General features: G+C 69.8%; 107 protein-coding genes, 1 tRNA gene and 3 pseudogenes (2 of these 111 cut by a window edge). 67 read left to right on the plus strand and 44 right to left on the minus strand.

From position 1 onward, the window contains the following. On the plus strand, positions 1-179 hold the end of the coding sequence (locus ACRYJK_RS10265) for a YbhB/YbcL family Raf kinase inhibitor-like protein (protein ID WP_482667494.1). 397 nt of this gene lie to the left of the window's left edge; the window shows 179 of its 576 coding nt (coding positions 398-576); its start codon lies beyond the left edge, outside the window; the stop codon is at positions 177-179. Here ACRYJK_RS10265 and ACRYJK_RS10270 read toward each other — a convergent pair. After that, entirely contained in the window at positions 164-709 is a 546-nt protein-coding gene (locus ACRYJK_RS10270) for a thiamine phosphate synthase (protein WP_482667495.1), read from the minus strand. The two genes, ACRYJK_RS10265 and ACRYJK_RS10270, sit on opposite strands and share 16 nt — an antisense overlap. Positions 710-806: 97 nt before the next feature. Between ACRYJK_RS10270 and ACRYJK_RS10275 the strand changes: the two genes are divergently transcribed. Next, positions 807-1,550, plus strand: a complete 744-nt coding sequence (locus tag ACRYJK_RS10275) for a YggS family pyridoxal phosphate-dependent enzyme (protein WP_482667496.1) — start codon at positions 807-809, stop codon at positions 1,548-1,550. Between the two features lie 3 nt (positions 1,551-1,553). Here ACRYJK_RS10275 and ACRYJK_RS10280 read toward each other — a convergent pair whose 3' ends face one another. Then, positions 1,554-1,790, minus strand: coding sequence for an acyl carrier protein (locus ACRYJK_RS10280; protein WP_482667497.1), 237 nt, complete (start codon positions 1,788-1,790; stop codon positions 1,554-1,556). A 23-nt stretch (positions 1,791-1,813) separates the two neighbouring features. Next, positions 1,814-2,713, minus strand: a complete 900-nt coding sequence (locus ACRYJK_RS10285; RefSeq protein WP_482667498.1) for an NAD-dependent epimerase/dehydratase family protein — start codon at positions 2,711-2,713, stop codon at positions 1,814-1,816. Positions 2,714-2,893: 180 nt separating this feature from the next. Between ACRYJK_RS10285 and ACRYJK_RS10290 the strand changes: the two genes are divergently transcribed. Continuing rightward, complete coding sequence (locus tag ACRYJK_RS10290; protein WP_482667499.1) at positions 2,894-3,409, plus strand: rhodanese family protein; 516 nt, start codon at positions 2,894-2,896, stop codon at positions 3,407-3,409. Here ACRYJK_RS10290 and obgE read toward each other — a convergent pair. After that, on the minus strand, positions 3,406-4,446 hold the full coding sequence (gene obgE, locus ACRYJK_RS10295) for a GTPase ObgE (protein ID WP_482667500.1): 1,041 nt from the start codon (positions 4,444-4,446) through the stop codon (positions 3,406-3,408). The genes ACRYJK_RS10290 and obgE overlap by 4 nt on opposite strands. Before the next feature lie 121 nt (positions 4,447-4,567). On the opposite strand from obgE, the gene ACRYJK_RS10300 reads away from it, so the two are divergent. Then, complete coding sequence (locus tag ACRYJK_RS10300; RefSeq protein ID WP_482667501.1) at positions 4,568-5,011, plus strand: PA2169 family four-helix-bundle protein; 444 nt, start codon at positions 4,568-4,570, stop codon at positions 5,009-5,011. Positions 5,012-5,069: 58 nt separating this feature from the next. Here the strand turns inward: ACRYJK_RS10300 and ACRYJK_RS10305 are convergent, their stop codons facing one another. Then, a complete protein-coding gene (locus ACRYJK_RS10305; RefSeq protein ID WP_482667502.1) occupies positions 5,070-5,639 on the minus strand; it encodes a TetR/AcrR family transcriptional regulator in 570 nt (189 codons plus the stop codon). A 94-nt stretch (positions 5,640-5,733) separates the two neighbouring features. Here ACRYJK_RS10305 and ACRYJK_RS10310 point away from each other — a divergent pair, with 94 nt between their 5' ends. From ACRYJK_RS10310 to ACRYJK_RS10330, 5 genes are all read left to right on the plus strand, one after another. Continuing rightward, on the plus strand, positions 5,734-6,231 hold the full coding sequence (locus ACRYJK_RS10310; RefSeq protein WP_482667503.1) for an asparaginase domain-containing protein: 498 nt from the start codon (positions 5,734-5,736) through the stop codon (positions 6,229-6,231). A gap of 49 nt (positions 6,232-6,280) precedes the next feature. Next, on the plus strand, positions 6,281-6,946 hold the full coding sequence (locus tag ACRYJK_RS10315; protein WP_482667504.1) for a COQ9 family protein: 666 nt from the start codon (positions 6,281-6,283) through the stop codon (positions 6,944-6,946). Next, positions 6,946-7,431 (plus strand): ubiquinol-cytochrome C chaperone family protein, encoded by a 486-nt coding sequence (locus ACRYJK_RS10320; protein WP_482667505.1) that lies wholly within the window; start codon positions 6,946-6,948, stop codon positions 7,429-7,431. Before ACRYJK_RS10315 ends, ACRYJK_RS10320 begins: the two co-directional genes overlap by 1 nt. Next, positions 7,428-7,979: a DUF177 domain-containing protein gene (locus ACRYJK_RS10325; protein ID WP_482667506.1), complete on the plus strand. Its 552-nt coding sequence runs from the start codon at positions 7,428-7,430 to the stop codon at positions 7,977-7,979. The genes ACRYJK_RS10320 and ACRYJK_RS10325 overlap by 4 nt, the downstream gene beginning before the upstream one ends. Before the next feature lie 212 nt (positions 7,980-8,191). Beyond that, the gene (locus tag ACRYJK_RS10330; RefSeq protein WP_482667507.1) at positions 8,192-10,045 is read left to right on the plus strand and encodes a bifunctional helix-turn-helix transcriptional regulator/alpha/beta hydrolase; all 1,854 of its coding nucleotides are present in this window, start codon (positions 8,192-8,194) and stop codon (positions 10,043-10,045) included. 3 nt (positions 10,046-10,048) lie between these two features. Here the strand turns inward: ACRYJK_RS10330 and ACRYJK_RS10335 are convergent, their stop codons facing one another. The 5 genes and pseudogenes from ACRYJK_RS10335 to ACRYJK_RS10355 form a co-directional block, all read right to left on the minus strand. Next, positions 10,049-11,173 (minus strand): M14 family metallopeptidase, encoded by a 1,125-nt coding sequence (locus ACRYJK_RS10335; protein ID WP_482667508.1) that lies wholly within the window; start codon positions 11,171-11,173, stop codon positions 10,049-10,051. 16 nt (positions 11,174-11,189) lie between these two features. Beyond that, complete coding sequence (locus ACRYJK_RS10340; RefSeq protein ID WP_482667509.1) at positions 11,190-11,792, minus strand: DUF4136 domain-containing protein; 603 nt, start codon at positions 11,790-11,792, stop codon at positions 11,190-11,192. Positions 11,793-11,918: 126 nt separating this feature from the next. Beyond that, the gene (locus tag ACRYJK_RS10345; RefSeq protein WP_482667510.1) at positions 11,919-12,623 is read right to left on the minus strand and encodes a VIT1/CCC1 transporter family protein; all 705 of its coding nucleotides are present in this window, start codon (positions 12,621-12,623) and stop codon (positions 11,919-11,921) included. Next, positions 12,620-13,541 (minus strand): annotated as a pseudogene (locus ACRYJK_RS10350) (SMP-30/gluconolactonase/LRE family protein). The gene ACRYJK_RS10345 and the pseudogene ACRYJK_RS10350 overlap by 4 nt, the downstream one beginning before the upstream one ends. 409 nt (positions 13,542-13,950) lie before the next feature. Further along, positions 13,951-14,958 carry a mechanosensitive ion channel family protein gene (locus ACRYJK_RS10355; protein ID WP_482667511.1) on the minus strand — a complete coding sequence of 336 codons (1,008 nt, stop codon included), beginning with the start codon at positions 14,956-14,958 and terminating at the stop codon, positions 13,951-13,953. A 94-nt stretch (positions 14,959-15,052) separates the two neighbouring features. On the opposite strand from ACRYJK_RS10355, the gene ACRYJK_RS10360 reads away from it, so the two are divergent. Further along, positions 15,053-16,483, plus strand: a complete 1,431-nt coding sequence (locus ACRYJK_RS10360) for an NAD-dependent succinate-semialdehyde dehydrogenase (protein WP_482667512.1) — start codon at positions 15,053-15,055, stop codon at positions 16,481-16,483. Between the two features lie 367 nt (positions 16,484-16,850). Further along, positions 16,851-17,039 (plus strand): YgaP family membrane protein, encoded by a 189-nt coding sequence (locus tag ACRYJK_RS10365; protein WP_482667513.1) that lies wholly within the window; start codon positions 16,851-16,853, stop codon positions 17,037-17,039. A gap of 3 nt (positions 17,040-17,042) precedes the next feature. On the opposite strand, the gene ACRYJK_RS10370 is transcribed toward ACRYJK_RS10365, so the two are convergent. Next, entirely contained in the window at positions 17,043-17,822 is a 780-nt protein-coding gene (locus ACRYJK_RS10370) for a transporter (protein WP_482667514.1), read from the minus strand. Between the two features lie 216 nt (positions 17,823-18,038). Between ACRYJK_RS10370 and ACRYJK_RS10375 the strand changes: the two genes are divergently transcribed. Continuing rightward, positions 18,039-19,709: a thiamine pyrophosphate-binding protein gene (locus ACRYJK_RS10375; protein WP_482667515.1), complete on the plus strand. Its 1,671-nt coding sequence runs from the start codon at positions 18,039-18,041 to the stop codon at positions 19,707-19,709. 67 nt (positions 19,710-19,776) lie between these two features. Here the strand turns inward: ACRYJK_RS10375 and ACRYJK_RS10380 are convergent, their stop codons facing one another. The 5 genes from ACRYJK_RS10380 to ACRYJK_RS10400 all read right to left on the minus strand — a co-directional run bounded on the left by ACRYJK_RS10380 (position 19,777) and on the right by ACRYJK_RS10400 (position 25,360). After that, positions 19,777-20,118: a hypothetical protein gene (locus ACRYJK_RS10380; RefSeq protein WP_482667516.1), complete on the minus strand. Its 342-nt coding sequence runs from the start codon at positions 20,116-20,118 to the stop codon at positions 19,777-19,779. A gap of 312 nt (positions 20,119-20,430) precedes the next feature. Then, positions 20,431-22,317: a DUF885 domain-containing protein gene (locus ACRYJK_RS10385; protein WP_482667517.1), complete on the minus strand. Its 1,887-nt coding sequence runs from the start codon at positions 22,315-22,317 to the stop codon at positions 20,431-20,433. 78 nt (positions 22,318-22,395) lie between these two features. After that, a complete protein-coding gene (locus tag ACRYJK_RS10390) occupies positions 22,396-23,802 on the minus strand; it encodes a class II fumarate hydratase (protein WP_482667518.1) in 1,407 nt (468 codons plus the stop codon). After that, a complete protein-coding gene (locus tag ACRYJK_RS10395; protein WP_482667519.1) occupies positions 23,799-24,875 on the minus strand; it encodes an alpha/beta fold hydrolase in 1,077 nt (358 codons plus the stop codon). The genes ACRYJK_RS10390 and ACRYJK_RS10395 overlap by 4 nt, the downstream gene beginning before the upstream one ends. Then, complete coding sequence (locus tag ACRYJK_RS10400; RefSeq protein WP_482667520.1) at positions 24,872-25,360, minus strand: SspB family protein; 489 nt, start codon at positions 25,358-25,360, stop codon at positions 24,872-24,874. Before ACRYJK_RS10400 ends, ACRYJK_RS10395 begins: the two co-directional genes overlap by 4 nt. An 87-nt stretch (positions 25,361-25,447) precedes the next feature. On the opposite strand from ACRYJK_RS10400, the gene mutS reads away from it, so the two are divergent. From mutS to ACRYJK_RS10415, 3 genes are read left to right on the plus strand one after another with little or no spacing between them, the layout of a single operon-like run. Continuing rightward, on the plus strand, positions 25,448-28,075 hold the full coding sequence (mutS, locus tag ACRYJK_RS10405) for a DNA mismatch repair protein MutS (RefSeq protein ID WP_482667521.1): 2,628 nt from the start codon (positions 25,448-25,450) through the stop codon (positions 28,073-28,075). Continuing rightward, the gene (locus tag ACRYJK_RS10410; RefSeq protein WP_482667522.1) at positions 28,072-29,280 is read left to right on the plus strand and encodes a YfiM family lipoprotein; all 1,209 of its coding nucleotides are present in this window, start codon (positions 28,072-28,074) and stop codon (positions 29,278-29,280) included. The genes mutS and ACRYJK_RS10410 overlap by 4 nt, the downstream gene beginning before the upstream one ends. Further along, positions 29,280-32,015: a [protein-PII] uridylyltransferase gene (locus ACRYJK_RS10415; protein WP_482667523.1), complete on the plus strand. Its 2,736-nt coding sequence runs from the start codon at positions 29,280-29,282 to the stop codon at positions 32,013-32,015. The genes ACRYJK_RS10410 and ACRYJK_RS10415 overlap by 1 nt, the downstream gene beginning before the upstream one ends. An 8-nt stretch (positions 32,016-32,023) precedes the next feature. Here ACRYJK_RS10415 and ACRYJK_RS10420 read toward each other — a convergent pair whose 3' ends face one another. The 3 genes from ACRYJK_RS10420 to hemC are packed head-to-tail and all read right to left on the minus strand — an operon-like array spanning position 32,024 to position 34,481. Then, a complete protein-coding gene (locus ACRYJK_RS10420) occupies positions 32,024-32,905 on the minus strand; it encodes a mitofilin family membrane protein (protein WP_482667524.1) in 882 nt (293 codons plus the stop codon). Then, positions 32,902-33,561, minus strand: a complete 660-nt coding sequence (locus ACRYJK_RS10425) for a uroporphyrinogen-III synthase (RefSeq protein ID WP_482667525.1) — start codon at positions 33,559-33,561, stop codon at positions 32,902-32,904. Before ACRYJK_RS10425 ends, ACRYJK_RS10420 begins: the two co-directional genes overlap by 4 nt. Further along, complete coding sequence (gene hemC / locus ACRYJK_RS10430) at positions 33,558-34,481, minus strand: hydroxymethylbilane synthase (RefSeq protein ID WP_482667526.1); 924 nt, start codon at positions 34,479-34,481, stop codon at positions 33,558-33,560. Before hemC ends, ACRYJK_RS10425 begins: the two co-directional genes overlap by 4 nt. Positions 34,482-34,542: 61 nt before the next feature. On the opposite strand from hemC, the gene tsaD reads away from it, so the two are divergent. Genes tsaD through ACRYJK_RS10445 form a run of 3 tightly spaced genes read left to right on the plus strand, consistent with a single transcriptional unit; the run spans position 34,543 to position 38,068 of the window. Then, positions 34,543-35,589: a tRNA (adenosine(37)-N6)-threonylcarbamoyltransferase complex transferase subunit TsaD gene (gene tsaD, locus ACRYJK_RS10435; RefSeq protein WP_482667527.1), complete on the plus strand. Its 1,047-nt coding sequence runs from the start codon at positions 34,543-34,545 to the stop codon at positions 35,587-35,589. After that, on the plus strand, positions 35,586-36,572 hold the full coding sequence (locus ACRYJK_RS10440) for an NAD(P)H-dependent glycerol-3-phosphate dehydrogenase (protein WP_482667528.1): 987 nt from the start codon (positions 35,586-35,588) through the stop codon (positions 36,570-36,572). Before tsaD ends, ACRYJK_RS10440 begins: the two co-directional genes overlap by 4 nt. Then, a complete protein-coding gene (locus ACRYJK_RS10445; RefSeq protein WP_482667529.1) occupies positions 36,569-38,068 on the plus strand; it encodes a lipopolysaccharide biosynthesis protein in 1,500 nt (499 codons plus the stop codon). Before ACRYJK_RS10440 ends, ACRYJK_RS10445 begins: the two co-directional genes overlap by 4 nt. A gap of 1 nt (position 38,069) precedes the next feature. Here the strand turns inward: ACRYJK_RS10445 and ACRYJK_RS10450 are convergent, their stop codons facing one another. The 5 genes from ACRYJK_RS10450 to ACRYJK_RS10470 form a co-directional block, all read right to left on the minus strand. Beyond that, positions 38,070-39,065, minus strand: a complete 996-nt coding sequence (locus tag ACRYJK_RS10450) for an adenosine kinase (RefSeq protein ID WP_482667748.1) — start codon at positions 39,063-39,065, stop codon at positions 38,070-38,072. Positions 39,066-39,304: 239 nt separating this feature from the next. Beyond that, positions 39,305-41,521 (minus strand): M3 family metallopeptidase, encoded by a 2,217-nt coding sequence (locus tag ACRYJK_RS10455; protein WP_482667530.1) that lies wholly within the window; start codon positions 41,519-41,521, stop codon positions 39,305-39,307. Between the two features lie 118 nt (positions 41,522-41,639). Then, the gene (locus tag ACRYJK_RS10460) at positions 41,640-42,566 is read right to left on the minus strand and encodes a glycosyltransferase family 2 protein (protein WP_482667531.1); all 927 of its coding nucleotides are present in this window, start codon (positions 42,564-42,566) and stop codon (positions 41,640-41,642) included. Further along, positions 42,563-44,377 carry an ABCB family ABC transporter ATP-binding protein/permease gene (locus ACRYJK_RS10465; protein WP_482667532.1) on the minus strand — a complete coding sequence of 605 codons (1,815 nt, stop codon included), beginning with the start codon at positions 44,375-44,377 and terminating at the stop codon, positions 42,563-42,565. The genes ACRYJK_RS10460 and ACRYJK_RS10465 overlap by 4 nt, the downstream gene beginning before the upstream one ends. Positions 44,378-44,483: 106 nt before the next feature. Beyond that, positions 44,484-44,867, minus strand: a complete 384-nt coding sequence (locus ACRYJK_RS10470) for a hypothetical protein (RefSeq protein ID WP_482667533.1) — start codon at positions 44,865-44,867, stop codon at positions 44,484-44,486. A gap of 195 nt (positions 44,868-45,062) precedes the next feature. On the opposite strand from ACRYJK_RS10470, the gene ACRYJK_RS10475 reads away from it, so the two are divergent. The 20 genes from ACRYJK_RS10475 (at position 45,063) to ACRYJK_RS10570 (ending at position 66,511) form a co-directional block, all read left to right on the plus strand. Next, positions 45,063-45,548 carry a PH domain-containing protein gene (locus ACRYJK_RS10475; RefSeq protein ID WP_482667534.1) on the plus strand — a complete coding sequence of 162 codons (486 nt, stop codon included), beginning with the start codon at positions 45,063-45,065 and terminating at the stop codon, positions 45,546-45,548. Beyond that, the gene (locus tag ACRYJK_RS10480) at positions 45,545-47,119 is read left to right on the plus strand and encodes a PH domain-containing protein (RefSeq protein WP_482667535.1); all 1,575 of its coding nucleotides are present in this window, start codon (positions 45,545-45,547) and stop codon (positions 47,117-47,119) included. Before ACRYJK_RS10475 ends, ACRYJK_RS10480 begins: the two co-directional genes overlap by 4 nt. Then, positions 47,116-48,933, plus strand: coding sequence for a single-stranded-DNA-specific exonuclease RecJ (recJ, locus tag ACRYJK_RS10485; RefSeq protein WP_482667536.1), 1,818 nt, complete (start codon positions 47,116-47,118; stop codon positions 48,931-48,933). Before ACRYJK_RS10480 ends, recJ begins: the two co-directional genes overlap by 4 nt. Before the next feature lie 52 nt (positions 48,934-48,985). After that, positions 48,986-49,927, plus strand: coding sequence for a D-2-hydroxyacid dehydrogenase (locus tag ACRYJK_RS10490; RefSeq protein ID WP_482667537.1), 942 nt, complete (start codon positions 48,986-48,988; stop codon positions 49,925-49,927). Then, positions 49,927-50,841 (plus strand): MBL fold metallo-hydrolase, encoded by a 915-nt coding sequence (locus ACRYJK_RS10495; protein WP_482667538.1) that lies wholly within the window; start codon positions 49,927-49,929, stop codon positions 50,839-50,841. Before ACRYJK_RS10490 ends, ACRYJK_RS10495 begins: the two co-directional genes overlap by 1 nt. A gap of 185 nt (positions 50,842-51,026) precedes the next feature. Beyond that, positions 51,027-51,713 (plus strand): DUF4230 domain-containing protein, encoded by a 687-nt coding sequence (locus tag ACRYJK_RS10500; protein ID WP_482667539.1) that lies wholly within the window; start codon positions 51,027-51,029, stop codon positions 51,711-51,713. Next, positions 51,710-51,859, plus strand: a complete 150-nt coding sequence (locus tag ACRYJK_RS10505; RefSeq protein WP_482667540.1) for a hypothetical protein — start codon at positions 51,710-51,712, stop codon at positions 51,857-51,859. Before ACRYJK_RS10500 ends, ACRYJK_RS10505 begins: the two co-directional genes overlap by 4 nt. A 29-nt stretch (positions 51,860-51,888) precedes the next feature. Continuing rightward, on the plus strand, positions 51,889-52,920 hold the full coding sequence (nadA, locus tag ACRYJK_RS10510; protein ID WP_482667749.1) for a quinolinate synthase NadA: 1,032 nt from the start codon (positions 51,889-51,891) through the stop codon (positions 52,918-52,920). Positions 52,921-52,954: 34 nt separating this feature from the next. Beyond that, positions 52,955-54,301, plus strand: coding sequence for a TldD/PmbA family protein (locus tag ACRYJK_RS10515; protein WP_482667541.1), 1,347 nt, complete (start codon positions 52,955-52,957; stop codon positions 54,299-54,301). Positions 54,302-54,312: 11 nt separating this feature from the next. Further along, entirely contained in the window at positions 54,313-55,092 is a 780-nt protein-coding gene (locus tag ACRYJK_RS10520) for a 3'(2'),5'-bisphosphate nucleotidase CysQ (RefSeq protein WP_482667750.1), read from the plus strand. A 226-nt stretch (positions 55,093-55,318) separates the two neighbouring features. Continuing rightward, positions 55,319-55,687, plus strand: a complete 369-nt coding sequence (gene rpsM, locus ACRYJK_RS10525; protein ID WP_482667542.1) for a 30S ribosomal protein S13 — start codon at positions 55,319-55,321, stop codon at positions 55,685-55,687. Between the two features lie 128 nt (positions 55,688-55,815). Further along, positions 55,816-56,205, plus strand: a complete 390-nt coding sequence (gene rpsK / locus ACRYJK_RS10530) for a 30S ribosomal protein S11 (RefSeq protein WP_482667543.1) — start codon at positions 55,816-55,818, stop codon at positions 56,203-56,205. A 112-nt stretch (positions 56,206-56,317) separates the two neighbouring features. Beyond that, complete coding sequence (locus ACRYJK_RS10535; RefSeq protein ID WP_482667544.1) at positions 56,318-57,400, plus strand: DNA-directed RNA polymerase subunit alpha; 1,083 nt, start codon at positions 56,318-56,320, stop codon at positions 57,398-57,400. Between the two features lie 261 nt (positions 57,401-57,661). After that, on the plus strand, positions 57,662-58,087 hold the full coding sequence (rplQ, locus tag ACRYJK_RS10540) for a 50S ribosomal protein L17 (RefSeq protein ID WP_482667545.1): 426 nt from the start codon (positions 57,662-57,664) through the stop codon (positions 58,085-58,087). A 131-nt stretch (positions 58,088-58,218) separates the two neighbouring features. Next, entirely contained in the window at positions 58,219-60,474 is a 2,256-nt protein-coding gene (locus ACRYJK_RS10545; protein WP_482667546.1) for a prolyl oligopeptidase family serine peptidase, read from the plus strand. A gap of 78 nt (positions 60,475-60,552) precedes the next feature. Then, a complete protein-coding gene (locus ACRYJK_RS10550) occupies positions 60,553-61,029 on the plus strand; it encodes a cupin domain-containing protein (RefSeq protein WP_482667547.1) in 477 nt (158 codons plus the stop codon). A gap of 86 nt (positions 61,030-61,115) precedes the next feature. Next, positions 61,116-62,624, plus strand: a complete 1,509-nt coding sequence (locus ACRYJK_RS10555) for a M23 family metallopeptidase (protein WP_482667548.1) — start codon at positions 61,116-61,118, stop codon at positions 62,622-62,624. Between the two features lie 44 nt (positions 62,625-62,668). Then, positions 62,669-63,670 carry a porphobilinogen synthase gene (gene hemB, locus ACRYJK_RS10560; RefSeq protein WP_482667549.1) on the plus strand — a complete coding sequence of 334 codons (1,002 nt, stop codon included), beginning with the start codon at positions 62,669-62,671 and terminating at the stop codon, positions 63,668-63,670. Then, a complete protein-coding gene (locus ACRYJK_RS10565) occupies positions 63,663-64,211 on the plus strand; it encodes a GNAT family N-acetyltransferase (RefSeq protein ID WP_482667550.1) in 549 nt (182 codons plus the stop codon). Before hemB ends, ACRYJK_RS10565 begins: the two co-directional genes overlap by 8 nt. Next, positions 64,208-66,511: a fused MFS/spermidine synthase gene (locus ACRYJK_RS10570; RefSeq protein WP_482667551.1), complete on the plus strand. Its 2,304-nt coding sequence runs from the start codon at positions 64,208-64,210 to the stop codon at positions 66,509-66,511. The genes ACRYJK_RS10565 and ACRYJK_RS10570 overlap by 4 nt, the downstream gene beginning before the upstream one ends. A gap of 9 nt (positions 66,512-66,520) precedes the next feature. On the opposite strand, the gene ACRYJK_RS10575 is transcribed toward ACRYJK_RS10570, so the two are convergent. The 3 genes and pseudogenes from ACRYJK_RS10575 to recF all read right to left on the minus strand — a co-directional run bounded on the left by ACRYJK_RS10575 (position 66,521) and on the right by recF (position 68,451). After that, complete coding sequence (locus ACRYJK_RS10575; RefSeq protein WP_482667761.1) at positions 66,521-66,793, minus strand: hypothetical protein; 273 nt, start codon at positions 66,791-66,793, stop codon at positions 66,521-66,523. Between the two features lie 50 nt (positions 66,794-66,843). Further along, positions 66,844-67,113: pseudogene (locus tag ACRYJK_RS10580) on the minus strand (hypothetical protein); the annotation flags it as partial. A gap of 228 nt (positions 67,114-67,341) precedes the next feature. Continuing rightward, a complete protein-coding gene (gene recF / locus ACRYJK_RS10585) occupies positions 67,342-68,451 on the minus strand; it encodes a DNA replication/repair protein RecF (RefSeq protein ID WP_482667552.1) in 1,110 nt (369 codons plus the stop codon). A gap of 114 nt (positions 68,452-68,565) precedes the next feature. Here recF and ACRYJK_RS10590 point away from each other — a divergent pair, with 114 nt between their 5' ends. The 4 genes from ACRYJK_RS10590 (at position 68,566) to ACRYJK_RS10605 (ending at position 73,343) form a co-directional block, all read left to right on the plus strand. Continuing rightward, positions 68,566-71,442 (plus strand): helicase-related protein, encoded by a 2,877-nt coding sequence (locus tag ACRYJK_RS10590; protein ID WP_482667553.1) that lies wholly within the window; start codon positions 68,566-68,568, stop codon positions 71,440-71,442. Then, positions 71,439-71,738 (plus strand): RNA-binding S4 domain-containing protein, encoded by a 300-nt coding sequence (locus ACRYJK_RS10595; protein ID WP_482667554.1) that lies wholly within the window; start codon positions 71,439-71,441, stop codon positions 71,736-71,738. Before ACRYJK_RS10590 ends, ACRYJK_RS10595 begins: the two co-directional genes overlap by 4 nt. Positions 71,739-71,787: 49 nt before the next feature. Beyond that, the gene (gene fdxA, locus ACRYJK_RS10600; RefSeq protein WP_482667555.1) at positions 71,788-72,126 is read left to right on the plus strand and encodes a ferredoxin FdxA; all 339 of its coding nucleotides are present in this window, start codon (positions 71,788-71,790) and stop codon (positions 72,124-72,126) included. 149 nt (positions 72,127-72,275) lie between these two features. Further along, positions 72,276-73,343 (plus strand): DNA topoisomerase IB, encoded by a 1,068-nt coding sequence (locus ACRYJK_RS10605; protein ID WP_482667556.1) that lies wholly within the window; start codon positions 72,276-72,278, stop codon positions 73,341-73,343. Between the two features lie 12 nt (positions 73,344-73,355). On the opposite strand, the gene ACRYJK_RS10610 is transcribed toward ACRYJK_RS10605, so the two are convergent. The 3 genes from ACRYJK_RS10610 to ACRYJK_RS10620 are packed head-to-tail and all read right to left on the minus strand — an operon-like array spanning position 73,356 to position 75,653. Continuing rightward, positions 73,356-74,021: a TetR/AcrR family transcriptional regulator gene (locus ACRYJK_RS10610; protein ID WP_482667557.1), complete on the minus strand. Its 666-nt coding sequence runs from the start codon at positions 74,019-74,021 to the stop codon at positions 73,356-73,358. Then, positions 74,021-75,499, minus strand: a complete 1,479-nt coding sequence (locus ACRYJK_RS10615) for an efflux transporter outer membrane subunit (protein ID WP_482667558.1) — start codon at positions 75,497-75,499, stop codon at positions 74,021-74,023. The genes ACRYJK_RS10610 and ACRYJK_RS10615 overlap by 1 nt, the downstream gene beginning before the upstream one ends. Before the next feature lies 1 nt (position 75,500). Continuing rightward, entirely contained in the window at positions 75,501-75,653 is a 153-nt protein-coding gene (locus ACRYJK_RS10620; RefSeq protein ID WP_482667559.1) for a hypothetical protein, read from the minus strand. Between the two features lie 305 nt (positions 75,654-75,958). Here ACRYJK_RS10620 and ACRYJK_RS10625 point away from each other — a divergent pair, with 305 nt between their 5' ends. Beyond that, a complete protein-coding gene (locus ACRYJK_RS10625; RefSeq protein ID WP_482667560.1) occupies positions 75,959-77,458 on the plus strand; it encodes a UbiA family prenyltransferase in 1,500 nt (499 codons plus the stop codon). On the opposite strand, the gene ACRYJK_RS10630 is transcribed toward ACRYJK_RS10625, so the two are convergent. The 3 genes from ACRYJK_RS10630 to ACRYJK_RS10640 form a co-directional block, all read right to left on the minus strand. Further along, the gene (locus tag ACRYJK_RS10630; RefSeq protein ID WP_482667561.1) at positions 77,439-78,722 is read right to left on the minus strand and encodes a glycosyltransferase family 87 protein; all 1,284 of its coding nucleotides are present in this window, start codon (positions 78,720-78,722) and stop codon (positions 77,439-77,441) included. The genes ACRYJK_RS10625 and ACRYJK_RS10630 overlap by 20 nt on opposite strands. 64 nt (positions 78,723-78,786) lie before the next feature. After that, positions 78,787-79,845, minus strand: a complete 1,059-nt coding sequence (locus ACRYJK_RS10635) for a hypothetical protein (RefSeq protein WP_482667562.1) — start codon at positions 79,843-79,845, stop codon at positions 78,787-78,789. Between the two features lie 161 nt (positions 79,846-80,006). Next, the gene (locus ACRYJK_RS10640) at positions 80,007-80,357 is read right to left on the minus strand and encodes a DMT family transporter (protein ID WP_482667563.1); all 351 of its coding nucleotides are present in this window, start codon (positions 80,355-80,357) and stop codon (positions 80,007-80,009) included. A gap of 426 nt (positions 80,358-80,783) precedes the next feature. On the opposite strand from ACRYJK_RS10640, the gene ACRYJK_RS10645 reads away from it, so the two are divergent. Beyond that, positions 80,784-81,002: a hypothetical protein gene (locus tag ACRYJK_RS10645; protein WP_482667564.1), complete on the plus strand. Its 219-nt coding sequence runs from the start codon at positions 80,784-80,786 to the stop codon at positions 81,000-81,002. Between the two features lie 74 nt (positions 81,003-81,076). On the opposite strand, the gene ACRYJK_RS10650 is transcribed toward ACRYJK_RS10645, so the two are convergent. Continuing rightward, positions 81,077-81,150: transfer RNA gene (locus ACRYJK_RS10650), tRNA-Cys, on the minus strand. Positions 81,151-81,294: 144 nt separating this feature from the next. Here ACRYJK_RS10650 and ACRYJK_RS10655 point away from each other — a divergent pair. From ACRYJK_RS10655 to ACRYJK_RS10690, 8 genes are all read left to right on the plus strand, one after another. Further along, the gene (locus ACRYJK_RS10655; RefSeq protein ID WP_482667565.1) at positions 81,295-82,029 is read left to right on the plus strand and encodes a protein-L-isoaspartate O-methyltransferase family protein; all 735 of its coding nucleotides are present in this window, start codon (positions 81,295-81,297) and stop codon (positions 82,027-82,029) included. Beyond that, positions 82,029-83,534 (plus strand): TolC family outer membrane protein, encoded by a 1,506-nt coding sequence (locus ACRYJK_RS10660; RefSeq protein WP_482667566.1) that lies wholly within the window; start codon positions 82,029-82,031, stop codon positions 83,532-83,534. The genes ACRYJK_RS10655 and ACRYJK_RS10660 overlap by 1 nt, the downstream gene beginning before the upstream one ends. Positions 83,535-83,628: 94 nt before the next feature. Then, the gene (locus tag ACRYJK_RS10665) at positions 83,629-84,327 is read left to right on the plus strand and encodes a DUF2497 domain-containing protein (RefSeq protein WP_482667567.1); all 699 of its coding nucleotides are present in this window, start codon (positions 83,629-83,631) and stop codon (positions 84,325-84,327) included. A gap of 85 nt (positions 84,328-84,412) precedes the next feature. Beyond that, positions 84,413-84,796, plus strand: a complete 384-nt coding sequence (locus tag ACRYJK_RS10670; RefSeq protein ID WP_482667568.1) for a DUF1489 family protein — start codon at positions 84,413-84,415, stop codon at positions 84,794-84,796. Between the two features lie 52 nt (positions 84,797-84,848). Next, a complete protein-coding gene (locus ACRYJK_RS10675) occupies positions 84,849-85,661 on the plus strand; it encodes an ImuA family protein (protein WP_482667569.1) in 813 nt (270 codons plus the stop codon). Further along, entirely contained in the window at positions 85,570-87,984 is a 2,415-nt protein-coding gene (locus ACRYJK_RS10680) for a Y-family DNA polymerase (protein ID WP_482667570.1), read from the plus strand. Before ACRYJK_RS10675 ends, ACRYJK_RS10680 begins: the two co-directional genes overlap by 92 nt. Next, on the plus strand, positions 87,981-91,475 hold the full coding sequence (locus ACRYJK_RS10685) for an error-prone DNA polymerase (protein WP_482667571.1): 3,495 nt from the start codon (positions 87,981-87,983) through the stop codon (positions 91,473-91,475). Before ACRYJK_RS10680 ends, ACRYJK_RS10685 begins: the two co-directional genes overlap by 4 nt. Positions 91,476-91,530: 55 nt before the next feature. After that, entirely contained in the window at positions 91,531-92,037 is a 507-nt protein-coding gene (locus tag ACRYJK_RS10690; protein ID WP_482667572.1) for a hypothetical protein, read from the plus strand. A 125-nt stretch (positions 92,038-92,162) separates the two neighbouring features. Here ACRYJK_RS10690 and accC read toward each other — a convergent pair whose 3' ends face one another. The 3 genes from accC to aroQ all read right to left on the minus strand — a co-directional run bounded on the left by accC (position 92,163) and on the right by aroQ (position 94,597). Further along, a complete protein-coding gene (gene accC, locus ACRYJK_RS10695; RefSeq protein WP_482667573.1) occupies positions 92,163-93,527 on the minus strand; it encodes an acetyl-CoA carboxylase biotin carboxylase subunit in 1,365 nt (454 codons plus the stop codon). 16 nt (positions 93,528-93,543) lie between these two features. Then, positions 93,544-94,011, minus strand: a complete 468-nt coding sequence (gene accB / locus ACRYJK_RS10700; RefSeq protein ID WP_482667751.1) for an acetyl-CoA carboxylase biotin carboxyl carrier protein — start codon at positions 94,009-94,011, stop codon at positions 93,544-93,546. 139 nt (positions 94,012-94,150) lie between these two features. Further along, positions 94,151-94,597 carry a type II 3-dehydroquinate dehydratase gene (gene aroQ / locus ACRYJK_RS10705; RefSeq protein WP_482667574.1) on the minus strand — a complete coding sequence of 149 codons (447 nt, stop codon included), beginning with the start codon at positions 94,595-94,597 and terminating at the stop codon, positions 94,151-94,153. A gap of 140 nt (positions 94,598-94,737) precedes the next feature. Between aroQ and thiS the strand changes: the two are divergent. Beyond that, a pseudogene (gene thiS, locus ACRYJK_RS10710) lies at positions 94,738-95,683 on the plus strand (sulfur carrier protein ThiS). Between the two features lie 4 nt (positions 95,684-95,687). Further along, positions 95,688-96,476, plus strand: a complete 789-nt coding sequence (hisN, locus tag ACRYJK_RS10715) for a histidinol-phosphatase (protein ID WP_482667575.1) — start codon at positions 95,688-95,690, stop codon at positions 96,474-96,476. Positions 96,477-96,497: 21 nt separating this feature from the next. Here the strand turns inward: hisN and ACRYJK_RS10720 are convergent, their stop codons facing one another. Further along, complete coding sequence (locus ACRYJK_RS10720) at positions 96,498-96,707, minus strand: hypervirulence associated TUDOR domain-containing protein (RefSeq protein WP_482667576.1); 210 nt, start codon at positions 96,705-96,707, stop codon at positions 96,498-96,500. A 156-nt stretch (positions 96,708-96,863) separates the two neighbouring features. On the opposite strand from ACRYJK_RS10720, the gene ACRYJK_RS10725 reads away from it, so the two are divergent. After that, entirely contained in the window at positions 96,864-97,301 is a 438-nt protein-coding gene (locus tag ACRYJK_RS10725; RefSeq protein ID WP_482667577.1) for a hypothetical protein, read from the plus strand. An 88-nt stretch (positions 97,302-97,389) separates the two neighbouring features. On the opposite strand, the gene ACRYJK_RS10730 is transcribed toward ACRYJK_RS10725, so the two are convergent. Then, a complete protein-coding gene (locus ACRYJK_RS10730; RefSeq protein ID WP_482667578.1) occupies positions 97,390-98,046 on the minus strand; it encodes an OmpW/AlkL family protein in 657 nt (218 codons plus the stop codon). 237 nt (positions 98,047-98,283) lie between these two features. On the opposite strand from ACRYJK_RS10730, the gene rpmI reads away from it, so the two are divergent. The 5 genes from rpmI (at position 98,284) to ACRYJK_RS10755 (ending at position 102,786) form a co-directional block, all read left to right on the plus strand. Then, positions 98,284-98,487 (plus strand): 50S ribosomal protein L35, encoded by a 204-nt coding sequence (rpmI, locus tag ACRYJK_RS10735; RefSeq protein ID WP_482667579.1) that lies wholly within the window; start codon positions 98,284-98,286, stop codon positions 98,485-98,487. Positions 98,488-98,501: 14 nt separating this feature from the next. Continuing rightward, on the plus strand, positions 98,502-98,879 hold the full coding sequence (gene rplT, locus ACRYJK_RS10740; RefSeq protein WP_482667580.1) for a 50S ribosomal protein L20: 378 nt from the start codon (positions 98,502-98,504) through the stop codon (positions 98,877-98,879). A gap of 180 nt (positions 98,880-99,059) precedes the next feature. Continuing rightward, positions 99,060-100,193 carry a phenylalanine--tRNA ligase subunit alpha gene (pheS, locus tag ACRYJK_RS10745; RefSeq protein WP_482667581.1) on the plus strand — a complete coding sequence of 378 codons (1,134 nt, stop codon included), beginning with the start codon at positions 99,060-99,062 and terminating at the stop codon, positions 100,191-100,193. Beyond that, positions 100,190-102,580 carry a phenylalanine--tRNA ligase subunit beta gene (pheT, locus tag ACRYJK_RS10750; protein ID WP_482667582.1) on the plus strand — a complete coding sequence of 797 codons (2,391 nt, stop codon included), beginning with the start codon at positions 100,190-100,192 and terminating at the stop codon, positions 102,578-102,580. Before pheS ends, pheT begins: the two co-directional genes overlap by 4 nt. Positions 102,581-102,642: 62 nt before the next feature. Next, positions 102,643-102,786, plus strand: a complete 144-nt coding sequence (locus ACRYJK_RS10755) for a hypothetical protein (protein WP_482667583.1) — start codon at positions 102,643-102,645, stop codon at positions 102,784-102,786. Here the strand turns inward: ACRYJK_RS10755 and ACRYJK_RS10760 are convergent. Together ACRYJK_RS10760 and ACRYJK_RS10765 are read right to left on the minus strand one after the other, a co-directional pair. Continuing rightward, the gene (locus ACRYJK_RS10760) at positions 102,783-103,700 is read right to left on the minus strand and encodes an LOG family protein (RefSeq protein ID WP_482667584.1); all 918 of its coding nucleotides are present in this window, start codon (positions 103,698-103,700) and stop codon (positions 102,783-102,785) included. The two genes, ACRYJK_RS10755 and ACRYJK_RS10760, sit on opposite strands and share 4 nt — an antisense overlap. 11 nt (positions 103,701-103,711) lie before the next feature. Beyond that, positions 103,712-104,428, minus strand: coding sequence for an extensin family protein (locus tag ACRYJK_RS10765; protein ID WP_482667585.1), 717 nt, complete (start codon positions 104,426-104,428; stop codon positions 103,712-103,714). A gap of 165 nt (positions 104,429-104,593) precedes the next feature. On the opposite strand from ACRYJK_RS10765, the gene ACRYJK_RS10770 reads away from it, so the two are divergent. The 6 genes from ACRYJK_RS10770 to ACRYJK_RS10795 all read left to right on the plus strand — a co-directional run bounded on the left by ACRYJK_RS10770 (position 104,594) and on the right by ACRYJK_RS10795 (position 109,017). Continuing rightward, positions 104,594-105,805 carry an LL-diaminopimelate aminotransferase gene (locus ACRYJK_RS10770; RefSeq protein WP_482667586.1) on the plus strand — a complete coding sequence of 404 codons (1,212 nt, stop codon included), beginning with the start codon at positions 104,594-104,596 and terminating at the stop codon, positions 105,803-105,805. Next, positions 105,802-106,623, plus strand: coding sequence for a tryptophan 2,3-dioxygenase (locus ACRYJK_RS10775; RefSeq protein WP_482667587.1), 822 nt, complete (start codon positions 105,802-105,804; stop codon positions 106,621-106,623). The genes ACRYJK_RS10770 and ACRYJK_RS10775 overlap by 4 nt, the downstream gene beginning before the upstream one ends. Then, positions 106,620-107,774, plus strand: coding sequence for an aminotransferase class V-fold PLP-dependent enzyme (locus tag ACRYJK_RS10780; protein ID WP_482667588.1), 1,155 nt, complete (start codon positions 106,620-106,622; stop codon positions 107,772-107,774). The genes ACRYJK_RS10775 and ACRYJK_RS10780 overlap by 4 nt, the downstream gene beginning before the upstream one ends. An 84-nt stretch (positions 107,775-107,858) precedes the next feature. Further along, positions 107,859-108,320 carry a lysozyme gene (locus ACRYJK_RS10785; protein WP_482667589.1) on the plus strand — a complete coding sequence of 154 codons (462 nt, stop codon included), beginning with the start codon at positions 107,859-107,861 and terminating at the stop codon, positions 108,318-108,320. Beyond that, positions 108,317-108,640 (plus strand): hypothetical protein, encoded by a 324-nt coding sequence (locus tag ACRYJK_RS10790; protein WP_482667590.1) that lies wholly within the window; start codon positions 108,317-108,319, stop codon positions 108,638-108,640. The genes ACRYJK_RS10785 and ACRYJK_RS10790 overlap by 4 nt, the downstream gene beginning before the upstream one ends. Continuing rightward, positions 108,637-109,017 carry a hypothetical protein gene (locus ACRYJK_RS10795; protein WP_482667591.1) on the plus strand — a complete coding sequence of 127 codons (381 nt, stop codon included), beginning with the start codon at positions 108,637-108,639 and terminating at the stop codon, positions 109,015-109,017. Before ACRYJK_RS10790 ends, ACRYJK_RS10795 begins: the two co-directional genes overlap by 4 nt. Before the next feature lie 187 nt (positions 109,018-109,204). On the opposite strand, the gene ACRYJK_RS10800 is transcribed toward ACRYJK_RS10795, so the two are convergent. Then, on the minus strand, positions 109,205-110,011 hold the full coding sequence (locus tag ACRYJK_RS10800) for a universal stress protein (protein ID WP_482667592.1): 807 nt from the start codon (positions 110,009-110,011) through the stop codon (positions 109,205-109,207). Positions 110,012-110,113: 102 nt separating this feature from the next. Between ACRYJK_RS10800 and ACRYJK_RS10805 the strand changes: the two genes are divergently transcribed. Continuing rightward, positions 110,114-110,941 carry a hypothetical protein gene (locus ACRYJK_RS10805; protein WP_482667593.1) on the plus strand — a complete coding sequence of 276 codons (828 nt, stop codon included), beginning with the start codon at positions 110,114-110,116 and terminating at the stop codon, positions 110,939-110,941. A 4-nt stretch (positions 110,942-110,945) separates the two neighbouring features. Here ACRYJK_RS10805 and ACRYJK_RS10810 read toward each other — a convergent pair whose 3' ends face one another. Both ACRYJK_RS10810 and holA read right to left on the minus strand, forming a co-directional pair. Next, positions 110,946-111,467, minus strand: a complete 522-nt coding sequence (locus tag ACRYJK_RS10810) for a sterol desaturase family protein (protein WP_482667594.1) — start codon at positions 111,465-111,467, stop codon at positions 110,946-110,948. A gap of 89 nt (positions 111,468-111,556) precedes the next feature. After that, on the minus strand, positions 111,557-111,620 hold the 3' end of the coding sequence (gene holA / locus ACRYJK_RS10815) for a DNA polymerase III subunit delta (RefSeq protein WP_482667595.1). 956 nt of this gene lie beyond the right edge of the window; only the last 64 of its 1,020 coding nucleotides appear in the window; its start codon lies beyond the right edge, outside the window — the gene reads right to left on this strand; the stop codon is at positions 111,557-111,559.

Raw genomic sequence — 111,620 nt, forward strand, 5'->3', positions numbered from 1 at the left:
GCTGGCTGCCGCCTGACCCGCCGACCGGCCACGGGCTCCACCACTATATCTTCCAGCTTTACGCGCTGGCAGCGCCGTTCGAGTTCGACCGCCCGCCGGGACGGGGTGAACTGCTCGCGGCGATGGACGGGCGCATCGTCGCCAGCGCGGTGCTGACCGGCCTTTACGCGCGCGAATGACGCTTGGGCTGCCGGGGTAGCCAGGCATCGATCGCCGCCCAGCCGACGATTGTCGCACTGCGCAGCCGACGAAACCGCTCGGCATCGACTCCGCCGAGCGCGATCACCTTCGCCGGTCGCGATTGTGCCGCCAGTCGCTGAAGGCCGCGGCGGCCGAGCGTCCCCGCCCCCGCGTGCGAGCGAGTCGCGAACACCGGTGAAATGATCAGCGCCTGCGCGCCATGCCTTCCCGCGCGGGCAAGCTCCTGCGCATCGTGCACCGCTGCGCTGACAAAGCCGTTGCGCGGTTTCGGTGCGCGGCGGAGCTCGGCCCGCGACAGGTGCCGATCGCGCCCTTTCGCGCCTGCGCCGGCGACGATGCGGTGCCCGCGCGCGCGGGCCGCGAAATGGAGCCGGCGCCACGCCGCACGCTGCGCCGCGGTCATCGCCGCCGGGCGGACCACCACCGCCGATCTCGGCGGCAGCCCGCGCAGCGCGGCCCGCAACCCCGCCTCCCCCGCGCCCGCTTCCTCCAGTCGCGCGTCAAGCATCAGCCAGTGCTGCGGGATACGCGCGGCGCAGGGCTTGGTCCCGTGCGGGGGCAGGGGGGGCTGGCGTGGCCGCATCGCCTGCCTATAGCGCGGCGCCATGCATCATGCGCAGCCCCATTCCCCGCAGCCCCCGGCGGACGCATCGCCCGCCGAGCGATTGCGCTTCCTCACCAATGCCATCGCGCACGCCGCGCAGGAGGCGCGCCGCGATCCGGTCGATGTGACGCTCGTGGCGGTTTCGAAAACGCGTGTGGCGGAGGAGATCGCGCGGCTGATCGCTGCCGGCCATCGCGTGTTCGGTGAAAACCGCGTGCAGGAAGCGGCGGGCAAATGGCCGGCGCTGCGGTCGAGGCATCCCGACATCGCGCTCCACCTCGTCGGCCAGTTGCAGAGCAACAAGGCCGATGACGCCGTGGCGCTGTTCGACGCCATACACAGCGTCGATCGGCCGCGGCTGGTCGATGCCCTTGCGCGCGCGGTGCAGCGGCAGGCGCGCGTGCCCGAGATGTTCGTGCAGGTGGACCTGGCCGGGGAAGCGCATGGCGGCGGCGGCGATCGTGGCGGTTGTGCGATCGGCGACCTGCCCGCGCTGCTGACTCGGGCGCGCGATGCGGGCCTTGCGCTGGCCGGGCTGATGACGGTGCCGCCGCTCGAACGCAGCCCGGCGCCGTGGTTCGCGCTGCTGGCGGAGCTGGCGGCGCGCCATGGCCTCCCGGCGCTCAGCATGGGCATGACCGGCGACTATGCCACCGCCGTACGGCTGGGTGCGACGCATGTGCGGATCGGCACCGCGCTGTTCGGTGAGCGCATAAAGGCGCCTGCCGCGCCGGCCGACGCCTGACGGTCAGCCCGCGCGCATCGTCTCCACCGCGGCGACGAGCTGGCCGACGGTTTCGATCTCGGCCTGTTGGTTCATCGTGATGATGATGTCGAATTCGTCCTCCACCGCGGCGACGAAATCCATCACCGTCAGGCTGTCCCATTCGAGGTCGTCGGCGAAGCGCGTGGCGTCGGTGACGTCCACGCCCTTCTGATTGAACGCGTCGATGTGGGCGCGGATTTTTTCGGCGGTATCGCTCATCGATGGGTCTCCTGTCGGCGCCCTCATAGCCAGCCTGCGTCGCGATACCAGCGCGCGGTGGCGGCAAGGCCATCGTCGAGCGCGATCGCCGGCGACCACAGTGCCGGCGGCGGCGCCAGCTCAGGCCGCGCGCTCCAGTCCGGGTGGACGAGGTAGCGCGCCCGGTCGGGGGTAAGCTTTGCGCCCTCGCCGCGCAGCCGCCGGTCGAGCCGCGCGACCGCCGCCAGCAGCGGCGCCGGCACGCTCAGCACTAGCGGCCGCGGCCGCCCGACCGCGCGTCCGATGGCGTATGCGAGGCGGTGGTGGTCGATGCTCGGCCCGCCTGCCGGCTCTGTCAGGGCGGGAGGCGCGGGCGATGTGGCCAGCGCAACCAGCAATTGCGCGAGGTCGTCGACATGGATCAGCGACACCCGCCCGGGCGGCGGCACGACCGCCAGTCCCCATGCGGCCAGGCGGAACACGTCGCGCATTTCGGCATCGCCGGGGCCATAAACGCCCGGCGGTCGGACGATGGCAAGTTCGCCCGTAAAGGCGCGGGCGGCAGCCTCCGCACCCGCCTTGGACCCGCCATAGTCGGAGAGGTCCGGTTCGCGTGCGGCGAGGCTCGACACGTGCACGAAACGGCGCACGCCCGCGTCCACCGCCGCGCGCACCACGGCCGCGGTCCCGTCGACATTGGCGGCGTCGAAGCTCGCGCGGTCCGGGGCGCTCACCCGTCCCGCGATGTGCAGCACCGCGTCGGCGCCCTGGCACAAGCGGTCCAGCGCGGCGCGGTCGGCAAGGTCACCGGCGATCCACTCGACGCACGTCTGCGGCTCCTGCGGCCGCCGCGCGAGCGCGCGCACATGATGTCCGGCCGCGACCGCGGCGGCAATCGTCGCCCGCCCGACGAAGCCGGTTCCGCCGGTCAGGGCCAGAATCATGGCGTCGCCCCCCGCAGTCCGCGCGCGTTGTGCCTCAGCCTGTCCATTGCGCGTGCCTAATCCGGTCTTCGCCGGTCAGCCAGAGCGACCATGAAAGGCGCATCGCTTGCCTAGCCTTGACACTCCGACAAATAGAATCATATTAGAGTGACCTAATATATGTGAGCGATGGAGTGACGTATGACCCCGCTGACCCCCGAACAGGCTCGACAGATGCTCGCGCAGGGCGCGGTGCTGGTGGACGTGCGGTCCGCCGATGAGCGGGCGCGGGAGCGGATCGACGGGGCGGTGCATCATCCGCTCGGCACCGTCGATGCGCTGCCGGTCGGCGATGCGCCGGTGATCTTTCACTGCCGGTCGGGCATGCGCACCTCCGCCCATTCGGGAGCGCTGGCGGAGCAGGCCCAGGGCCGCGACTGCTACATGCTCGCCGGCGGCATCGATGCGTGGCGCAAGGCGGGTCTTGCCACCGAACGCACCGCGGGCGCGCCACTCGAAATCATGCGCCAGGTCCAGATCGCGGCTGGGGCGCTGATCCTGATCGGCGCGCTGCTGGGCTGGCTCGTCGCGCCGGCGTGGTTCGCGCTGTCCGCCTTTGTCGGCGCCGGGCTGCTGCAGGCGGGCATCACCGGCTGGTGCGGCATGGCGAGGCTGCTCGCGGCGATGCCGTGGAACCGTACGACGCGTCCAGCCTAGAGCGGTGACCAGTCGCGCGCGGGTTCCGTCTCGGCGACCGCCTCCGCATCGCCGCGGATCGCTTCGAGCAGGCGATCAAGCACCGCGTCCACGCCCGCGCCGCTGGCGCCCGACAGTGGCATGACCTCCGCCCCGCTCGCCTCGGCAAGTTCGGCGGAGAGTGCGGCGATCAGTTCCTCGTCGAGCGTGTCGACCTTGTTGAGGCCGATCACCACGCGCTTGTCCTCCAGCCCCGCGCCATAGGCCTCGAGCTCGTCGCGAACGATGCGGTAGCTGGTGGCAACGTCGGTGTCGTTGGCGTCGACCAGGTGCAGTAGCACCCGGCAGCGTTCGATATGGCCGAGGAAACGGTCGCCGATCCCTGCGCCCTCCGCCGCGCCTTCGATCAGCCCCGGAATGTCGGCGATGACGAACTCCTGCCCGCGGTGCCGCACTACGCCGAGCTGCGGGCGGGTGGTGGTGAAGGCATAGGCGCCGACCTTGGCCTCGGCGTTGGTGACCGCGTTGAGAAAGGTCGATTTGCCCGCGTTCGGCAGGCCGACGAGGCCCGCGTCGGCAAGCAGCTTCAGCCGCAGCCAGACCCACATCTCCTCGCCCGGCCAGCCGGTGCCATGCTGGCGCGGGGCGCGGTTGGTGCTGGTCTTGTAGCTTGCATTGCCACGACCGCCGTCGCCGCCGCGTAGCAGCATGATGCGCTGGCCGACTTCGGTGAGGTCGGCGATCAGGCTGCGCTCCTCATCGTCGGCGAGGATCTGCGTCCCCACCGGCACCGCGATGACGCGGTCGTCGCCGCCCGCGCCGGTGCGGTCGCGCCCCATGCCGCCATGACCGCGCTGCGCCTTGAAATGCTGCGTGTAGCGAAAGTCGATCAGCGTGTTGAGGCCGGGCACGGCTTCAAAAATGATGTCTCCGCCCTTGCCGCCGTTGCCGCCGTCGGGCCCGCCATATTCGACATATTTCTCCCGCCGGAAGCTGACCGCGCCGCCGCCGCCGTCGCCGGATTTGATGAATATCTTAGCCTGATCGAGGAAATGCATTGCCGCGCTCTACGCCAGGATCGCGCGAAAGGCGACCGCGCAACCGGAGCGGCGATCACGGGTTAGTACGTCGAACGCGGCCCGAAGCGGGCAGCGCGAAGATCACGGAGACTGACGACCCATGTTCGGACACGACCACAGCGCGACCTTCAACACGCTGATCGCCACCACCCTCGACAGCGTCGACGGCTATCGCAAGGCGGCGGAAAAGGCGACCAACCCGCGCTACACCGAACTGTTCACCACGCTCGCGAACGAGCGTGAGCAGGTCGTGCGCGGCCTCCAGAACTACGTCAGCTCGACCGGCGGCAATCCGGAGGACGACGGCACCATCCTCGCGGCGGCGCACCGCGCCTTCCTGTCGCTCCGCGATGCGGTGACCGGCAGCGACGACGCGGCGATCCTCGCCGAGGTCGAGCGGGGCGAAGACTATCTCAAGGGCAAGTACGACACCGCGCTCGCCGCGACCGACCTCAAGCCCGAAGCCAAGGCGGCGATCGACCAAGCCTATGCTTCGGTGAAGAAGGGCCACGACCGTATCGCGGCGATGCGCGGCAACGCCTGACGCTTCGGTATCAAGCTGAACCAGGCGGCCGCTCCCCAGCCGGGGGGCGGCCGTTCGCTCATTCGCGGGTGAACATCCGCTTGGCGATCCGGCGCGCGGCATCGCGTTTGAGCGCCAGCGCGCCGCCCAGCGCCTCGCCGATCATCGCGTCGCCGAACGCCATCAGCACCAGCGTCAGCGTCTCCTCCGACAGGGCCGTGGTGTCGCCGCGCTCGTCCGGGCCGACGTCGTCGATCAGGCGGCGGATCGCGGTGACGATGGGGTCGAGTACATCCTCATTCCCGGTCATCAGCATCCACATCGCGAGGCCCGCTGCACCCTGATGGTCGAACGCGTCGAAGGCGAGGTCGACGACAATGCCCCGGTCCCCTTCGCCCGCGCGATCGCGCCGTACCTCCTCGGCGATGCGGTCGCAGATGTCGTTGCTCAGCTGTTCGACCAGCGCCAGCTGAAGCTCATGCGCGCTGCCGAAATGATGGAGCAGATTGGCATGCGTGCGCCCCACCCGCGCCGCCACCGACTTCAGCGTCACCGCCTGCGGCCCGCTTTCGATCAGCAGCGCCTTTGCGGCGTCGAGTGCGTTCTGGCGCGAAGCGGCGGGCGACAGGCGACGGCGGGCGGGTGTCATCGCCACCCTGTGCGTCGCGTCGCGCAAATTTGTCCAGAGGCAGAAGACTTAGGCAAACTTGAGCGCTGCCGACCGCCGCGCTAACGCCCGGCGCATGGTCGATCCCGCTCCCGCCGTGCACGTCATCACCACCGGCGGCACGATCGACAAAGTCTATTTCGACGCGCTCTCGGCGTTCGAGGTGGGGGAAACATCGGTCGGCGCCCTGCTTCGCGAAGCGAACGTGACGCTGCCGGTCACGATCGAGCCGCTGCTGCGCAAGGACAGCCTCGACCTCGACGACGACGACCGCGCGGCCATCCGGGGCGCCGTCGAACGGAGCGCGGCACGGACAGTGCTGATAACGCATGGCACCGATACGATGCCGGTGACCGCCCGCGCGCTGCGGGGCGTGGCCGGCAAGACCATCGTGCTCACCGGCGCGATGCTGCCAGCCTCGCAACGGCAGAGCGATGCGCTGTTCAATGTGGGCTTCGCGCTGGCGGCGGTGCAGACGCTGCCGCCGGGGGTATGGATCGCGATCAACGGTCGGCTGTTCGACGGCGCCACTGCGGTCAAGGACCGCGCCCACAACCGATTTGTCGCCGGTTGATGGCACAGCGCCCTTTCGCATCGCGGGGTGCGCGCCTATCCTCGCTCAGATGACCGAGCCGCTCGCCGCCGACCCGACTCTCGATGAACTGCGCGCCGCGCTGATTCCGGACGTCGCGGCGAACGCGGCGTTCGACGGCTGGGGCCTTGCCGCGGTCAATGCGGCGGCGGCGGTGCGGGCAATCGACCCCGATCTCGCCCGCATCGCCGTGGGGGCCGACGCCCCGACGCAGATCGATGCGTGGTTCGCGCATATCGATGCGGAGATGGCGCGCCGGCTCCCGCCCGAGACGCTGGCGGCGATGAAGATCCGCCAGCGCATCACCACGCTCGTCGAAACGCGGCTCGACGTCCTGCTGCCGGAGCGGGAGGCGCTGCGGCGGGCGCTGGCGGTGCTGGCGCTGCCGACCAACTTGCCACTCGCCGCGCGGCTCGGCTGGCGCGCAGCGGACGCGATGTGGCGCCTGGCGGGCGACACCGCGACCGATTTCAACCATTATACCAAGCGACTGACGCTCTCCGGCGTTTATTCGACGACGATCGCCGTGTTCCTCGACGACGACAGCGAAGGGCAGACGGATACGCGCGCATTTCTCGGTCGGCGAATCGATCAGGTCATGCAGTTCGAAAAGTTCAAGGCGGGCTGGCGCGCGCGGAGCGAACGGCGCCCGTCGCTGTCGCGCTTTGTCGGCCGCCTGCGCTATCCGCCCGCCTGATGGGCCTCCTCGACCGCCTGTTCGGCACGCGCGGGCCTGACCCAAGGGACGCCTTCCGCCCGGCCTATGCACGCATCGTCGAGCGTGCGCGCCGGCCGCAATGGTATCTCGCCGGGGTGCCGGATACGCTCGACGGGCGCTTTGACGTGCTGTCGACGATCGTCTCGCTGACGCTGCTCGCGTGGGAGCGCGACCCCGCGCGAACGACCGACGGGTCGCGGCTCACCGAATTGTTCGTCGACGATATGGACGGCCAGCTGCGCCAGATCGGCGTCGGCGACATGATCGTAGGTAAACATGTCGGGCGGATGATGAGCGCGCTCGGCGGCCGCCTGCAGGCGCTGCGCGATGCGGGCGACGATGTCGAAGCGCTGAAGGGCGTCGCCACGCGCAACCTGCTCGGCGGCGATGCCACCCATGCCGACGAGGTCGCGCGCCTGCTCGTCAGCGAGCGCCAGCGGATCTTTGCCGGAGAGCTCGGATGAGCGACCTCAACCCCAGCCTTTCGGAACTGCGCCAGCGCGCGGGACCGCGCTCGATCAGCTTCGATGCCGATGCGCTGGCGGCGGCTGCCGCACGCTTCGGATGGGAATCGCTCGACACGCTCGACGCCGATGTGGAGGTGCGCATCGCCGCGGGCGATATCGTCGAACTGACCGGGGAAGTGCGCGCCGCGCTCGTCCAGCGCTGCGCCGCGACGGGGGTGCCGTTGCCCGCCAATGTGCGGGAGCCGGTGGCCGTCCGGTTCGTCCCCGCCGCAGCGCTCGAGGTCGAGGAACAGGATAGCGAGGTCGAGCTGGACGCCGACGCGCTCGATGCCGTGCCCTACGATGGGGCGCGGGTGCCGCTCGGCGATGCGCTGATCGAGACGGTGGCGCTGGCGCTCGACCCCTATCCCCGCGCGCCGGATGCCGACGCGGTGCTGCGCGCCAGCGGTGTTCTCAGCGAGGAAGAGGCGGCCGCGGCGGGTGGGGCATTTGCAGGGTTGTCGGGCCTGCTCGGTCCGGGCGGCAAGGGCAGCACGGACCGCTGAGGCGCGTGCCGCGAAGAGGGATCGAGTCCGCGACACGCGCCTTGCTGTCGGCACCTGAACGGTCGGGGCTTCCCCAAACCATCGACCGCGAGTGCCGGTCGAGTTCACCAAGGCAGCGGCGAACCCGTTATTCTGATAGGCCGGCGTGGCGCGCGCTCTGACCCCCCGTTTGGGGGGTGGCGCGAAAATATTTCCCCGCGATAGTCAAGCACATGTTGGGGAGAGGCTTCGTCGATCGATTCCGGAGTGCGCAGCGCAGCGGCGGTCCGCTCGCGCTGTTCGCGGAGGATGAGGCGGGCTTCCTCGCCGCCGTCACCGAGGAACCCGACGCGCTCGAACAGGCGCTCGACGAAGCGATCGCGGCGCCCGCCGCGCCGATCGCCGAATTGCTGCCCGGCAGCTTCGCATCGGCAGCCTGCACACGCGACGGTGGCGTCGTGGTCTGCGACGAACGGTTCGCGAGCTGGCTTGCGGCCTGGTCCATCGAAGACGGCGGCGTAGTCCCGCCCGACGAGACCGCACCCCGCCTCGCCCTGCTCGTCAAGGACGACACGGGGCGCCCGGTCGCGGTCGCGTCGGGCTGCGCTGCGGCCTGCCGCGGCTGGCCGCTGTCGCCCGACGTGCGCCGCGCCATCGACAATGGCACGGCCTACTACGCGCTGCTTGCATTCCGGCCGGTCGAAGACGGCATCCAGCGCGCCGCCAGCGCGCTGCGCTTCACTGGCGCCGAAACGCGGCTCGTCGCCGCTCTGGCGGAGACGGGCAACCTCAAGGACGCGGCGATGCGGGTGGGGATCGCCTATGAAAGCGCGCGCAAGCTGGTCGCGGGGGCGATGGCGAAGGCCGGTGCGCCGCGCCAGACCGAGCTGGTACGCGCCGTGCTGCACGTGGCGGCGGGGGAGTTGCTGCCTCCGTCGGGGATCGACCGCCTGTTCGCCGATCTGTTCGCGCTGACGCTGCGGCAGGCGCGGATCGCACGCGGGATCGCGCACGGCCTGACCCGCGCCGATGTCGCCGTGACGCTCGGTGTGTCGGAACATGCGGTGAAGACCGACCTCAAGCTCGTCTACCTTGCCTGCGCGATCGAACATGCCGTCGACCTCGCTCGCGTGGTCGCGGAGGTGGAGGCGCTCGCCGGGCTCGCCACCGCCTGCGACGTCATGATCAGCACCGGTGCGGCGGAAGCCGAACCGCTGCGGCTGATCCCGCGCCGCTGGGCGGACGGGCGCATCGCCTTTGCCGACCATGGCCCCGCGGACGGCGTGCCGCTGGTGATTGTCCATGCGTCGGCCACCGGTCGGTCGATCTCGCCGCGCCTGATCGCCGCGCTCCAGGCCGAGGGGCTCCGTCCGATCGCCTTCGACCGGGCGGGCTTCGGGCTCACCGACTGGGTCGAGGTCTGTCCCTACAAGGCGCTGACCCACGATCTCGACGACTTGCTCGAGGCGATCGGCGCCGGGCCGGCCGTGCTGCTGGTGCGCGGCGTTCCCGGGGCGGCGGTCACCGCCGCGAGCGTGCTGCCCGATCGGATCGCCGGTGCGGTGGTTCTCAACCCCGACCCCCCGGTGGAGTTCGACCGTCGCCGTCGCGGGATGATGGGCGCAGGGCGCGCGCTGTTCTTCGACCGGCCCTGGCTCGGCGAGAAAATGGCGACGTTGCTGTCGCAGCGCACCAGCGCCGTCGCCATCGAACGGCTGCTGCGGCAGAGCGTGGCGGGGAGCGCAATCGACCTTGCGGTGCTGGACGATCCGGCGGAACTGGGCGCGATGATCCGATCGTTGCGCCAGTGCGCGCTTGGCATGCGCGGGTTCCTCGGCGACATGCGCACGCAAAGCAGCCGGATGCGCGCCACGCCGATCGCGGACGGATCGCACTGGACGCTGGTCGTGGGCGAGCGCGACCCGCTCTACTATTTCCCGCTCAGCGAAGATTACTGGCGCAGCACGCTGCCCGGCGTTCGCATCGACCGCATTCCCGACGGCGGCCGCTGGCTCCACGCGACGCACAGCGCGGTGGTGGCGCGCGCGTGTCGCGCCGTCGCGGAACGGTCATGCCTGTTGAGCTGAGGTTTAAAGTTCGTCGATCATCTCGGCGAGCGTCGCGAGCATCACTTCGGCGAGGCGCATCGATCGCTCCGAACTCCAGCCGCGCTCCGCGTCGGGGAGGTCGTCGTTATCCTTGAACGGCATTTCGAGCGTGACCGCCATCGCGCCGAACCGCTCCGCCACCTGGTTGGTGGACATCGAGAGATTGGCCGCGCCGGGACCGGAAACGTCATAGCCTTTCACGAGTTGAAAGTCGGGCGTCCGCTGCGCCAGCGTGTCGCGATAACGATAGTAACGCTCGCCCTGCGCATCGGACCATGAGGGGATGCCTTCGAACCCGGCAAAGAACACTGCGGGAATGGATTCGTCGCCATGTACGTCGATCGCGATGTCGACCCCGGTCGCGTCCATCGCATCGCGCACGCACAGCACTTCCGGGCTGCGCTCCAGGCTCGGCGTGTCCCATTCGCGGTTGAGGTTCACGCCGATCGCATTGGTGCGCAGATGGCCGCGCACGCTGCCGTCGGGGTTCATGTTCGGAACGAGGTGAAGCGTCGCGCGCTGGCGCAGCTGGCGGGCCTGCGGGTTGGCGGGGTCGGTGAGCCAGGCGAGCGCACCTTCCATCCACCATTCCACCATGCTTTCGCCGGGATGCTGGCGGGCATAGATCCACACCTGTTTGGGCCCGGTGCCCATCGTCAGCGCGTCGATCGGGCGCGCTTCGATGCTGTGGCCGAGCGTGCGGTGGGTGACGCCCGGCGCCGCCGCGGCATCTGCGACCAGCGCCTGGTGACGCTCCCAGCTATAGGGCTCGAAATAGGCGACCCAAAGGACGCCCGTCTCGACCCGCGTGCGGATGGTAAGCGTCCCGCCATCGGCGTTACGGTCGTAGCTGGTGTCCGCGCACAGCCAATTCTCGCGGTCGCTGCTGACCCGTGCGGAATACCCCTCCCACCCCTCCGGGTAGGCGGAGGCCGCCAGATTCACGATGGCCAGCTCGACCTCGGTCCCCGCGGGGGCGGTGACGCGGAAGTGGAACCACTGGTAGAAATCCGATTGGTGGTCCTTGCGGATGGAGAGTCGGGCGCGGGTGCCGTCGATGGCCTCGACGACGATGTTGCCGGAATCGAAATTGCTGTCGATCTGCATGGCGTGCCGCTTAGGCTCAAGGAACGGTGACTGTCACCCCCGACCGCCCCGGAAAGTTCGCGAACAGCGCCTGGGCGAGCCGCCCGGCGTCGCCATCGATGCGTGCAGCGTCCGCACGCGAAGAGACCGCCGTGACCGCGCGTCCCTCCCACAAGGGCAGGTTATCGCCGGCGCGCCGGATCGCGACCGACAGGGTGAGCGCCGTGTCCGCATCGGGCCGACGCTGGAACAGCCGGGTGAGGTCGAGCCCGACACCGACGCCAACCCCCGAGCCGTAATAGCGACCAGTCGAGCCGCCGACACCGACCGAAACGCCCGGTCCGCCGCCATAGCCGACTTCGCTGCGGGGGGTCGTCTGGGTAGTGACGCTCACGTCATACCGCTCGCCGTGACCGTCGCGGGCGAGGCCGAGGCGTTCCAGTTCGCGGCTGACGGCATAGACGAACGGCGTCGACACTCCGCTGCCCGGCGTATCGACGATGCGATAGCTCCCGGCGAGGGTCGGGGCGTTGTCGAGGCGATGAAAGCGGGTGACGTCCACTCCGGGCGTGGGCGTGGCACAGGCGGCCAGCGCCAGCGGAGCGGCGATTAGCGCAACCAGGCGAACAGAGCGGATCATGCGGTGGTTCTCGACGAGAGCAGGGGTTCGACTGAAATGCGCGACGGACCCCGAACGTTCCGACGCCCCCATCCCGCGACGTTTTGTCGCGCGCGGGCTCGGCACGTGCGGGAATGAATCGCCGCCTCAGGCGATCTGCGTTCCGAACAGATGGCCGATCAGCGCGGTGACGGCCATCGCCAGTGCGCCCCAGAATGTCACACGCACGACGCCGCGCAGCATCGGTGCGCCGCCGAGCCGCGCGCCTGCACCGCCCAGCAGCATCAGGAACAGCATGGTGGCAAGCGTGACGCCGACGACCTTGCTCTCCTGCGGCAGGGCGAGCGCGGTGCCGAGCGGCAACACCGCGCCCACCGCAAACGCCGCGGCGGAGGCAAGCGCCGCCTGCACCGGTCGCGCCTCGCCGTGCGGGGTCTGGCCAAGCTCGTCGCGCAGGTGCGTGCCCAATGCGTCGTGCGCGGTCATCTGCGTCGCCACCTGCCGCGCGAGGTCGGGGGTCAGCCCGCGCTCGACATAGATCGCGACCAGCTCCTCGAACTCGCCGTCGGGGTCTTCTGCGAGCTCGCGGGTCTCCTTCGCGCGGTCGGCCGCTTCGCTGTCCGCCTGCGAGCTGACCGAGACATATTCGCCCGCGGCCATCGACATCGCCCCGCCGACCAGCCCGGCGAGCCCGGCGGTGAGGATCGCCGCCCTCGTGCCGCCTGCCGTGGCGACGCCGACGATCAGCGCCGCGGTCGACAGGAGCCCGTCGTTGGCGCCGAGCACCGCCGCGCGCAGCCAGCCGATGCGCTCGAGCGCATGCGCTTCGCCATGGCCTAGCGCACTGCTCACGCGCCGTGCGCCAGCTTGAGGCCGGGTCGCGGCCGGCGCATCTTGATCAGCCGCCCGCTCCCCGACAGCGTGATGTACGCGTCCATCATGTCTTCCCCGCCCCAGCAGATGTTGGTGGTGTAGATGTCGTCGGTGGGCACGAACTCGACGAGTTCGCCCTCCGGCGAGATGACGCTGATGCCGCATTCGCCGATGGTTGCAACGCAGATGTTGCCGCACGCCTCGACGCCGAGCGAATCGAAGAACGTGTAACCCGCCGGTCGGTAGAGCGGGACGCCCGGCCCGCCGGGCCCCGCCGCGTCGTCGACCTTGCCGGGCGCGATCACGTTAAACTTCGTCAGGCGGCAGGTGTAGGTTTCGGCGGCGTAGAGGCTCTTCCCGTCGGGGGAGGCCGATGCCGTTGGGGTTGTACGAGGGGAAGATCACCTCCTCGAGATGGCTGCCATCGGCCTTCGCATAAAAGATGCCGACGACATCGTGGCAGCGTTTCGCATAATCGACCTTGCCGTGGTCGCTGAACCAGAAGCCGCCGTGATCGTCGAACACGATATCGTTGGGCCCGCGTAAGCGGCAGCCGAAATCGCCGTCCTTGTAGAGTATTTCGACCGCGCCGGTAGCGAGGTCAATGCGCTCGATCCGCCCGCCGCTGTAGTCCGAGGCGATACCGTGCGGGGCGAGAAAGCCGCCCTGCTCGACCCAGGCGAAGCCGCCGTTGTTGCAGCAATAAAGTTTACCGTCGGGCCCGATCGCGAGCCCGTTGGGCCCGCCCCCCGGCGTCGCCACGACCTCCGTTCGCCCATCGGGCCAAACCCGCGTGATGCGCCCCGCCTCGATCTCCGTCAGCACCACGCTGCCGTCGGCGAGCGCCACCGGTCCCTCCGGAAAGCGCAACCCGCTGGCGATGGTCTCGTAGGTCATGATCAAACCTCCGTGCGCTCGATGAATTCGAGTCGGTTGCCAAAAGGATCGTCGCAGAAGAAGCGCTCGATGAAGGGCAAGTGCACATCATCGCGGGTCGGGATGCCAGCGTCGCCGAGTCGCTGTCGCAGGCGGGCGAGATCGTCGCAGGCAAATGCCGGATGAGCCTTGCGCGCGGGATGAAGTCAGCGTCAACACCCAAGTGAAGCGCGCAATCGGCAAACGTGAACCAGCAACCACCGCGACCTTCGAGAGCGGCAGGTTTTGCGACTTCGACCATGCCCGAGCATGTCGCCATAAAAGCTGCGCGCCCGAGCCTCCTAGCCGATCGGCATGGCAAGCTGGATGTGATCGAAGCGCAACAGCATCGCATCGATCCTACGCTTCGCGGTCGGCTTCGCAACGGGCGTTACGCAGACGAGGTCCCGGCTGGTTCGCTCTCCACCTGTCGCGCGGCGATGCGTCGGGGGCGGGGCGGGTTTTCGCCGGCGGGCCATCCTTCGCGCTGACGGGTGCGATCGCCGTCGGTCTCTTCGGTCTGGTCGTGGAAGAGCATGACTTGTGTCGGGAACGGCAGGTCGATGCCGTTGGCGATCGCGGCTTCGAACACCGCCAGCACAACCCGCGCACGCACATGCACCTGATCGCTTCGCGTCGACGAGGCCCACCATCGTGCTTTCAAATCGACGGTTGATTCGTTCAGAGCCCAAGGCAGCACTTCTGGCGCGGGATCGGCGAGTACACCCTCCACCCCCGCGATGGCTCGAGTGAAAATGCGCGTCGCGTCGCTCGGGCTGTCAGCATAGCCGATGCCAATGACATATTCGTCGCGTCGCTTGTCGAAAGCGGTGTTGACGATCACCGGCGAGGTATAGACGTCGCTGTTGGGGATGATGACCAGCCGCCCGTCGTAAGTTCGGATCAGGGTGGCGCGGCTCTCGACCGACTCCACCGTGCCCTCGAATTCCCGCACCACGATCTGGTCGCCGCGCCGATATGGACGACGGATCAGCAGCAGCAGGCCGGCGAGCAGATTCTGTAGAATATCCTTGAAGGCGAACCCGATCGCCACCGAGCCGATGCCGAGCATCGACAGGATGTCACCGGGCCGGACGCTCGGGAAGACGATCGCCGCCGCGAACAGCCAGGCGGTGACGACCAGCGCCCCTTTGGCCAGCGTCCCGAGGACGCCGCCGAGGTCGGGCCGTCCGCGCGCTGCCAACAATCGCGCCACGCCTCGGTCGAGCAACCGCCCCGCCCCCCAGGCGATCAACAGCAGCACAGATGCGGCGATCATGTTGGGGAGGAGGCGGAAAAAGCCTTCGACAAATGAGTCCAGCTGTCGCTGGATGATCGCCATCGGCGCGATCACTCCGTCCTCGAACGCATCGTTCGCAGTCACTGCCGTCCCCGCCATGCTGTCACCGCGCGGGGCTTCCGCGGGTGAGGGTTCGCTTTGCTGTGACTATGTCATAAGGATTGCGCGCCGCGACGCCAAAGGAGTTTTGCTCATGTCCTACGATGCCAATCTTGCGCTGCTCATCGATGGGGCGTGGGCGTCGAGTGAGGGGCGTGATGTGCGGCCGGTGTATAATCCGGCGAGCGGAGAGACGGTGGCGGAGCTCCCCATGGCGAGCGATGCGGACCTGTCGGGGGCGCTCGATGCGGCAGAGCGCGCCTTCCCGGAATGGCGCGCGACCGACCCGGAGGCGCGGGGCGCGGTTCTGCGCAAGGCGGCGGCGCTGATGCGCGAGCGCGCGGACGAGATCGGCCGGCTGCTGACCATGGAGCAGGGCAAGCCGCTCGCCGAAGCCAAGGGCGAGGTCGCTGGCGCGGCGCAGATGTTCGACTGGTGCGCGGAGGATGCGAAGCGCCTCTACGGCCGCGCGCTGGTGCGCCCGACGGGGCAGCGCAGCCTGATCCTGCCGCAGCCGATCGGCCCGGTGGCGACCTTCACCCCGTGGAACTTCCCGGTATATCTGATGGCCAAGAAGCTCGCTGCGGCGCTGGCAGTGGGCTGCACGGTGATCGCCAAGCCCGCGGAGGAGACGCCCGGCTCGACCTCCGCGCTGATGCGCTGCCTGGTCGATGCGGGGTTGCCCGCGGGGGTGGCGAGCCTCGTCTATGGCGACCCCGATAAGATCAGCCGCACGCTGATCGGCTCGGGAAGGCTGCGCAAAATCAGCTTCACCGGCTCGACCGCGGTCGGCAAGCATCTGATGGCGCTGTGCGCGGAACAGGTGCTGCCATCGACGATGGAGCTGGGCGGGCACGCGCCTGTGCTGGTGTTCGACGATTGCGACCTCGAACGCACGCTCGACATGGTCGTGCCGCAGAAGTTCAGGAACGCAGGGCAGGTATGCGTGTCGCCGACGCGCTTCCTGGTCCACGACGCGATCCACGACGATTTCGTGCGTGGCTTCGCCGAACGGACGGGCCGAGTGCAGGTCGGTGACGGGCTCGAGGCGGGGACGCAGATGGGCCCGCTCGCCAATGCGCGGCGGCCCGATGCGGTGTCGGCGCTGGTCGAGGATGCGGTCGCTAAGGGCGCCAAGGTCGCCGCGGGCGGCAACCGCGATAACAGGGCGGGCAACTGGTTCCGTCCGACGCTGCTCGCCGACGTACCCGACAGCGCCGACATCATGACGGTTGAGCCGTTCGGCCCGGTCGCGCTGACCCGGCGCTTTTCGCAAGAGGACGAGGCGGTACGGATTGCCAACGCGACGCCGTTCGGGCTGGCGGCGTTCGCCTTCACCGAAAATGGCCGCCGCGCCAATCGCCTGGGCGACGCGCTGGAGGCGGGGATGGTCGGGGTCAACGCCTTCAACATCTCCACCGCCGACGCGCCGTTTGGCGGGGTCAAACACTCGGGCTTCGGCCGCGAAGGCGGGCGCGAGGGGCTGATGAGCTACTGCGTGGAGAAAGCGGTGCACCTGTCCTGAGGCGAGCGAAATAGCGGAGCTATTTCGCGCTCGCCGCAGGCGACGCCTCAGGTCGGCCGGTGGGCTGGCGCAAGCCAGCTCCTTCGACGTCATGGGATTCACTGCCATGACGGCTGCTGTCCTGACGCGAGCGAAATAGCAGAGCTATTTCGCGCTCGCCGCAGGCGACGCGAAAGGCCGGCCGACAGGCGGCGAAGCCGACCTGATCGACGTCATGGGATTTACTCCCATGACGGCTGCCCCACGCTAATCGTCACCCCGGATCAAGTCCGGGGTGACGGGGCCGCTCGAAGGTGAAGTTGCGCGCAATCAAAGACGGCGCTCGCCGTCGGCGCCAGCTTGGCGGCGAGGGAAGAAGGAGAAGCTCATGCTGACCAACGAAGGAAGTGCCGACCGCCTCGTCCGAGTGGTTATCGGCCTCGCGCTGATCGCGATGGTGTTTGTCGGCCCGCGCACGCCGTGGGGCTGGGTCGGCCTGCTGCCGCTGATCACCGGGCTGGTCGGATTTTGCCCGGCCTATCGCCTGCTCGGCGTCAACACTTGCCCGCGGCGCTGAGCGTCACCGCCGCCAGCTAAACCCGACAAGCACCGCTACGTCGGGGCTGTCGCGGTTCAGTCCGGCGACGACGCCCGCGTCAACCTGTGCATTATCGCCGAGCATCGCGGCGAGCGAGAGTTCGGCGGTGGCCTGCGTCGTGTGCCCCGCAGGGTCGTCGTCGCGCAGCCAGAGGAGGTCGGCGCCAAGCGAGACACGCTCGCTGAGGGTCAGTCCGACTCCCACCGCGCTGCCCCAGGCGAGGTGGCGGCCGTGGCCGTCCTGGTCCGCGGCGGCATCGGCCTCCGGCGTCAGCGCGAGGCTCACGCGGTCGTTGAGGTCGAAACTGAGCGGCACCTGCACCCCGGCGCTCCAGTCGCCCTGACCCACGCCCTCGCGTCCGACCGGCAGCGTCACATAGCCGCGCAGCGCGGCCACCGGCGCGTCGGCATCGCCGAAGCTGCGCTTGGCGGCCAATGTCACGTCGCCCACCCCGCCGGCGCGCGTGCTCGCGCCGGTTCGCCGGTCGCGGGTGCGCAGGTGGCGGTACGGCGTCCACGCGACCGCCACCTCGGCATGGTCGGCGACGCCGATGCGCAGACTGGTGTTGGCGACGTCGACCTGATCTTCGCGAACATCCTCATCGCGGCTGAGCTGCCAGCCGACGAGCTCCACCTCGACCGCGAGCTTGCCGGGCTCGACGGTGCATGGCGGGGTGGTCTGCCCCGGTCGCTCGAAGCAGGCGTCCCGCGCAGCGGCGGGGGTGGCGGCAAACAACACGGCGAGCGGGAGGAGGATGCGCATGGCGCGAGCTTAGCGACTTCACACCCCCGCCGTCATCCGACTCCTTGCTCGTCACTCTGAACTTGTTTCAGGGTCCTTGCCGCCCAATCGGTGTGGATGCTGCGACAGATTCCGCATGACGGGGGAGAATGCGACGTGAGGTGGTGGTGCGCCACGTCAGGGCGCGCAGCAGACGCACTCTTCCACCGCCTCCGCCGCTGCGCTAGCGCGGGCGACATGACTGAACCCTACATCTCTCCCCGCAGCGGCGGACGCATTTTGGTCGACCAACTCGTCGCGCAGGGGTGCGAGCGCATCTTCACCGTGCCGGGGGAAAGCTTCCTCGCGGTGCTCGATGCGCTGCACGACACGCCGGCGCTCGACACCATCGTCTGCCGGCAGGAGGGTGGGGCGGCGTTCATGGCGTGCGCCGACGGGGCGATGACCGGGCGGCCGGGCATCGCCTTCGTGACGCGCGGGCCTGGTGCGACCAACGCCAGCATCGGCGTCCACGTCGCGTTTCAGGATTCGCAGCCGATGATCCTGTTCGTCGGCGACGTCGACCGCTCCATGCGCGACCGTGAGGGGTTTCAGGAGGTCGATTTCCCTGCGATGTTCGGCCCGCTCGCCAAATGGGCGGGGCGGATCGACGATGCGCGGCGCATCCCCGAATATGTCGCGCGCGCTTATGCCACCGCCATGTCGGGACGCCCCGGCCCCGTAGTGCTCGCGCTCCCCGAAGACATGCTGACCGATGAGGTCGTCGCGCGCGACCGCCCCTATATCGCCCCGCCGGAGCAGGACCCCGACGTGCAGGCAATGGGCCTCGTCATGGACATGCTCGGCCAGGCGGCGAGCCCGCTGGCGATCGTCGGAGGCGCGGGCTGGGACGCGGGGGCGGCGCATTATTTCGCGGAGTTCGCGACCCTGCTCGGCATCCCGGTCGCGACCGCCTTTCGCCGTCAGGACGCGATCCCCAACGACACACCGGTGTTTGCAGGCAACCTCGGTTACGGGCCCAACCCCAAGCTGATCGAGCGCGTCAAAGCCGCCGACCTGCTGCTGGTGGTCGGGGCGCGGCTGGGGGAGGCGACCACCGACGGTTACACGCTGATCGACCCCGACCACCCCGACCAGACGCTGATCCACGTCCACCCCGACCCCAACGAACTCAACCGCGTCTATCGCGCGGACCTGCCCATTTGCGCCTACCCGCACGAGTTCGCGGAGGCGGCGGCGCTGTGGGACACGAGCGACCTCATCAGCTTCGACTGCGGGCGCGAGGCGCATGCTGAGTGGCGCGACTGGCGCAGCGCCAAGCCCAACGGCAGCGCGCTCGACCTCGGCCAATGCGTCGAGGCGATGCAGGCGGCGCTGCCCGACGACACCATCATCTGCAACGGCGCGGGTAATTTTGCGGGCTGGTGGCATCGGCACTGGATCTACGGCGGGCCGACCAGCCAGCTCGCGCCGACCTGCGGGGCGATGGGCTATGGCGTCCCCGCCGCGATCGCCGCCGCGCGGCGCTTTCCGGGACGCAGCGTCGTCGCGGTGGCCGGCGACGGCGATTTCCTGATGAACGGGCAGGAACTCGCCACGGCGATGCAGTATGGCGTCGACCTCATCGTCGTGGTGGTCGACAATGGCGCCTACGGCACCATCCGCATGCATCAGGAGCGCGAATATCCCGCGCGCGTGTCGGCGACGAGCCTCACCAACCCCGACTTCGCCAAGCTCGCCGAGGCCTATGGCGGCTGGGCGGCGCGGGTCGAGCGGACCGAGGAATTCGCGCCCGCGTTGGCCGAGGCGGCGTCGCGCAAGGGGCTGCGTGTGCTGCACCTCGTCACCGAGCTCGAGCGGATCAGCCCGGCGACGACGATCACCGCGCTGCGCGAACGCGCACGCTGACGGGCAAGCAAAAGGGCGGGCCAGTGACGGCCCGCCCCTTGACTTCTACCCTTGATGGCTCACCCGATCAGCGCGCGGCGGTCGTCCGCGCGGTGCCGCCAGTGGGGGTCGAATCCGCGCCGAGCACGGTGGTGTTGGTGACCGGCGCCGCCGAACCGACCAGCCGCCCGCCTTCGCGCGTCTGACCGAGCATCTCCTGCGCCTGAGCCTTGCGATCGGCGCGCTCCTTCAGCTTCTTGGAGACATAGCCCGCGGCGATCATCGCGCCCATGCCGGCAAATCGCGCGGGCAGCAGGCGGCGTGCGACCATCATCGTCGCGGTGCCGATGATCGCACCCGCCACGGGGTTATTGTCGCGCTCCTTGCCGACAGCGCCCCCGAGTAGTGCCCCTGCGATCTGCGAAATCATCTTCATGCCTCCGTTGCGAGTGCGAAACGTCACCCTTTGCGCGGCTCAACGGATGGGCGGCGGCGGCGTTCCGAACGAACGGGGCTCACCCCTTTCGCGATGACGGGGAGGCGATCGCACCGACACCGAACCGAGTCCCCTCCCCCTTTGTGGGGAGGGGACAGGGGTGGGGGCCCGCTCGCGTCCGCGAGCGGAATTGACTCGTCGCGCGGCCCCGTGCTTCCTCACGAGCCGCAGACGCGGCTCTGCCCCCACCCCGGTTTTGCCCACAAGGGGAGGGGGAAAGTCGGCGCACGTTCGCCCGCCAGCCACTTACCCCCGCGCGGCCCAGGCGGCGATGTCGGCGGCGAGCACGTCCATCGGGCGTGCGCCGGGCAGCAGCAGGACGTCGTGGAAGGCCTTCATATCGAAGCGCGAGCCCATCTGCGCCCGCGCCGCCTCGCGGGCGCGGACGATGACCGTGTGGCCGAGCTTGTACGAGCAGGCCTGCCCCGGCCAGACGATATAGCGGTCGATCTCGTTCTCGGTCGCGGCGGCGGCCAGGCCGGTCACGTCGTTCATATAGGTGATGGCCCGCTCGCGGCTCCAGCCGAGCGCATGCATGCCGGTGTCGACCACCACGCGGCAGGCGCGGTAGAGCGCCGCCTGAAGGTAACCGATCCGCCCCGGGGCATCGCCCTCGTACACGCCCAGTTCGTCGGCGATCTGTTCGGCGTAGAGCCCCCAGCCTTCGCCATAGGCCGCCATGCCGAGCGTGCGGAGGAGGTTGGGCGTGTCGCCCGACGCCAGCAGCACCGCGCCCTGATAGACATGGCCGGGGATGCCCTCGTGATAAACGAAGGTCGGCAGCGAGAACTTCGGCCAAATGTGCGTGTCGCGCAGGTTGATATAGAAAGCACCCGGACGGCTGCCGTCGAGCGACCCGCGCTGGGCATAGCCGCGCGGCGCGCCGAGCTCGATCTCCACCGGCACGCGGCGGATTTCCATGCGCGCGGGCGGGACATTGTTGAACACCCGCGGCAGCATCGCGCGCATCGCTTCGTTGCGCTGGTTGAGGTAGGCGAGCACCTCCGCCCGACCGGCATCGGTGTTCGGAAACAGCTGATCGGGGCGGGCGCCGAGCTGAAGCAGCCGTGCGCCGGTGGTGCCGGCCGTCAGGCCAAGGCCGCGCAGCAGCGGCTCCATCCGCGCCTGATAATCGGCGACCTCCTCCAGCCCGCGCTGGTGCGCCTGCTCGGGCGTCAGGTCGCTGGCGATGTGGAAGCGGAGCGCGTTTTCGTAGAACTCGCGGCCATCCGGCAGGCGTGACACACCGACATTCTCGCCCGTAGCGCGGGTCATGTCGGCGAGCAGCGCACGCTGGCGACCGAGCGCCGCAGCCAGCGGCCCGTCGACCAGCGCCCCGGCACGCGCGCCCCATGCGGCGCCGTCGAGCCCCGCAGCGCTCGCCTTTTCCGCCAGCTTGCGCGCGATGCCCGAATTGGCACCGCGCTGGGCCATCAGCGCTTCGGTCTGAGTGATCGTCTTGGCGAGCTGCCAGCGCGGCGGGACTATGCCCATGCGCAGCTCCTCGCGCCCGCGCGCGACCTCCTGATCGACGTTGCGCGCCATCGCCGCGACGCGCGAGAGATAGGCTTCAGCATCGCTCGCATTGGCGACCGGGTGGGTCGACGCGAGGAAGTCGGGCACCTCCTGATAGCTGCCGGTCAGCTGGGTGATGGTGTAGGGGATGGGGTAGCCGTCCGATCCGCCGAATCGGGCGCGCATGATCTCGTTCGCGCGGTCCGCATACCAGCGCACCGTCGCCAGCCAGCTGCGCTCCACCGGCGGCAAGGCGGCGGCGTCGATCCGCGAGAGCTCAGGGCCGAAGCGCGCGATCGTCGGCAGGCTGCCGAAACGGTGCGCGGCGTCACTCGGTGCCAGCTGTCCGCGCAGCGCCGCACGCGCGCCGGTGTCGAGCCCGAGCGAAGTGGCGCCGGTCGGGTTCTCGAGCATCATCTGGTCGAAGATGCGATCGTAGAGCGCGCGCGCCTGCCGCGATGCGACGTTGCTTGCCACAGTTGCGGTGCCGGCATCGGTCGTCGGCGCCGCGCCGATGCCGCCCAGCGCGGCACGCGGCGCGCATGCGGTGAGCGCGCTCCCCGCCAGCAACATCGCACCCACCTGTCGCCGACTGACGCCGCTCGTCACATCGCTCACATCATTCTCCCTCGCGCTTGTTTGCAGCGATCATGCGAGCTGGCGCGGGCGAGGGCAAGCGCGCCGTTGCGTGCGTTTTTAACTCCCGCCCCGGGAGCGTTCGCCCACCATCGCTTCCGGCCGCACGACGCGGTCGAACGTCGCGGCCTCGACCCCCTCTTCCAACGCCACTTCGCGCAGCGTGCGGCGTTCGTGGTGCGCGCGCTTGGCGATGGCCGAGGCGCGGTCGTAGCCGATCTCCGGCGCCAATGCGGTGACCAGCATCAGCGATCGTTCGAGGAGCTCGGCGATGCGCGCCTCGTCCGCCTGCATGCCGCGCACGCAGCGCTCGGCGAAGCCCGCCATGCCGACGCTGAGCAAGTGGATCGAGCGCAGCACGGCCGCGCCGATCAACGGTTTGAACACGTTGAGCTCGAGGTGGCCCTGCATCGCCCCGGCGGTCACCGCCGCCTGATTGCCAAGCACCTGCGCGGCGACCATCGTCAGCATTTCTGCCTGCGTCGGGTTGACCTTGCCGGGCATGATCGAGCTGCCGGGCTCGTTTTCGGGCAGCATCAGTTCGGCCAGCCCCGCGCGCGGGCCGGAGCCAAGCAGGCGGATGTCGTTGCCGACCTTGGTCAGTGCCACCGCCAGCGTCGCCAGCGCGCCATGGAAGAAGTGCAAACCGTCGTGTGTCGCGAGCGCCTCGAACGGGTTGCGCGCAGACTCGAACGCGATGCCGGTGAGCGTCGACAACTCCGCCGCCATCGCCTCCGCGAACCCTTCGGGCGCGTTGAGGCCGGTGCCGACCGCGGTGCCGCCCTGCGCCAGCTTCTGGACATTGTGGGTGCACGCGCCCTCGATCCGCGCGCGGCAGGCGATCAGTTGCGCGACCCAGCCCGACGCCTCCTGCCCGAGCGTCAGCGGGGTCGCATCCTGGAGGTGCGTGCGCCCGATCTTGACGATCGCGTCCCAGCCGCGCGCCTTTTCCTCGAGCGCTTCGGTCAGCGTCGCCAGCGCGGGGAGCAGGTCGTCGCGCGTCGCCCGCGCCACCGCGACGTGCATCGCGGTGGGGAAGCAGTCGTTGGACGACTGGCCGCGGTTGACGTGGTCGTTGGGGTGCACCGGGGAGGTACCACCGCGCTTGCCCGTCAGCCCTTCGTTGGCGAGGCCGGCGACAACCTCGTTCACGTTCATGTTGCTCTGTGTGCCGCTGCCCGTCTGCCAGATGGAGAGCGGGAACTGGTCGTCATGCGCGCCTGCCGCGACGCTCGCCGCCGCGGCCTCGATCGCCTGTGCGAGGCCGGGGTCGAGGCCATGTCCCGCGTTGACCCGCGCTGCCGCCTGCTTGATCAGCGCGAGCGCGTGGACGATGCCGAGCGGCATCGTTTCGCGCGGGCCGAAGGGGAAGTTTTCGATGCTGCGCTGCGTCTGCGCGCCCCAAGAGGCTTCGGCGGGGACTTCGATGTCGCCGAAAGTGTCGCGCTCGGTGCGGGTCGCGGTCATCGCGCTTCGGTCCGGGCGAGCAGTGCGACGAGATCGTCCTTCCAGAACTGCGCCCAGGTATGCGTGCCATGGCCGCGGGTCTGGTCGCTGACCGGAATCAGGCGGTAGCGCACGTCCGCCATGCGCGCCGCCAGCGCGGGCGGGTCATAATAGCCGGGCGGGTTTATGACGTCGTCGGCGCTGTTGATCCACGTCATCGCCACCGGCATCCGCGCCGGATCGGGGGCATAGTCGCGGCTCGCCTCGGTCGCGGCGATGAGGTCGCGGGGGTCGAGCCCCGGCGCCGCCACCCGCGCGCGCGCCATCGCCGCCGCGCTGTCGCCGGTCGGATAAAGCCGGGCCCAGGTCGCGGGCGCCGCGCCCATCGTCATCAGGATGGCGTTGGCCCCCCGCATCCCGATCGGGGCGTTGCCGCTGCTCCAGCCCGGATCGGCCTTGATCGTCTCCACCAGCGCGGTGCGCCAGGCACGGTTATGGCCGACGATCGGCGCCGGGATACAGGCCATCGGCATCGCCGCCTGCATCCGGTCGGGCCAGCGGTTGGCCCAGACGAAGATGTGCATGCAACCCATCGAGGTGCCGAGGAACAGCCGCGCCCGCTCGACCCCCATCGCGCTCAATAGCCGCGCCTGCGCCAGCGTCATGTCGGCATAGGTGTAGCTCGGAAAGTCCGCGTCCGCCGACGGCCGCGAGCTCTCCCCGTGGCCGAGGTTGTCGACCATGACGATATGATAGCGGCTGGTGTCGAGCGGCTGGCCGGCGCCGAACAAGTGATCGGCAAACTGCGGCACGAGGAACTGCCCCGCGCTGCCGCCGGTGCCGTGCAGCAGCACCACCGCGTTGACGATGCGCCCGCGCGCGTCGCGCCGCGGGGTGCCGAGCGTCAGCGCGCTCATCCGCACATCGCGTGAGCGCCCGTCGTGGAAGCGGAACGCCGGCAGCGTGATCGTCTGCCGCACCGCCTGCGCGCGGTAGGGGGAGACGGCGGCGGCAGGTGCGCTCGCCTGCGGTGCGCTTTGCGCGATCGCCGGCGCGGTCGTGACGAGCAGCGCGGCGGCGATCAAGGCTCTCATTTGCGGCGACCGAAATCCACGGTGACGACATTGGAGCCGTCCTCGATCGGCTCGGCGAGCGGGGCATCGTTTTCCGCCGGCTCATGGGCGGCGGGTTCGCCCGTATCCTCGACCTGGAACTGGAGCCCGAACTCGACCGAAGGATCGACGAAAGCGGTGATCGCCGCGAACGGCACCGTCAGCATGCTCGCCACCTGGTTGAAGCTGAGCCCCACCGACAGCCGATCATCCTCGACCTGCAAATCCCAGAAGCGATTTTCGAGGACGATGGTCATCTCCTCTGGGTGACGTTCGAGCAGGTGCGGCGGGATGACGACGCCCGGCGCGCGCGTTTTGAACGTGATGTAGAAATGGTGCCCGCCCGGCAGATGTCCGCCGCTTTCCGCGATCGGTCGAAGCACGCGGCCGACCACCGCCCGCAGCGCCTCCTGCACGATTTCGTCGTAGGGGATCAGGCTGTCGGGGGCGGAAGCGTCGCTGGTCATGGCCGCGACCGTGGCGGGGCGGGCGCAGAGGGTCAAGGCTTGTGGAGGCCCTTCCCCCTCCCCCTCGCGACGTTTATCGCGGCGCGAATGGCGGCCGCCCCGACCCCGATGATGGCGCAGTATCAGGCGCTGAAGGCCGAAGCCGGCGATGATTGCCTGCTGTTCTACCGCATGGGCGATTTCTTCGAGCTGTTTTTCGAGGATGCCAAGGCGGCGGCGCGTGACCTCGACATCGCGCTGACGGCGCGCGGGGCGCATGGCGGCGAGCCGGTGCCGATGTGCGGGGTGCCGGTCCATGCCGCCGAAAGCTACGTCGCGCGGCTGATCCGCGCCGGGCATCGCGTCGCCATCGCCGAGCAGGTCGAGACGCCCGAGCAGGCCAGGCAGCGCGGTGGATCCAAGGCGCTCGTGGCGCGCGGCATCGTCCGCACCGTCACCGCCGGCACGGTGACCGAGGACAGCCTGCTCGATTCCCGGCGTGCCAACTGGCTGGTTGCGCTGGCGGAGGTCGCCGGCACGCGCGGCTGGGCTGCGGCGGATGTGTCGAGCGGTACGTTCGAAACTGGCGCAGTGGGCGACGACCTGGCGCTGTCGGCGGAGCTCGCGCGACTGGCGCCGGTCGAGGTGCTGGCGGCGGAAGGTTCGCCCTTCACGGCCATGCTCGACCCCAGCGTCCTGCACGAACGCCCGCGGCGCGACTTTGACAGCTCGAGCGGCGAAGCGCGGCTGAAGGCGCTGTGGGGGGTCGCCGCGCTCGACGCGTTTGGCGACTTCTCCCGCGCGGAATTGAGCGCGGCGGGGGCTCTGGTGGCCTGGCTGGAGCGCGCGGGCGCGGGGACGCTACCGTTCCTCAGCCCGCCCAGGCGCCACGACGACGGCGCGCTGCTGGCGCTCGACGCGGCGACCCGCGACAGCCTCGAGATTACGCGCACGCAAGGCGGCGCGCGCGAGGGGAGCCTGCTCGCCGCGGTCGATCGCACCGTCACCGGCGCGGGCGCGCGGTTGCTGGCGGCGGACCTGTCGGCGCCGCTGGCGCAAGGCGCGGCGATCCGCGCAAGGCTCGACCTCGTCGCCTGGGCGCATCGAGATCATCTCGGCACCGAAGCCCTCCGTGAGCGGCTGCGGACCCTCCCGGACCTCGCCCGCGCATCGGCGCGGATCGTCGCCGGGCGCGGCACGCCGCGCGACCTCGGCCAGATTCGCGATGGGCTGACCGGCGCGGGGCGGCTGCGCGACGAGCTGCTGCAGCGCGAGGGTCGCCCGGCGCTGCTCGACGCGCTGCTGCCCGCGCTCGACGGCCACGGCGCGCTGGCGGACGAACTCACCCGCGCGCTGGTCGAGGCGCCACCGACCGAAGCGGCGAGCGGCGGCTATATCGCCGCGGGCTACGACGCCGCGTTGGACGCGCTGCGCGACACCGCGGCGGGTGGGCGGCGCGAGATTGCGGGGCTGGAGGCGCGCTATCGCGAGGCGACCGGCATCGCCGCGCTTAAGGTGCGGCACAATGCCGTGCTCGGCTATCATGTCGAGGTGAGCGCGACCAAGGCGGACGCGCTGATGCGCGCCGATTCGGGGTTCACGCACCGGCAAACTCTCGCGGGGGCGGTGCGCTTCAACACGCCTGAGCTGGCCGAACTGGCGAGCCGGGTGGTGGCGGCAGGCAGCCATGCGCTCGCTGCCGAAGCCGCGCATTTCGAAACGTTGGCGGAGGCGGTGAAGGCCCACGCCGCCGCCATCGCCAAAGCCGCCGACTCCATCGCAAGGCTCGACGTCGCGGCGAGCCATGCGGTGCGCGCGCACGAAGGCGGCTGGTGTGCGCCCGAGCTCGCCGACACCCCCTGCCTCGAGGTCGACGGCGGGCGGCATCCGGTGGTCGAGGCGGCGCTGGCAGCGCGGGGCGAACGATTCGTGCCCAACGACTGCGCGCTCGGACCGAGCGATCGGCTGTGGCTGATCACCGGGCCGAATATGGGCGGCAAATCGACCTTTCTGCGCCAGACCGCGCTGATCGTGCTGCTGGCGCAGGCGGGGAGCTTCGTGCCCGCGAGCCGCGCGAAGATCGGCCTCGTCGACCGGCTGTTCAGCCGCGTCGGGGCGAGCGACAATCTCGCGCGCGGTCGCTCCACCTTCATGGTCGAGATGGTCGAGACCGCCGCGATCCTGACGCAGGCGACCGAGCGCAGCCTGGTGGTGCTCGACGAGATCGGGCGCGGCACCTCCACCTACGACGGCCTCGCGCTCGCCTGGGCGGTGGTCGAGGCGGTGCACGAGGCGAACCGCTGCCGCTGTCTGTTCGCCACGCATTATCACGAGCTGACGCGGCTCGCCGAAAAACTGGATGCGCTGTCGCTGCACCATGTCCGCGCGCGCGAATGGAAGGGCGAGCTGGTGCTGCTGCACGAGCTGGGCGAAGGCCCCGCCGACCGCAGCTATGGTCTTGCGGTGGCGCGGCTCGCCGGGGTGCCCCCGCCGGTGCTTGCGCGGGCGAAGGAGGTTCTGAAACGGCTTGAGGCGGGGCGGCAGGCGACCGGCGGGCTCGCCGCGGGACTCGATGATCTGCCGCTGTTCGCCGCGCTTGCGGTGCCGGAGGAGGCGCCATGCGACGCGCTGCGAGACGCACTCGCGGGAATTGATGCCGACGCGCTGTCGCCCCGCGAGGCGCTGGAGGCGCTGTATCGGTTGAAGGCGCTGCTGCCCGAGGACGACGGGCGATGATGGCGCTGCGCTGGATCGGCGCGCTGCTGCTGGCGCTCGCCGTCGCGCTGTTTCTGCTCACCGATGCGGCGCCGGCCGTGCGCGATGCCGGGCCGCCGACGGCGGAGACGCTGGCGATCGCGCGACCGATCGCGTCGCAGGTGCCTGCCCCTGGGGTCGGCGGGGCGGATGTCGCGATGCGGCTCAGCGCGGCGGAGCTGGCGGCGCTGGCTCAGCTTGGCAGCGCTGCGCTCGCTCCGGCGCGGCTGGGTGCGACGACCGCTGCGGGCGCGCTCACGCTTTACGCCAGCCGCCCGGCGCCGCTCGGGCGGTGGTGGAATGTCGAGGTGCGCGTCGGCGCCGATCCGCTGCACCCGTCGCTGCGCATCGGCAGCGTGCCGGTGCCCGCCGCGCTCGCCAACCCGCTGCTGCGGCTGGGCTGGCGCGGGGTGCGTGCGCGCGATCCGGCGCTGCCGCCCCTCGACCGGCTGGTGCGCGACCTCCGGACAACCCCGCAGGGGGTGAGCGCGCGGGTCGACACCAACGCCGCGCGGCGATTGTTCGACCTGGTCAGTTCCGCGCGCGGCGGGGGTGGCATTCGCGCCGACGTCGCGTCCGCCGCCTATTGCCGGGTCGCGCGCGCAGGCGGGCGCGGTGGCGTCGTGCCGCTTGCCCCGCTCGTCGCCGCCGCGCTGGAGGGCGTGCGCGATCCCGCCGACGCGCGCGCCGCGCTCAATGCGCTCGCCGCCGCAGTCGCGCCCGAGGTCGCCGATCGGCTCGCCCCCGAACTCGGCCCGGCGCGCCAACGCTGCCCGATGCGCGCCACCGCAGCGCTGGGGAGGCGCGGCGACCTCCCTAAACATTGGGCGGTGTCGGCGGCGCTGACCGCGCGGTTCGGCGCGCAGGCGAGCGAGGCGCTGGGGACGTGGAAGGAGCTCGCCGACAGCGAAACTGGCGGGTCGGGGTTCAGCTTCGTCGACCTCGCCGCCGACCGATCGGGCTTTCGCTGGGGCGCGGCGCTCACCGACCCGGCGCGCTCTGCCGCCGCCCGCGCGGCGCTGGCGCGCGGTGATGAGGGCCGGTTGCTGCCACCGGCGCTGCTTGAGGCGCCCGAAGGCGTCAGCCGCGAAGCGTTCGAGGCGCGCTGGCGCGACACCGGCAGCGCCAGCTACGCCGCCGCGCTCCGGCGCATCGACGCCGCGCTCGACCCGCTGATCCCACGCTGATGCCCGCGCGCTACGCCAGCCTCGGCGACCGCCGCGCGATCATCGATCGCCGCGCGGTGGCGGCGCGGATCGACGCGACGCTTAGCGATGCGCCTGCGGGCGAGCAGCGCGCGGCGCTGACCGCCATCCTGCGCGCCGCGCTGGCCGACGGGCGCGCGGAGATCGCGCGGCGGCTCGATGCGGCGCCGACCAGCGGGCGCGCGGTGTGTTGGGCGCAGAGCTTCCTCATCGACCAGATCATCCTGCTGATCCACGACGCGACGGTCGAGCACCTTTACCCCGCCCCCAACCGCAGCGCGGGCGAGCGGCTGACGCTGATGGCGCTCGGCGGTTACGGCCGGGCGGAGATGGCGCCGTACAGCGACGTCGACATCCAGTTCCTGACGCCGCTCAAGCGCACCGGCTGGACCGAGCAGGTCATCGAATCGATCCTCTACAGTCTGTGGGATCTGAAGCTGAAGGTCGGTCACGCCAGCCGCACGCTCGATGAGATGATGCGCGTGGCCGCCGCCGACCTGACGGTACGCACCGCGCTCCTCGAAGCGCGCTACATCTGGGGCGACCAACCGCTCTATGCCGAGGCGCAAGCACGCTTCGCGGGGGAGGTGATGGCGGGCACCGCACACGACTTCATCGCCGCCAAGCTCGACGAGCGCGACGCGCGCCACCGCCGGTTGGGCGACACGCGCTACCTCGTCGAACCCAATGTGAAGGAGGGTAAGGGCGGGCTTCGCGATCTCCACGCGCTGATCTGGATCGGCAAATATCTGCACCGCGTGGCGACTGCGCCCGAGCTGGTCGAGGCGGGGCTGCTCACCCGCGCCGAGCTGCGCCAGTTCGCGCGGGCGGAGGATTTTCTACTGGCGGTGCGCTGTCACCTTCACCTGATCAGCGGGCGCACGGAGGATCGGCTGACCTTCGACGTGCAGCGCGAGGTCGCGGCGCGGATGCGCTTTGCCGACCGGCCGGGCAAATCCGCGGTCGAACGCTTCATGCGCCTCTATTTCCTGCACGCCAAGTCGGTCGGCGACATTACCGGGCTGTTCCTTGCCCACCTCGACGAACAGCGCGGGGAGGCGGGGCGGCGGTTCATCGCCACCAACGATGGGGCGGAGGGCGCGCTCGACGGCTTCGTGCTCGACCGCGGGCGCATCGCGCTGCCTGCTGACGACTGGTTCGCGCGCGCGCCGATCCGCCTGATCGAACTGTTCGCACTGGCCGACCGCGAGGGACGCGAGATTCACCCTAACGCCATGCGCGCGGCGCGGCGCGATGCGCATCTCATCGACGCCGCCCTGCGCGAGGACCCGAGGGCGAACGCGCTGTTCCTCGGCGTGCTGACCTCCCCGCGTGACCCTGAAACGGTGCTGCGCTGGATGAACGAGGCCAATGTGTTTGGCCGCTTCGTGCCCGATTTCGGCCGCGTCGTCGCGCAGATGCAGTTCGACATGTATCATCACTACACCGTCGATGAACACAGCATCCGCGCCATCGGGCTGCTGGCCAAGATCGAGCGCGGCGAACTCAAGGAGGATCATCCGCTGACGTCGGTGATGATCCACCAGATCGGTTCGCGCCGCGCGCTGTATGTGGCGGTGCTGCTGCACGACATCGCCAAGGGGCGCGGCGGCGATCATTCGGTTCTGGGCGCCGAGGTGGCGGAGCGGATGGGGCCGCGCTTTGGCCTCTCCGCGGCGGAGACCGAGACCGTCGCCTGGCTGGTGCGTCACCATTTATTGATGAGCGCGACCGCGTTCAAACGCGACCTCGCCGATCCCAAGACCATCGCCGATTTTGCAAGCCAGGTGCAGTCGATGGAGCGGCTGAAGCTCCTGCTCCTGCTGACCGTCGTCGATATTCGCGCGGTCGGGCCGGGGACGTGGAACGGCTGGAAACGCCAGTTATTGACCGAACTCTACGACGCGGCGGAGGAGCTGCTGCGGCTCGGCCACAAACAGCGCGGACGCGAGCAGCGCATCGCCGAAAAGCGCGCCGCGGTCGCCGCAGAACTGGCGATGCCCAACGTGGACTTCGATGCGCTGGCAGAGCGGCTGCCCGACAGTTTCTGGATCGCCGAACCGGTCGGGGCGGCTGCGGGCAACATCGCCATGCTGCGGGAGAGACTTGAGGCGGGCGAGACGATCGCCATCACCACCCGCTTCGACGATGCGCGCGCGGCGACTCTGGTGAGCGTGCTCGCGCCCGACACGGCAGGGCTGTTCTACCGCCTCGCCGGCGCGGTCCACCTCGCCGGGGGCAACATCATCGACGCGCGTATTCACACCACGCGCGATGGCTGGGCGCTCGACAATTTCCTCGTGCAGGACCCGCTCGGCCGCCCGTTCGCCGAGGAAGCGCAAATGACGCGAATGCGGCGGGCCATCGCTGCGACGATGGCGGACCGCCACGCGATGCGCGCGTCGCTGGCCAACAAGGCGCACCCGCTGACCCGCGCCGATGCCTTCCGCATTCCGTCATCGGCGGTGGTCGACAACCGCGCGTCCAATCGCTTCACGGTGATCGAGGTGAGCGCGCATGATCGCCCTGCGCTGCTCCACGACCTCGCCTATGCGCTGTTTTCCGCCGGGGTCACGCTCCACAGCGCGCATGTGTCGACCTATGGCGAGCGGGCGGTCGACACATTTTACGTCACCGACCTCACCGGTGCGAAAATCATCGGGGACGCCCGCGTCGCCGGGCTGGTCGATGCATTGGAAACCGCCGCGAGCGGGTGACCGCTCGGTCAGCCGGTCACGCCAAGCCGGCGCGGCGGAATATTGGGCGGGTCTTCGCCACGCCGCAGCGCCGCATCCTCGATCAGGTCGAGTGCGCGGCGCACCTCGGCATAGCGGCGCGCTTCGGCGAGCCATTGCTGCACCCGCGCATCGCCCGCGCCCGGCAGCGCGTTGACCGATGCGATGGCGGCATCGAGATCGCCGTCGGCGAGCTTCTCTCGCGCGTCCGCATAGCGCGCGGTGGGCAGGGTGGACGGGCTGTCGGCGGGACGCAGCACGATGAGGTTACTGGTGAAGTCACTGATGCGCTGCGACAGGGACCGCGCCGGCGGCTGCAACGTCACCGCCTCCAGCGCTTCGAGCCGACGAGCGAGCGCGCTGATCGTATCGCCCCCGCCGCTGGCGCTCACAATCGAAGCCACCGCGTTGGGCTGGCTGTCGGCGAACTGCAGGCGCAGCTGCGGGACCAGCGATCCCAGCGGCAGCCCGCGGTCGATGGCGCGACGCGCGGCGAGCGCGATGACCAGCGCCTCCGCGCGGTCGGCGTTGGTCTGCCGCAGGCTCATCGCCGTATCGAGGCGGGCGATGCGGTCGTCGATGACCGCCAGCCTCGCTGCGAGCACGGGGTCGTCGATCCGGCCGGCGGTCGCGACCTTGGCGCTGGGTTCCACGCCCACCGGCGGCGCGGGTGCGGCCAGTTTCGGCGGGGTCGGGGCCGGTGCTGCGCTCACCGCTTCGGGCGCATTGGCGAAGGGCCAGCGCGACTGGCTGCGGTCCGCCACCCACGCGCCGATGATCGCGCCGACGAGCAGGGTCAGCAGCAGCATAAGCAGGACCGCCGGGGTCCAGCGGCGACGGGGCGAATGATAGGGCGAGGCGGGATCGATCATCGACGCGCTTCCTGCCACAGCTGCGCCACCCCCGCCACCATCGCCGCATCATGCGGCCGCGGCGCGACCACGATGCGGTGCCAGCCGCGCCCGGCGGCGCGCGCCGCGGCGTCGCTGATCGCCATCAGCGTTGTGCCGCCGCGATCGAATTTTAGCTGCGACAGGCGCGTGGCGGCGCGCGGCGAATGAGCCATGGCGATGTCCGCACCGGCAAGCCGGGCCTCTGGCACATCGATCGCATCGCTCGCATAGACGATCAGGTCGTGCAGCCCTGGCCGCTGCAACGGTCGTGCATCCTCGCCCCGCAACCACAGCATCCGCCCCGGCACGTCGCCGCTGGCGAGCAATGTCGCGCCGTCGCTGTCGCCGGTTCGCGCGACGGTAAAGCCTGCCGCGCGCGCGGCGTCGGAGGTGGCTTCGCCCACGCACCAGGCGGGCAGCGCGGTGAGTGTCGTCAGATCTTTCCCGCCATGACGGAGGGCATTGGCGCTGGTCAGCAGGACCGCGTCGAAGTCATCGGCAGGCGGAGCGGTCCACGGACGCGGTCGCACTTCGAACAGCGCCACCACGCGTGGCGTCAGTCCGACCGCGCGCAGCCGCGCTGCGGTCGCATCGGCGCCGGGCTGCGGGCGCACAACCAGCACCTCGGCGCTCATCCTGCGAACAGTCTGGCGACGCTGGCGGGGGCGCGGGCGAGCAGGCTGGCCGCCAACGCTTCGCCATCCTCGTCGGCGCCGATGTCGCACGCGCCCTCGACCATCGCGCTGCCGTCGGTGGCGAACAGCTGCGCGCGCAGGCGGAGCTTGCCGCCCTCGCGCCGTGCATGCGCCGCCACCGGCGAGCGGCAGTCGCCGCCGAGCCCGAGCAGCAGCGCACGTTCGGCGCGCACCGCGGCGTGGCTCGGCTTATGGTCGACCTTGGTAATGGCGGCGCGGGCGTCGTCATGTTCGGCGTGCACCTCGATCGCGATGGCCCCCTGCGACGCGGCGGGGAGCCAGTCGTCGATCGCCAGCGGCACCGCGCGGTCCGCCATGCCGAGCCGCGTCAGCCCGGCCATCGCCAGCAGGGTGGCATCGACCTCGCCGCGCGACAGCTTCGCGAGCCGCGTGCCGAGGTTGCCCCGGAACAGTTCGATGTGAAGGTCGGGCCGGCGGGCCTTCAACTGCGCCGCGCGTCGCGGCGAAGCAGTGCCGACCCGCGCGCCCTCCGCCAGCGCGTCGATGCTGTCGGCGCCGAGCAAACCGTCGCGCGCGTCGGCGCGGGGGAGGATCGCAGCGATCTCGAACATCGTCGGGCGGATGGTTTCGACGTCCTTCAGACTGTGCACCGATGCGTGGGTCACTTCATCGCAAAGCGCCGCGTCGAGCTCGCGCGTCCACAGCGCCTTGCCGCCGATTTCGGCCAGCGCGCGGTCCTGCACGCGGTCGCCGCTCGCGACCATCGGCACCAGCTCGACCGCGCTCTCGTCCCAGCCATGCGCGTCGATCAGCGCAGCCTTGGCGAGCTCGGCCTGTGCCACCGCCAGTGGCGAGGCGCGCGTGCCGAGGCGAAAGGGGCGGTCGGGGGTCGGGGTCATCAGGGGGCTGCGCCTAGCGCGAAGCTTGCCGCACCGCAAAGCACGGCTAAGAGTCGCGCCCGTGGAGAGCGCCGCCCCAATCATCCTCGGCATCGAATCGAGCTGCGACGAAACCGCGGCGGCGCTGGTCACCGGCGATCGCCGCCTGCTGGCCCACGCGCTCGCCAGCCAGGTCGCCGAACATGCGCCATTTGGCGGCGTCATCCCCGAAATTGCCGCGCGCGCACATGTCGAGAAGGCGATGCCGCTGGTCGAACAGGCGCTCGGTGAAGCGGGGCTAGCGCTAGCCGACGTCGACGCCATCGCCGCAACCGCGGGGCCGGGGCTGATCGGCGGGGTGATGGTCGGGCTCGTCACCGCCAAGGCGCTGGCGCATGCGGCGGGCAAGCCGCTGGTGGCGGTCAACCACCTCGAAGGCCACGCGCTGTCGCCGCGGCTCACGGACGCTAGCCTCGAATTTCCCTACCTGCTGCTGCTGGTGTCGGGCGGGCATTGCCAGCTGCTGCGGCTGGAGGGGGTCGGGCGCTACCGTCGTCTCGCGACGACCATCGACGACGCGGTGGGGGAGGCGTTCGACAAATCGGCCAAGCTGCTCGGGCTCGGCTACCCCGGTGGCCCAGCGCTCGAGGGGCTGGCGCGCGAGGGCGACGCGCGCGCGGTGCCGCTGCCGCGACCGATGAAGGGCTCGAGCGAGCCCCATTTCAGCTTCGCCGGCCTTAAAAGCGCGGTGGCGCGGGCGGTCGCATCGGGCGAGCATGCGCGTGCGGACATCGCCGCGAGCTTCCAGGCGGCGGCGGTCGATTGCCTGATCGACCGCACGCGCCGCGCGCTCGACACCGGCGGCGTGGTGAGCGCGCTGGTCGTCGCCGGCGGAGTTGCCGCCAACGGCGCGGTGCGAACGGCCTTGGAAAGCCTCGCGGCGGAGCGAGGCTTGCGCTGCGTCGCGCCGCCGCTGTGGCTGTGCACCGACAATGCAGCGATGATCGGCTGGGCGGGGGCGGAGCGGTTCATGGCTGGGCTCACCGACGGCCTCGACGTGCCCGCGCGCGCGCGTTGGCCGCTCGACCCGCAAGCCGAAATCGTGCGCGGCGCAGGGGTGAAGGCATGATCGGCGTCCTCGGCGCAGGGGCGTGGGGGACCGCGCTCGCGCAGATGCTGGCGAGCGATGGCAGCGCAGTGACGCTGTGGGCGCGCGAGGCCGAGGTGGTGGAGAGCGTCAATGCGACCCACGAGAACCGTGCCTTCCTGCCCGGCATTGCGCTCTCGCCCCAGATCCGCGCGACTAGCGATCTCGCTGAACTCGGCGAGGCAACGCTGCTGCTCGGCGTCGTGCCCGCGCAGCATATGGCGCGCGTCGTCGCCGACCTTCCCAACCGCGCCATGCCGATCCTCTTGTGCAGCAAGGGGATGGAGCAGGGTTCGGCGCGGCTGATGACCGACGTGCTCGCCGACGCGGGCTGGAGCGGCACGATCGCAGTGCTGTCGGGACCGACCTTTGCGCATGAAGTGGCGAACGGCCTCCCCGGCGCGGCGACGCTCGCCGCACCGACGCTGGCGGAGGCGGAGCAGCTGGCGCAGCGCGTCGCGCGCGCGACCTTCCGTCCGTACGCCTCCGACGATCCGATCGGGGCGGAGATTGGCGGGGTGGTCAAGAACGTCCTCGCCATCGCCTGCGGCATCGTCGACGGCGCGCAATTGGGGCAAAATGCGCGCGCGGCGCTGATCGCGCGCGGCTTTGCCGAGATGACGCGCTACGGCCTCGCCCGCGGGGGGCGGATCGAAACGCTGTCGGGGCTCGCGGGCCTCGGCGACCTCGTGCTCACCTGTTCGTCGACCGCGTCGCGCAACTTCAGCTTCGGCCGCGCGCTCGCGGAAGGGGTCAGCCCAGCGGGACTGCTCGCCGATCGCCGCACCGTGGCGGAGGGGGCGTTGAGCGCCGGCGTGCTCGCCGACGATGCGCGCGGCCGCAGCGTCGCCATGCCGATCGTCGAGGCGGTGGCGGCGATCCTCGACGGGCGCGCGGGGGTGGACGAGGCCATCGCCGCGCTGCTGTCGCGCCCGCTCGCCTCCGAAGGCTGGGCGCGGCGTTGAACGACCCGGCGCCGACTTCCGCACAGCGCCGCGACAGCGAAACCGCGGCGCTGGCGAAGGGCGGGCGCACCAACTTCCTCGGCTTCCTCATGCGGCTCGTCGCGCGGCTGCCGTTCCTGTGGTTCGCCGGGCGCTGGTATGGCGAGGACGCGCTGGGGCGCTTTGCCTACGCGGTGCTGGTGGTCGAATTTGCCGCGCAGATCGCCACCGTCGGCCTGAAACGCGGCCTCGCGCAGCTGCTGTCAAGCGAGACGCGAGAGGGGGCGCACCCGGCGCTGGTGTGGGACGCGCTGATCCTTGCCTGCGCGGTCAGCCTGCCGCTCATCCTGCTGCTGGTGCTGCTGCCGGGGCTGATGTTCCCGTCGAGTGCAGTCGACCGGCTCGACCGGCTGCTGCCGCTGGTGATCCTGCCGATCGCGCTGACCGACATCGCTTTGGCGGCGCTCGCCTATCGCTACGACGTGCGTTCGACGGTGCGCGCGCGGGCGGTGGTTGAGCCGTGGACGATCAGCATCGCCGCGCCGCTGCTGTGGTATGTGACACCGCGCGACGGGCTGCTTGTCTCCTACGTCCTGGCGATGGTCGCGGCGTGGCTGGTGGCGATGATCGCGCTCATTCGCAGCTACGGTCGCCCGCGTGGGTGGTCGCCGCGGGGCGCGCGGCTGTGGCAGCTTGCGAAGGACAACCTCCCCCTCGCCGCGGCGGACGCGGTCGAGTGGGGCTCGCGCCGCATCGACCTCGCCATCCTCGGGCTGTTCGCGGCGCCGTCGGTGGTCGGCATTTACTATGTCGCGCAGCAGGTCGCGTCATTGCCGCAGAAGCTGAAGACGAGTTTCGAGCCGATCCTCGGTCCGGTCATCTCGCGCGGGGTGGCGGAGGGGCGGCTCAGCGACGTCGCGGCGCAGGTGGCGCAGGTCGGATTCTGGGTTCTGTCGGCGCAGACCGCGGTGGCGCTCGCGCTCGGCTTGCCGGCGGAGGCGGTGATGGGGCTCGCCGGGCCCGCCTATGTCGCGGGGTCGCTGGCGCTGGTGCTGCTGCTGACCGCGGAGGTGGCGGCATCGACCGCGGTCACCAGCGAAGCCGCGCTCATCTACCTCTCGCCGCGGCGGAACCTCGTCGTATCGGTCGGCATGATCGCGGCGCAGGCGGTGTTGAGCGCCGCGCTGTGCTGGCTGGCGGTGCGCAACGGTGCGAACCCGATGTGGCTGACGGTGATCGTTGCCGGCACGCTGTGCGCCGTGTTGCTGGCGGCGAGCATGGTCAAGGCGCGCATGCTCTCCCGACTCACCGGCGCGATGCGCGTGCACGGGGTGCGCCGGGTGCTGCTGTGGGCGACCGCGGGGGCAGTGGTGCTGGGCGCGGGGGCGACGCTGCTCCCCGAATGGGCCGAACTCGCGCTCGGCATCCCGGCGATCCTCGCGCTGTTCGGCTGGATCGTGTGGACGCGCGGGTTCGGGCCCGAGGACCGCGCGCTGTTTAAACGCGCGGGGGGGTAGTTCACCCCAGCCGCTTTGCCACCAGCGCCTTCAGATCGACCTGCGCGCGGGGGCCAACCTGGGCGATGATCGCACGGGCGCAGATCGCGCCGGCGGTTAGCGCATCGTGGAGGCTGCGGCCTTCGGCGAGCGCCGACAGCACGCCTGCCGCGAACAGATCACCCGCACCGGTGGTGTCGATGACCTGCTCGATCGGTTCGGCGGGGACGTCGGCGCGCTCGCCGTCGCGGCAGCCGGTCGCGCCATGTTCGCCGTTGGTGGCGATCAGCAGCGGCACTTTCTTCGCAAGCATGGCGACGGCACGGTCATGGTCGGCTTCGCCGGTCAGCGCCTGCGCTTCGGCGGCGTTGGCGAACAGGATGTCGACCTGGCCTTCGTCGATCAGCGCACGGAAATCGTCGCCGTGCCGCGCGATGACAAAGGTGTCGGAAAGGGTGAAGGCGACCTTGGTCCCCGCCTCGCGCGCAACCGAAATCGCGCGACGCATCGCCGCCCGTGGCTCCTGCGGATCCCACAAATAGCCTTCGAGGTAGAGCGCGTCGGCGTTCGCGATCTGCGCTTCGTCGAGCGCGTCGGCGGGGAGGAACTGCGAGGCACCGAGGAACGTGTTCATCGTCCGCTGCCCGTCGGGGGTGACGAGAATCAGGCAACGCGCGGTCGAGGGTTCGCCAGCGCGCGAAGGAGTGGTGAACTCCACTCCCAGCGCGGTGAGGTCGTGGTGGAACACCTGGCCGAGCTGGTCGTCGGCGACCTGACCGACGAAGGCGCATTTGCGCCCGAGTGCGGCCATCGCCGCCAATGTGTTCGCCGCCGACCCGCCCGACATTTCGATGCCGGGGCCCATCGCGTTGTAAAGTTCGCCCGCCTCGGCTTCGTCGATCAGCCGCATCGATCCTTTGGCGAGCCCGCGTCCTTCGATCATCGCGTCGTCGGCGCGAGCGATAACGTCGACGATGGCGTTGCCGATGGCGATGATGTCGGTGCGGCTGGTCACAATGCGCGTCCTTTGGCGGGGGCTGAAGCTCGCGGCGCCCTAGGGGGGGCGCGGGCAGGGCGCAAGCTCGCGCGCCCTTTCCAGCTGCCGTCACCCTGAACTTGTTGCAGGGTCCAGGCGTGGGTGCCCAGCCGCTGGATGCTGAAACACGTCCAGCATGTCGGGGGCAAATGGGAGGGGATGGTCAAGAAAAAGGCCGCCTCGGTCTCCCGAAGCGGCCCTTTCTCACGTCGCGCCTAGCATCAGTTGCCGGTCGGGAAGCCCCGCTTGGCGAGCAGCGCGCGGACGTCGGGGTCGCGGCCGCGGAAGGCGCGATAGGCCTCGGCGCGGTCGGTTTCGTTGCCGGTCGACAGCAGCAGCGTGCGGAACCGGTCCGCCGTCGCCCGGTCGAACGGATTGCCCGCTTCGGTGAACGCCGCCCAGGTGTCGGCGTCCATCGTTTCCGACCACAGGTAGCTGTAATAGCCCGCCGAATAGGCATCGGAGCTGAACAGGTGACCGAACTGCGGCAGGCGGTGGCGCATCACCATCTCCCGCGGCATGCCAAGTTCGCTGAGCGCGGTGCGTTCGAAAGCGGCGATGTCGGTCACCGGGGTCGAACGATTGTGCAGCTGCATGTCGAGGATGGCGCTCGCCAGATATTCGACCGTATCGAAGCCCTGGTTGAACTTGCCGCTGTTGATGATCTTGTCGATCAGCGACTGCGGCATCGGCTGGTCGGTCTGATAATGGCGCGCGAAGCGGCTCAGCACCTGCGGCGTCAGCAACCAGTTCTCGTTCACCTGGCTCGGATATTCGACGAAGTCGCGCGGCACCCCGGCGAGCGCGGGATACTCCACATTCTGCAGCAGATAGTGGATGCCGTGACCGAATTCGTGGAACAAGGTCGATGCATCGTCGAGGCTGATCAGCGTCGGCTGGCCCGCCGCGGCGCGGGTGAAGTTGTTGTTATTGGACGCGATCGTGGTCGACGCCGGCGCCATGCGCTGCTGGTCGCGATAGGTCGTCATCCACGCGCCCGACCGCTTTCCGTCACGCGCGAAATTGTCGAGGTAGAGCACGCCGACATGCGCGCCCGACTGGCGGTTGGTCACCTCGAACGTACGGACATTGGGCTCGAACACCGGGATGGTGCCGGTGTTTTCCTTGAAATCGAGCCCGTAAAGCTCACCCGCCGACCAGAACATCGCATCGACCATGCGATCGAGCTGGAGGTACGGCTTCACCTCGTCTTCGGAGAGGTCGTACTTCTGCTTGCGGACCTTTTCCGCATAGTAGCGATAGTCCCACGGCTCGATGGTGATGCGGGCCGTGCGGTTGGTGCGCGCTTCCTGGTCGGCGATCGCCTGCATGTCGCGCACTTCCTCCGCGACCCGCGCCACCGCCGGACGCCACACGCGCATCATCAGGTCCATGGCGCGGTCGGGCGACTTCGCCATCGTATCCTGCATGCGATATTGCGCGTGGTTCTCGAAGCCCAAGAGCCGCGCGCGCTCCTGCCGCAGCTGGAGAATGCGCGCGATCGTCGCCGAGGTGTTGTTCGCGCCCGGATTGTCGCCGCGCTTCACGAACGCGTTCCACACCTGCTGGCGCAGCGCGCGGTTCTGCGCGAACTGCAGCACCGGCTGCACGCTCGAACGCGTGTTCTTGATCGCCCACTGACCCGTGCGCCCCTGCGCGGTCGCCGCCGCGGCGAGGCTTTCCACGAAAGCCGGTTCGAGGCCAGCAAGCTGCGCGCGGTCGGTGACGAAGGTGTATGTCTGTTCGTCGGCCAGCAGCTTAGCGGAGAAGTCCGCGAACAGCCCGGCGAGCTGGGTGTTGATCTGCGTCAGCTGCGCCTTGCCCGCAGCGTCGAGGTTGGCGCCGTTGCGGACATATTCCTCGTAGCTGCGCTCGACGATGCGACGCTGCTGGGCGTTGAGGCCGAGGCTGTCGCGGCGTTCGTACACCGACTTCACCCGCGCGAACATCGCCGGATCGAGCCGCATTTCATCGAAGAAGGTCGAGAGCTTGGGCTCCCACTCTGCCTCCAGCCGCTGAACTTCGGGGTTGGAGAGGTTGGAGGTCTGCACGCCCCAATAGGCATAGACGCGGTTGAAGGTCTGCCCGGCGCGCATCATCGGCACGAACACATTGTCGAAGGTTGCCGGCGCGGGGTTGTTCTTGATCGCGGCATATTCGGCGCGCATTTCCGCCATCGCACGCTCGAACGCGGCGGGGAAGTCGGCGGTACGCAGGCGGTCCCAGGCGGGGACGCCGCTATACGGGCCGGTCCACCCTTCAGTCAGGACATTGCCTGCGGGGAGCGCGGCGGTCGACGTCGGCGCGGCTACCGGAGCGGTGGTGCTGTCGGCGGTCATCGCGCCATTCTCCATGGTGGCACAGGCAGTGAGCGCGCTGGTCGCGCACAGCAACGCGGCAAGGCTCGCCGCGCGGCGGGTGGTCTTGGGGGGGAACATGGCTTGGTCTCTCCAGTCAGCTGCGGCGCACGTCCTGAGGCTGCCCCTCGCGCCGGTGATCGTATCGTGTGAAACGGTTGTGCCGCGTCGCTCGCGTCGGAGCAAGCAGGAAGGCGCGTCAACCGTTGGTGGTCGGGGGGAGTGCTGCGCCAGTTTCGCTTTCGCGGCACTGAACGACGTCGGACGTTTCCTCCGCAGCGGCGCGCGCCATGCGCTCGAGCGCGAGACGATCGAAGTGACGGTCGATCCCACTGCGAGGCGTGAAACGCGGAAGCCATTCTGGATAGAGGCTCGCCAACCGTCGCGGGAGGCCGCCCGCCCCCTCCCGGCGCAGGATGTCGGTGACGATGGCATTCTGGAAATGACGCATGCTGTAATTGATCATGCGACGGTATTGCAGTCGCCAGCTCGACGGGCGGGTGAGGGTCACCGGCTCGCAGAGAAAGGACGCGGCATCGATCGGCAGCACGCGTCGGTCGTCCCACGCTTCGAGGGTGCCCAGATCGATCTTGGCGAGCGCGCCGACCAGCCCATCGTCGCCAATCAGGTCGTCCGGAAGGCGCACCCGTGCCGCTCGCAATCGCCCCACGAAGGAACCGCGCAGCGCGTAAAGGTCGCCGAAAATACCGTGTTCCTCGCGCAATTCGGCGCGATAATGGGCGCGGCGGCGGCCGTTGCCGGGCATGGCCCCGACGCACAGCAGATGCGCGTCGGCGTCGATTGCGGCGACCATGGCTGGCAGCGAGCCGGGCACAACCTCCGCATCCCCGTCGACGAACAGGAGCACGTCGGGCACCTCGACCAGCGTGTCGTGAACGAAGCGGTTCCAGCTGCGCGACTTGCCGCCCTCCGGCCAGTCGTGAACCCGCACCCGGGGGTAACGCTCGGCGAAGCGCGACGCGATCGCGGCGGTCGCGTCGGTCGAGCCGTTGACGACCACGTCGACGCGCGCATGCGGCGCATCCGCGACGATGCTGGCGAGGCAGCGTTCGATCCGCCGCGCTTCATTATGCGCGAGGACGACGACCCCCACCTGCGTGGTCACGCGGCGAGGTCCTCCGCCTCGGCCTGCTGGCGGTCCCACATTTCGGCATAGACACCCCCCGCCGCGAGCAGCTCGGCATGCTTTCCGCTCTCGCGCACATGGCCGCGGTCGAGCACGAGAATACGGTCGGCGCGCATCACCGTCGACAGCCGGTGCGCGATGACGATCGACGTGCGGTTCTGCGCGATCCGCTCGAGCGTGCCGAGGATGGCGGATTCGGTCCGGCTGTCCAACGCGCTGGTCGCTTCGTCGAGGATCAGCAGCGGCGGGTTCTTGAGGAGGGTGCGGGCGATGGCGACGCGCTGCTTCTCCCCGCCCGACAGCTTGAGCCCGCGTTCGCCGACTTCGGTGGCATATCCCTGCGGCAGGCTTTCGATGAACGCGCCGATCGCCGCGCCATCGGCGGCGGCGCGCACGTCGTCGTCGCTCGCACCGTCGCGGCCGTAGGCGATGTTGTAGCCGATGCTGTCGTTGAACAGCACCGTGTCCTGGGGGACGATGCCGATGCTGCGGCGCAGGCTCGCTTGCGTCACGTCGCGCAAATCCTGTCCGTCGATCAAGATGCGCCCCGACGTCACATCGAAAAAGCGGAACAGCAGCCGCGCGATGGTCGATTTGCCCGAGCCCGACGGCCCGACGATCGCGAGCGTCGTCCCGGCGGGCACGGTGAAGCTCACCCCGTGCAGGATCTCCCGGTCGCTTTCGTAGGCGAAGCGCACGTCCTCGAAGCGCACCTCCGCGCCCGTCACGGTGAGGTCGCGGGCGTCGGGCACATCGGCGATCTCGGGCACCGTATCGGTCAGCGCGAACATCGCCGCCATGTCGACTAGGCCTTGGCGGATTGTGCGATAGACCATGCCGAGGAGGTCGAGCGGACGAAACAGCTGGGCCAGCAGCGTGTTGACCAGCGCGACGTCGCCGACCGAAAACATGCCGCGCGACCAGCCCCATACGGTGAAGCCCATGGCGCCGGCCATCATCGCGTTGGTGATCAGCGACTGGCCGACGTTGAGCCAGGCAAGGCTGTTCTCCGATTTGACCGCGGCGTCGGCATATTTCTGCGCGACCTGACCGTAGCGCGCGACCTCGCGCGGTTCGGCGGAGAAATATTTGACCGTCTCGTAGTTGAGCAGGCTGTCGACCGAGCGCGACACGGTCAGCGTATCGAGCTCGTTCATCTGCGCCCGCAGCGCGTTGCGCCAGTCGGTCACCTTGCGCGTAAAGACGAGATAGATGGCGACCATCACCACCGTCGCCGCCGCCAGCCAGATCGAGAATTTGACGGTGAAGATCACCAGCACCGCGATCAGCTCGAGCAGCGTCGGCGCGATGTTAAACAGGAGGAAATAGAGCATCGTGTCGATGCTCTTGGTACCGCGCTCGATGACCTTGGTGACCTCGCCCGTGCGGCGCGAGAGGTGGAAGCGCAGCGACAACGCGTGGAGGTGCGCGAACACGCTGACGGCGAGGTGGCGGGTGGCGTTCTGCCCCACTCGCTCGAACACAGTGTTGCGCAGATTGTCGAACAGAACGCCGGTGAAGCGCGCCAGCGCATAGGCACCGACCAGCGCGATGGCGAACGCGACCGCCGGCTCCATCCCCGGCGCCATGCGGTTGAGCGCCGCGGCATAGAGGAACCCCATCGACAGCTGCACCGCCTTCGATGCGAGCACCAGCGCGCCGGCGCCGACGATGCGCCCCTGCTGCGCGCGATCGCCACGCGGCCACAGGTAGGGCGCGAACCGCCGCAGCGTCTCCCACATCGGCGGGTCCGCCTGCGCCGGGTCGGAAGGAAGGTTGCGGTGTCGCATCAGCCGCCGGAAATGGTCGGCTCACCCGGAAAGCGCAATGGTCGCGCCGGCAGATCGGCCCGTGACGTTCGCGAATCCCTTGAATCCGCGTTGCGACCTGCCGCGGTCAGGGCATGTCGAACGTCGGGGTGGCGCTCGGCCGTCCCTCGACCCCGACGGTGCGGCGGGGCGGCAGGATGGCGTCGCGTGTTGGCTGCGTTCCGCTCTGCCCTGCACCTGCGGTGTGCGGCCGGCCGTCGACCAGCCGCACTGCGGCCACCACCGTCGCGCGCGCGGTCGGCGCCAGCGTGGTGCGCGTGGCGACTCGCTCCGATGCCTGCGCGGACGTGCTTGCGAACGATCCGCCGAGCGCGAGAGCGACACCCGCGCGCTGAAGGATGTTGCGCGCCATGGCATGCTCAAGCGGGGAGGGCCGATCGCCATCGATGTTGGGGTCGGCGGCGGGCGCAGCCGTCCGGTCCCGCAAAGCGGGCCACGCGCTGAGATTCATGTTCGTTAAGGGCTCCATACCCTGATGACGACCGCCCGATCGGTCGATTTAATCTTTCCGGCACGGCCCCGCAAAAGGGTTGGGCTGGTCGCCGCCGTCGCCGATAGATAAGAATGCCCTGTGTCCGATTTCGTTCCTGTGTCCGATCCGCCTCGCCCGCCGAGCCGCTCGTCGTCCAGCGAGCTTCGGGGCGAGATGGCAGGCGACGATGCCGCGCCACTGGTGCCCGCGGAGCCCGCCTACGCGCGGGTGCTGACCATACAGGGACTGCTGATGATCGCGCCGCTGCTGATCGGCGCGGCGGCGTTCGAATGGCTGCTGGGAAGGGAGCTCGGCCTGCCGCGCGGAGCGGTGCTGGCGCCGATCGCGCTGATGGGGTTGTGGCTCACCATCATCTTTCCGCCGCGGCGGCGTGCGTCGATGGCGCATAGCGTCAACGGCGAGCAGTTGCGCGTGCTGCGTGGTCGCACATGGCAGAGCGACACCATCGTGCCGTTCAACCGCGTGCAGCATATCGACGTGCAGCAGGGTCCGGTCGAGCGTCCGTTCGGACTCGCGCGGCTGATTGTCCACACCGCAGGCAATCTTAACAGCGAAGTGGTCCTCGCCGGGCTGCCGATCGCGCGGGCGCAGGCGCTGCGCGACGCCATCCGGCGGCGGATCGTCACCGAACCGCTGTGAGCGACGGACAGACCCCCACCATCGCTACGCCAACCGCGCCGCGGGGCCGCAGCCGACTCGCGGTGCCGATCGACGTGCCGCAGCGACTGCATCCCGCGAGCCCGCTGATCGACACGATCCGCGCGCTGCCACGCTCGATTTCGGGGTTGTTGCCCGCGCTGGTAGCGATCGGCTGGACCGGACGCGCGCATCTGATCGTGCCGGCGCTGATTGCGGTCGGCCTGTTTGCCGCAGGGGCGGCCTTGATCCGCTTTCGCCGCTTTCGCTGGACGGTCGGCGTCGACGCAGTGGCGATCGACAGCGGCGTGTTTGCGCGCCAGCACCGTACCATCCCCTATGAGCGGCTGCAGGATCTGCACATCGAACAGCGCGCGCTCGACCGACTGTTCGGCCTCGCCGTAGTTCGCTTCGACACGGGCGGCGGGGCGGGGTCGGAGGCGACGCTCGACAGCATCGACGCAGGTCTTGCCGATGCGTTGCGCGCCCAATTGCGCAGCGCCCGCGCGGCTGCGCTGCCCGCCGTCGGACACCATGTCAACACGCCGGGCGAGGACGCGCGCCCGCTCTACGCCATGAGCAGCGGGCGGGTGCTGCTGTCGGGGCTGTTCGCGATCAGCTTCACCTTTGTCGCCATCGCCGCGGGTGTGCTGCAGTCGATCGACGGGTTCCTCCCCGACCGCTGGTTCGAGGCTTATGTTCCCGACGGCGCGGCGCTCAACCGCTGGTTCAGCGCCGCCAGCTGGGTGCTGCTGCCGCTGGCGGCGGCCGCGGCGCTGGCGGTGGGGCTGGTCTCGGGCGTGCTTCGGTCGGTGCTGACCAATTACGGCTTCACGCTCGACCGCGTTGCGCGCGGGCTGCGGCGGCGGCGCGGGCTGATCACCCGAAGCGACGTCACCATCCCGTTGATGCGCGTGCAGGGCGCGCGGCTGTCGGCGGGAATCGTCGAGCGGCGGCTCGGCTACGCGCGCCTGGCGCTGCGAAGCCTCGGCGGACAGGTCAAATCGTCGGGCGAGGAGGGCGGCGACATTGCCGAGCGTCACGGCCAGGATGTCGCCCCCTTCGCGACACTGGCGGAAGTCGATGCCATCCTCGGCGAGCTCGATCTCGACCGCGCAGGGTTCGAGGAGGGCGCGCGCGAAGGCTGGCACCACCCGCCGCTGCGCGCGCTGCTGCTGACACCGGTGCTGCTGGCGACGGTGGCGGTAACGCTCGTCATCGCGGCGATGTTCGTGCCCGAAGTCGCGCAAACACCGATGCGCATCGTGTCGCTGCTCTTCGCCGCGAGCGCCGCGTTGATGGGTTTTTCGTCGGCGGTCGAAGCGCGCACAACTGGCTGGCGCATCGTCGGCAACGTGCTGCATCTGGTGCACGGCTGGCTCGATCGCACGCACCAGATCGTGCCGCTGCGGTCGGTGCATAGTGCCGAAATCCGCCGCGGCCCCATCGACCGCGCGCTCGGCTTTGCGCGCATCGCGCTCGGCGTGCCGGGGCCGGTCGGCGCCGACGATGTCGAGTTGATCGGACTGCGTGCCGGCGAAGCCGCCGCGGTGCGCGCGGCGCTGCTGCGATGAGCGCCGCCCCCGCCCCCGATTTCGCGCGCTCCGGCCCGACGCGTGATGAGGCACCTGCTGCCCTCGGCGTCGTGCGCTCGGTCAGCGGGCAGCGCTGGCGTTGGCGCGACGGCGGGGAAGGGGCGACCGACCGACCCGACGACCTCGTCAGCCGCATCCTGCTCGCGCGCGGGGCGCTGGCGCACGCGCTCGACGACTGGAAGACGCCGACCATACGCAGCTTCATGCCCGACCCGGCGGAATTCGACGACATGGAAGCGGCGGCGGAGCGGCTCGCTCACGCCGTGTGGCGTAGGGAGCGGGTGTGCATCTTCGGCGATTACGACGTCGACGGCGCGACCTCCGCCGCGCTGCTGATCCGGCTGCTGCGGCAACTGGGTGTGAGCGCCGACGCGTACATCCCCGACCGGCTGCTCGAAGGTTATGGCCCGTCGGCGGAGGCGCTGGTGGCGCTGAAGGCGCGGGGCTACGACCTCGTCGTCACCGTCGACTGCGGCGCGCAGGCGTTCGAGGCGCTGGCTGCGGCGCGTGACGTGGGCCTCGAGGTGGTGGTGGTCGACCATCATCAATGTTCGACCGAGCTCCCGCACGCGCATGCGCTGGTCAATCCCAACCGCCTCGACGGCGGCGCGGTGGCTCGCGCGCACGGTCACCTTGCCGCGGTCGGCGTCGCCTTTCTTCTCGGCGCGGCGCTGGTGCGGCGACTGCGTAGCGAGGGGTTTTTCGCGGACCGGCCCGCGCCCGATCTGATGAGCCTGCTCGACCTCGTTGCGCTGGGGACGGTCGCCGACGTCGCCCGGCTGACCGGCCTCAACCGCGCGTTCGTGGCGCAGGGGCTGAAAGTCATGGCGCGGCGGCAGAACATCGGCCTCGCCGCGCTCGCCGACGCATCGCGCATGTCCGGCGCGCCGGGCGCGCACGAGCTGGGCTTTGCGCTGGGCCCGCGCATCAACGCCGGCGGGCGGGTCGGCGCGGCGGACCTCGGCGTCAGGCTGCTCACCACCGAAGACCTCGCCGAAGCGCGCACCATCGCCGCCGAACTCGACCGGCTGAACGAGGAGCGGCGCGCGGTCGAGGCCGGTGTGCTAGACGAAGCGCACGCCGCCGCGACGCTGTGCGCCAACGCCTCGGTCGCGGTCGTCGCGGGGGCGGGCTGGCACCCCGGCGTCATCGGCATCGTCGCCGGACGCCTCAAGGAAAAGCTTGGCCTGCCCGCCATTGTCGTCGCGCTAGGGGAAGACGGCACCGGCAAGGGATCGGGCCGCTCGATCGCCGGGGTCGATCTCGGCAAGGCGGTGATTGCCGCGCGCGACGAAGGGCTGCTGCTCGCGGGCGGCGGGCACGCCATGGCGGCGGGGCTGACGGTGGCGCCGGGCGGGGTCGCGCCGCTCACCGACTATCTGTGCGAACGGGTCGGCGAAGACGTGCGCGTCGCCTGCACCAACCGAGCGCTGTCGCTGGACGCGCTGCTCGCCCCGCGCGGGGTGTGTGGCGCCTTTGCCGAAGCGATCGCGGCGGGCGGCCCTTACGGCCATGGCTGGCCGCAGGTGCGCGTCGCCGCCGGCCCGGTGCGGGTGATCAAGGTCGATGTGGTGGGGTCGAGCGGCGACCACCTGCGCATCGTTGCGGGCGGCGACGATGGCGGATCGTTCAAGGCGGTCGCCTTCCGCGCTGTCGACACGCCGCTCGGGCAGGCGCTGCTCGGCGCGCGGCCGGGCAGCCGCTGGTGGCTCGCGGGACGGATCAAGCGCGACGACTGGGGCGGCGGTGACCGCGCCGAAATGCACCTCGACGACGCCGCCAGCGCAGATTGAGGCGGTTTACGCGGGCGCTTGCCCCGGGGCGCCTGCCCGCTATGCCGGGGGCATGACCGTCGCCGTTCTCTCTGCGCTGATCCGCCCGCTCGTCGAAGGGCGGCTGCCCGAAGGCATCGACGTGCGCTGGTTCGCCTCCAAGGAGGAGGCGTTCGCGCTCGCGCCAGAGGCGGAGATCGGCTGGTTCGACATGTACGACAAGGCCGACATGGCGGAGGCGGTGCGACGGGCGACCAAGCTGAAATGGCTCAACAGCATCTACGCCGGGGTCGACGGCATGCCGCTCGACCTGCTGCGCGAGCGCGGCACGGTGGTCACCAATGGCGTCGGCATCAACGCGCTGACCATCGCCGAATATGTGGTGATGGCCATGTTGGTGATGGCCAAGGGTTATCGCGAGGTCGCGCGCGCGCAGGACGCCCGCGAATGGCTGCTCGACGCGCCGGGCAAGATCGAACTCGCCGGAAGCCGCGCGCTGCTGCTCGGCGCCGGGGCGATCGGCGGCCTCGTGCGCGATCGGCTGGAAGCCTTCGAGGTCGACGTCACCTGCGTCCGCCGCTCGCCCGCCGCCGCGGGCGAGATCGGACCCGACGCGTGGCGCGAACGGCTTCCGCAGACCGACTGGCTCATCCTCGCCGTCCCCGCGACCGCCGACACCGAGCGCATGATCGGCGCGGCCGAGCTCGCCGCGCTGCCGCCCACCGCGCACCTCATCAACATCGCGCGCGGGAGCGTGGTCGATCAGGCGGCGCTGACTCAGGCGCTGATCGACAAACGTCTCGCCGGCGCGTGGCTCGACGTTACCGACCCCGAGCCGCTGCCCGCCGACGACCCGCTGTGGGCGATGGCAAACGTGCACCTTTCGATGCACCTCTCGGGCCGCTCGCAGACGAAGATGTTCGAGCGCTCGGCGGCGCGGTTCCTCGACAATCTCGCGCGCTGGCAGCGGGGCGAGCCGGTCGGCCCCCAAGTCGACCTGTCCGCGGGCTATTGATGGCAAACCCGCTCGATCCCTGGCCCGACAGCATCCGCGCGGGCGAGTGCGACGCGCTGTCGCCGCGCGTTCGCCGCGTGCTCGCGCCCAACCCGTCGGCCTACACCTACACCGGCACGCAGAGCTTCATCGTCGGCGCGAGGAATGACGTCGCGGTGATCGATCCCGGCCCCGCGGGCGGCGGCGCGGCGGGGCATGCCGACACCAACGGCGAAGGCCATGTCGAGGCGATGCTGCGCGCGATTGACGGCAAGCGGGTGCGCGCGATCCTCGTCACCCACACCCACCGCGATCACAGCCCCGCCTCACGCGCGCTCAAGGCCGCGACGGGGGCGCCGATCGTCGGCTGCGCGCCGCTGCCCCCGCGCGACTGGGGCGAACATGGCGATGCCGCGTTCGACCCCGACTATGCGCCCGACCAGGTGCTTAGCGAAGGCGAGGGCATTGGCGGCGAGGGCTGGACGCTGACCGCGCTGGCGACGCCGGGGCACACCAGCAACCACCTCTGTTTTGCGCTCGAGGAGGAGCAGGCGCTGTTCAGTGGCGATCATGTCATGAAATGGTCGACCAGCGTCGTCAGCCCGCCCGACGGCGACATGGGCGCCTACATCGCCAGCCTCGAGAAGCTCTACGCCCGCGAAGACGAGATTTACTACCCCGCGCACGGGCCGGCGGTGGACAAGCCGCGCCAGCTGGTGCGCGGCATGATCGGTCACCGGAAAAGTCGCGAGGCGCAGATTTTGCGCCAGCTCGGCGAGTCCGCCGGGACCATCCCGACGCTGGTCGCGGCCATGTACAAGGGCCTCGACCCCCGCCTCACCGGCGCCGCGGGGCGATCGGTGCTGGCGCACCTTATCGACCTCGAACGCCGTGGTTTGGTGCGCGAGGACGGGGAGCTGTGGCGGCTGGCTTGACAGGCCTCGGCGAGAGGTCGCTGTCCCCCCCCCCCTGTCGTGCTGAACTTGCTTCAGCATCCCCAGGCGAAGCCCGGCATGGACCCTGAAACAAGTTCAGGGTGAAGATCAGTGAGAGGAGAGGTCATGCACGGGGGAACGCCCCCCTCTCGACCCCGCGCGTGACCGGCCCCATATAGGCGGTGATGAGCAACACCCGCCTCGACCGTTACCCCGACCGCACTCCGACCCGGCCCCGCCGCAGTGGCGGCGGGCTACTGCTCGCTTTGCTGGCGATCGGCACGCTCGCGGCGCTGATGCTGTTCGGCTCGACTCTGTGGGAGCGGCTGCACCGCGGCCCGCGGCCCGAAACGGTGGTGGCTTCGAGCCTGCTGGCGGTGCGTGAGCAGGCGGTGATTACGCCGTTCGTGGCGAGCTTTGTGACCGTGCCGACCTCCACGCAGCGGCGGTTCGGCATCACCACCACGCAACGCACCACGATCCTTCCCGCGACCGTCGCTTATGAAGTCGATCTCGCCAATCTGCGCCGCGAGGATGTGAGATGGGACGCGGAGGGCCGGATGCTGCACGTCACTCTGCCGCCGCTGCGGCTGGGCAGGCCCAACTTCGACCTCAGCCGTCGCCGGATCTATGAGGATGGCGAATGGCTGGGCGCGATCACCGGCGACAACAACACGCTCGACGACGCCAACAATGCTGCGGCGGCGCGGGACATCATCGTGCAGGCGCAAGGCGATGTGCCGATGCGGTTGGCGCATGACGCGGCACGGCGGGTGGTCGGGCAGATGTTCGAAGTGCCGCTGAAGGCCGCCGGCCTCGACGCTCGGGTGCAGGTCGCGGTGTCGTCGCCGCCGGTCCCCCCCGCGCGATGAAACGCGAGAAGCTGATCGTCGTCGCCATCGTGGCGGTCGGGCTGCTTTATGGCATCGGCCTCGCGTTGAAGCCCGAGCCGCTCGAGCGCGAGGAAATGCGCGCGCGGGAGGCGGCGCGCGCCACCCAAAGCGCAGCTGCGCGTTAGGGCGGCAAAGGAGAGCTCACCGAATGAACATGATCCCCCGCGAAAGTCTGGTCGGCGTGGACCTGCGCGCGGAGATCGACCGTCTGCGCAAGGAGCGCAACGCGGTCATTCTCGGCCATTATTATCAGAAGCCCGAGATTCAGGACCTCGCCGATTTCGTCGGCGACAGCCTCGAACTGTCGCGCAAGGCGGCGGAGACCGACGCGGAGGTCATCGCCTTCTGCGGGGTCAAGTTCATGGCCGAGACGGCGAAGATCCTGTCGCCCGAGAAAATCGTCGTGCTGCCCGACATGGACGCGGGCTGCAGCCTCGAGGACAGCTGCCCGCCCGAGCAGTTCGCCCGCTTCCGCGAAGCGCACCCCGACCACATCGCGCTCACCTACATCAACTGTTCGGCGGAAGTGAAGGCGCTCTCCGACGTCATCGTCACCAGTTCGAGCGCGGAGACGATCCTCAGCCAGATCCCGCCCGAGCAGAAGATCATCTTCGGCCCCGACCGGCACTTGGGCGGCTATCTCAACCGAAAATTCGGACGCGACATGCTGTTGTGGCCGGGGGTCTGTATCGTGCACGAGGCGTTCAGCGAAACCGAGCTGATGAAGCTCAAGGCGCAGCACCCGGGCGCGCCGGTCGCCGCGCATCCCGAATGCCCTCCGCACATCATCGACCACGCGGATTACGTCGGATCGACCAGCGGCATTCTGCAGTTCGCCAAGACGATGGGCGGCGACACGCTGATCGTCGCGACCGAACCGCACATCATCCACCAGATGGAAAAGGCGGTGCCCGAAAAGCGCTTCATCGGCGCGCCGGGCGCGGACGGGAACTGCAATTGCAACATTTGCCCGTACATGGCGCTCAACACCGTCGAGAAGCTGTACTTCGCGCTGCGCGATTTGCAGCCGCGGATCGAGCTTGACGAGCGCGTCGCCGCAGGCGCGCGACGCAGTCTCGAACGGATGCTGTCGATGGCGTCGGGCACGGTCGGGCTGGGCGATCTCGGCGCATTCAACCGGCCCGAATTCATGCCCGACCGGACCCGCTCCGGCGTGGCGGGGTGACGTTCCTCTCCGCGCGGCTTAAGGGCGCCGCGCGATGATCGACGAACTTCTGCCACCGCAAATGCTGATCGACGCCGGCGAAGCGGCGGTGCGCGCCGCCTGCGCCGCCGGCGCCGATGCCGCGCAAGCGGACTGCGACGCCGGCGCGTCGGTGTCCGTCGGCGTGCGCGACGGGCGGCTCGAAGACACCGGCCGGACCGAGGCGCAGGGCCTGGCGCTGACCGTCTATGTCGGTCAGCGCAGCGCCAGCATTTCGAGCGCCGACCTCGACGCGGCAAAGGTTGCCGAGCTGGCGCAGCGGGCGGTCGCGATGGCGCGGCTCGCGCCCGACGATCCCTACGCCGGGCTCGCTCCCGAAGATCGGTTGTGGCGGGGCGAAGATGCCGACCTCGACCTCGTCGACGCGTCGTTGCCGTCGGATGCCGAACGCCTGCGCGATCTCGCGCTGACAGCGGAGGGGTCGGCGCTCGCGGTCGAGGGCGTGGCCATGTCCGAAGGCGCCGGTGCCGCCGTCAATGCCGGCACCCATGCCATCGTCACCAGCCATGGCTTCGCGCGTGCTGCGTCCGCGACCGGCGCGATGATCTCCGCCAGCGTGCTCGCCGGGCCCGCCGAGGCGATGCAGCGCGACAGCGACTACACGACCGCACGGCACTTCGCCGATCTGGAGACGGCCGAGGCCATCGGCCGGAGCGCTGGCGAGCGCGCGGTCGCGCGCGTGGCGCCGGTGCGCGTCAAGAGTGGCGCCATGCCGGTGGTGTTCGCACCGCGCGTCGCGTCGAGCATCGTCGGGCACATCGTCGCGCTCATGTCCGGCCCGCGCATCGCGCGCAAACGCAGCCTGTTTCGCGGCCGCGAGGGCGAAACGCTCATCGCGCGCGAGTTCACGCTGAGCGACGACCCGCAGCTGCTACGCGGCTTGCGCAGTCGCAATTGGGACGGCGAAGGGGTGGCGAGCACGCCGTTGACGCTGGTCGATGCCGGGACGCTGGGCGGCTGGCTGTGCGACAGCGCCTCCGCCCGCCAGCTCGGCCTTGCACCCACCGGTCACGGCTCGGGCGGGGGGGTGTCGGCGTCGAACCTGATTGTTGCGCCCGGCCCGCGCGGCTTCGATGCGCTGATCGGCGACATTGGCGAAGGCATCTACGTCACCGAACTGCTCGGGCAGGGCGTCGACCTTGTCAGCGGCGATTACAGCCGTGCGGTGTCGGGGCGGCGCATCGTCGGCGGGGCGCTCGCCGAAGCGTTCGATGGCGCGACGATCGCCGGCAACCTCCTCGACATGTTCGCCAGCCTCTCGCTTGCCGACGATGTCGACCGGCGGCGGTCGGTGCACGTGCCATCGATGCGCTGCGATGCGCTGGTGGTGGCCGGAGACTGATCGTGGCGGCCATCGAGGCAATCGCGTCGGCCGCGCGCGAGGTCGGCGACCGCGCGCTGGAACGCTGGCGGCATCTGGTCGGCGGCGGCGCCGTCAAGCAGTGGGCCAAGGCCGACGCCAGCCTCGTTTGCGAGGTCGATCTCGATACCGATCGTCGGCTGAAGGGCCTGCTCGGTGCACTCGCGCCCGACGCCGGCTGGTTGAGCGAGGAAACCGCCGACGATCCTTCGCGCCTGCGCTGTGGGCGGCTGTGGTGCGTCGATCCGATCGACGGCACGCGCGATTTTCTGCGCGGCCGCACCGGCTGGGCAGTTTCGATTGCGCTGGTCGAGCAGGGGGCGCCGATCGCCGGCGTCCTTTATGCTCCGGCGCGCGACGAGCTGTGGGTCGCCGCGGCGGGCGAGGGCGCGACGCTCAACGGCCGGCGGCTTGCGGTGGGCACCCGCGCGCGACTCGCGGGGTCACGGGTGCCGAGCCATGACCTGCCGCGCGAGGATCGCGACCTCGTCAAGGTGGCGCAGCCCAACAGCATCGCGCTGCGCATGGCGATGATCGCCGACGACCGCGCGGACCTGGCGGCGACGCTGCGCTGGGGTTCGGAGTGGGACATTGCCGCCGCCGCGTTAATTGTCGCCGAAGCGGGCGGGGTGGTGACCGACGCGCTGGGCGCGCCCCTCCGCTTCAACAAGCCCGACCCGCAGGCATTCGGTGTGCTGGCGACGGTGCCCGGCATCCATGACGCGGCGGTGGCCCGGCTGGCCGGGCGAGCGCGCACGGCGGTGCGAGGCTGAAAACGCGACCACCGGAGGTGCCGAGGCCGGCGCCCATCTTGACCGCAACGGGCCGAGCGCCTAACGGACACGCCATCCGCTACCGATGATGGGCCGACGGCACGAGCGAAACCGCTTGCCGACGGCCATTTTTGCGTTGCGGGGAGGGCGCGTTCGCGTCCGAATCGATGCTTTGAGATGGGGCGCCTTGCCAGCCGTCCCGTGGAGCTCAGGAGACGAACGAACCATGGCACGTATCGCGGGTGTGAACCTGCCCACCAACAAGCGCGTGGTCATCGCGCTGCAGTATATCCACGGCATCGGCCCCAAGTTCGCGAGCGACATCGTGGGCAAGGTCGGCATCGACAGCCAGCGTCGCATCCAGGATCTGTCGGACGCCGAAGTGCTCCAGATCCGTGAGACGATCGACGCGACCTACACGGTGGAAGGCGACCTGCGCCGCGAAACCGCGATGAACATCAAGCGGTTGATGGACCTCGGCTGCTATCGCGGTCTGCGTCACCGCAAGGGCCTCCCGGTCCGCGGCCAGCGCACGCACACCAACGCGCGCACCCGCAAGGGCAAGGCGAAGCCGATCGCGGGCAAGAAGAAGTAATTCTTCGCGTCTTCATGGGCGCGTTCGCGTGCCCGTTCCTCCCAGGATTTCCGCCCGCCGCCATTTGAATATTCGCCGCTCCACAGCGCGAACCTCCGCGACGGGCCCGATCAGGAAAGTTTCACATCATGGCACGCGAACCGCAGCGCCTTCGCCGGTCCGAACGCAAGAACATCTCGTCGGGCGTGGCGCACGTCAACGCGACGTTCAACAACACGATGGTCACCATCACCGACGCGCAGGGCAACGCCATCAGCTGGTCGTCGGCCGGCATGATGGGCTTCAAGGGCAGCCGCAAGTCGACCCCGTACGCGGCGCAGGTCGCCGCCGAGGACGCGGGCCGCAAGGCCGCCGAGCATGGGGTGCGCACGCTCGAGGTCGAGGTGAAGGGCCCCGGCGCCGGCCGTGAGAGCGCGCTTCGCGCGCTGCAGGCCGCCGGTTTCCAGATCACCTCGATCCGTGACGTGACCCCGATCCCGCACAATGGTGTGCGCCCGGCCAAGCGCCGCCGCGTCTGACGCTACTGGCTCCACGCGCGTGGCTGGCGGGCCGCGCGCATCGGGAGCCGGGACGGCCGCCACCGTCCCACCATCGCCCGCCGCGATGACGACACGACCCATGGGGAATTTCATGACCGTCAACAGCAAGAACTGGCAGGACCTCAAGAAGCCGACCGGGCTCGAAATGAAGGCCGGTTCGGACCAGCGGCGCCGCGCGACCTTCGTCGCCGAGCCGCTCGAGCGCGGGTTCGGCCTGACGCTCGGCAACGCGCTGCGCCGCGTGCTTCTGTCGTCGCTTCAGGGCGCGGCGATCACTTCGATCCGCATCGAGAACGTCCTGCACGAATTCTCGAGCCTCGCCGGGGTGCGGGAGGATGTGACCGACATCGTCCTCAATGTGAAGCAGATCGCGCTGCGCATGGAAGGCGATGGCCCCAAGCGGCTGCAGCTCGAAAAGACCGGTCCGGGCACCGTGACCGCGGGCGACATCCAGGTGTCGGGCGACATCCAGGTGATGAACCCCGACCATGTGATCTGTCACCTCGACGATGGCGCGCAGTTCGCGATGGAGCTCACCGCGGACAGCGGCAAGGGTTATGTCCCGGCGGCGGAAAACCGTCCGGCAGATGCGCCGATCGGGCTCATCCCGGTGGACTCGCTCTACTCGCCGGTGCGCCAGGTCGCGTACAAGATCGATGCCGCGCGCATCGGGCAGGAACTCGACTACGACAAGCTCAACCTGACCGTCGAAACCGACGGGACGGTGACGCCGGAGGATGCGGTCGCCTATGCCGCGCGCATCCTGCAGGATCAGCTGTCGGTGTTCGTCCACTTCTCGGGCGACGTGGGCGTGGAATCGTCGCCGCGCATCGGCGTCGCCGCGCCGTCGAGCATGCCGACGTCGCTGACGCCCGCGGACGAGGGCGACACCAACATGCTCAACCGTTTCCTTCTCAAGAAGGTGGACGAGCTCGAGCTGTCGGTGCGCAGCGCCAACTGCCTCAAGAACGACAACATCATCTACATCGGCGATCTCGTGCAGAAGACCGAAGCGGAGATGCTGCGCACGCCGAACTTCGGCCGCAAGTCGCTCAACGAGATCAAGGAAGTGCTGTCGTCGATGGGCCTGCGCCTCGGCATGGACATCCCCGGTTGGCCGCCGGAGAACATCGAGGAAATGGCCAAGAAGCTCGAAGCGGAGATGCTCGCCTAAGGCGAGCGCGGCCACGCCCGCGCGCTCGCGGCGCCAGCCGCGACGCCGAAGGCCGGCCGACAGGCGGCGAAGCCGACCTGATCGACGTCATGGGATTTAGTCCCATGACGGCCCCGCCCGCCAAAAGCGGAACCCCGGATCGAGTCCGGGGTGACGAGTGAGGTTGAGGGGGCGGATTTACCCCCACCGGGCAGGCCGCCCCGTATCGCGGCCAGGCGAGGGGTACCTGAAACGGCCCCCTGACGAACGAAGGAAGACGATATGCGACATCGCGTTGGACACCGCAAACTGCAGCGCACCTCGGCGCATCGCGCGGCGCTGCTGCGCAACATGGCCTCGGCGCTGGTCAAGCACGAGCAGATCACCACCACCGTCGCCAAGGCCAAGGAGCTGCGCCCCTACGTTGAAAAGTTGGTGACGCTGGGCAAGCGCGGTGGTTTGTCGAACCGCCGTCTCGCCATCTCGCGCATGGGCGACGAGGCGATGGTGACGAAGCTGTTCGACACGCTGGCGGCGCGTTACGAAGGGCGCAACGGTGGTTACACTCGCGTGATCAAGGCCGGCTTTCGCGCGTCGGACGCCGCGGCGATGGCGGTGATCGAACTGGTTGACCGCGATGTCGACGCCAAGGGCCAGGATTCGGGGCCGGTCATGGTCGACGACGACTCGGAATTCGCTGCCGCCTGATCGCCGCGAGTGTGTCACGCAAAGGGCCGGGGAGCATTCGCTCCACCGGCCCTTAGCTTTTTGCGGGCGGCCTATTGCTCCGGCCTCTGACGGCGTTAGTAACTTCGGAAACCATATGCCCGGAGAGATCGATGCGCCGCCGCGTAACCCTGCCCCTGATCGCCCTTGCCAGCTCGCTGTCGGCCTGCGCCGTGACTGAACCGCGCGTGTCGGACATCACCCCACCCCCGGTCGCGCCCGTCGCGAGCGCGGCGGCGGACACCGCGACTGCGCAGCCCATCGCCTATCCCACGACGCGCCGGGGCGACGTTACAGACGTGAGCTTTGGCGAGCGCATTACCGACCCCTATCGCTGGCTCGAAAACGACGTGCGGCAGGATCAAGAGGTTGCGAACTGGGTGGCGGAGCAGAACCGCGTCACCAACGCCTATCTGGCGACGCTGCCCACGCGTCAGGCCTTCGCGGATCGGGTCAATGCGCTCTACCGCTACGAACGCTTCAGCCTGCCGCTGAAGCGCGGCAACCGATATTTCTACACGCGCAACGACGGGTCGCAGAATCAGTCGGTGCTGTATGTGCGCGAGGGGCTGAACGGGGAAGGCCGCGTGCTGATCGACCCCAACACGTGGGCCGCCGACGGCGCGACCGCGCTTGCAGAATTTTCGGTCAGCAAGGACGGGCGCTACGTCGCCTACGGCGTGCAGGACGGCGGCACCGACTGGCGCATCGTCAAGGTGCTCGACGTCAACAGCGGCCAGGTGATGACCGACGAGCTGCGCTGGGTGAAGTTCAGCGGCATGAGCTGGGCCAAGGACGGCTCGGGCTTTTACTATTCGCGCTTTCCGCAGCCCGCGCCGGGAGCGACGTTCCAGTCGACGAACCTCAACCAGGCGGTCTATTTCCATCGGCTCGGCACGCCGCAGGCGCAGGACCGGCTGATCTACTCGACCCCCGATCGCCCGCGGCTCGGCCACGGCGCGGGGGTGAGCGATGACGGGCGCTACCTGATCATCTCCACGACCGAGGGCACCGATCCGTCGAACGCGCTGACGGTGATCGACCTCACGCGGCCGAATAGCCGCCCGATCACACTGGTGGGCGCGATCGAGAACAGCTGGGACTATGTCGGCAATGACGGGTCGAAGCTATATCTCGTCACCGACAAGGATGCGCCCAACAAGCGCATCGTGACGATGGATGTGGGCGCCAACGGCGGCACCGTCCGTCCGCTCGTGCCGGAGGGGCGCTTTGCGCTGCAGGGCGCAAGCCGCGTCGGGAACCGCCTGTTCATCAACTATCTCGAAGACGCGCGCAGCCAGGTGCGGGTCACCGACATGAGCGGGCGCGAAGTGGGTCGCATCGGCGAAGGGCAGCTCGCCTCGATCGGCGGGTTTGGGGGCGATCCCGAGGACACCGAGACCTTCTACGCGGTCAACAGCTTCAATTCGCCCTCGGTGATCTATCGCTACGACCTCGCCACCGGGCAGAGCAGCGAGTTCATCAAACCGACGCTGTTGTTCAACCCCGACGACTACACGGTTGAGCAGCGCTTCTTCGCGAGCAAGGACGGCACCCGCGTGCCGATGTTCGTGGTCCAGAAGAAGGGCTTTGACCGCGCCGGCGGGTCGCCGACGATCCTCTATGGCTATGGCGGCTTCGGCAGCGCGATGACGCCGAGCTTTTCGGCGACCAACATCGCCTGGCTCGATGCGGGCGGGGTGTATGTGCTCGCCAACATTCGCGGCGGCAGCGAATATGGCAATGCGTGGCACGACGCCGGACGCCGGGCGAACAAGCAGAATGTGTTCGACGACTTCATCGCCGCGGGCGAATATCTGATCCGGGAGGGGATCACCGGGCGCGGCGAGCTCGCGGTGCGCGGCGGCTCCAACGGCGGCACGCTGGTCGGCGCGGTGGTCAACCAGCGCCCCGACCTGTTCGCTGCGGCGATCCCGGCGGTGGGCGTGATGGACATGCTGCGCTTCGACCGCTTCACCGCGGGCCGCTACTGGGTCGATGACTACGGCTATCCAGATCGTGAGGCGGATTGGCGCGTGCTGCGGGCCTATTCGCCCTACCACAATGTGCGCGGTGGCGATGGGCGGACCTACCCGGCGGTGCTGGTGACCACGGCGGACACCGACGACCGCGTGGTGCCGGGCCACAGCTTCAAATATGCGGCGGCGCTTCAAGCGGAGGATCTCGGGCCGCGGCCGCGCCTCATCCGCATCGAAAGCCGTGCGGGCCACGGCTCCGGGCGTCCGGTGAGCAAGATCGTCGACGAGGCCGCCGACGTCTTCGCCTTCATCGCGCAGTGGACCGGGCTCGACGCCAATGCGAACCTTCGGCGCGGCGAAGCGGTCATGGGTCAGCGCACGACGCCCTGATCACATCACTGCGATTGAACCGAACAGGGGGTCGCTCGGTTATCCGGGCGAACCCCTTTTTCGTAGGAGCAACCCAGCATGTCCGTGACCGACAATGGCCCCAAACCCTCCGTCTTCGACATGGAAGCGGAGGTAACCGCCAACGACAATTATCGCACCGTCGCGTGGACCGGGAAATATCTGCAGGTCACGCTGATGAGCATTCCGGTCGGTGAGTCGATCGGGCTCGAAAAGCATCCGCAGACCGACCAGTTTCTGCGCCTCGATGCAGGGCAGGGCCGCGCGGTCATGGGGCCGGAGAAGGACCAGCTGACCTTCAAGCAGGACGTCAGCGACGGCTGGTCGGTGATGGTCCCCGCCGGGATGTGGCACGATGTCGAAAATACCGGGGACGAACCGATGAAGCTGTACGTCGTCTACGCCCCGTCGCACCACGCGCAGGGGATCGTGCAGAAGACTGCGGAAGATGCCGAAAAGGACGAAGAAGCGGGTCGTGACGAGGCACCCGACTGGACCGTCCAGCCGGCCAATCAGCAGCCCGACGAGTCCGCCTGACGCCTGAACGGCAGCCCGCCGGGGCTCGGCAGATGCCCCGGCGGTAACAAGTTGACGTTAACCCTGTTCCGATACACCTCCCGGCCATGGCGCGGGGAGAACAGTCGTGGCAGCCGCGTGCGGGAGCGCCAGGCGCGCACCCCGCCTTTGCGACGCTCGGCCCTCGCAGCTTCGGGCAAGCGCAGCCGGCACCGGTTCAGACGAGCTTGCGGGAGCGCCTGCAGGAGGCCATCGACGCCATCGACTGGACGCCCGACCTCGGCGACGCGATCGGTAGCGCCCGATGGTGGCGTGGCGTCGCGACTTTGGCCTTGCTGGTCACCATCGCGGTGTCGAGCTGGCCCGGTGTCACGCCGCTGCCGACCCGCACCGCGGCGTTGCCGGACAATGACTGGGCCGCCGTGCGTCCGATCGGCATCGCTCCGCTGGCGATGGGCGCGGGGAGCGGGTCGCGGATGATGCCCTCCGACCGTGTCGTCCCGCTCGCGAGCGCGCCCGAGCGGCCGCGCGTGGAATTCGTGGCAATGCTGGGTGAGGGCGACGAGCTGACCCGGGCGCTGCAACGCGCCGGCGTATCGGGCGACGACGCGCTGCGGGCGGCGACGTTGATTGCGCGCGCTACGACCGCACCCATCCCGGCTGGGACGCGAATCGATCTGGTGCTCGGCAAACGCGTGAGCGCGATGCAGCCCCGCCCGCTCGAGGAGGTGCGGCTGCGTGCGGCGCTCGACCTCAAGCTGCTGGTCCGGCGCAGCGGGGGCGGGCTGCAACTCGAACGCCAGGCGGTGGCGGTGAGCGCGTCGCCGCTGCGGCTCCGCATCGCGGTCGGCGAAAGCATCTATCGTTCGGCACGGGGCGCGGGCCTGCCGCCGAGCGCCATCCAGAGCTGGCTCCGCGCGATCAACGGCGCGGTGCCGATCCGCGATCTCGCGCGCAGCGACACCGCCGACTTCATCGTGGAGCAGCGGCGGGCGGCGACCGGCGAGATCGAATATGGCCCGCTGCTCTATGCCGGGCTCGATCGCGCGGGTGGCATGGCGGTGCGGATGATCCCCTGGCCGGTCAACGGTCAGGCGCAATGGCTCGAGGCCGGGCATCTTGGCGAACAGCGCAGCGCATTGGGCTGGCCGGTGGCGGGGCGGCTGACGTCGCCGTTCGGCCTGCGCGTTCACCCGATCCTGCGTTTTGCCCGCATGCACAGCGGCATCGACATCGGCGCCCCGTGGGGCACGCCGGTCTATGCCGCCGCCGACGGCGTCGTCGACTACGCCGGCTACAAGGGCGGTTATGGGCGGTTCGTGCGCGTGCAGCACGGCGAAGGGCTCGCCACCGCCTACGCCCACATGAGCGGTATCGCCACCGGCGGCGGCGCTTTTGTCCGCAAGGGGCAACTCGTCGGCTATGTCGGGTCGACCGGGCTCTCGACCGGCCCGCACCTCCACTACGAAGTTTATCGCGACGGGCGCGCGGTCAATCCGATGAAGTCGCACAGCGTCAGCCGGGCACTGCTGTCGGCGGACGAGCAGCAGCGGTTCATGGCCCGGCTCGATGCGATGGCGCGGCTTCCCGTAGGAGGCGCGGGTGGGGCGCAGTGAAAGGGGATTGCGCGGCGCGGGCGGAGGTCTAGGGCGCGATGCTGATGTCTGAAGCGCCCCGCCTCCCCCTATCGACCCGCCTCCGCCGCCCGCGCGCGGCGTCATGGAGCCGACGGCTGGTCGCGGAAACGCGGTTCGACGTCAGCGACCTCATCTGGCCGATGTTCGTGTGCGATGGCGACGCGACGCAGCCGATCGCGACGCTGCCGGGCGTTGAGCGCGATTGCCTGTCCTCGCTGGTCGCGCGGGCGCGCGAGGCGGTCTCGCTCGGCATCCCGGCGATCGCGTTGTTCCCGAACACGCCCGCCGAAGCGCGCAGCGACGACGGGGCGGAGGCGCTCAACCCCGACAATCTCGTGTGCCGGGCGATCGCGGAGGTGAAGGCGGCGGTCGGAGACGAACTCGGGGTGATCGCCGACGTCGCGCTCGACCCCTACACCAGCCACGGGCAGGACGGCCTCGTGGATGCCACGGGCGCGGTCATCAATGACGCGACGGTCGACGTGCTGGCGCGGCAGGCGTGCGTGCTCGCCGCGGCAGGGGCGGACGTTGTTGCGCCGTCAGACATGATGGACGGGCGGGTGGCGGCGATCCGCAGCGCGCTCGACGATGACGGGCGCATCGGCGTCCAGATCATGAGCTACGCCGCCAAATATGCGAGCGCCTTTTACGGGCCGTTTCGCGACGCGGTCGGGTCGCGCGGGCGGCTGAAGGGCGACAAGCGCGGCTACCAGATGGACCCGGCCAATGCGCGCGAGGCGATGCGCGAGGTGGAGCTCGACATCGCCGAAGGCGCGGACAGCGTCATCGTGAAACCAGGCCTCCCCTACCTCGACATCGTCGCGCGGGTCGCCGACGCGTTCGACGTGCCGGTCTACGCCTACCAGGTGTCGGGCGAATATGCGATGATCGAAGCGGCGGCGGCCAACGGCATGGGCGACCGCGACGCGCTGGTCCTCGAAACGCTGACGGCGTTCCGCCGGGCGGGCGCGCGCGGGGTCTGGACCTATCACGCGCCGCACGCCGCACGCCTGCTGAATGGCTGACGTGTCGCTCGAAACCGCGCGGCTGCGGTTGGCGCCGTGGCGGGCCGAAGACAGCGAACCGGTGCGTGCCGTGCTCGACACCCAGGCGGTGACGCGCTGGCTCGGCGGGGTTGCGGGGCCGGAGAAATGGGCGGCCTTTGCGGACCAGTTCGCGCGCGGCGGTGCATTCCCGACCTTCGTCATTCGCCTGCAAAAAGGGGCGGACCCGATCGGAATCATCGGCCTCAACCGCGTGCGCGCCGCCGCCGGTCCGCAGCTCGAGGGACACACGGAAATCTTCTGGCGCCTGGCCGAGCACGCCTGGGGTCGCGGCCTGGCGCGCGAGGCGGCCGAGGCCGCACTCAATCATGGCTTCGCAGCGCCCGAACGGGCCACCATCGTCGCCTTCACCGTGCCGCAGAACCATGCGTCGTGGGGACTGATGCAACGGCTGGGGTTCACTCGCTGGCGTGACGCCGACTTCGATCATCCGGAGGTCGCGGATCCGGCGATCGTCCGGCACATCGTTTACAGGATCGACCGGGGGGATTGGCAGGCATGAACGGGAGCACGGCGGCGGCAGGGCCGCTCCAGCGCGGATGGATCGACAGCATCGTCGACAATCCGCGTTGGTTGTTCACGCTGACCATCTTCACCGGCAGCTTCCTGCTGTTCATGGTCCAGCCGATGGTCGCCCGCATGGCGCTGCCGCGGCTGGGCGGTGCGCCCGCGGTGTGGAACAGCGCGATGCTGGTCTACCAAGCGCTGCTGCTCGCGGGCTATGCGTGGGCGCATGGGCTCGGCCGGCTCGCCCCGCGCACGCAGAGCATCGCGCATCTCGTGCTGCTGGCGCTGGGCGTGCTGTTCCTGCCGGTCGGGCTCGCCAACATCGCCGTGCCGACCGATGGCGACGTCGTGTTCCGCGTGCCGCTTCTGCTGCTGGCGTCGGTCGGGCCGCTGCTGATCGCGGTGAGTGCGCAGGCGCCGCTGATGCAGCGCTGGTTCGCCGACAGCGCGCCGGGCGCCAACCCCTATGCACTCTACGCCGCGTCGAACCTCGGCAGTTTCGGCGGGCTGCTCGCCTATCCGCTGCTGGTCGAACCGATCCTCAGCGTCAGCGCCCAGAGCGTGGCGTGGAGTGGCGCATATCTCGCGCTGCTGGCGCTCGTCGCGCTGTGCGCGTGGGTGACCATCGCCGCGCGGCGGCGCGCCCCCTTTGCCGGAGCCGCTGCGCCGATTGCTGCAACCGCTGCGGCGCGTTCCGCCGCGCCCGGCTGGCGCCGGGTGCTGCTGTGGGTGCTGCTGTCGATGGTGCCATCGGGGCTGATGCTGTCGACGACGACGCACCTCACCACCGACATCATGGCGATGCCGCTGATGTGGGCGATCCCGCTCGGGCTCTACCTCCTCAGCTTTTCGATCGCCTTTTCGGAGCGGCGCGGGCTCGCCAATTTCTTCAAGCTGCTCGCACCGCCGATGCTGCTGGTGGCGGGGGGCATCGCCATGTTCAGCCAGGGGAGCGGCGGGCTCGCGCTCGCGGCATCGGCGCTCGTCATGCTGCTGGCGGTCGCCACCTCGATTCACGCGCGCCTCTACGAATCGCGTCCGGCGCCCGATCGGCTGACCTTCTTCTACCTGGTCATGGCCGTGGGCGGTGCGCTGGGCGGCGTGCTGTGCGCGCTCGTGGCGCCGCTGCTGTTCGACTGGGTGTACGAGCATCCGATTCTGCTGCTCGCCGCAGCCATGCTGGTGCCGCTGCGGGCGCTTGTGCCCTGGCTCGACTGGCTGCGCGCGGACGCCATCGGCCGGCGCGTTGCGCGCTTCATGCTGACCGCGACCGCGATCGGCCTCGGCTGGATGCTCGCGCGTGCGTGGACCGGATATTTCGAGCCGATCGAGATCGTTCTGACCGGCGCGCTGTTTGTCGTCGGGCTGCTCGCCATCGGTATGCGGTCCGCCTACGTCATCACCATCGCCGCGCTGATGTTCGGCTTCGGCGGCAAGGCGACGCTGCGGGACAGCATGAACGACGTGCGCACACGCAGCTATTTCGGCGTGTACACGGTCCGTGACGAAGGGACCGGGGTGCGCACGCTCGCCCACGGCACCACGCTCCACGGCCTGCAATTCACCGACGACCGTCTCGCGACCACGGCGACGAGCTATTACGGTCCATATTCCGGCGTCGGGCTGGCGTTCGATCGGGCGGCGCAGCTTTACGGGCCGGCGGCGCGGCTGGCGGTTGTCGGCCTCGGCACGGGCACGCTCGCCTGCTACCGCCGCGGGGCGGAGCAGCTGATCTATTTCGAGATCGATCCGGCGATGGCGCGGCTGGCGACCGGGCCCGGGGGCTTCTCCTACCTCAAGCGCTGCGCCCCGAACGCGCGCCTGGCGATGGGCGATGCGCGCATCCGCATGGCGCAGGTCGCGCCAGACAGCTTCGACATGATCGCGGTCGACGCCTTTTCATCGGACGCCATTCCGATCCACCTGCTGACGCGCGAGGCGTTCGAGGTCTATGACCGCGCCCTCGCGTCCAACGGCGTGCTGCTGGTGCATATCTCCAACCGCTTCGTGAACCTCGAGCCGGTGCTGCGCGCGCTGGAGCGCGATCATGGCTGGCATGGCATGGTGCGCAGCGATGCGCCCGACGCCGAGGACGAGAAGCTGCGCCGCACGCCGTCGATCTGGGTCGCGATGAGCCGCAACCGCGAAGCGCTCGCCGCGCTCGAACGCGCCACCTACGACGTGCCCCAAGGTCGCGGCGACTGGACATCGCTCCACGATCGGCCGGCGCCGGTGCTGTGGACCGACGACTATGCCTCGGTCATGCCGCTGCTGCGCAATCCGTTCGAGCGCTGAGCGGCGGCGTCAGCCGCGCCAGCGCAGCGTCACGCGCGCCGAGCGCGGTGCGCCGGGGGTGATGTTGTTGTCGCTGTGAGCCTGCGGGAAATGGTCGACGTCGAACAGATTGTCGACGTTGACCTGCAGCTCGAGGTTGCGGGTCAGCGATACATAGGCCGCGGCGTCGACGCGGGTGTAGGCGGGCAGCAGCACGGCGTTGCTGATCGAGGTGAAGCTGTCCGACTGATGGATGACGCCGGCGCCCAGCGACAGGCGGTCGTGAGCGCAGCGCGGACCCACAGCGACAGCGTATGTTCCGGCGCCTGGGCGACGCGTCGGCCGTTGTTGTCGCCCGCAACAACGCGCGCATCGGTGTAGCCATAGCTTGCGAACAGCGTGGCGCCGCGCGCGATGCGGCCGCCGACGCTCACTTCGCCCCCGCGCACGCGCTGGCGGCCGGTGAGGACGATCGTTCCCGGCGTCGGGCCGGCGGCGCGGAGTTGCTCCGCTCCAGCTCGAACAGCGCGGCGTTGGCTTCGAGACCGGGGGCGATGCTCCACTTGGCGCCGACCTCGCCTGCGGCACGTCGCGCAGCGGTGTGTCGGTCTTGGTGCCCGCACGCGACTGCGCGATCATCACGCCGTTGACGATGATGTCCTGCTGCTGGTCCTCGGCGGCGACCTCCTCCGCTTGCGCGATCGTCGAGGTGAGGGCGATGGCGAGCGCGAGCTGTGCGGAACGAAACAGCTGCAAATTGAACACTGGAACCCCCTGTGGCTGGCGGCTCCACTATTGCGACCGATTAGTTGCAAGCCTTTTGCAAACGGCTCGCAATATTTTGTTGCGACCTACGCGATTGGGGTGGCTGCGCCCGCTTCGACGCGCCACCGCTCGATCGGGGTGGTTGTCTCGAACAGCGACAGATCGGTGCCCGTCAGCCAACATTGCGCACCAAGCTGCTGCAGACGTTGGTAGAGGGCTGCGCGGCGGTCGGGATCGAGGTGCGCCGCCACTTCGTCGAGCAGCAGCAGGGGCGGTTCACGGCGCGCCGCCGCCACGCGGCCGGCGTGCGCAAGCGTCAGCGAAATCAGCAGCGCCTTCTGCTCTCCGGTCGAGCAAAGTTCCGCGGGAATGTCGCGGGCGCGATGCCGGACCAGCACATCGTCGCGATGTGGCCCGACGAGCGCTCGCCCGGCCCGCGCGTCGGAGCCACGTGATTCGCGCAGCGCGAGCGCCAGATCTTCGCGCGTCCAGTGCAGCGCCGGTGCCCGATCGGCGCCAACCAGCGCCAGCGTCGGCGCGGGGAACTGGTCATCCTCCCGCGCTGACAGGGCGAGCTCCAGCGCCGCGACGCTGTCGGATCGGGCGGCCGCGATCGCGGCGCCATGCTCCCCCATTTGCGCCTCAAGCGCCGCCAGCCAGGCGGGGTCCGCCCCCGCGCCCCGGTCGGCAAGCAGCCGGTTGCGCGCGCGCATCGCCGCCTCGTAGCGGTTCGCATGCCGCGCATGATCGGGCGCCAGCGCGAGCGTCAAGCGGTCGAGCCAGCGTCGCCGTCCGCCCGCGCTTTCGACGAACAGCCGGTCCATCGCCGGGGTGAGCCAGCTCACCGCCAGCCAGTCGCCCAACCGCGCGGCCGCCTGGTCGGCGCCATTGACCCGCACGCGTCGCCGCCCCGGCTCGGCGCGGTCGAGCGCGGTGCCGAGCTCGATCGGGGGCAGCGCTTCGGCATCGTCGGCGATCTGCGCGGCGACGATCCCGCGCTCCACACCGTGGGCGATCATCGTTTCGATGGCCGCGCCGCGCAGTCCGCGCCCAGGCGACAGCAGCGATAGCGCTTCGAGGATATTCGTCTTGCCCGCGCCGTTCGCGCCCACCAGCGCGACCAGCCCGCGCGAGGGCGCAATGGTCAGCGTCGGATGGTTGCGAAACCCCTCCAGTGTCAGGCGACGAACGTGCATCGCCGCGGCGATAGCGGGTCCGCACGGCGCGGGCGAGGGGCCCGCCGCCGCGCTTGATCCAGGCGGGGCGCATCGCCCTTGCGCCCCGCCGCCCCACCCCCCACCATGGCGCGCATGAATGCCCCCCATCGGCGCGCCGTCACCGCGGTGCTCGGGCCGACCAATACCGGCAAGACCCACCTCGCCATCGAACGGATGCTGGCGCATTCGTCGGGCACGATGGGCTTTCCGCTGCGCCTGCTCGCGCGTGAGGTCTATGACCGCGTCGTCGCCATCAAGGGCGCGGCGCAAGTGGCGCTGGTGACGGGGGAGGAGCGCATCGTCCCCGACACCGCGCGCTACACGCTATGCACCGCCGAAGCGATGCCGCGCCCCGGCAGCGCGGGTGGCGATCCCGCATTCCTAGCGCTCGACGAGGCGCAGCTTGGGCAGGATCGCGAGCGGGGCCATGTCTTCACCGCGCGCATGCTCGAAGCGCGGGGGCGAGAGGAGACGATGATCCTCGGCTCGGGCGCGCTGGCGCCGGTGGTGCGCGCGCTGCTGCCGGACGCGGAGATCACCGCCCGCCCGCGCTTCTCGACATTGAGCTACGACGGCCCGCGCAAACTGTCGCGCCTGCCCCCGCGCAGCGTGGTCGTGGCCTTCTCCGCCGAGGAGGTTTACGCCATCGCGGAGGCGCTGCGGCGCTTTGCCGGCGGCGCGGCGGTGGTGATGGGCGCGCTCTCCCCCCGCACCCGCAACGCGCAGGTGGCAATGTTTCAGGCGGGCGAGGTCGACTATCTCGTCGCCACCGACGCCATCGGCATGGGCCTCAACCTCGACGTCACGCACGTCGCCTTCGCCAGCCTCGCCAAGTTCGACGGCCAGCGCCAGCGGCGGCTGACCATCGCCGAAATGGCGCAGATCGCCGGGCGCGCGGGCCGCCACCAGCGCGACGGCAGCTTCGGTTCGGTGGGCAGCGCGGCGCAGTTCACCGACGCCGAGGTGGAGGCGATCGAGGAGCATCGCTTCGCGCCGATCGACTGGCTCTACTGGCGCGAGCCCAACCCGCCGACGCACAGCGTGGAGGCGCTGATCGCGGGGCTCGATGCACCGCCGCCGCATCCGCAACTGCGCCCGGCGCCCGAGGCGACCGACCTCGCCGTGCTCAAGGCGCTGTCGGGCGACCCGGCGGTGATGACCACCGCGCGCGGCTCGGACCAGGTCGCGCGGCTGTGGGCGACGGCGTCGGTGCCGGACTTCACCAAAAGCGGGCCGATCCACCACGCGCGGTTGATCGCGCGGCTGTGGGGCTGGCTGGGGGAGGGGGACCATCGCATCCCCGACGACTGGGTGGCGGGGCGGCTCAAGGAGCTCGATCAGGCCGGCGGCTCGGTCGAGGCGCTCGCCGATCGCATCGCGAAAGTGCGCACCATGTGCTACATCACGCAGCGCGGCGAGTGGCTCAGCGACGCGCCCGCGCTGGCGGCGGCGGCAAGCGCGGTTGAAGGCCGCCTCTCCGATGCGATGCACACCGCGCTCACGCAGCGCTTCGTCGACCGCCGCACGACCGTGCTGCTGCGCGCGATCGGCCAGGGCAGCGCCGACGTGCCCGTCGCACTGGACGACGACGGCACGGTGCGCGTCGATGGCGAGCCGATCGGCCGGCTCGACGGCTTTCAGTTCATCGCCGACCCCGCCGCGCGAGCGGGCGACCGGCGCATGCTGCTGGCGGCAGCGGAACGGCACTTGTCGGGCGTTCTCGCCGAGCGCGCGGCGGCGCTCGCTTCCGCGGAGGGCGATGCGATCATACTGCACCTCGCCGACGGTGAGGCGCCCGCGCTGTCGTGGCAGGGCCGCACCGTGGCGACGCTGGTGAAGGGCGCGCATCTTCTCAGCCCGCGGCTCAAGCTCGCGCGCGGCACCGATGCGCTCGACCCGCACCGACGCGCGGCGGTGGAGGCGCACCTCGCGGCGTGGGTCGACGATGCGGTCGCGCATCGGCTCGGGCGCCTGCTGGCGATGGCCGCACGCGCGCGCGATGCGGAGGCTCCGCCCGAACTGCGCGCGGTGCTGGCAGCGCTGGTCGACGGCGGCGGGGTCATCGCTCGCGACGCGCATGACACGGCTTTGCGCAGTGGCCCGCCGACGCTGCGCAGCGGCCTGCGCGAACTGGGCGTGCGCGTCGGCAGCCTCGACCTCCACCATCCCGACGCGCTGAAGCCTGATGCGCAGCGCTGGCTGGCGGCGCTGTCGGCGGCGTGGCGCGGGGAGGGCGCGACCTTGCCGCCGCCGGCGGGCGTCGTGCTGACCGACACCGCGCGGCCCGGCCCCGCCTTTCGTGCGATCGGTGCGCGCGCGCTGCGGGTGGACATGGTTGAACGGCTCGCCCGCCATGCCCACGCCGAGCGCATGGCGGCAGTGCGCGGAGCGGAGGAGGCGGGCGACACCGCCGGCCGGCCACCGGCCCCGCTTCCGTCGGAGCATATCGAGTCCCCCACGCTAGGCTCCGGCGACGGCTCGAGCGTCGACGTGGAGGGCGAAGCTGTCGCCTCCTCCGCGTCGCCTAGCGACGAACCTCTCCCGCTCGCCGAGGTGAGCGCGCCCCCACCCTCACCCCCGACCCCTCCCCACAAGGGCGAGGGGAGGCCGAGCTTCCCGATCGACCCGGCGCTCGCGGAGTCGCTTGGTCTGACCGCTGAGGAGCGCGCGTTGCTGTGGCGAATGCTCGGCTTCCGGCGCGTTGGCGGAGAGGAAGCGGAGGAGGCGGCGCAGCACTGGACGTGGCGTGGCCGCGCCCCGCGCGAACGCCGTCGCCGACCGGCCCCACGCGGCGGTCAGGCGAAAGCCACGCAGCCCAAGCGCGCCGCCGAACATCGCCGCGGCGACGGCGATCGCCGCCCCGCGCCCCCGCCCCGCCGTCCTGCGCCGCCCCGCCCCGAACCGCGCATCAATCCCAACAGCCCCTTCGCGGGTCTCTCCACGCTCCTCGGCAAGGGGCGCGACGATTGAGCGACGCGACGACGATGCGGATCGACAAGCTGATCTGCTGCCTGCGCCTCACCAAGACGCGCGAGCGCGCGCAGGCGATGATCGAGGCGGGGCAGGTGCGCCTTAATGGCGCGCGGGTCGAGCGCTGTTCGGCGCCGGTGGCGGTGGGCGCGGTGCTGACGCTGGCAATCGGGGGTCAGGTGCGCGCGCTGCGGGTGACGCAGCTCCCCATGCGGCGCGGTCCGGCGAGCGAAGCGCAGGGTTGCTATGCCGATCTCCTCGCCGAGGAGTTGACGCCCCCGCCCGCCGCGCCATAGCAGGCGGCAACCGGCGCATCCTCTCCGCGCCCGCCCTTGGAGCCGACCGATGACCTATGTGGTGACCGACGCCTGCATCAAATGCAAATATATGGACTGCGTCGAGGTGTGCCCGGTCGACTGCTTTTACGAAGGCGAGACGATGCTGGTGATCAACCCCAGCGAATGCATCGACTGCGGCGTGTGCGAACCCGAATGCCCGGCCGAAGCGATCCTGCCCGACACCGAAAGCGGACTTGAAAAGTGGCTGGAGGTCAACGCGACCTATTCGGCGCAATGGCCCAACATCACCATCAAGCGCGAGAGCCCGCCCGACGCCGACAGCTTCAAGGGCGTCGAAGGCAAGTTCGAGCGATATTTCACCCCCGAGCCCGGCCAGGGCGACTGACCTAACGGGGGCGTTGCGCCAGCCCGCGCCCTCCCACGACCGCTTTGTGCACGCCCGCTCGCAGCTGCTGAGCGTGACTAGTCGACGTCGCGAGCGTGCGCGGCTCGGCACCGCGGAACCACGACGCCGCTCGCCCGGTTACGCCTGGCATGGCGAACGCTCCCGACCTGTTTCCCGGCCCCTGCGTCTATGTCGATGACTTCGCACGCGGTTTCACGCGCAAGAAGCGTGGCGATGCGTTCGTTTACACCACCCACAAGGGCGCCAAGGTTCGCGCAGGAAAGACCATTGCGCGGCTGAACGCGGTGGGCCTGCCGCCGGCGTACGAGGACGCGTGGTATTGCAACAATCCGCGCGGGCATATTCAGGCGCTCGGCACCGATGCGAAGGGGCGGCGGCAGTATCGCTACCACCCCGGGTTTCGCTCCGAGGCCGAGGATGCGAAGTTTGCCGCGCTGCCTGCCTTCGCCAAAGCATTGCCCGGCATTCGCGCGCACGCCGAACGCGCACTCGCCCGTCGCGACCTGTCGCGCGAACGGGTGGTGGCGGCGGTCGTGCGGCTGCTCGACATCGGCCACGTCCGCGTCGGCAACAAGCAATATGCGCGCGACAACAAAAGCTTCGGCGCGACCACGCTGAAAACGCGCCACGCCAAGGTCGGGCGCGACACGCTGCGGCTCGATTTCATGGGCAAATCGGGCAAGCGGCACCAGATCACCATCGGCGATCGTCGCCTCGCCAGCCTCGCGCGGCAATGTTCGGACCTGCCGGGGCAGCCGCTGTTCCAGTATCTCGACGCGGAGGGGGTGCCGCGCCCGGTCGACAGTTCGGACATCAACGCCTGGCTGAAGGAGACCGGCGCCGACTTCACCGCCAAGACGTTCCGCACATGGCACGCGAGCGTCATCGCCTACACCGCGCTCGCCAACCGCGGCGGGGCGGCGAAGCTCAAGGAGGTGCTGGGGGAGGTTTCGGCGAAGCTCGGCAACACGCCCGCGGTCGCGCGCAAAAGCTATGTCCACCCGGTGCTGATCGACGTGATGACCGGCGCGCGCGAATGGGATCCGGCGTGGAACATTCGGCAACGCGCGACTCGCTGGCTGACGCGCGACGAACGGGGTTTCGTCGCCGTGCTCGACGCACTCGCGGCCGAGGCGACGGCTGCCACGGCGGACACCGACGACACGCCCGCCAGCCCAGCATCGGCGAGCGCTTAAGTCGCTCAGCGGTCAGGCGAGACCCGCGTCGGCCGCGCTATCATGCGACAGGCCGGTGAGGATGACTCGGGTGAACTGGCGACTCCAGGCGGCGAGGTCGCCCTGGTCGACGACGGTCGACAGCCGGGCGCGCCCGATCATCCCCTGCATGAGGAGCGACGCGGCGACGTTCGGGTCGACGGGCCCGATCTCTCGCGCAGCGATGCCGGCCGCAACGCGATCGGCCAGCCGCTGCGATCCGCTCGCATAGGCGCTGGCGCAGACCGGCGGGACATCGGCCGGCCGGTCGCTCTCCTGGTCGAGCCAGTCGGCGAGGCGGTCGAGCAACCGCCCCTCCGGCGACAGCATCCGTTCGACGGTGCCGCCGACCAGCCGCGCCAGGCCCTCCACCGCGGGGAGGTCGTTTCCGATCGCGTCGAGAAGCTGCTGTCGCGCCGCATCGACGCGCTGGTCGAACAGCGCCGTCAATAGCGCACGCTTGTCGGCGAAACGCGCGTAGATGGTCGGTTTGCCGACGCGCGCCGACCGCGCCAGGCGGTCGATCGAAAAGCGCGCGAAGCCTTCGCTTAGCAGCAGCTCCCAGCTCGCCGTCAGGATCAGCTCGCCGAGCCGCTCTGCCTCGGCGCTGCTCGGGCGGCCGCGCCGGGTCGCGGGGCGGGGGGAACGAGCCGCCGGCATCAGCGCGCCGGCGTCGTGGCCGGGGCCGGATCGCGCGGGGCCCAGCCGAGCCCGAGCGCCTTGTTGACGGCGATGAAGTTGGTGGTGGTGCTCGCCCGTGCCTCCACCGCGGCCATGCCCGCCTGCAACCGCTGACGTTCGGCCGCGATCGCGTCGGTCCGACTGGCCGTCCCGGCGCGGGCGCGCTGGTTCTGCAGCCGCGCCACGGTGGCCAGTTCCTCTTCCGCCGCCAGCGCCCGGCCCCACGCAATGCGCTGCTGGCCGTAGCGGGTGAGGCTCCCCTCCGCATCCTGAAGCGCGGCCAGCACCGTCTGACGATAGCGCCCTTCCGCCTCGGCATATTGGCCGCGCGCGACGTTGAGCTGTTGCTCGCCGCGGCCGCCGTCGAAGATCGGCAGACTGATGCGCGGGAGGATGAGCGCGACGAGGTTGCCGGGGTTGAGCACGTCGCTCAATGCGCCACCGCCGATGCCGAGGTTGCCGAGGAAGCTGATGCGCGGGAAGCGGTCCGCCGTCTTGACCCCGACCTCGGCATTGGCCGCGGCGAGCGCACGTTCCGCAGCGCGAATGTCGGGACGATTGCGCAGCAGACGGGCGGGGTCGCCGATCGCGACCTCGCGCGGGGGCACGGGGATCGGCGCCGGCGCGTCGAGCCGCGCATCAAGCGCACCGGGCTCGCGCCCCGTCAAAAGCGCCAGTTGGTCCTTGAGCGCGACGAGCTCGCCCTGATTGGTCGCGATTTCCCCCGTGGTCCGGTCGAGCTGCGCCTGCGCCGCAGCGAGCGGCTGGGCCGGCGCCGTGCCACGCTGCAGCCGTTGGCGCGCCAGCCCGGTCGCCTCCGCGTCGAGCGTGCGTTGGGTGGTCAGGAACGCCGCCCGCGCCTGGCGCGCACGCAGCGCGACATAGGTCCGGGCGACATCGGCGGCGAGCGTCACCTGGGCGTCGGCGACGCTGGCTTCGGCGGCATCGACGCGCGCGGCGGCGCCCTCGATCGTGCGACGGCGGCGGCCGAACAGGTCGACCTCCCACGAACTGTCGAAACCGACATTGTAGAGGTCGATCGTCGAGCGGTCGGCGGCGTCGCCCTGCGGGTCGAACACGTTGCCGGGCAGATTGGCGATGGGGGCGGCCGCCGAGGCATTCAGCGACGGCGTGTTGGCGGTGCGGTTCGCCGCCAGCGTCGCGCGCGCCTGCGCCACCCGCGCTTCGGCGATGGCGACGCTGGGCGCCTGCGCCAGCGCCTCCGCGATCAGCGCATCGAGCATCGGATCGTCGAGGCTGCGCCACCATTGCGCGATGGGGACGGCGGTCGTGGTGTCGCTGCCTGCACGGACGAAGGCGCCGCGTGCTGCCGACACCGGCGCCGCACCGGGCGCTCCGGCATAGGTGGGCCCGACCGTGGTGCAGCCGGCGAGGAGGAGCGCGACCGCTGCGGTCAGCGCCTTCGCGGCGCGGGGAGAGACGAGGGCGTTTGTCATATCAATGCATCGCCATGCTGGGGGCGCCGCGCTTGAGCGGCTTGAGGAACAGGATGACCCCGGCGCCCGCGTTGGTGGGCGCCGGTTCTGCCGCGAGCGGCGCGGGGTCATGCGGCGTGGACCTCGGAGCATCGGTTCGGGAAAAAGCTTCCACGGGTCAACCACCAGAATAAACGAGCCGGTTTCGTTCAAATATCGAAGGCGCGCGAAATGGGCGCGCCAACCCGTCGCGTCAAGACCCACTGTGGCCGAGCGAGCAAAAACGCCGCGACCTGCGGCAACCAGTCGCACCCGTCTGTGAAGAGTCTGCCGAATCCGATGAGACGCTTGCTGGCGGTCAATGGGCGTGTCAGGCGCGAGGTCTCGAATCGATATCCGGCGCGTGGCGCGCAAGCCTCGTCAGGCGGTTCGCAAGCGTCTTGTGCTGAAAGGTCGAATGGCTCCCGAAGCGAATGGTGTATGGCTGAAGATCAACTCGATATCGGTCAGAGGGCCGCTCCCTCGGCACCGAATGAGAGCGACCTCGCCGGTCCGGCAGGGGGTGCCCGGACCTCGGCGGTTCCCCTCATTGTCGATTGCGATCGCACCTTTACCCGGGCCGACGTGGCCATCGAAAGCATGGTCCGCGTCGCGCGCCGCGGTGTGCTTGAGTTTCTGCAGCTGCTTGGCTGGTTGTTCTCGGGGCGTGCAGCCTCGAAGGCGCGACTGGCTCGAGCTGATCCCGTAAAGGTCGATGCGCTACCGATCCGCGAGGAGGTCGCAGCGCTGATCGCCGACGCGCGGGCGGATGGTCGGCCCGTCATTCTCGCCAGCGCCGGGCATCGACGCAACCTCGAGCGCATCGCGCGTCGCCACGGCCCGTTCGATCACATCATCGGCACGCGGGGGCGCGACAACGCCAAGGGGCGGGGGAAGCTCGCGGCGATCCGCGCGGCGATCGGCGACACGCCCTTCGACTATATCGGCGATGCAAAGGCGGACCGACCGATCTGGGCGGCGGCGCGCACCGCTTACACGGTGGGGGTGAGCACCCGCTCACCCAATGAGGTGCGCCTGTCGCAGGCGCGCCCGATGTGGCGCGCGTTGCTCAAAGCGATGCGCCCGCACCAGTGGGCCAAGAACGCGCTCGTCTTCGTGCCCCTGCTGACCTCCGGGCGGATCGGTGAACTGTCGTTCAGCCTGCGCGCGCTGGCGGCTTTTCTACTGCTCTCGCTGCTCGCCTCGAGCGTTTATCTCGTCAACGACGTGCTCGATATCGACGCCGATCGCGCGCATCGCACCAAGCATCGCCGTCCGATCGCGAGCGGCGACTTGCCCATCCCGCATGCACTGGGCGCGGCAGCACTTTTCGCGAGCGGCAGTCTGGCGGCGAGTTACTGGTTGTTGGGCGCCAGCGCCTTGCTCACGATGACCGGCTATTTCGCGCTGACGGTGGCCTACAGCTTCTGGCTCAAGGCGACGATGATCGCCGATGTGATCGCGCTCGCCTGCCTTTACACTATGCGTTTAATCGTCGGCGCGGCGGCGGTGGGCGTGGCCGTGTCGGGCTGGCTACTCTTGTTCTCGCTCTTCTTCTTCTTGAGCCTCGCCTACCTCAAGCGCTACGTCGAGCTCCGCGAGGCCAAGGGCCCGGACACGGCGTTGCTTTCAGGGCGGGGCTATGTCCCGGCCGATGTCGACATCGTCGCGATCTCGGGCATTTCCGCCGGGATGGTATCGCTGCTCGTCGTTGCCCTGTTCGCCGAGAATATGGCGTCCGACGGGACTTACGCGAGCGGACGGGTGCTGTGGCTGCTGGTGGTGCCGCTGCTCTACTGGCTCAACCGCGTGTGGATGATGGCGCGCCGTGGGCAGGTTGACGGCGATCCGGTGGCCTTTGCGATGCGCGACCCCAAGAGCCTCATTCTCGGCTGCATCGTTCTCGCCATCGTCGCTTTCGCTAAGTTCGTGCCCATTTGAGCGTGACATTCCCCGCTTCGCGCTCGAGGCGCTTCATCTGTCCCCAGGCGAGCGTCAGCAGAGCGATCGTGGCGAACGCGTAGCGACCGTAGGCGAGGTGCCACAGCGGCGAATCCGGCGACAGCGCCGCGAACTGCCGGTGTGCGGGGATGACGTAGATCGCCCACAATAGCCCCGCGATGGCGAGGCTCACCCAGCGCCGACGCGCCCAGGCATCGCCCACGGACAGGGCAAGAAGCGGCAGGACGTAGGCGTAACTGTGCCCCCACCCCAGCGGCGCGATCAGGCTGATCATCCCGGTCGTCGCTGCCGCCGCCCACAATTGCTGGCCGCGGTCCTGACCGGCCCGCAGGACGAAGGCCGCGACGGTCATCACCGCAGCAGCACTGACGGCGAGCCGCAGGCCGGCGGGTACCACGATTGTTTCCCATGTCGTCAGCGCCTGTTCGGGCGGGACGACCGTTCGCGCCCAGATGGCGACGAGCGACTGGTTGTCGACGTTGGTGATCGTCCGCTCGGCCATCGCCGGCAGCATCTTTGCAAAGTCGAGCCAGACGGCGAGCGGGAAAACCGCGAAGGCGGCAAGCATCACCACCCCGGCTCCGACGATAAAACCAGTCGCCGCGGGCCAGCGCGTGTCCCGTCGCGCGAGGAGGGGGAGCATCAGCATCGCCGGGTAGATCTTCACCCAACTGCCGGCGGCGAGGACAGCGGCGCCGACCGCCGTCCGGGCGGTGAAGATCAGCCACACGCCAAGCGTCACGATGGCGAGGATCAGCGTATCGACCTGCCCGTGACGGCAGGTGAACACCGACCCCGTCACGACCGCCATCGCGATCAGCGCCGCCCGTTCGACGCCGTTCGTCATCACCGCACCCGTTCGCTCGGCGAGCGCGAGCCATGCGGCAATCGCGCCCACCGCACAGGCCAGCGCGGCCAGGCTCAACAGCAGATGCCCCGTTTCGAGCGTACCGAGACCGAACGGCAACAACATCGCGATGCTCGGCGGCGGATAGAGGAAGCCAAGCAGCGCTTCGGCGGTGCCCATCACGCCGCGTTCGTCATGGTAGAGCGTAGCCGGGTCGGTCAGCGTCCGCTGCACCGCATTGTAGAAGACAACCGTGTCGCTGCCGATGCTCCGGCCGAGGCTGATGGTCTGGACGATAAAGAGGGCGAGGCAGAGCGCGAGCATGGCCCAAGGGCCGAAGCGGACCATGAGCGGCATCAGCCTGCCCGCGCCCGGCCCGAATTTGCTTGGCTTCACCATCGATACTCCGGCGGAAGTGGCAAAATGTGTTGCTGCGAGCGAGTCCGCGGAACGTGCCGCGCTAATTAGGGTGTGGAAACGCGCGGAGCCGACGGAACTTTGGGTGACCGCCCACCCAGACCATCGCCAGCACCAGCAGGACAGGCATCACCGGATCGCGATAGCGGGTGATGATGTAGGCGAACATGTGGGGCACCCAAAAGCCGACGATCACGGCGGAAATCGCAAGCGCGAGCAGGACGTTGCGCTGCGCCAGTGCGATCAGACCAGCGAGCCCCGCCAGCACGAGCGCGGCATATTGCGCGACCTCGAACAGGCGGACGGCCGAAATCACGCGCGACGCCTGCCAGTCCTTTGCGTCGGGGATGTTGGGTGCCCAGAACAGCGCCAGCTTCTTCATCGCCAGAGCCAAGGCGGCCTGCGGCTGGGCAGCAACCCAGGCGCGGGCTGTGCGGCCGAGTTCGTCGCTCGCACCGAACTCTCCCGAAGAGCTCAACAGGGAATGCCACTCGGGGCCGGCCGGCGTATCGGCGATGCTGACGAAACTGCCGGTCGCGGCCGGATTGTTTCCAAGGTAGAGGTTGAAGCCGCTGTTGGAGGTAAGCTTCACCGATCCGAACGTCGTGTGGGTCGCGATCGCCCATGGCGCGAAAGCCAAGGCGATCCCGGCCACTAAAGCCAGCGCGAGCCGCGGCGATTTCCGTCCCAGGATCGCGCTCAACGGTCCCAGCAGCACCCCGGCCGACGCGGTTGCACCGATCAATCCTGCAACCCAGGCCGTTCCGGTGGCGAACGCGCCACGTCGCCGTTGGACCAAATCGATCGTGCCCGAGGTGACCGCGAGCACAAGCGGCACCGTCAGGTTCTCGCGTGCTAGCATGGCGCCGTTCCAGATCCCCGGCAGCCATAACGCGAACGCACTCACGGTGATGGCCGAAATCGCCCGTGATGCGCCCAGTTGTCGGGCGACCCGGTAAACAAGCGCGCCGCTGGCGATGGCCAGGGCAAGATTGAGACTGTGGCCGGCAAGGGGCGACGATCCGCCGACGGCATAGGCGATAGCCAGCAGCAGCGGGTAGCCGGCGCTGTAGAACAGACGATTGCCGAAATTGTCGACCATCGGCCCGCCCTGCGCCAGCGTGATCGCCATCGTGTGATAAGCGAGCCCATCGCTGACCGGAGGCCCAGCCAGGACGATGATCGCCGCGACCCGGATTGCTGCCACCAGAGCGAGCGCCAGGAACAGCCAGCGATGCTCGCGGACGAGACCGGACCACGCTTTCAGGGGAGGCTCCGCGCCACGAGAACGCAGCCGGCCGCGATCAGCAGCGTGCCGGCGATCCGCGTGGTGCTCACATTTTCGCCGAGTACGATGATGCCGAGCAACATCGTCGCGATGAAGCCAAGGCCGACGAACGGATAAGCTGCGCTCAAGGGCAGCCGGGCAAGAACGAACAACCACAGGATCGCGCCCAACCCGTAGATCGCGAACCCGGCGAGGATCATCGGCGATGTCGCGTATCGCAACGGCGATCCGCCGCCCACCGCCGCCACTCCCTGCTTCAACAGCAGTTGCGCCACCGCCGACATGGTAACGCTCGTCAAAATCAGGAGGAACAACGTACGGGTCACCGGGCCTCCTCTACGCAAAACGAGCGATCATCGCGCCAACTATTTCAGCACGGTTGGCAGGGTGATCCGATCGGCCAAGGCTTGGCGGTCGGTCCTTTTCCGGGCCGATCGACCGCCGGATCGATAATCAACCAATTGTTCGGACATCCAGTCCAGAGTTCGTCGGCTAACGCACCTGTTAGATCGTCAAAGGGGAGGCCGTGGCCTGATGGCGCCCTTCTTCACATCTGATTTCAGCAACGCCGTCGTCGTCGCCCAGGCCGTCGCTATCCAACGCCGGATAGCGTATCTTTATGGCGTAGTTATCTTTGACCTGGCGCTTGTCGCATATCTGCACAGAGGTCACGCACCGGACTGGCTTACGCTGACCCCTCCTGTTCTGTTGTTTGCCGGGATGGCGGCCCGACCTCGACGTGGCTGGCCGTCATGTACGGTCATCATGCGCATGGCGCCGGCGACTTCCTCACGTCACATGGGCTGGTCCTGATGGTGGCCATCCTCGTGATGAACTCCGTCCTGATGCTGCTCATCTTCCTGCCCAGCGTCGCGGCGACCATCGGCGCAGATCAGCCAACTAGCCCGCGTCAAGGCCATGGCGAGCTGAAGCGTCGTCGGTTTGCCGCCTATTCGAGAGTCGTCGACTGACCATCTGCCGCCTTCGGCCGATTATCCGCTCGTTCTGCAAGAACGAGTAGGTCTTCATGCAAGACGACAACGTCTGGAGGCCCGAGCCGGAATCGAACCGGCGTAAACGGATTTGCAGTCCGGTGCGTAACCACTCCGCCATCGGGCCGTCCGGGCGCGGCTTTGGCTTGTGGCGGGCGCGGGGTCAATGTTCGATCGACTGTATTAGCCTTGCAATACAGGTCCGCGGCGTGTAACGCGCCTGTCGCCGGGCGGCGCCGCGACAGGGCCCGGTCCACGACAGGTGATTGCGATGACCCTCTCCCCCCCGCCCGAAAGCCAGCCGGCCAACGCCACCGGCGCGCCGGACTTCGTCAGCCAGGAACCGCAACGCAGCCGTTTCGACCTCGCTCGCGAGGCGATGGTCGGATCGCAATTGCGCACCAACGAAGTGACCGAGCCGCGCCTCGTCGCGGTGCTTCGGCGCCTGCCGCGCGAACAGTTCGTCCCCGCGCGCCTGCGCGAATCGGCCTATGTCGACCGTGCCCTGCCGCTCGGGGATGGTCGCGCGCTCAACCCCGCGCTGACGACGGCGCGGCTGGTCGCGGACCTCGACCTGCAAAGCGGTGAGCATGTTCTGCTGATCGGCGCGGCGACCGGATATGCCGCGGCGCTGCTCGCGGCGCTCGGTGTTCGGGTGACCGCAGTCGAAAGCGACGCGACCTTGTCGCACATCGCCCGTGAGGCGCTGGCGGTGCACGGAGCCGCGATGGTGCACTGGGTGGACGCGCCGCTCCATGCGCCGGACGTCGGCGACGCGGGGTTCGACGCGCTGCTGGTCGATGGCGCGATCGAGCGGCTGCCTGAAGCGATCGTAACGCTGTTGAAGCCAGGCGCGCGCATTGCGCTGGGCTGGAACGACCAGGGCGTAACCCGCCTCGCCCGCGCGGTGCGGGTGGAGGGCGCGCCCGTCGCGCCGATGCCGTTCGCAGAACTCGAGTGCGTCGCCTTGCCAGGCTTTGCACCCCCAAAGGGCTTTCACTTCTGATGCGCCGTTCGCTGATGATGACCGGTGCCGCGCTGGTGGCGCTGGCGCTGCCGACGATGGCCGCGGCCGAAACGCTGCGCGATGCGCTGGCCCGCGCCTATATCTCGAACCCGACGCTGAACTCCGCCCGATCGGGGCAGCGCGCGCAGGATGAGACCATTCCGATCGCCCGCGCGGACGCTTTGCCCAGTGTCGGCGGCACCGTGGGCTACAGCGAGAATCTGGTGCAGGCGGGCAGCAATTCGGTCAGTCCCGACCGACTGCTCAACACGCAGGCGCAGCTGTCGGTGCCGCTGTTCGCCGGCGGATCGGTGCGCAATTCCATCCGATCGGCCGAAGCGCGGGTGGAAGCCGGCCAGACACAGCTGCGCGCGGTCGAATCGAACGTCTTCACGCAAGTCGTAGCTGCCTACATGGACGTGTTGCGCGACGAGGCGGTGGTGGCGCTCAACCGCAATCAGGTCGACGTGCTGAACGTCAACCTGCAGGCGGCGCGGGACCGGTTCGACATCGGCGACATCACCCGCACCGACGTCGCGCAGTCCGAAGCGCGGCTCGCGCTCGCCCGCGCGCAGTTGCAGGGCGCGGAAGCCAGGCTGATCGCCAGTCGTGAAGCCTATGTCCGGCAGGTGGGCGTGGCTCCGGACAATCTTCAGCCGCCGCCCCCGTTGGTGGGACTGCCGGGTAGCGCCGCCGACGCCACCGAACAGGCCGTCGCCAACAATCCCAGCCTGCTCGCCGCGCAGATTGACGCGCGCGCGGCGGGGCTCGATGTGCGGGTTGCGCAAGGCGCGCGGTTGCCGCGCGTGGGCGTGACGACCAACGCCGGCTATGTGAATTATCTCGGCTCGATCAACGCGCCGCCGGGGATCAGCGTTAGCAACGGCGGCTTCACGGCCGGGGCGGGCGTGCAGCTGTCGGTGCCGATCTTTCAGGCCGGACGGACCGCCGCGCGCATCCGCCAGGCGCAGGCGCTGGAGGGGCGCGCGCTCGAGGACGTCATCGGCACCGAACGCGCGGTGATCGCGCAGGCGCGCGCGGCCTATGCGAGCTGGCAGGCGTCGAACGCGGTGATTCAGTCCAGCCAGGTCGCGGTGGATGCAACGCGCCTCGGCCTCGAAGGTGTGCGCGCGGAGAACAGTGTCGGCACGCGCACGATCATCGAAATTCTGAACGCCGAGCAAGAATTTCTCAACGCGCAGGTGCAGCTGGTGACGGCGCGTCGCGACGCTTACGTCGCCGGCTTTGCTTTGCTGGCAGCGGTGGGCCGGGCGGAAGCGGACGATCTCGGCATCGTCGACGAAACGACCCGCTACGACCCGCGCGATAATGCGGCGCGCGTGCGCAACATCATCTGGGACTGGGGCAACGATCCGGCGCCGATCACGCGGTCGACGTCGACCCGGACCGTGCCCGCGCAAGACGCCGTCGCACCGCCGACGGTCGGCCGCGCGACATTGCAGCCGGTGCCGCCGCCGCCATCGCAGATCCCGCCGCGGTTCTAAGGCGAGCGGGCACGGCGCGCGACTTGACGTCCGCGCCGACGCCAGCTTTGGTGCGCGGCCATAGCGGGCGTGGCCTGCAGGGAGGGGACCGAACATGGGCGATCTGTCGCGCGAACCGTCGATGGAGGAGATTCTGTCCTCGATCCGCCGGGTCATCGCCCGGGATGAGGCGGGGCGCGCGGGGACCACGGTTCCGGCGGTCGGCGGTCGGCGCAAGGCCGCGATCGATCTCGACACGGCCCGGCCTTCGGACCCTTTCGAGGGCACCGACCTGGAGCTCGACGAGACACCGGCGGCGCCGACCCATGGCGGCGACGATGACGTCCTCGAGCTCACCGAAAGTTTTGCAGACGACGGCGTCGCCGGCGGAGCGGTGCACGGGGTGGACGATGGTTTTGCCGACCTGGTGGAGGAGGCGGCGGCTTCGCTCGATGCGTCGCAGTCCGGGGCGCCGATGCCGGCAGAATCGCAGGAGAATGCCGAGGTCATGGCGCGCAACAGTTCCACTAAGGTGAGCGCGGCGGTGGCGCCGGCCGCCCGCACCGCGCCGCTTGCCTCCCCGGAACCGGTGGCCGCGACGCGCCAGTCGCTCGATGTGCTGGCGGCGGCGGTAGCGGCGGTGCACCCGGCAGCGGCGGTCGACACGGCGCAGGGCCCGACAGTTGCGGCGCTGGCCGATGCGGCGCTGCGGCCGATGCTGCGCGAATGGCTCGACGCCAATCTGCCGACCATGGTCGAGAAGCTGGTGGCGGCGGAGATCGCGCGCATCACGGGTTCGACCACGCGCGACTGACCGGGAGCGAGCGGGCGAGGGCGAGTTCTGCGCCCTTGAATTCGTCGGGCAGCGACCGACCTTGAGCGGCGCGATGCCGCTCCACATGACCAAGATCGCCTATGGTTGCGCCAACCTCGACATGCTTGCCGACCGGCTGGCGGGACATGGCGAGCATGCGCGCATCCATACCCGCTATCGCCCGACGCGGTTCGAGGAAATCCTCGACGGCGGGTCGCTATACTGGATCGTGCAGCACCGCATCGTCGCGCGCGCGCCGATCTTTGCGTTCGAGGAAACGCACGAGGGGCGCTGGAACATCGTCACCCCGTCGCAGCTGACCCTGGTCGTGCCGCGCGGCAAGCGGGCGCATCAGGGGTGGCGATATCTGGCTCCCGACGATGCGCCGGCGGACCTCGCAAGCTTGGAGGGCGGGGAGGAGCTGCCGCCGGAATTGCGAGCGGAACTGGGAGCACTCTGCCTGGTGTGACGAGTCGCACGGTTGACGTTCGCGCCGTTCGGTAGAACATATGGCGAACACCATGAGCAGCGATTCATCCTCCCATGCCGTAGATGCGCCGTCCAATTTGGCCGATTTGCGTGCCCTGACGCGCGCGATAGAGGCGAGTGTTGAGGGCGAATCGACCGGATGCGACCGACTCGCCTTCGGGATGGAGGCGATGGATGGGCGGCTGGGGGGCGGTCTCGCGCTCGGCGCCCTGCACGAAGTGGCAGGCGCTAGCCCGGAGCTGGCCGACGATGCAGCCGCGAGCCTGTTTGCCGCTGGAATTGCCGCGCGCGCGCATCATGATCCGGGCGCGGCGAGCGCACGCCCGGTGCTGTGGGCGCTGGCGCAGGCGGACCTTTACGCCCCCGGCCTGGCGCAGGCGGGGTTGCCCCCGGCGCGTCTGATCTGTGCCGAAGGGGGCGACGATGCCTGCCGCCTCGCGCTGGCGGAGGATGCGCTCCACGACGGGTCGGTGGCGGCGGTGGTGGTGGAGGCGCGCGTGGCGCCGATGGTGGCGACGCGGCGGTTGCACCTTGCGGCGCGCGCGGCGGGGATCCCGGTGCTGCTGCTTAAACGCTGGCGGCGCTGCGGCGCCGACCCGCTGGCGCTGCCGTCGGCGGCGGCGAGCCGCTGGCGCATTGCCCCCGCACGCTCGGCGCGGCTCGGCGTGATGGGGGTGGCACGGGCGCGCTGGCAGGTCGATTGCGTGCGGCTGCGCGGCGGCGATCCTTTTTCCCTGGTGGTGGAGGCCTGCGATGAAACGGGTCGCATCGCTGTTCCTGCCGCAGCTCGCGATCGAGCGGCTGCAGCGCGAACGGCGCGCGTCCGGTCGCTCCGTGCGGCCTGACGACGCGCCCCCGCCCGCGCCACCGCTGCCCGACGAAGCGGAGGATGCTGCCCCGAGCCTTGCCAGCGATGGCGGCTGGCGTCCTGGCGCGCGCTGGGCGCGCGAGGAGGCGAGCCCAGCGCCCAAGGCGATGCGGGAGGACGGCCCGTTCGGCCTCGCCGGGCGCGAGGAAGCGCGCGCCGCGCTGCAGGCCAGGATCGAAGCGCGCCGTGCGGAGGTCCAGGCAACCTCGCGCCACGAAGCCCCGCCGCGCCGCCGCCTGACGCTCGCCGAAGAGGAGGCCGCCAAGCTCGCCAAGCGCGAGGATCGCCATAAACAACCGCTCACGCCCGAAGCCCGCCGCGCGCGGGCGCAAGCTGCGCACCAAGCGCGAGCGGGTGGAAGGGACGTCGCGCACCTCGACCCCACCGCCGCGGCGCAGGCCCACGAAGGCCAGCGTTACCGCGACGCCGGGCTATGCCTGCTCGACCGCCCCGCGGCGGGGAAAGCGTTCACTGCGGCAAGCGTCCTCGCCTTCCCCCATCCTCCCCGGCACGGGGAGGATGGGGGAAGCGCGCTCGCCGAGAAGATCGCGGCAATGCCCGCGCATCAACGTCCCGCGATGCGCGAGTTGGGGCGCAGTTCGCATGCGGCGGCGGTGCCGTTTCGCGCGATGCGCAGCGATGAAGGTGGCGCGCTGGTGCCTGCGCCGCCGTCGGCCAGCCCCGCGCATCGGGCGGCTTATGCAGCCCCGCCACTGCCCGAGCGCTGCGAGCCGAGGATGCGCGGGCCGGGCCGCCGCTTCACCCATGCTGGCCCGAAGAACCCCGAAGCGGTGCCCTTTTCGACTGCCCCCGATGCCGATTTGTCGGCAGAGTTGGCAGCGCTGTCGGCGCCCGGCGACGATCCCGACGCGCCGCTCGTGCTCGCGCATCAGGCGGGGCAGCGGCAGCTGATCGTGGCGGCGTGCCCACGCGCGCAGGCGGTGGGGCTGCATCCGGGCATGGCGGTGACGCAGGCGCGCGCGTTCGTGCCGGGGCTGGTGGTCGAACCGCATGATGCCGCCGCCGACGCCGCCTTGCTCCAGCGTCTCGCGGTGCATGCCGCGCTGCGCTGGTCGCCGTGGGTGCAGGTCGATGGCGACGGCCTCACCATCGACCTCTCCGGCGTCGCGCATCTGTTCGGGGGCGAGGCGCGGCTGGCGCGGCGGATCGTGCGGCGGCTGGCGAAGGCGGGCTTCACCGCGCGGCTGGCGATCGCGGGCACGCCGGGCGCGGCGCACGCGCTGGCGCGCCACGGCCATGCGGACATCGCCATCGTCACCAATGGCGACGAGGCGCAGGCGCTCTCCCCGCTGCCGCTCGCCGCGCTGCGGTGGGAGGCGGGCGCGCTCGATGCGGCGCGGCGGTTCGGCTTCGCCTCCGTCGGCGATCTCCTCCCGCTGCCGCGCGCGCCGCTGGCCAAGCGCTTGGGCCTCGCCGCGATCCGGCGGCTGGACGAAGCGCTGGGCCGCGCGGCGGAACCGCTGTTGCCCGTCGCCGCGCCCGACCCGATCCGCGTCGAGCGGCGGCTGGTCGAACCGATCGGCACCCCCGAAGCGATCGATCAGGTCGCGGGCGATCTCGTCATCGACCTCATCGCCGAACTGCAACGCCGGGGTTTGGGCGTGCGCGCGCTGGCGCTCGATTATGAGCGGGTCGACGGCGGGCGCCAGCGCATCGCCTTCGGCACCGCGCGCGCGACGCGCGAGGGCGCGCATCTGCTGCGCCTCATCCACCTGCGCCGCGAGCGCATCGACCCCGGTTTCGGCATCGAACGCATGGCGCTGCACGTGCTGCGCGCCGAACCGCTCGGCGCGACCAGCATCGGCGCGGTCCTGGCGGGGGAGGCGGCGCCGGTCGATGTCGCCGCGCTGGTCGACCGGCTCGCCGCGCGGGTCGGGCCGCAGGCGCTGTTCCGCCTCGCGCCAGTAGAGAGCGACGTGCCCGAACGTGGGGTGGCGCGCGTGTCGCCGCTGGCCGAGCCCGCCGACTTCGCGCGCTGGCGCCGCCCGGTGCGGTTGCTGCGGCGGCCCGAACCGCTCGACCAGGTGATCGCGCTGCTGCCCGATGCGCCACCGCGACGCTTCACCTGGCGCGGTGAGGCGCATGAGGTCGTCGCCGGCGACGGGCCCGAACGCATCCACGGCGAATGGTGGCGTTCCGAGCGCGAGACCTGGGCGGTGCGCGATTACTATATCGTCGAGGACAGCCGCGGCGCGCGTTTCTGGCTGTTCCGCCGCGGCGACGGCGTGGGCGCCGAAACCGGCGACATGAGCTGGCACATCCACGGGCTGTTCGGATGATCACCGCGAACCTGCCCCCCTATGTCGAGCTACAGGTGACCACGCACTTCAGCTTCCTGCGCGGCGCGTCGAGCCCGGAGGAGCTGTTCAGCGCCGCGGCGATGATGGGTGCCGATGCGCTCGGCGTCACCGACTGGCACTCGGTCGCGGGCATGGTGCGCGCGTGGGAGGCGCAGAAGATCACCGGCGTGCGGCTGATTGCGGGCGCGCGGGTGACCAGCGAGGACGGCCCGGTGGAGGCCCCCGACCGCCGCACGCTTCTCCTCTACCCCACCACCCGCGCCGCCTGGTCGCGGCTGACGCGGCTGCTCACCATCGGCAAGGCGCGCGGGGGCAAGGGCGCGTGCCAGCTCGGCTGGGCGGACATCGCCGCGTGGAGCGAGGGGCTGATCGCCATCCTGGTGCCCGAGGAGGCGGAGGACCCGGGCCTCCCCGCCGCGCTCGCCGACCTCGCCGCCACGTTCGGCAGCCGCGCCTATCTCGCGCTGACGTGGCGGCGGCGGCCGGGGGATGCGGTGCGGATCGACGCGCTCGACGCGCTGGCGGCGGCGCATGGGGTGAAGGGCGTAGCGACCGGCGACGTGCTCTACCATGCGGAGGAAGCGCGGCTCCTCCAGGACGTGGTCACCGCCATCCGCGAGAAGAAGACCATCGACACGCTGGGCTTCGCGCGCGAGCGCAACGCCGACCGCGCGCTCAAAAGCCCGCAGGAAATGGCGCGGCGCTTCGCCCCCTGGCCGCACGCGCTGGCCGCCACGCGCGAGATCGCCGACGCCTGCCGTTTCGACCTCGGCGAGCTCAGCTACCAATATCCGCACGAGGAGCTGATCCCCGGCAAGAGCGCTCAGGAGGCGCTGGAGCAGCTGACGTGGGAGGCGGCGCGCGAGCGGTTCCTCTCCGGCCTCCCGGAAGCGCACCAACGCCAGATCGCGCACGAACTGAAGCTCATCGCGCAGCTTGGCTACGCCCCCTATTTCCTCACCGTCTATGCCATCGTGCGCGAAGCGCGGCGGCGTGGGATCCTCTGCCAGGGGCGCGGGAGCGCGGCCAACAGCTGCGTCTGCTTCGTGCTCGGCATCACCTCGATCGACCCGATCCAGCACGAGCTGTTGTTCGAACGCTTCGTATCCGGCGAGCGGCGCGAACCGCCCGACATCGACGTCGATTTCGAACATGAACGGCGCGAGGAGATCATCCAGTGGATCTATGAGACCTATGGCCGCACCCGCGCCGCGCTGACCGCGGTGATCATCCGCTACCGCGCGCGCGGGGCGATGCGCGAGGTGGGGAAGGCGCTCGGCCTCCCCGAAGACCTCACCGGTGCGCTCGCCGGGCTCGTCTGGGGGTGGAGCGAGGATGGGGTGGGCGAACAGCAGGTCAACCAGCTCAACCTCAACCTCTCCGACCGGCGGCTGGCGCTGGCGCTGGATCTCGCGCGGCGGCTGATCGGCACCCCGCGCCACCTGTCGCAGCATCCCGGCGGGTTCGTACTGACGCATGACCGCCTCGACGACCTCGTCCCCATCGAACCCGCGGCGATGGTCGACCGGCAGGTCATCGAATGGGACAAGGACGACATCGACGCATTAAAATTCATGAAGGTCGACGTGCTCGGGCTCGGCATGCTCGGTTGCATGAACCGCGCGTTCAACCTGCTGCGCGAGAATAAGGGCATCGATATTTCGATGGCCGACCTGCAGGATGACGACCCCGCGACCTTTGCCATGATCCGCCGCGCCGACACGCTGGGGGTGTTCCAGATCGAAAGCCGCGCGCAGATGGCGATGCTGCCGCGGATGAAGCCGGACAAATTCTATGACCTCGTCATCGAAGTCGCGATCGTGCGCCCGGGACCGATCCAGGGCGACATGGTCCACCCCTATCTCCGCCGCCGCGAGGGCAAGGAGGATCCCGAATATCCGCGTCCCGAGCTGAAGGCGGTGCTCGAAAAGACGCTGGGCGTGCCGCTGTTTCAGGAACAGGCGATGAAGGTCGCCATCGTCGGTGCAGGCTTCTCCCCGGCGAAGGCTGACGCGCTGCGGCGCGCGATGGCGACGTTCAAGTTCACCGGCGGGGTCAGCAAATTCTACGACGAGCTGGTCGATGGTATGGTCGAACGCGGCTACCCGCGCGATTTTGCCGAACGCACCTTCAAACAGCTCGAAGGGTTCGGCAGCTACGGCTTTCCCGAAAGCCACGCGGCGAGCTTTGCCAAGATCGCCTACGCCTCGTCGTGGATGAAGTGCCACCATCCCGACGTGTTCTGCGCGGCGCTGCTGAACGCGCAGCCGATGGGTTTCTACGCTCCCGCGCAGATCGTGCGCGATGCGGTCGAGCATGGCGTGGAGGTGCGCGCCGTGGACATCAACGCCAGCCGCTGGGACGCCTGCCTCGAACCCGCGTCGGGGCGGTTCCTTGCCGTGCGGCTGGGCTTCAACATGGTGCGCGGGCTCGCCGATGCGCATGCCGCGCGGATCGTCGCGGCGCGGGGCGACACGCCCTACGCCAGCATCGAGGATGTGTGGCAGCGCGCCGGGGTGCCGCGCGCGGCGATCGAGCGGCTGGCGGACGCCGACGCCTTTGCCCGGCTCGGCGACACGCGGCGCCCGGCAGTGTGGGCGGTGCGCGGCCTCGGCGAAGCGCCGCTGCCGTTGTTCGCCGCGGCGGAGGCAGCCGCGGCGGGCGATGCGGAAGCGCGCGAGGCGGCGATCGGCCTCCCCGCCATGCCCGAGGGGCGCGAGGTGGTGGAGGATTATCGCGCGACGCAACTGTCGCTGCGCGCGCATCCGCTGCAATTCCTGCGCGCGGAACTGGAGGCGCGTGGGATGCGTCGCTGCGAGGAGCTGCGCCAGATGAAGGACGGCGCTCGGGTCGAGGTCGCGGGGCTGATCCTCGTCCGGCAGAAACCCGGCAGCGCCAAGGGCGTGCTGTTCATCACGATCGAGGATGAGAGCGGGGTCGCCAACGGCGTGCTGTGGCCCGACCGCTTCGAAGCGCAGCGGCGGACGATCATGACCGCGGCGATGGTCACCCTCAAAGGTCGCGTCCAGCGCGAGGGCGAGGTGATCCACGTCATCGTCGACCGCGTTGGCGATTTGGGCGCGCTGCTCGCCAGCATCGCCCAGCGCGCGCTGCCCGGGCGGCGGGGCGCGGCGGGCGAGCTGCCGGCGCCGGTCAGCGAAGGCGCCGCGCCCGATGCGCAGCTGGTGCCCGCCTACGACGCCTTCCCCTATCGCACCGCGCGTGGCGACGGGGCGACGCACGCCGGCTCCCCCGACCGGGGCGATGCCGGCTGGGCCCCCGCGGGCGTCACGCGGCAGCGGCATGTGCCTTCAAAGGACCGCCCGCCCTGGGACGAGGCTTCGTCGCCCGACCGCCCGGCGGTGGTTCCGGAATGGGCGCCCGCCCCCAACAGCGGCTATTATGCGCCCTTCGAAGGTGGGGCGGACCCGGAGGACGTGGTCCGTCAGAAGAGCCGCGACTTTCACTGAAGCGGCCTACCCACCTGCGGTTGCCCGGTGCGCGGTCGTCGCCTAAGTCGAGCGCATGCGCCGCCTGACGTTGATCATCCTCGCACCCGCCGCGCTCGCCGGTTGTGCGACGGTCGATGACGCCGGCTTTCCCAGCCTCGAGCGGCGTCCGGTCGAAGCGATCATCGCGGCCGAACAGGCGGCGCGCGGCGTCGATCCGGCGCCCGTCGCTCCGCCCGTCGCCAGCGCCGATGGCACCGCGGCGGCGGCACGATGGCTGGCCGAGGCGCAGGCGGGCGCGCGCGAGTTCAACGCGGCGCTCGCCGCCAACCGCGCGCAGGCCGCCGCCGGGCGCAACGCGGCGGTGGGCACGGAGGCCTGGGCGCTGGGCCAGGTGGCGCTGTCGCGCATCGAGACCGCGCGGGGCCGCACCCGCCTCGCGCTCGACCAGCTCGATCGGCTTGCCCAGACCGCGGGTGAACAGGCCCGCGAAGGCGACCGTCTCGCCTATGCCGGCGCGCAGGCGGAGGTGCGCGCCATCGCCGAGCAACAGGCGGCGAGCGTGCGCGCCTTATCTCGCTAAGCCACGGGCGGCGGTTCGCAAATCAATTCCGTCATGTTGAACTCGTTTCAGCATCCACGCGCCGCGGCTGCGCCATGGACCCTGAAACGAGTTCAGGGTGACGGAAGGAGGTCGTCGGCGCAGGTTCAGGCCGCGCTCGACTCCTCCGCCTCCCGCGCGAGCCACTGCTCCAGCCACTTGATCGTGTAGTCGCCGTCGATCACGTCGCTTTCGCGCAGCAGCGCTTGGTGCAGCGGGATGTTGGTGGTGATGCCGTCGATCACCATTTCCTCGAGCGCGCGCCGCATGCGCATCATGCAGCTCTGCCGCGTGCGGCCGTACACGATCAGCTTGGCGACCATCGAGTCATAGTAGGGCGGCACGCGGTAACCGGCGTAAAGCCCGCTATCGACGCGCACATGCATGCCGCCGGCAGGGTGATAGGCCTTCACCAGACCTGGCGACGGCGCGAAGGTGCGCGGGTCTTCGGCGTTGATGCGGCATTCGATGGCGTGGCCGCGGAACTCGAGGTCTTCCTGACGCACCGACAGCGGGTGCCCGTCGGCGATGCGGATCTGTTCGCGGACGAGGTCGAAGCCGGTGATCATCTCGGTCACCGGATGTTCGACCTGGATACGGGTGTTCATTTCGATGAAGTAGAACTGCCCGTCTTCCCACAGGAATTCGATCGTCCCCGCGCCGCGATAACCCATGTCGGCCATTGCCCGCGCGCAGATGCCGCCCATGCGCGCGCGCTCTTCGGCGGAGATGACCGGGGAGGGCGCTTCTTCCAGCACCTTTTGGTGGCGGCGCTGGAGCGAACAGTCGCGTTCGCCGAGGTGGATGGCATTGCCCTTGCCGTCGCCGAAAATCTGGAATTCGATGTGGCGCGGGTTGCCGAGGTACTTCTCGATATAGACGGTGGCGTCGCCAAACGCGGCCTTCGCCTCGCTGCCCGCCTGCGCCATCAGCGTGGCGAGGTCGTCAGCGCTTTCGCACACCTTCATGCCGCGCCCGCCGCCGCCGCTCGCGGCCTTGATGATTACCGGGTAGCCGATGTCCGCCGCGATGCGCGCGGCTTCGACCGGATCGCTGACCGCACCGTCGCTGCCGGGGACGAGCGGTAGCCCCAGCGCGCCGGCGGTGCGTTTGGCCTCCACCTTGTCGCCCATGGTGCGGATATGTTCGGGCTTGGGGCCGACGAAGGCGATGCCGTGCGCCTCGATGATCTCGGCGAAACGCGCGTTTTCGCTGAGGAAGCCGTAGCCCGGATGGATCGCGTCGGCGCCCGAAATCTCCGCTGCGGAGATGATCGCGGGGATATTGAGGTAGCTGTCGCGCGCCGCGGGCGGGCCGATGCAGATCGCTTCGTCGGCGAGGCGGACGTGCATCAGGTCGGCGTCGGCGGTGGAATGCACTGCGACCGTCTTGATGCCCATCTCGTGCGCGGCGCGATGGATGCGCAGCGCGATTTCGCCGCGATTGGCGATCAGCAGCTTGTCGATGGCCATGCCCGAACCCTTCGCGTCAGCTGATCACGAACAGCGGCTGGTCGAATTCGACCGGCTGCCCATTGTCGACCAGCATCGCGGTGAGCGTGCCGCCGCGCGGCGCGGGGATCGCATTCATCACCTTCATCGCTTCGATGATCAGCACGGTCTCTCCCTCGCTAACCTTGTCGCCGACGCTTTTGAACGGCGCGGCGCCGGGTTCGGCGGCGAGATAGGCGGTGCCGACCATCGGCGAGGGAACCGCGCCTTCCAGCGGGTTGGCTGCGGCGGCGGGTGCGTCGGTCGCGGGGGCACTCGACGGAGCGGCCGCCGGCGCAGCGGGCGCCGTCGCGTAAACGGGTGCCGGGGCCGGAGCCGGTGCGGGAGCGGCGCCGTAGCGGCTCACCCGAATGCGGCGATCGCCATCGCGCACCTCGATCTCGCCCAGATCGCCCTCGGCGACGAGCTTCGCGAGTTCACGCACGAGCGCCGCATCGACGCGCATCGTCTGCCCGTCGTGATCGGCTCCATGCGGCAGGTCGTCATGGTCGTCGTCGCGATGGTCGCTCGAGTGATCGCTCATTGGGGGAAGCCGCCTTTCGAAGCTAACGTGGGTGCGCGCCGCGCCGCTGATCATCCGGTCGCTATAGGTCGCCGCTCGCCGCGGCGTCCAGCGCGAGCAGATAGGAACGCGCGCCGAAGCCCGAAATCGTGCCCCGCGCCGCTTGCCCGATCAGGCTGACGTGGCGAAAATCCTCGCGCGCGAGCGGGTTGGAGAGGTGCACCTCGATCACCGGCACGGCGATGCTGCGCACCGCATCGTGCAACGCGACCGACGTGTGCGTGAGCCCGCCCGCGTTGAGCAGAACAGCGAGCGCCTGCGCGTCCTCAGCGTCGTGCAGCCAGTCGATGAGGTGGCCTTCGTGGTTCGACTGGCGGACGTCGACCGCCACCCCCAGTTCGCGCGCACGGGTCGACAGCTCAGCCGCGATGTCGTCGAGGCTGTCGTGGCCATAAATCTCGGGCTCGCGGGCGCCGAGGCGGTTGAGGTTGGGGCCGTTGAGGACGAAGATCGTGCGCAGCTCGCTCATGCCGGGCGGGTGGCATGGGGCGCGTTCCCACGCAAGCCGCCCTTGCGCCGAGCGCGACGCGCGGCCACATCGGCGCCATGCTCGACATCACCCTCAACGGCGAGCCGCGGCAGGTCGCGGCAGGGATCAGCGTCGCGGCGATGATCGCGCAGCTGGGGCTCGACCCCGCGCGGGTGGCGGTGGAGCGCAACCGCGAGATCGTGGCGCGCTCGACGCTCGCCAACGTTGTGGTGGCGGCGGGCGACCAGTTCGAAATCGTGGAGTTCGTGGGCGGTGGTTGATCAGGTTGGGACGTTGGCGTCGGCGGCTGCCGCGCAGGACGATGGCTGGGAAGTGGGCGGGCGCCGATACACCTCGCGGCTAATCGTCGGCACCGGCAAGTATAAGGATCTGGCGCAAGATGCCGCCGCGGTCGCGGCTGCGGGGGCGGAGATCGTCACCGTCGCGGTGCGCCGCGTCAACCTCACCGATCGCAACGCGCCGCGGCTGACCGACTTCATCGACCCCAAGAAAATCACCTACCTCCCCAATACCGCGGGCTGCTTCAATGCCGAGGAAGCGGTGCGCACGCTGCGGTTGGCGCGCGAAGCAGGGGGCTGGGACCTCGTCAAGCTGGAGGTGCTGGGCGAGGCGAAGACGCTCTACCCCGACATGCGCGAAACGCTGCACGCGACCGAGACGCTGGCCAAGGAGGGCTTCCTGCCGATGGTCTATTGCGTCGACGATCCGATCGCCGCGAAGCAGCTGGAGGATGCGGGCGCGGTGGCGGTGATGCCGCTGGGCGCGCCGATCGGGTCGGGGCTCGGCATCCAGAATCGCGTCACCATCCGGCTTATCGTCGAGGGCGCGAAAGTGCCGGTGCTGGTCGATGCGGGCGTCGGCACCGCCAGCGACGCCGCCGTGGCGATGGAGCTTGGCTGCGACGGCGTCCTGATGAACACCGCCATTGCCGAGGCGAAGGACCCGATCCTGATGGCCGCCGCGATGAAAGCCGCGGTCGAAGCCGGCCGCCTCGCCTACCGCGCGGGCCGCATGGCGACGCGCAAATACGCCGACCCGAGTTCGCCGCTCGCGGGCTTGATCTGACCTCGTGAAGCTCGACGCGGATATTGCGCTGGTGCAGCGGCTGGCGGAGGCGGCGCGCGGGGCAATCCTTCCGCTATATCGCAGCGACGACTTGGGGGAGGAGGCCAAGGGCGATGCCTCCCCGGTGACGCGCGCGGATCGTGCGGCGGAGGCTGCGATGCGCGCGATCCTCGACGCCGAACGGCCCGCGGACGGCATCGTTGGCGAGGAATATGGCAAGTCCCGCGACGGCGCGGCGCGGCAATGGGTGCTCGATCCGATCGACGGCACGGTCAGCTTCATGGCCGGGCGGCCGCTGTTCACGACGCTGATCGCGCTGATGGTCGATGGCTTCCCGGTGCTGGGGCTGATCGACCAGCCGGTGCTCGGCGAACGCTGGCTCGGCGCGAGCGGGCAGGCGACGACGCTCAACGGGCGTGTCGTCCGCACGCGGGCTTGCCGCGAGCTGTCCTCCGCGATGCTGGCGACGACCAGCCCGCACCTGTTTTCGGCGCATGAGGGCGAGCATTTCCTGAGCCTCGCGGGCAAGGTTGCGACGCCGCGCATCGTCTACGGCGGCGATGCGTACAACTACGCGCTGCTCAGCATGGGACAGGTCGACCTGGTGGTCGAGGCGGGGCTGAAACTGCACGACCTCGCCGCGCTGGCGCCGGTGGTCGAGGGCGCGGGCGGGCTGATGTGCGATTGGGCGGGTGAGCCGCTTCATGCCGCGAGTGGAGGCGATGTCATCGCGCTGGGCGACCCGGCGCGGATGGAAGACGTGCTGGAAGCATTAGCCTGCCATCACGGATGACGGCCGCCGGGGGGGTGGCGTTCAGTCGTCGCGTTCGAGCGCGTCGGGGCGATGGGCGGCTTGCTTGCCGTCGTCGGTTTCGACGAGCCACTGCGGATCATCCTCCGATGCGGCGACATGGCGCCCCTTGATGTCCATCGGTTCGGTGATCTTGCGGACGATCTTGCCATGGGCGGTGCCGCCGTGGCTGTTCCAGCGGACGCGCGTGCCTTTGCGAAGACCGGTCGTCATATCCGAACTCCTCCCGTGAGACACCGATACAACGCCGCTGGCGCGAACTTGTCGCTCGCCCGCGAGGTGGCGTGCGGTCCGCCCGCCGCGGCCATTGACTCGCGCGCCCATGACCTTCCAATGATATAGTGTATCTTTGATTGGGAGGGGGGAACCATGCAATCATTGTTGGCGGACGATTTTCCGTGGTTGAACCGTCGCTGGCTCGCTGTGGCCGCGATCGTGCTCAGCATTCTCACCTGGGCGAGCGACCTCACCGGGCTGGTTTATGAATGCCCCTATTGCCGGACGCAGCGCACGGTGATCGGGCTGCTGGGCCTGTTGCTGCTGACGCCGCTGTGGCGGCACTGGATCGGGCGGATGCTGGGCACCGTGCTGGGGGTGCTCGGCCTCGTCGTCGCGGCAACCCAGCACTTTAACAGCTGGAAGAAGATCATGGCCGGCACCTTCGAATGGGGCCCGCACTGGTATATCCATCCCTGGCTGCTGTCGGGCTTTGCCCTGTTCATCATCAGCGGGCTGCTGATGATCATCTGGGAGGCGCCTGCCCGGCGGGCGGCCGAAGCCCTGCCGCCGACGCCGGGGGTCGCGTGACGGTCGAGGCTGCCCAACGATGACAAGGCGCGCCGAAGAAGGGTGAACGGCGCGCCTTGTCGATCGGCTCAGCGGGGAATGGCGCGCGTCAGAAGCGCGTGCCGATCCCTGCGCCGAATACGAACGGCGACAACCGTACGCGGCTGGTCTGCACACCGGCGCCCGCCGTCGTCAGCGTCGCGGTGGTGCGGATGTCGATATATTTGACGTCGAGGTTGAGGAACAGGTTGCGGCCGATGTCGAAATCGACCCCCGCCTGCGCCGCCCAGCCGACGCTGTCCGACAGTCCGACGCGGGTCGCGCCAACCGCGCCTTCCAGCGCCGGGGTCGGATCGGAATTGTAGAAGATCGTGTAGTTGATGCCCGCGCCGACATAAGGCCGCACGCTCGCCGTCGGGGCGAGGTGATATTGCAGCGTGAGCGTCGGCGGAAGCACCGACGTTTCAGCGAGCTTGCCGAGCGGGGCGGTCGCGCCAACACCGGAAATGCTGTGGCGCGTGGTCGCGGCGATCAGTTCGGCCCCGATGTTGTCGGTCAACATGTAGGTCACGTCGACTTCGGGCGTGACCACGTCGTTGACCTGCAGGCGGTCGGTGGGGAATGCCGGGTTGACGCCGTTCGACTCTTCGTTGGGCGCGACGACGATGGCGCGAGCGCGCACCAGAACATCGCCCTTTTCGGCCTGCGCTGCGGTGCTGCCGCTCAGAATCGCGAGCGCCAGCAGCGCCTTTTTATACCCTGTCACCGATGCCTCCTTTGGTTGGGTGATGGGTTGCCGCTACGCCGATAAGCCCCGAAAACTTTGATCAAGATCAAAGTTTTGCGTGATCGTCACCCTGTTGCGCGGAGGTCACGGCGCGCGGTTGCGAAGTGGGGCCGGTTCGGCTAGAGGGCGCAGCTTCACGACACGTCCCATCGACGCTCGCCTGGCCATCAGGGCTGCCACGGCGGGCTGAGGGGCGTCTCAACGGAAAGGACGAAAATGCCCAAGCTCAAGACCAAGAGCGGCGTCAAGAAACGCTTCAAGTTCACCGCCACCGGCAAGGTGAAGCACGGCGTCGCCGGCAAGCGCCACCGCCTGATCAGCCACAATGCGAAATATATCCGCAGCAACCGCGGCACCAGCGTGCTGAGCGATGCGGATGTCGCCCACGTGCGCCTGTGGGCGCCCTACGGCCTGAAGTAAGGGAGCGCTGATCGATGGCACGCGTCAAACGGGGCACCACCACCCGCGCCAAGCACAATAATATCCTCGCCCAGGCGAAGGGCTATTATGGCCGGCGCAAGAACACCATCCGCATCGCGCGGCAGGCGGTCGAAAAGGCCGGCCAGTACGCCTATCGCGATCGCAAGGCCAAGAAGCGCAACTTCCGCGCGCTGTGGATTCAGCGCATCAACGCGGCGGTGCGCGCGGAGGGCATCACCTATTCGCAGTTCATGCACGGCGCGAAGCTTGCCGGCATCACGCTCGACCGCAAGATCATGGCCGACCTTGCCATGAACGAAGGCGCAGCGTTCACCGCGGTGATCGCGCAGGCCAAGGCCGCGCTGCCGACGGAGGCGCAGGCGACCGCCTGACGGCTCCCGTCGCTTGCGAACGTGAAACGACGCGCGTGGTGCGAGCCACGCGCGTTTTTTCGTGGTGTTCAGGCCTTCCATCCCTCCGCCCGCTGCTCCGGGCGTCGGCGGCTGGACTTTCGCGCGCCGCGCTTTTGCGGCACAGGCGGCGGCTCGCTCCCACGCTCCATGACGGAAAACATGTCGGACTTATCGCACCTTCAGCAGCAACTCCTCGCCGGCATCGAGGCGGCGGCCGATCTGCCCGCGTTGGAGGCGCTGCGGGTGTCGGCGCTCGGCAAGCAGGGGAGCGTCAGCGCGCTGCTGAAGACGCTGGGCGCGATGTCGCCCGAACAGCGCCAGGCCGAAGGCCCGCGCATCCATGCATTGCGCGAGACGGTGAGCGGCGCGCTGGCGAAGCGCAAGGCGGCGCTCGAAGCCGCGGCAATGAGCGAGCGGTTGGCTGGCGAGCGCCTGGACCTCAGCCTCCCCGCCGACGCGCACCCGCGCGGCAGCATCCATCCCGTCAGTCAGGTGATGGACGAGCTCGCGGAGATTTTCGCCGACCTCGGCTTCGCGGTCGCCACCGGGCCGGAGATCGAGGACGAGTGGCATAATTTCGACGCGCTCAACATCCCCGAGACTCACCCCGCCCGCGCGATGCACGATACCTTCTACGTCGGACCGCAGCGCGGCTCGACTGACGGCGGACTTGCTCCGCCGTCGGGGCTGGCCAGCAACCAGCGCTTCGTTCTGCGCACGCACACGTCGCCGGTGCAGATCCGCACGATGCTCGACCAGCAACCGCCGATCCGCATCATCGCGCCGGGGCGCGTCTATCGCAGCGACAGCGACGCGACGCATACGCCGATGTTCCACCAAGTGGAGGGGCTGGTGATCGATCGTGGCATCACCATGGGCCACCTCAAATGGACGCTCGAGACGTTCCTCAAGGCGTTCTTCGAAACCGACGACATCGTCCTGCGGCTGCGGCCGAGCTATTTCCCCTTCACCGAACCGTCGGCGGAGGTCGACGTCGGCTATCGCGCGGAGGCGGGGCGGCGCATCGTCGGCGGTGACGGCGACGCGCCCGGCCATGCGTGGATGGAGCTGCTGGGGAGCGGCATGGTGCATCGCAAGGTGCTCGCCGCGGGGGGCGTCGATCCTGACGAATGGTCGGGTTTTGCCTTTGGTGTCGGCGTCGATCGGCTGGCGATGCTCAAATATGGGATGGACGATTTGCGCGCCTTCTTCGACGGCGACGTCCGCTGGATGCGGCATTACGGGTTCGGCGCGCTGGACGTGCCGACGTTGTCGGGGGGGATGCGCCCGTGAAGTTCACGCTCGACTGGCTCAAGAGCCACCTCAGCGGCGATTACACGCTCGACGATGTCGTCGCGACCCTGAACCGCATCGGGCATGAGGTCGAGGGGGTCGAGGACCCCGCGGCGAAGCTCGCCGGTTTCCGCATCGCACGGGTGCTGACCGCCGAACGCCACCCGCAGGCCGACAAGCTGCAGGTGCTGAGCGTCGACACCGGCGATGGGGCTGAGCCGCTGCAAGTGGTGTGCGGCGCGCCCAACGCGCGTGCGGGGATGGTCGGCGTGCTCGGCTTGCCCGGCGCGGTGGTCCCGGCGAACGGCATGGAGCTCAAAGTTTCCGCCATTCGCGGGGTCACGAGCAACGGCATGATGTGCTCGGCGCGCGAACTTGGGCTGGGCGACGAGCATGACGGCATCCTCGATCTCTACGATGCGGAAGGCGCGGTGGGGACGGCCTACGCCGACTATGCGGGCGCGGGCGATCCGGTGATCGACGTCAGCATCACCCCCAATCGGCAGGACTGCATGGGCGTGCGCGGAATCGCGCGCGACCTCGCGGCAGCGGGGTTGGGGACGCTGGTCCCGCTTGAGGTCCCGGTGGTCGAGGGCGCGGGCGAGCCGCCGGCAATAGGCATCGACGACGCGGCGGGCTGTCCCGCCTTCTGGGGCCGCGCCATTCGCGGGGTCGATGCTACGCGTCCGACGCCCGACTGGATGAAGCGGCGGCTGGAGGCGGTCGGGCAGCGTTCGATCAACCTCATCGTCGACATCACCAACTATGTCATGCTCGACCTCGGGCGGCCGAGCCATGCCTATGACATGGCGGGGCTGACCGGCACGCTGACCGCGCGGGCCGCGCGCGAAGGTGAGGGCGTCACAGCGCTCAACGGCAAGGATTATACGCTCGAGCCGGGCATGACGGTCATCGCCGACGACGCGCGCGTACACGACATCGCCGGGATCATGGGCGGCCAAGATTCGGGGGTGAGCGAAGCCACTCGCGACGTGCTGCTAGAGGTCGCCTATTTCACGCCCGAGCGCATCGCGCTGACCGGGCAGGCGCTGGCGCTGACCAGCGACGCGCGGACGCGGTTCGAGCGTGGGGTGGACCCGGCGTTCCTCGACGATGCGACCGCGATCCTGACCTTCCTCATCACGCATTATGCGGGCGGCGAGGCGAGTGCCGTCGCGCGGGTCGGCGAACCGCCGGTCGCGACCCCCGAGGTAACGTTCGATCCTTCGCTGACCGCGCGACTGGGCGGAGTTGAGGTGAGCGAGGACGAACAGGCGGCGATCCTCGAACGGTTGGGCTTCACCGTCGAGCGCGGTGCGCCGTGGCGCGTCACGGTGCCGAGCTGGCGGCGTGATATCGACGGCGGCGCGGACCTCGTCGAGGAGGTGCTGCGCATCCGCGGCTATGACGCGATCCCGTCGACCCCGCTACCGCGCGCCGAGGGCGTTGCGCTGGCGACCGCGACCGCCGAGCAGCGGCTCGAACGCCGGCTGCGGCGCACCGCCGCCGCCCTGGGGTTGGGCGAGGTGGTGACGTGGAGCTTCATCGCCGAGGGCGAGGCGGCGCGCTTCGGTGGCGCGGCGCATGTCCTCGCCAACCCGATCAGCGAGGAGCTGAAGGCAATGCGCCCGTCGCTGCTGCCGGGGCTGCTCGGCGCGGCGTCGCGCAATGCCGCGCGTGGTGAGGCGAGCGTGCGGCTGTTCGAGATCGGGCGGCGCTACCTCGCCGACGGCGAACATCCCACGTTGACGCTGCTGCTGACCGGCGATGCGGCTCCGCGCGGGTGGCAAAACGGCCGCGCGTCACCGGTGTCGCCGTTCGAGGCGAAGCGCCTGGCGGAAGCGCTGCTCGAAGCCGCCGGCGCGCCAGTCGAGCGGCTGCAGGTCATGGACGCGGGCGCCGATGTGGACGGGCTGTGGCACCCCGGCCAGTCCGCATCGCTGCGCTTGGGACCAAAGGCGATGCTGGCGCGGTTCGGGACGCTGCACCCGGCGCTGCTCGCCGCCTACGACATCAACGGCGCGGCGGTGGCAGTAGAGATTTTCCTCGAGGCCATTCCGATGAAGCGCGCCGGCGGTTCCGCGCGGCCTGCGTTCACGCCACGGCTGCAACAGTCGGTGACCCGCGACTTCGCCTTCCTCGTGCCTGAGACGCTGGCCGCTGGCGAACTGGTGCGCGCCGTCCGGGGGGCGGACAAAGCGAGCATCGTCGCCGCGCGGGTGTTCGATCGCTTCACCGGTGCGGGGGTCCCCGACGGGCAAACCAGTGTCGGGGTCGAAGTAACGCTCCAGCCGGGGGAGAAGAGCTTCACCGACGCGGAGATCAAGGCGATCGGCGAGCGCATCGTCGCTGTGGCGGCAAAGCTCGGCGCGACGTTGCGGGCTTAGCTGAACGCCGCGCGACCAATGCATTCAGCATTGCTCAACCGGCGTCGGTGCAGGGTGAGCGCATGGTCTCGCTCCGCCTCTCCCATGCCGCCCGCTCGCGCGTGATGCTCGCCGTTTCCTTGGCTGCCGGCTTCGCGCTCGGTGCGGCGGGGGTGAGCGCGCAGGCGGCGGCCGACGCACCGCCTGTCGTTGCCGCCGCCCGCTAGGCGCGATCGCCGTCGGTCAGCAGTGCGCTGAGCGGATCATTCTGCCAGAATTCGCGGACGAACGCCCACGCCTCATCGGCAGTCTCGACGAATTTGAACAGGTCGAGATCGCGCGGTGAAATCACGCCCTCTTCGGCCAGCGCCTCGAAATTGACGACGCGCTGCCAGAAATCGCGCCCGAACAGGATGATGGGTAGTGGCGTCATCTTGCCGGTCTGCACCAGCGTCAGCAGCTCGAACATTTCATCGAGCGTGCCGAAGCCGCCGGGGAACACGGCGACGGCGCGGGCGCGCAGCAGGAAGTGCATCTTCCTCAGCGCGAAATAGTGGAACTGGAATGACAGCCCGGGCGTGACGTAGCGGTTGGGCGCCTGTTCGTGTGGCAGAACGATGTTGAGCCCGACGCTTTCCGCGCCCGCGTCATAGGCGCCCCGGTTCGCTGCCTCCATGATCGAAGGCCCGCCGCCCGAGCAGACGACGAAGTGGCGCATCCCGGCCTCGTCGCGGGGAACCGCGCTCGCCCGCTGCGCGAGTTTATAGGCTTCGGCATAGTAGTGCGCGTTGGCGCACAGCCGCTCGGCGACGCGCTGCTCGGCCGGCGTCTTGGCCGCCGCGAGCAGCGCGGGCGCACTTTCCGGCGACGGTATGCGCGCCGAACCGTACATCACGAACATCGACCCGATCTGCGCTTCGTCGAGCAGCAATTCGGGCTTCATCAGCTCAAGCTGAAAGCGGACCGGACGCAGGTCGGCGCGCAGCAGAAATTCATTGTCCTGGAACGCCAAGCGGTACGCGGGGTGGTCGGTTTGCGGCGTCGGCAGCGTGCGCGCGGCGAAGCGCGCGTCTTCATGCGCATGCGGGAACGGCGAGGCGGCGCGGGCGGCTGCGCTGGCGGGATCGAGGGGTTCGGTCATGGGCTGCCGCGCTACCGGCAGAAGCGGCGCTCCGCCATATCGAAGTGAAAATGATTGGCGTGCGCGGCATTATATTCGGGGCCGAGCACGGTGCCGAAGCGGCGGCAGGCGGATGCGTGCAGCAGCCGCAGGAAGCGCCGGTCGCGCTCGTCACCGCGCCAGCCGCCGAGCACGCTGACCTTCGTCCCGTCTTCGAGCACGAAGGCGGCGACGTCGATGGCGTTGGCGTAGGCGTGTTCGGACCGCGGTCCGGCCTGAAGGTTGTAGATGTTGCGGCAGGCGAGCGTGCCGAAGGTTTCGACCCGCGCGACGTCCTTGCCATAAACCTGCCGCGCCGCGGGCTGGACCGCGTGACGGATCCAGCCGGTGTAGGCGCCGGCGAGCTGACAGGTCATCGGCCCGAGGTTGGTCTGCGGGACGCCGATGTCCGCCAGGCGAACGCTCGACCGCGCGGAGCAGTTGGCGCCCATGTCGCGATCGGCGAGCGGGGTGAAGCGCGCGCCGACGGCGGACAGGTTGGAGATGCAGCGTTCGCCTTCGCGCCAGTCGGGCGCGGCGGAGACGGCGCCGGTGCGGCGAGCGATCGGGCCGGGTCCTACGGGCGCGGCGATCCGCACGCTCGTATCGCGCGACGCACGCGGCTCGGGCGCCTGCCCCGCCGGCACGCACGCCGCGAGTGCGAGCGCTTGTGCGCTGGCGAGCAGCATCACCGTGCGGGATTTCGCCATGTCGCGCCTCCAACATCGGCCCACTCGGGCCGTGGTGGAGGAGACGTTAATCATCCACAATGAACCTGCGGATGCGAGGGTTGGTCAACGCGGTGTTAACCGGCATGCAGCGGCTCGGGAGGTCAGCCCTTTCCCTCGCGCGGGCGGCGCGGCATAGCGGGGGACATGTCGGACGAATTCTACCGCATGAAGCGGCTGCCGCCCTACGTCATCGCCGAAGTCAACGCGATGCGCGCGGCGGCGCGGGCCCGGGGCGAGGACATCATCGACCTCGGCATGGGCAACCCCGACCTGCCGCCGCCTCAGCACGTCATCGACAAGCTGTGCGAAGTGGCGCGAAAGCCCGACGCACATGGCTATTCGGCGTCGAAGGGCATCGCCGGGCTGCGCCGCGCGCAGGCGAACTATTACGCGCGGCGCTTTGGGGTGGAGGTCGATCCCGAAAGCGAAGTGGTGGTGACGATGGGATCGAAGGAGGGGCTGGCGAGCCTCGCCACCGCGATCACCGCGCCGGGCGACGTCGTGCTGGCGCCCAACCCCAGCTATCCGATCCATACGTTCGGCTTCATCATCGCCGGGGCGACCATCCGCTCGGTGCCGACGACGCCCGACGAGGCCTATTTCGAGAGCCTCGAGCGGGCGATGCAGTACACTGTGCCGCGTCCGAGCGTGCTGGTGGTGAACTACCCCTCCAACCCCACCGCGGAGACGGTCGACCTCGCCTTTTACGAGCGGCTGGTCGCCTGGGCGCGCGAGGCGGGGGTGTGGATCATCAGCGACCTCGCCTATTCCGAACTCTACTATGACGGTCGGCCCACCCCTTCTATCCTGCAGGTGAAGGGCGCCAAGGACGTCGCGGTCGAGTTCACCTCGCTATCCAAGACCTTTTCGATGGCGGGCTGGCGGGTCGGCTTCGCGGTCGGCAATGCTAAGCTGATCGCGGCGATGACGCGGGTCAAAAGCTACCTCGACTATGGTGCGTTCACGCCGGTGCAGGCGGCGGCGTGCGCGGCGCTGAACGGCCCGCAGGACATCGTCGAACAGAACCGTGCGCTCTACCACAAGCGGCGCGATGTGCTGGTCGAAAGCTTCGGTCGCGCCGGGTGGGACATCCCCCCGCCGCCCGCGAGCATGTTCGCCTGGGCCCCGCTGCCGCCCGCGCTGGCGCACCTCGGCAGCCTCGAATTTTCGAAGCAGCTGCTGGGCGAGGCGGGCATCGCGGTGGCGCCGGGGGTGGGCTACGGCGAGGACGGCGAGGGCTTCGTCCGCATCGCGCTGGTCGAAAATGAGCAGCGGCTGCGGCAGGCGGCGCGCAACCTCCGCCGCTTCCTCGCCGCGCGCGGGGTCAACACGCCGACCCAGGCGCTGGCGGGATGAGCGAGGGGGCGGCGAGCGGGTGCCCGATGGCCGCGTCGGGGGATGCCGGCGCGGATGAGGGGCGCGTCACCTACGGCAGCTACCTCAACCTCGACGCGGTGCTGGCGAGCCAGCTGCCGCGATCCGACCGGCATGACGAGCTGCTGTTCATCATCCTCCATCAGACGATGGAGCTGTGGATCAAGCAGATCCTCGCCGAGATCGACGCGGCCATCGAAGAGGTGCGCGCCGACCGGCCGATCGTCGCCTACAAACATCTCGCGCGAGTCAGCCGCATTTTTGCGACGATGACCAGCGCGTGGGACGTGCTGGCGACGATGACCCCGTCCGACTACACCGAATTTCGCGAGGTGCTGGGGACGAGTTCGGGCTTTCAGTCCGATCAGTTCCGCACGCTCGAGGTGCGGCTGGGGCTGCGTGAAGGGCCGGCGGGTGGGCCCGCCACCCGCGCGGCAAGGGCGCTGCCGAGCCTGTGGGCGGAGGCCAATGCCGCCGCTGCGCGCGGCGGACTGCCGATCCCGCAGGACGTGCTCGAACGTCCCGCCGATGTTGTGTGGGCGGAGGATGAACGCGTGCGTAGCGCGTGGGCGGAGGCCTATCGCCAACCCGATCGCTACTGGGACATCTACCAGCTGGCGGAGAAGCTCGTCGACATCGACGATGCGCTGTCGACCTGGCGTTATCGCCACGTGATGACCGTCGCGCGGATCATCGGCGGCAAGCGCGGCACCGGCGGGTCGAGCGGGGTCGGCTATCTCGAAACGACGCTGCGGCTGCGCGCCTTTCCCGAACTGTGGCAATTGCGGACCGAGCTGTGAGCCTGATCGACGCGCGGCGCCTGTTTCAGCGCAGCCTCGCCGCCGCGCCCGAGCGGCTGCACTTCGCCGCGCACAGCCATCACCTGTGGCCCGACGCGAGCTATGTCGGGCAGCTCGCCGCATGGGAGGATGCCGCGCGCCTTGCCGACCGCAAGTGGGAGCGGGTGATGGGCGAGATCTGGCCCGCCGCACAGCGCCACGTCGCCGAGGAACTCGCTCTGCCCGACCCGTCGACGGTGGTGTTCGGCGGCAACACGCATGAGCTGATTGTGCGGCTGGCGAGCCACCTGCCGCGCCCGCTGAAGCTGGTGATGGGCGAGGGCGAGTTCCATTCGATGACCCGCCAGGCGGCGCGGTGGGAGGAGGCGGGGGAGGCGATCGTCACGCGCGTCGCCGCGGGCCCCGACCTCACCGCGCGGGTGGCGCGGGCGGCACGCGACCATGACGCGCGGCTGGTCGTGCTGAGCCATGTCGCGTTCGGCACGGGCGCGGTGGTCGAGGATCTCGCCCCGCTGGCGGACATCGCCGGCGACGGTGGAGACGGCCCGATCGTGGTGATCGACGGCTACCACGGCTTTATGGCGGTGGAGAGCGACTTCGCGCCATTCGCCGACCGCCTCTGCTACGTCGCAGGCGGATATAAATATGCGATGGCCGGGGAGGGCGTGGGCTTCCTCCACGTCCCGCATCACATCGCAGCCCGGCCGGTGCTGACCGGCTGGTATGCGGCGTTCGACGATCTGCAGGCGCCGAGCGGGGTGGGATATGCACCCGATGCGCGGCGCTTGCTCGGCGCGACGTTCGATCCGTCGGGGCTCTACCGCTTCGTCGCGGTGCGCGACATGCTCGCGGACGAGGGGCTGACGACAGCGCGCATCACCGGGCATTGCGACGCGCTTCGCCGTGCGTTCGAGGCTCAGGTCGGGGATACGCCGCTGCGGGAGGCGGAGCGGGTCAACCCGGACATCGCCGGCGCGCTGCACGCGCGCTTCGTCGCGCTGCGCCATCCCGACGCCGCGCGGTGGAGCGAGCGTCTGCGCGAACGCGAGGTCATCACCGACGTGCGCGGCGATGTGCTGCGGATCGGCTTCGGGCTATACCAGAGCGAACGCGACCTCTCCGCGCTGATCGACGCATTGCACGCGCTTTAGGCCGGTCGGCGTTCCGACCTCTGTCCTACAGCGCGTCGCTCACCATAACCGCCGCGCTTTGGAGACCCTGACCGGAGCGCGCCCATGTCCGCCGACCCATCCCCCAGCCCCCGCCGCGTATCACCCGCCGGCATCGCGCTCATCAAGCGCTGGGAGGGAAGCCGGCTCACCGCCTACCGCTGCCCGGCGGGGGTGTGGACGATCGGCTTTGGTTCGACCGGCGCGCATGTCGTCGAGGGTCTGCGGATCGACGAGGAGACCGCCGAACACTGGCTGCGCCGCGACCTCGCCAGATTCGAGCGCGTCGTTGCGGCGGCCTGTCCGGCAAGTGCGCCGGCACAGTTCGACGCGATGGTCAGCCTGGCCTTCAACGTGGGCGGCGCGGCCTTTCGCGCCTCGACGCTGGTGCGGCTGCACAATGCCGGCGACTTCGACGGCGCGGCGGCGCAGTTCGGACGCTGGGTCCTTGCCAAGGGGCGCAAGCTCCCTGGCCTGGTGAAGCGCCGCGCAGACGAGGCGCGGCTTTACCGGAGTGCGGGGGCGTGAGCGCGCTCGCCCCGGCCGCCGCACGGGAGGCGCGCGCCATGATCGCGCTGCTCGCCTCGATCGCGGGCGCGGTGGTGCTGACCGGCTTTGCCGCGTGGATCGTGGCGCTGTTGGCGGAACCGGCGCTGTGGCCGCCTACCAGCGCCGCCGAGCGCGTGGCAGCGTTGCAGCTGATGCTCGCGTTGCTCGGCATGACCATCGCCGCGGTGCTGCTCGGCCTCGGCTTTGCCATCAACCGGCGCGCCTTCCGCGCCAGCGTCGGCGGCCGCGTGGGCGGTTCGATCGAACTCAGCGGCGGCGAAGGCGAGGTCGCGCGATGATCGCCGCGCTCGCCATCGCCCTGCGGGGCCTGCCACGCCGGCTGTCGCTCGGCGCGGCGGCGGTGCTGGCGGTGATCGTCGCCGTGTCGCTGCTCCGCCGAGATGCTGCGCGTGACTCGCGCGAACGCGCGAAGCTGGAACAACGCGAAGCGACGCTGCGCCAGCGTGCGCGCGAATTAACCGCCGATGCGCGCCTCGCGACCGGACTGGACCGCGCCCGCGTCGCCGACCGCCAACGACAGGAGCAATTCGATGCCGCCACCCGCCACCTGCCCGATGCTGCTCCGTCGGCTCGCGCTCGTCTGCGCCTGTGCGCTGAGCGGAGCCTGCGCGACCACCCCGCCTGCCGCGAGCCCGGTCGGGCACCCGCCCGCTGAGCTGTTCGCCCGCGCCGACCGGCCCGAACCGGGGCCAGACGCGCTGACCAGCGACGCGGCCTATGAACGCTGGGTCAGCGCGCTAGATGCGTGGGGCCGTGACAATGCGCGGCGGCTCGATGCGGCGTGTCGCTGGTGGCGCGAGGCCGCGAGCGAACGCGCGCGCGACCTCGCTTGCCGGCCCGCGTCAGTGAGCGAGCAGCAGCGGTAGCGGGGCATCGTCGAGCAGGCGACGCGTCGCCCCGCCGAACAGCGCCTCACGCAGGCGACTGCGGCCATAGGCACCCATCACCAGCATTCCCGCGCCCGAACTTGCGACCGCCTGCGCCAGCGCGGCATCGCGATCGTCGCGCGCACCGACGCGCTGGCTCGCGACCTCCGCGTTGACGCCGTGCGCCTTGAGGTAGGCGATAGCGCTCGCGGTGGCGATCGGCTCCGCCTCGCTCTCGATGCTGAGGATGGTGACGCGGCTGGCGAGCTTGAGCAGAGGCAGCGCGGCGCGCATCGCCGTCGCGCTTTCCGCGCTGTCGTTCCAGGCGACCACCGCCGCCCCCGTCGGGTCGAAGTTCGCCCCTTCGGGCAGGGCCAGCACCGGCACGCGCGCCTCGAGAGCGAGGTCGCCCGCGAGTCGCGCCGCTTCATGTGCGCGCGCGACCGGCTCGCCGCCCAGCCCGACGATGACGAGGTCCGCAAAACGCGCACCGTCCGCCAGCGCGATCAGCGGGTCCGCCTCGCTCATCTGCACGTCGAGGCGCTTGCCCGAGAAGCGTGACTGCAGCCCTTCGGCCAGCCCCTCATCCTTTTCCCGCGCCGCGTCGAACGCCTCCTTGGCGAGATAGGCGCCGCCGAACGGGTCGGTCGCGATGTAGCGGATCATCGGCGTGTCGATGAGGGCGACGACGTCGCCGTCCATCCGCTCGGCGAGCGACAGCGCGGTAGCGATCCGCTGCTCGGCGGCGGGGGAGGCGTCGGCCTGGACGAGGATACGGCGCATCGGTCGGCTCCATTGCGGCTGCGGGTCTAACCCGTTGACTATGCACGCCGCGTCAAGTCGTTCCTTGACCCGGGTCAAACCGCGAGCTTAGCGAGGCCGGTCATGCCCGCAACCCGCCCATGCCACCGCCTTGCCGCGCTCGCCCTGCTCGCGTCGATGCCGATGGCGCTTAGCGGCTGCGTTGCGGCCGCGATCCCGCCGATCATCGCCGGCGCCGCCATCGGCAAGCGCGCGCTCCCGGAGCGCGAAGCCGGGCCGCGCGCCCGGTCGGCCGCCACGACACCGGTCCGCGAGAGCGGCGGCGTACCGGTCGCGCCTTCCGCCAACGACATCCCGCCGGTGGAGGCCGCGCCGAGGGCGGAAGAGCCGGTCGCAGAGCGTAGCGCCAGCGGACCGATCGACGCGGAAAGCTTCGCGCGCGAGGTGGCGCTGAAGCTTGCGGCGCGGCGCGGCGGGCAGGTGGAGGCGTCGGCGGTCATCGACCGCTCGGCGGCGGGTGGCTTTGCGCCGTGCGGGGACAAGCCGGCGGCGGTGGTCATCGACCTCGACGATGGCCAGGGCGTGCCGCGCGTGCCCGCCAGCGCCAGCTTCGTGCGCGCGATCGACGCACTGCGCGGGATGGAGGCGAAACCGCTGTTCTTCACCGCCAGCCGCGATTCGCGCCGCACCGACGCGCTGCTCACCGACCTGCAGGTGAGCGGGCTGGGGTCGGGCTCGCGCTGGGACGAGCTGTGGATCCCCGGCGGCTACGCCGGTCGTACCCGCGCCGACCTGTTCGCCACCGCCGCGCGCCACCATTGCGTCATGGCCATCGCCGGCGACCGGGTGGCGGATTTCGCGCCCGGCGGTGACGAGCGTGCGCTGCCGTCGAACCGCGATGCGCAGATGGGGCGACGCTGGTTTCTCCTGAGCGAGCTCGGCGCGGGCTGAAGCGTCAGGCCTCCGCGCTCTCGCGCAACACGGCCTCACCGCGCGCCAGCTGGCGTTTGAGATCGGCCTTGAGCGCGGCAGGGTCGCGGGCGATCAGGAAGCCGAAACTTACCCCGCCTTCCTTGCTGGCGGTGGCGTGGTGCAGCTTGTGCGCCTGCACCAGCCGCTTGGCGTAGCCCGACTTCGGCACCCAGCGGAAATAGCGTTGATGCACCAGCCCGTCGTGCGCGAGCGTATAGAGGATGCCGTAGCCAAGGATGCCGAGCGCGATCCAGGTCGCCGGCGGCCAAGCGCGGCTCCCCAGCACCCATTCGCTGCCCCACACGAACATCGCGATGCTCATTGCCGCGCCGACAACGGCGTAGAGGTCGTTCTTTTCAAACACCCCGTCGTGGCGTTCGTGATGGTCACGATGCCAGCCCCAGCCCCAGCCGTGCATGATATATTTGTGGCTCGCCCAGGCGACGCCCTCCATCACGGCGATGGTGGCGACGATGACGAGCGCGGGGAGGAGAAGGCTGCTCACGCGCGCGAATATAGGCGCGCGCGGGGAGCGGGGGAAGCGGGTTGGTGGGCGGTGCGGGGCGGCGGCCGTTACCACCGCGGCAGAGCCTCCTAACGCCGTCGTGCGGCGGTGCGGGCGATTTCCGTCAGTTCGGCGCGCAGCGTCAGCTCGGCG

The organism is Sphingomonas sp. BLHR8 (assembly GCF_056821725.1).

Bases quoted from the DNA above. Each gene is read 5' to 3' on its own strand.
- ACRYJK_RS10270 (WP_482667495.1), bottom strand. From the start codon at position 709: ATGCTTGACGCGCGACTGGAGGAAGCGGGCGCGGGGGAGGCGGGGTTG.
- ACRYJK_RS10275 (WP_482667496.1), top strand. From the start codon at position 807: ATGCATCATGCGCAGCCCCATTCCCCGCAGCCCCCGGCGGACGCATCG.
- ACRYJK_RS10280 (WP_482667497.1), bottom strand. From the start codon at position 1,790: ATGAGCGATACCGCCGAAAAAATCCGCGCCCACATCGACGCGTTCAAT.
- ACRYJK_RS10285 (WP_482667498.1), bottom strand. From the start codon at position 2,713: ATGATTCTGGCCCTGACCGGCGGAACCGGCTTCGTCGGGCGGGCGACG.
- ACRYJK_RS10290 (WP_482667499.1), top strand. From the start codon at position 2,894: ATGACCCCGCTGACCCCCGAACAGGCTCGACAGATGCTCGCGCAGGGC.
- obgE (WP_482667500.1), bottom strand. From the start codon at position 4,446: ATGCATTTCCTCGATCAGGCTAAGATATTCATCAAATCCGGCGACGGC.
- ACRYJK_RS10300 (WP_482667501.1), top strand. From the start codon at position 4,568: ATGTTCGGACACGACCACAGCGCGACCTTCAACACGCTGATCGCCACC.
- ACRYJK_RS10305 (WP_482667502.1), bottom strand. From the start codon at position 5,639: ATGACACCCGCCCGCCGTCGCCTGTCGCCCGCCGCTTCGCGCCAGAAC.
- ACRYJK_RS10310 (WP_482667503.1), top strand. From the start codon at position 5,734: ATGGTCGATCCCGCTCCCGCCGTGCACGTCATCACCACCGGCGGCACG.
- ACRYJK_RS10315 (WP_482667504.1), top strand. From the start codon at position 6,281: ATGACCGAGCCGCTCGCCGCCGACCCGACTCTCGATGAACTGCGCGCC.
- ACRYJK_RS10320 (WP_482667505.1), top strand. From the start codon at position 6,946: ATGGGCCTCCTCGACCGCCTGTTCGGCACGCGCGGGCCTGACCCAAGG.
- ACRYJK_RS10325 (WP_482667506.1), top strand. From the start codon at position 7,428: ATGAGCGACCTCAACCCCAGCCTTTCGGAACTGCGCCAGCGCGCGGGA.
- ACRYJK_RS10330 (WP_482667507.1), top strand. From the start codon at position 8,192: ATGTTGGGGAGAGGCTTCGTCGATCGATTCCGGAGTGCGCAGCGCAGC.
- ACRYJK_RS10335 (WP_482667508.1), bottom strand. From the start codon at position 11,173: ATGCAGATCGACAGCAATTTCGATTCCGGCAACATCGTCGTCGAGGCC.
- ACRYJK_RS10340 (WP_482667509.1), bottom strand. From the start codon at position 11,792: ATGATCCGCTCTGTTCGCCTGGTTGCGCTAATCGCCGCTCCGCTGGCG.
- ACRYJK_RS10355 (WP_482667511.1), bottom strand. From the start codon at position 14,958: ATGGCGGGGACGGCAGTGACTGCGAACGATGCGTTCGAGGACGGAGTG.
- ACRYJK_RS10360 (WP_482667512.1), top strand. From the start codon at position 15,053: ATGTCCTACGATGCCAATCTTGCGCTGCTCATCGATGGGGCGTGGGCG.
- ACRYJK_RS10365 (WP_482667513.1), top strand. From the start codon at position 16,851: ATGCTGACCAACGAAGGAAGTGCCGACCGCCTCGTCCGAGTGGTTATC.
- ACRYJK_RS10370 (WP_482667514.1), bottom strand. From the start codon at position 17,822: ATGCGCATCCTCCTCCCGCTCGCCGTGTTGTTTGCCGCCACCCCCGCC.
- ACRYJK_RS10375 (WP_482667515.1), top strand. From the start codon at position 18,039: ATGACTGAACCCTACATCTCTCCCCGCAGCGGCGGACGCATTTTGGTC.
- ACRYJK_RS10380 (WP_482667516.1), bottom strand. From the start codon at position 20,118: ATGATTTCGCAGATCGCAGGGGCACTACTCGGGGGCGCTGTCGGCAAG.
- ACRYJK_RS10390 (WP_482667518.1), bottom strand. From the start codon at position 23,802: ATGACCGCGACCCGCACCGAGCGCGACACTTTCGGCGACATCGAAGTC.
- ACRYJK_RS10395 (WP_482667519.1), bottom strand. From the start codon at position 24,875: ATGAGAGCCTTGATCGCCGCCGCGCTGCTCGTCACGACCGCGCCGGCG.
- ACRYJK_RS10400 (WP_482667520.1), bottom strand. From the start codon at position 25,360: ATGACCAGCGACGCTTCCGCCCCCGACAGCCTGATCCCCTACGACGAA.
- mutS (WP_482667521.1), top strand. From the start codon at position 25,448: ATGGCGGCCGCCCCGACCCCGATGATGGCGCAGTATCAGGCGCTGAAG.
- ACRYJK_RS10410 (WP_482667522.1), top strand. From the start codon at position 28,072: ATGATGGCGCTGCGCTGGATCGGCGCGCTGCTGCTGGCGCTCGCCGTC.
- ACRYJK_RS10415 (WP_482667523.1), top strand. From the start codon at position 29,280: ATGCCCGCGCGCTACGCCAGCCTCGGCGACCGCCGCGCGATCATCGAT.
- ACRYJK_RS10420 (WP_482667524.1), bottom strand. From the start codon at position 32,905: ATGATCGATCCCGCCTCGCCCTATCATTCGCCCCGTCGCCGCTGGACC.
- ACRYJK_RS10425 (WP_482667525.1), bottom strand. From the start codon at position 33,561: ATGAGCGCCGAGGTGCTGGTTGTGCGCCCGCAGCCCGGCGCCGATGCG.
- hemC (WP_482667526.1), bottom strand. From the start codon at position 34,481: ATGACCCCGACCCCCGACCGCCCCTTTCGCCTCGGCACGCGCGCCTCG.
- ACRYJK_RS10440 (WP_482667528.1), top strand. From the start codon at position 35,586: ATGATCGGCGTCCTCGGCGCAGGGGCGTGGGGGACCGCGCTCGCGCAG.
- ACRYJK_RS10455 (WP_482667530.1), bottom strand. From the start codon at position 41,521: ATGTTCCCCCCCAAGACCACCCGCCGCGCGGCGAGCCTTGCCGCGTTG.
- ACRYJK_RS10465 (WP_482667532.1), bottom strand. From the start codon at position 44,377: ATGCGACACCGCAACCTTCCTTCCGACCCGGCGCAGGCGGACCCGCCG.
- ACRYJK_RS10470 (WP_482667533.1), bottom strand. From the start codon at position 44,867: ATGAATCTCAGCGCGTGGCCCGCTTTGCGGGACCGGACGGCTGCGCCC.
- ACRYJK_RS10475 (WP_482667534.1), top strand. From the start codon at position 45,063: ATGGCAGGCGACGATGCCGCGCCACTGGTGCCCGCGGAGCCCGCCTAC.
- recJ (WP_482667536.1), top strand. From the start codon at position 47,116: ATGAGCGCCGCCCCCGCCCCCGATTTCGCGCGCTCCGGCCCGACGCGT.
- ACRYJK_RS10490 (WP_482667537.1), top strand. From the start codon at position 48,986: ATGACCGTCGCCGTTCTCTCTGCGCTGATCCGCCCGCTCGTCGAAGGG.
- ACRYJK_RS10495 (WP_482667538.1), top strand. From the start codon at position 49,927: ATGGCAAACCCGCTCGATCCCTGGCCCGACAGCATCCGCGCGGGCGAG.
- ACRYJK_RS10500 (WP_482667539.1), top strand. From the start codon at position 51,027: ATGAGCAACACCCGCCTCGACCGTTACCCCGACCGCACTCCGACCCGG.
- ACRYJK_RS10505 (WP_482667540.1), top strand. From the start codon at position 51,710: ATGAAACGCGAGAAGCTGATCGTCGTCGCCATCGTGGCGGTCGGGCTG.
- nadA (WP_482667749.1), top strand. From the start codon at position 51,889: ATGATCCCCCGCGAAAGTCTGGTCGGCGTGGACCTGCGCGCGGAGATC.
- ACRYJK_RS10515 (WP_482667541.1), top strand. From the start codon at position 52,955: ATGATCGACGAACTTCTGCCACCGCAAATGCTGATCGACGCCGGCGAA.
- rpsM (WP_482667542.1), top strand. From the start codon at position 55,319: ATGGCACGTATCGCGGGTGTGAACCTGCCCACCAACAAGCGCGTGGTC.
- rpsK (WP_482667543.1), top strand. From the start codon at position 55,816: ATGGCACGCGAACCGCAGCGCCTTCGCCGGTCCGAACGCAAGAACATC.
- ACRYJK_RS10535 (WP_482667544.1), top strand. From the start codon at position 56,318: ATGACCGTCAACAGCAAGAACTGGCAGGACCTCAAGAAGCCGACCGGG.
- rplQ (WP_482667545.1), top strand. From the start codon at position 57,662: ATGCGACATCGCGTTGGACACCGCAAACTGCAGCGCACCTCGGCGCAT.
- ACRYJK_RS10545 (WP_482667546.1), top strand. From the start codon at position 58,219: ATGCGCCGCCGCGTAACCCTGCCCCTGATCGCCCTTGCCAGCTCGCTG.
- ACRYJK_RS10550 (WP_482667547.1), top strand. From the start codon at position 60,553: ATGTCCGTGACCGACAATGGCCCCAAACCCTCCGTCTTCGACATGGAA.
- ACRYJK_RS10555 (WP_482667548.1), top strand. From the start codon at position 61,116: ATGGCGCGGGGAGAACAGTCGTGGCAGCCGCGTGCGGGAGCGCCAGGC.
- hemB (WP_482667549.1), top strand. From the start codon at position 62,669: ATGTCTGAAGCGCCCCGCCTCCCCCTATCGACCCGCCTCCGCCGCCCG.
- ACRYJK_RS10565 (WP_482667550.1), top strand. From the start codon at position 63,663: ATGGCTGACGTGTCGCTCGAAACCGCGCGGCTGCGGTTGGCGCCGTGG.
- ACRYJK_RS10570 (WP_482667551.1), top strand. From the start codon at position 64,208: ATGAACGGGAGCACGGCGGCGGCAGGGCCGCTCCAGCGCGGATGGATC.
- recF (WP_482667552.1), bottom strand. From the start codon at position 68,451: ATGCACGTTCGTCGCCTGACACTGGAGGGGTTTCGCAACCATCCGACG.
- ACRYJK_RS10590 (WP_482667553.1), top strand. From the start codon at position 68,566: ATGAATGCCCCCCATCGGCGCGCCGTCACCGCGGTGCTCGGGCCGACC.
- fdxA (WP_482667555.1), top strand. From the start codon at position 71,788: ATGACCTATGTGGTGACCGACGCCTGCATCAAATGCAAATATATGGAC.
- ACRYJK_RS10605 (WP_482667556.1), top strand. From the start codon at position 72,276: ATGGCGAACGCTCCCGACCTGTTTCCCGGCCCCTGCGTCTATGTCGAT.
- ACRYJK_RS10610 (WP_482667557.1), bottom strand. From the start codon at position 74,021: ATGCCGGCGGCTCGTTCCCCCCGCCCCGCGACCCGGCGCGGCCGCCCG.
- ACRYJK_RS10615 (WP_482667558.1), bottom strand. From the start codon at position 75,499: ATGACAAACGCCCTCGTCTCTCCCCGCGCCGCGAAGGCGCTGACCGCA.
- ACRYJK_RS10625 (WP_482667560.1), top strand. From the start codon at position 75,959: ATGGCTGAAGATCAACTCGATATCGGTCAGAGGGCCGCTCCCTCGGCA.
- ACRYJK_RS10635 (WP_482667562.1), bottom strand. From the start codon at position 79,845: ATGGTCGACAATTTCGGCAATCGTCTGTTCTACAGCGCCGGCTACCCG.
- ACRYJK_RS10645 (WP_482667564.1), top strand. From the start codon at position 80,784: ATGTACGGTCATCATGCGCATGGCGCCGGCGACTTCCTCACGTCACAT.
- ACRYJK_RS10655 (WP_482667565.1), top strand. From the start codon at position 81,295: ATGACCCTCTCCCCCCCGCCCGAAAGCCAGCCGGCCAACGCCACCGGC.
- ACRYJK_RS10660 (WP_482667566.1), top strand. From the start codon at position 82,029: ATGCGCCGTTCGCTGATGATGACCGGTGCCGCGCTGGTGGCGCTGGCG.
- ACRYJK_RS10665 (WP_482667567.1), top strand. From the start codon at position 83,629: ATGGGCGATCTGTCGCGCGAACCGTCGATGGAGGAGATTCTGTCCTCG.
- ACRYJK_RS10670 (WP_482667568.1), top strand. From the start codon at position 84,413: ATGACCAAGATCGCCTATGGTTGCGCCAACCTCGACATGCTTGCCGAC.
- ACRYJK_RS10675 (WP_482667569.1), top strand. From the start codon at position 84,849: ATGAGCAGCGATTCATCCTCCCATGCCGTAGATGCGCCGTCCAATTTG.
- ACRYJK_RS10680 (WP_482667570.1), top strand. From the start codon at position 85,570: ATGAAACGGGTCGCATCGCTGTTCCTGCCGCAGCTCGCGATCGAGCGG.
- ACRYJK_RS10685 (WP_482667571.1), top strand. From the start codon at position 87,981: ATGATCACCGCGAACCTGCCCCCCTATGTCGAGCTACAGGTGACCACG.
- ACRYJK_RS10690 (WP_482667572.1), top strand. From the start codon at position 91,531: ATGCGCCGCCTGACGTTGATCATCCTCGCACCCGCCGCGCTCGCCGGT.
- accC (WP_482667573.1), bottom strand. From the start codon at position 93,527: ATGGCCATCGACAAGCTGCTGATCGCCAATCGCGGCGAAATCGCGCTG.
- accB (WP_482667751.1), bottom strand. From the start codon at position 94,011: ATGCGCGTCGATGCGGCGCTCGTGCGTGAACTCGCGAAGCTCGTCGCC.
- aroQ (WP_482667574.1), bottom strand. From the start codon at position 94,597: ATGAGCGAGCTGCGCACGATCTTCGTCCTCAACGGCCCCAACCTCAAC.
- ACRYJK_RS10720 (WP_482667576.1), bottom strand. From the start codon at position 96,707: ATGACGACCGGTCTTCGCAAAGGCACGCGCGTCCGCTGGAACAGCCAC.
- ACRYJK_RS10725 (WP_482667577.1), top strand. From the start codon at position 96,864: ATGCAATCATTGTTGGCGGACGATTTTCCGTGGTTGAACCGTCGCTGG.
- rpmI (WP_482667579.1), top strand. From the start codon at position 98,284: ATGCCCAAGCTCAAGACCAAGAGCGGCGTCAAGAAACGCTTCAAGTTC.
- rplT (WP_482667580.1), top strand. From the start codon at position 98,502: ATGGCACGCGTCAAACGGGGCACCACCACCCGCGCCAAGCACAATAAT.
- pheS (WP_482667581.1), top strand. From the start codon at position 99,060: ATGTCGGACTTATCGCACCTTCAGCAGCAACTCCTCGCCGGCATCGAG.
- ACRYJK_RS10755 (WP_482667583.1), top strand. From the start codon at position 102,643: ATGGTCTCGCTCCGCCTCTCCCATGCCGCCCGCTCGCGCGTGATGCTC.
- ACRYJK_RS10760 (WP_482667584.1), bottom strand. From the start codon at position 103,700: ATGACCGAACCCCTCGATCCCGCCAGCGCAGCCGCCCGCGCCGCCTCG.
- ACRYJK_RS10765 (WP_482667585.1), bottom strand. From the start codon at position 104,428: ATGGCGAAATCCCGCACGGTGATGCTGCTCGCCAGCGCACAAGCGCTC.
- ACRYJK_RS10770 (WP_482667586.1), top strand. From the start codon at position 104,594: ATGTCGGACGAATTCTACCGCATGAAGCGGCTGCCGCCCTACGTCATC.
- ACRYJK_RS10775 (WP_482667587.1), top strand. From the start codon at position 105,802: ATGAGCGAGGGGGCGGCGAGCGGGTGCCCGATGGCCGCGTCGGGGGAT.
- ACRYJK_RS10785 (WP_482667589.1), top strand. From the start codon at position 107,859: ATGTCCGCCGACCCATCCCCCAGCCCCCGCCGCGTATCACCCGCCGGC.
- ACRYJK_RS10795 (WP_482667591.1), top strand. From the start codon at position 108,637: ATGATCGCCGCGCTCGCCATCGCCCTGCGGGGCCTGCCACGCCGGCTG.
- ACRYJK_RS10800 (WP_482667592.1), bottom strand. From the start codon at position 110,011: ATGCGCCGTATCCTCGTCCAGGCCGACGCCTCCCCCGCCGCCGAGCAG.
- ACRYJK_RS10805 (WP_482667593.1), top strand. From the start codon at position 110,114: ATGCCCGCAACCCGCCCATGCCACCGCCTTGCCGCGCTCGCCCTGCTC.